The following is a 104,547-nucleotide window of genomic DNA, read 5'->3' as shown; positions in this document are numbered from 1 at the left end:
GCAACAAGGTTGAATCAGATTTGCTCGCCTAAGGGAATCCGTCTTCGATTCAGCCTCAACTCATCCCGCTCTAGCCGGCGTTTTCGAGTATGATGATGCGGGAGATCCGCAGAACGCCACAGCGTATTTTTACCTCTACAGAGCCCAGGGCGACGAACCAGGCGCCATCGTTGATACAATTCACATCCGATCGGGCGCCTGGGCCATCAGCCGGTCGGATATCGCGGTCCGGTGGGATAAGGATGAGCGGCGCGTCGGGCTGTTTGTCTTCGGCGCCCTTTCCGCGGCTTTCGACATCGAAGCCGGCACAAAGCACGGCGGCGGATACGGCAAGGACTTTCATGCCGGCATTTTTTGGTCGGACTCAAATTAATGAAACAGCTGCTCCTGCTTCGCCATGCCAAATCGAGTTGGGACGACCCCGACCTCAATGATTTCGACCGGCCGCTGGCGGAACGCGGGTTAAAGGCGGCCCGATTGATGGGCCGCGAGCTTGCCGCGCGCGACTGGCTGCCGGACCTGGCATTGGTGTCGCCGGCGCTGCGCACCCGCGATACGTGGCGGCTGGTGGCCGAGGAACTGCCGGTGCATCCACGGGTCGCGTTTGCCGATGCACTCTACGATGCGTCGGCTGCGGATATCCTGAGCCAGGTCCGTAAGGCCGACCCGTCGGCCAATTGCCTGGTGGTTGTCGGCCACAATCCAGGCCTCGAGGATCTGGCAAGGCAGCTTGCGGGACCGGGATCGGAAGCCAGGGCGCGCAAGAGGCTCGAGGAAAAGTTTCCGACGGCGGCTCTCGCGCGCTTCGTCCTTGAAGACGACTGGCCCGGCCGGTCGGCCGCGCGGCTGACACATTGCCTGTGGCCGAAGGATTTGCGCTAGAAATGCGGGCGGCGGATTGGATCCGCCGCGCCAAGGCATCAGTTGCCCCAGATGCCCTGGCCGGGCTCCGGCCAGTCGGTGGTGGCGGGCTTCATCTTGGCGTCCGCAGCCTTGTGCCCTGATATAGTCGTGTCGTCGACGGCACCGGTGACAGCATGGTCCACGCCGGCGACCGGGGCGGCCGACTGGTTGGCAGTGTCCGAGCCGAAGTGGTCGCTGCCGGCGAATGCACTTGCGGTTGCGACGAGGATGGCGGCGGTAGCGAGGGCAAATCTGTTCATTTCAATCTCCTGGTTCATCCGTTAGGCGGCGTCATGGGAGGACGGGTCCGCTGAGGACAAGACCAGAAACAGCCAGAGTTTATTCCTGGACCTGAAATGTTTTTCGCCAACCGCGAAGAACGTCGGCCATTCGGCCTGGTCTCGAAAAACAAGAGCGGCGGGCCAGGCCCACCGCTCTTTGTCGTCGAGGCAATCGGGGGGCCTGCGTGGATCAGTTACCCCAAATGCCTTGGCCGGGATCCGGCTGATTGGAATCCGGCGTCAGCTTGAAGCCGTGGTGTTCGATCGGCTTGCTGATCGACGCCGTACGGACGTGGTCGATTTTGCCCGCGGGCGCGCTGACAGCCGGCTGATTGACGTTGTCGGAGCCATAATTGTCGCTGCCGGCGAAGGCGCTGCCCGTGGCAACGAGGATGGCGGCGGCGGTGAGTGCGATCCTGGTCATTTTCTTTACTCCAGTGGTTCTGGTCTGTCCGTCAAGTGGCGTGCCCTTGGGAGGAATTTCGCGTCGCTCGGACCACCTGGAAGTGGGTTTTTCATTCGCCGGCTTCCAATCACGAAGATGTGCCTTCACGACTAGATTCCGAGCTTCAAGATTTGACCAAAGACTTGATCGAAATATTTTTTGATAATTATATCAATATCTTAATTTGCGCTTCACGAAGCATTTCGTTGTGTTTCGCCAAGCCCCGTCTCGCGGTGCGCTCACGGCGCGTCAACATTAATTGAACCGGTCGGTTCGACCCGCGACGAGAGCCCGCCTGCCTCGATGGTGTCCGGCATGGCCGGCCCCGTCGATCAAACGGACTTGTGTCAAAAAACAAGAGCGGCGGGCCAAGCCCACCGCTCTTTGTAGTCAAGTGCTGCTATATGGATTAGCGGCCCCAGATGCCCTGGCCCGACTGAGCCGGTACGTTGGCATTGGCGTCGCCCTGTGCCTTGTCCGTCTTCAGGATCGAACCGGTGTGGAAGGTGTCGACATTGGAGGTCGACTGGGTGGCAGCCGGCTGGTTGACGTTGTTGGAGCCGTAATTGTCGGAGCCGGCAAAAGCGGTGCCCGTGGCAACGAGGATGGCGGCGGCGGTGAGAGCGATCTTGGTCATTTCAAATACTCCTAAGTTCAAGATTGGGTCGATATCGGCCGGGATTAGTGGCCGAAGAGGTTGCGGTCGGCACCCTGTGGGGCCTGGGCCTGGACGGTTTCGGTCGACTTCGAGGTCGAAGCGGTGACCGAATGGTCGATGGCGACGGTAGGCTGGTTGGCGTTGGCCGAGCCGTAATTGTCGGAGCCGGCGAAAGCGGTGCCGGTGGCAACGAGGATGGCCGCGGCGGTGAGAGCGATCTTGGTCATGTTAAGTACTCCTGAAATTCGATTGGTTGGATATCGGCCGGAATTAGTGGCCGAAGAGATTACGGTCAGCGCCCTGCGGGGCCTGGGTCTGGACGGTTTCGGTCGACTTCGAAATCGAAGCGGTGACCGAATGGTCGACAGCGGCGGCGGGCTGATTGACGTTGGCCGAGCCATAATTGTCGGAGCCGGCGAAAGCGGCGCCCGTGGCGACGAGGATGGCGGCAGCGGTAAGAGCGATCTTGGTCATTTTGGTTACTCCAGTTTTTAGTTCTGTCCGTCTAGTGGCGTGCCTTCTGGGAGGATTTCGCGTCGCTCGGACCACCTCCAGATGGGAAGGCATTTTGGGATTTCCAGTCGCATCGGCTTTGCAGTATTTCATTATATTATAGACAATGCATATTGCATCGCACCATTGACGGCGAACTTTTCATAATATTTTCAGACCTTTACGGAATATGGCCCAGCCGAAACCGGAGGCAAATCGGGGCCTATTGTTCACCATTTGCGATACAATCCGTCAACCAGAACCGAACCGTTCGGTTCGATTTATGTCCGGAACGGGGCGATTTGGCCTGGCAGAACCAGCCCCATAGCGCTGCCCGGCCGCATTTGCCTTGCGCCGAGATCGATACTATCGATCATTTCAGGGCCGATTGCCGGATCGAGGCCGTCGATCGAGCCCCGATGAGACCGCAAAGTGGGCCGGGACCACGATAGACATGCGATTGCTGCTTGTTGAGGACAATCGCGAACTGGCGGACTGGCTGGGCAAGACCTTGCGCCAGGCGAACTATGTCGTCGACATCGTCCATGATGGCGAGGATGTCGAGCATGCGCTTGCGGCGGGCGACCACGCGCTGGTCATTCTTGATCTGGCACTGCCCCGCATGGGCGGACTGGAAGTGCTGCGCATGCTGCGAGCCCGCGGCAACCGGGTGCCGGTGATCGTACTGACCGCCAATGCCAGCCTCGACGGCCGGGTCAAGGGCCTCAACGAAGGCGCCGACGACTATCTGGCCAAGCCCTTCCAGATCGAGGAACTCGAAGCACGCATCCGCGTGCAACTGCGCCGCGCCAACGACCGGACCGCGCCCGTCGTTGCCTGCGGGGATCTCGTCTTCGACACCAACACAAGGCTGTTCTCGCTCGGCGGCGAGGCGCTGGCATTAACGCCGCGCGAACATGCCGTGCTCGAGCAATTGATGATCAAGGCGGGACGCACCGTCAGCAAGGCCGCGTTGTCGGCGGCCATCTATGATTTCGAGAACGACGCCGATCCCAGCGCCATCGAGATCTATGTGCACCGTGTGCGCAAGAAGCTCGAAGGGTCGCGGGTCCAGATCACCACCTTGCGCGGCCTTGGCTATCTCTTGCGCCAGGACGATCTGGCGCCATGAGGACCAGCAGCCTGCGCCTGCAATTGCTGGCCTGGGTGGTGTTGCCGCTCGCCGGGCTTGCCACCATCAATCTGTGGACCAGCCAGCGCAATGCGCTGGCGACCGCCGATCTGGTCACCGACCGGATGCTGGTCGGCTCGGCCCGCGCCATCGCCGAACAGCTCGCCATGGCCGACGGCGTCCTCGATGCCACGATACCCCCTGCAGCGATCGAGATGTTCGACACCGGCGACCGCGACAGTGTGTATTACCGCGTCGAGACCGCCGGCGGGCGGTTGCTGACCGGTTATCCCGATTTGCCCGTGGCTCCTGGGGACAAGAGCATCGAGGCAGCCTATCGCGATCACCCGTTGCGGCTTGCAACGCTTGGCCATGCCGTGGTCGGTGCCGGGGCTGATTCGCCTGTTATGGTCACCGTGGGGGTCACGCTCGCCGGGCATGATGCGATGGTGAAGCGGCTGTGGTTCAGCGCCTTCGTCCAGCAACTGGCGCTGGTGGCGATCGCCGGCGTGTTCGTGCTGCTTGGCCTGCGCCGTGGCCTGGCGCCATTGATCAGCCTGCGCGACGCGGTGCGTTCGCCAAGCCGCAGCGACCTCGATCCGGTCGACGTGCCGGGCGCGCAAAGCGAGATCCGGCCGCTGATCGACGCGCTCAACGCTTATATGGAACGCGTGCGCGCGCAGATGGGCGCGCAGCGCCGCTTCATCGCCAATGCCGCGCATCAGCTGCGCACGCCGCTTGCGCTGCTGTCGACACAGGCAAGCTACGCGCTGCGCGAAACCGCCGCCGAGGCGCGCCAGGAGGCATTGGTGGCGCTGCAGGCCAGTTCCGGCAAGCTGGCGCGGCTGGCCGAACAATTGCTCACCCTGTCGCGGGCCGAGCCAGGCAGCCGGCGCCCGCGCACCGACCGCATCGACCTCACCGAAGCCGCCCGCCATGTGCTGGAAACGCAGGCGCCCGCGGCGATCGCTCGCAAGATCGACCTCGGCCTGGAGGAAGCCGGCCCGGTTGCCGTTATCGGCGACGGCACGATGCTGCGTGAAATGATCGTCAACCTCGTCGACAATGCGTTGCGCTACTCGACATCGGGCGGCAGTGTCACGGTCAGGCTGGCGACCATCGATGGCGAAGCGGTGCTGACGGTCGCCGATGACGGGCCAGGTATCCCGCCTGAAGAACGCGATCACGTGTTCGAGCGTTTTTATCGTGTCGCCGGTTCGACCGAGGAAGGCAGCGGCCTGGGGCTCGCCATCGTGCGCGAGGTGGTCGAAAACGCCGGCGGCCGCGTTACCCTGGGGGATAGCGCGGCCGGCGGACTGGTGGTCGAGGTCAGGCTGCCGCTCGCCTAGAGCGGTTCAGCGTTTGATAGAATCGCCGAACCGCTCTAGCTCTTTGTTTTTACGCAATTCCCAAGGGGAAGCGCTACGCGCTTCTCCCGGGAAAACCGTTACACACTTTTCCTGGAATTGCTCTAGCCCGAGCCCGCGTCAAGCGCGGGGCTCGTACTTCTCTCAGAACAAAATCAAGCGCCCTGCTCGTTGAACGGGGCCGGCCGCCACTTGACGACATAATTCTCGAAGCGGGTGATGATGAATTCCACCACCAGCGCCATGACGGCCAGGATGATCATGGCGGCGAAGACGCCATTGGCATTGAAGGCGCCCTGCGCGGTCGAGATCAGCAGGCCCATGCCTTGCTTGGCGCCGAGGAATTCACCGACCACGGCGCCGACCAGGGCAAAGCCGAAGCTGACATGGAGGCTGGCCAGGATCCAGCTCATCGCCGACGGGATAATGACGGTGCGCGTGATCTGGAAGGGCGAGGCGCCGAGGATCTGGGCGTTGGCGATCATCGCCCTGTCGGCCTCGCGAACCCCTTGGAAGGCGTTGGCGAAAACGACGAAGAACACCATCACCACGGCGAGCGCCACCTTGGACGCCATGCCGAGACCGAGCGCGATGATGAACACCGAGCCCAGAACGACGCGCGGCACGGAATTGGCGATCTTGATGTAGATCGAAAAGACATCCGCCAGCAGCCGGTTGCGGCCAAGGATGATGCCGGCGGCGATGCCGCCGAGCGCACCGATGACGAAGCCGAGGAAGGTCTCCTCCAGCGTCACATAGATCTGCAGCCAGAGCGGCCCCTGCGAGGTGCCCTCGGTGATCCACGACCAGATCTGCTCCCAGATACCCGACGGACTGGCGAAGAAGAACGGGTCGATGATGTTGTAGTCGGCGCCAAGTTCCCACAGGCCAAGGAAGACGATCAGGATCGCGAACCGCAGACCGATGACCAGGGCATGGCGCCGGCGCAGCCGTGCCCTCGCCCGGGCCTCGGCGATGGCGATCGAGGTTTCGCGCGTGGCGGCCCTGTCGGCCGCTGGAGAGATGGCTGTCATGTCGTTCTCCTCTCAGTGGCCGGTTTGCAGGCCACGGCTCTGGCCGAGCTGCACTTCCTCGCGCAGATCGTTCCAGATCACCTTGGCGATCTCGATGAATTTCGGGTCGTAGCGTATGTCGGCCATGACGCGCGGACGCGGCAGGTCGATGCGGTAGACACTTTTGACGGTCCCAGGCCCGGCGGTGAGCACATAAACCTTGTCGGCCAGCGCCACGGCCTCCTCCAGGTCGTGCGTGACGAAGACGACGGAGGATTTCTGTTCCGACCACAGGCCCAAGAGCTCGTCCTGCATGGCGGTGCGCGTCTGCATGTCGAGCGCGCTGAACGGCTCGTCCATCAACAGGATCTTGGGCTGGTTTATAAAGGTCTGGGCCAGCGCGACGCGCTTGCGCATGCCACCCGAAAGCTGGTGCGGATAGTGCTTTTCGAAGCGTGCGAGGCCGACGCGGGCAATCCAGTCGCGCGCCTTGTCATAGGCCTCGGCCTTCGGCGTGCCGCGATAGAGTGGACCGGCGGCGACATTGTCGATGACGCTGCGCCAGGGGAAAAGCGCGTCCGCCTGGAAGACGAAGCCGATGTCGCGGCTGATATCGGTGACCGGATTGCCCATGACGCGGACATTGCCGGTGGTTGGCCGCAGCAGGCCGGTGACGAGGTTGAGCGTAGTCGACTTGCCGCAGCCGGTTGGCCCGACGACGCAGGCGAACTCGCCGCGCGCCACCGTCATGGTGAAATCGCGGATCGCCGTCATCATGTGGCCGTCGGGCGTGACGAAGCGCAACGTCACGTCGTCGATGGCGATGGCGGCATCGGCCGGCGGCGCGGCTGGAGACAGCTTCTGCGCCGCCATGGTTTGCAATTGCATGGCACACTCCTGTGGCGATGGTGCTGGGATACCGGCGGCCCATGGGCTCGCCGTTTCATCGGCACCCGGGAAGGCGCCGCTGCCGAATTGATTCAGGCAGCCGGCGCAAGGTGTTGTTTTCAACAGGCGCGGAGAAAGTCCGCGTCTCTTGCGCAGACTACTTGGCGGCGTCGACGAATTCCGTCGTGAAGGTTTTCGAGAGGTCGATCTGCTTGCCCTGCAGGCTTTTCGAGAAGGTCGACAGCACTTTCAGAACCGTCTCCGGGCCATCCGCCGGCATGCGCCCGTCGGGCGTGAACATCGCCTTGCCGCCGGCGAGCCCCTTGATATAGAGGTCCTTGTTGCCGGCATAATAATCCTTCGGCATCTTGTCGGCGATCTCCTCGGCCGAATGGCCGGCGATGAACTTCATCGTCTTGACGAAGGCATTGGCGAGTTTCTGTGCCTCGTCCTTGTGGCCTTCGACCCAGGAAGACTGGACGTAGAAGGATGCCGCCGGATAATCGCCGCCCAGCGCCTCCTTGGTCTTTTCAGGCGTGCGCATGTCGACAAGGATGTTGGCCTCGCCGGTCGAAAGCAGCTTGGCAATCGTCGGTTCGGTGGTCATGCCGGCCTGGATCTGGTCCTGCTTGACGGCGGCGATGAAGGTGTTGCCGGCACCGACCGGCAGAAGCGTGTAATCACCGGGCTTCAGGCCGTTGCGGACGGCGAGATACTGGGTCAGGAAATCGGTCGAGGAGCCGAGGCCGGTGACGCCGAGCGTCGCGCCCTTGAAGTCGGCCGGCGACTTGATCTCCGGGTGCTTGGCGGAGACCAGTTCGACCTCGCCTGGGGCCTGGCTGAACTGGACGATCGACTGGATGTATTTGCCCTTCGACTGCAGGTCGACGGTGTGGTCGTAGAAGCCGACGACGCCCTGCACGGCGCCAGCCAGCAATTCGTTCTCGGCCTCGACGCCGGCCCGCGAGTTGACCAGTTCGACGTCGAGCCCCTCGTCCTTGAAATAGCCGAGCTGCTGGGTGAGCACGGCGGGCAGGTAGATCTGTTTCTCCATGCCGCCGACGATGATGGTGATCTTGTCCGCGGCCGACGCCGCGGTCGCGCCCGTGGCGCCTAGGGCAAGCGTCAGCGCCGCCGAACGCAAGATGCACTTCGAGATCAAACCGGTCACGTAATTTCCTCCACCTGGGCGGCGGGCCAATCGGGCCGCGCCGCATTTCCTCCTGCCGGCCGCTCCCGTACCGGTCACGTGGCGAACGCCACAAAACCGTCATGGCATGGCCAAGCTTTCAGCTGGCTTTCAGCCGTTTTAGAGGCTGTTTGATGAAATCCCGCGGAATTGCCGATCAGACCGTGCCGAAACCAAGCACGCCGCGCATGTCGTATTCGCCTGGAGCGCGGGCCGCCACCCAGAGCGCGGCGGCGATGGCGCCGCGAGCAAACATGATGCGGTCGCCGGCTGAGTGCGACACGGTGACGGTCTCGCCTTCGGCACAGAAGGAGACGCTGTGTTCGCCGACCATGCTGCCGCCGCGCACCACCGCGAAGCCGATCTCGCCTGCCGGCCGCGCGCCGGTGACGCCATCGCGTACGCGCCTTGCCACCGTATCCAGTTCGACACCGCGTCCGTCGGCAACGGCCTGCCCCAGCATCAGTGCGGTGCCCGACGGCGCATCGACCTTGTGGCGGTGATGCGCCTCGAAAATCTCGGCATCCCAGTCGTCAGGGCCGAGTGCCCGCGCCGCCTGCCCGACCAAACCGACCAGCATGTTGAGCCCGAGCGAAAAGCTGCCGGAGCGCACGATGGCGACGGTTCTCGCGGCATCGGCGATATCAGCCAGTTCGCCGGCATCGAAGCCCGTCGAGCCAATCACCAGTGCTGGCCCGCCGCGCCTTGCGCAGACACTGGCCAGTTCAGCCGATGCGGCCGGTGTGGTGAAATCGATGACCACATCGGCCAGGCCGAGCGCCTCGTCGCGGCTGACCAGCCCGTCGCCGACACTGCCTGGGCGGTGAAAGCGGGCGGCAAGCGCCAGACGCGCATCGGCGAGCACTGCGTCCGCCATATGGCGGCCCATACGGCCCAGCGCGCCAGCGATGGCAATCCGGACCGGCGGCCGCTCCATGATTTCCGCTATTTCCACATGCCGCGCATGCGCGCGCCGATATCGACGCGCACCTCCGGCCGGGCTGCCCTGCCCTGCGCCGCCTGTGCGGTCGGCCACGACATCTGCTGGAATGCGGCGAGGATCGAGGCCGGGATGAAGCGGGTGCGCGAGGCATAGAGATGGCGGTCGCCGCGCGCCGCCTGGCCGTGCGGGAAGAAGCGTTGCGGCATGACCAGGTTTAGGCTGTCCTTGGCCCGGGTCATCGCCACGTAGAGTAGCCGACGCTCCTCCTCGATGTCCTCCTTGGTGCCGACGCCGAGATCGGCCGGTATGCAGCCGTCGACGGTGTTGAGCACGAAGACGTTCTTCCACTCCTGGCCCTTGGCCGAGTGGATGGTCGACAGGATCAGATAGTCCTCGTCGCGATGCGGCGGCCCGGCCTGGTCGCTGGTCGCATCCGGCGGGTCGAGCGTCAGCTCGGTCAGGAAGCGTTCGCGTGAGGCGTAGCTCGACCCGATCTGCTCCAGTTGCAGCAAGTCCGCCCGGCGAGTGATCGCATCCTCGTGGATGCGCTCCAGATGCGGTTCGTACCACAGTCTGATCTGTTCGAGATCGGCTGGCCATTTGGCGCCGGCCCGCAAGCCGGAATAGAGCGATACAAAAGACGGCCAGTCGTCGGCGGCGCGCTGCGGTGGGCGCCAGCCGGCCAGGCCCATCGCCTCGTCCAGCGCCGTCGTCATGGTTTCCACGATCTGCGCGGCGGCGGACGGACCGATGCCTGGCAAGAGCTGCAACACCCGAAAACCGGCGACACGGTCGCGCGGGTTCTCGGCAAAGCGCAGCACCGCCAGCACGTCCTTGACGTGGGCGGCATCGAGGAATTTCAGGCCACCGAACTTGACGAAAGGAATGTTGCGCCGCGTCAGCTCGATTTCCAGCGGGCCGCTGTGATGCGAGGTGCGAAACAGCACAGCCTGCGATTTCAGCGCGGTGCCGGCCTCGCGCTCCGCCAGGATGGCGTCGCAGACGAAGTTCGCCTGCTCGACCTCGTCGCGCACGCTCACAAGTCTCGGCTTGTCGGCGGATTTGCGTTCCGACCACAGATTCTTGGTGAAGCGCTCCGATGCCTGGCCGATGACCGCATTGGCGGCAGCCAGAATGGTCTCGGTCGAGCGATAATTGCGCTCCAGCATCACCACATCGGCGGTCTGGGCGAACTGCCGGGGAAAATCGAGGATGTTGCGCACTTCGGCGGCGCGGAACGAATAGATCGACTGCGCGTCGTCACCGACCACCGTGAGACCCGCGCCATCAGGCTTGAGCGCCATCAGGATCGAGGCCTGCAGCCGGTTGGTGTCCTGGTATTCGTCGACCAGCACATGGTCGAAACGCCCGCCCAGATGCGTGGCGATCTCAGGCTCGGCCGTCATCTGCGCCCAGTAGAGCAGCAGATCGTCGTAATCGAGCACGTTCTGCGCCTGCTTGGCCTCGACGTAATTGGCAAACAGCTGCTTGAGCTGCTCGGCCCAGCCGGCGCACCAGGGGAATGCGGATCCGAGCACCTCGCCGAGCGGCGCCTGCGCGTTGACGGCGCGCGAATAAATGGCAAGGCAGGTGCCCTTGGTCGGAAAGCGCGCTTCGGTTTTGGAAAAGCCGAGTTCGTGGCGCACGAGGTTCATCAGATCGGCGGAATCCTCGCGATCGTGAATGGTGAAGGCCGGATCAAGGCCGATCTCCAGCGCATAATCGCGCAGCAGCCGCGCGCCGATGCCGTGAAAGGTGCCGGCCCAGGTGAGCGCATCCGTGATGACAGCGGCATCGCGGCCAAGCACCTCGCCGGCGATGCGCTCGACGCGCCTGGCCATTTCGGATGCGGCACGCCGCGAAAAGGTCATCAGCAGGATGCGGCGCGGGTCGGCTCCCTTGACGATCAGATGGGCGACGCGGTGCGCAAGCGTGTTGGTCTTGCCGGAGCCAGCGCCGGCAATGACCAGCAGCGGGCCGGCAACCTTGCCGTCGCCATGCTCGACGGCCTGACGCTGGGCGTCGTTCAGCCGGGCGAGATAGGCCGGCTGGACGGTCGAGTCCACAAAGGTCGAATCATGGGCGGCGAGGTTCATCGCCCATCAAGCATCGTTTCCGCTTTGTTCGCAACAAGGAAGCAACTGTGCCAATTCGGCGGAGTGGAAAGCTCACCGTTTCGGATCAACGCCCATGTCCGCCGACTGCCGGCGCAGCGCTTCGCGGTCGTTCTTAGGCGCCGGCAACAGCAGCGGATCGACACTGTCGGGCACCTCTTCGATCATCTTGCGGGCGAGACGGTAAGTGACAAGGGCAAGCGTGCCAACCAGAAGCAAACGGATCATGCGGCGGTCCTCCTTCGCTGGATCAACCGAAGGCAGGGCAATTTGTTCCCTCGGCAAGGGCGGCAACCAAACCGGCAGCACCTCGTTCTCAGTTGGAGGAGGTAGCGATGAAAAAGCCAGGACTGATCCTCGCGCTCGTCGCTTTGGCTCTCTCGGCCTGCGACAACAAACTGCCACCGACAAAGGCGACCGGAGCGGATCGAACCATTGCCGTCGTCAACACCGGCATTGCCGGCCAGTGAACGGTGCCTTCGGGAGAAGAATGGCCGGGTCGGCCTCAACGCATCGCCGCGATGCATTCCTCGAGGCGCTCGAGGCGGAACTTGGCATTGCGCAGTTCATGGCCCGCCTCCTGGCGCCGCTGCCGGTTCTGGGCCGAGGCGGACGTCAGGTTTTGTTCGAGTTCAGCGATGCGTGCGCGCACCTGCCGCGCTTCGTCCTGCCGCAACGCCTTTATCCAGTTCCGTCCGCGCATCCATGGTCCCGCACCACCCCAAGCCGGCCGCAATCATGCCTGCAAGAGTCTAACTTACGGCAAGCGCGGATAGTCCAAATTTAATGAAAGCTAATTCAGCGCTGGGGAAGAAGGCCGGCGCCGCTTGGGAGGTAATCTGATAGCGCCGGCCAGGCGGATATCAGGTCCGCCGCATGACGGAGGCTAGCTGAGTCTTGCCGCAGCGTCATGGGAGATCAGGGATTTCAGCCTTTTCCGGGCGTTTTCCCCCGGTAAATGCCGCGAAAAGGGGGGGCCTTCAAGTTGCAAGCCGCTGCCTGGATGCCGGTGGCGCCGCCGCCGGGTTTCTGACATTGTGCGCCGGCGAATGGAGGCGGAGGCGCGGTTGTTGCAGGACAGCACCACGGTCGCGATCATCGGTGCCGGGCCGGCGGGCCTGGCGGTTGCCGCGTGCCTGCGGCAAGCCGGGGTGGATTTTGTCATGCTCGAAAAGGAGCAGCAGGCCGCGCCGGCCTGGCGACGCCACTATGAGCGCGTGCACCTGCACACGACCAAGCGTTATTCCTCACTGCCCTTCGTGCCCTTCCCCAAGGATTATCCGCGCTATGTGCCGCGCCATCTCGTAGTCGAATATCTCGACGCCTATGCGAAGCGTTTCGGCCTTGAGCCCCGCTTCGGAGAGACGGTGCGGGCGATCACCCGGCAGGGCCGCGGCTGGCGGGTGGAAGCGACGTCCGGCGCCTTGCACGCTTCGCACGTGGTGATCGCCTCCGGCTACAATGCCGAACCGTTGCTGCCCAAATTCGCCAGCATCGACGCCTTCAAGGGCAAGACGCTGCACAGCGCCGACTATCGCAACGCCGTGCCATTTGCCGGCCAGTCGGTGCTGGTCGTCGGGATGGGCAATACCGGCGCCGAGATCGCGCTCGATCTGGCGGAAGCCGGCGCCCGGCCGACGATCTCGGTGCGAGGCGGCGTCCATATCGTGCCGCGCGAATTGTTCGGCGTGCCGATCCAGATGGTTGGCATGGCGACGCGGTTCGGGCCGCGGCGCCTCAATGACGCGCTGTTCCCGGTCATCCTTGATCTGGTGCTGGGCAGGCTGGAGAAATTTGGGCTCAGGCGGCCGAAGCAGGGGCTGCTGCAACAGATCTCGTTGGCGTCGCGCATCCCGGTGATCGATGTCGGAACCATCGCCAAGATCCGCGAAGGCGCGATCAAGGTGGCGCCCGATATCGCCGGGGTTTCGGAACGTGGCGCCCGTTTTACCGACGGCAGCCAAGGCGAATTCGAAGCCATCCTCTTCGCCACCGGCTACCGGCCAGGTTATGCCAAATTCCTCGAACCCGGCGTCGAGCCCGGCCCGAGCGGCGTCAATGCGCGCGCTTCGGATCTCGGCCTCTATCTGGTCGGCTTCCACAATGCGGTCACCGGGCTGCTGCGCGAAATCGGCATCGAGGCCCAGGCGGTGGCCGACGACATCCGCCAGCGGCAAAACAGGAAAAAGGCGGCTGAACCCTTGCCGGTGTGATTTGCGGCCTGCCTTATCCCAGCACAGTCTTCAGCAACATGCCGGCGATTCCTTCGCTAGAGCGGTTCAGCGTTTGGTGGAATCGCTGAACCGCTCTAACCCTGTGTTTTTATGCAATTCCGGACGGAAAACCGTTATAAACTTTCCTGGGATTGCTCTAGCCTGGCGGCGACAAGCGCCGCCATGTTGGATCCAGGTTGGGGTGGGTGGCGGCCCCAACTGGAGCCCATTTACGGTCGAATGGGAAACCGCCAGCCACGGCCGGCAGAGCCAGAATATTGGGTGGCGGTGGTGAGCTTGCGCAAAGCGCCCTTAAAGGGTGTTGCAAAGCCCAGATGCAAAATCGTAGCCTTAAACTGGAAATTTGTGCGAGACTTCGTATTTCATAAATGAGACCACGCGGAGCTTCATGGAGCCTCTCAAATATAGCAATTTCCTAAGAATTTTGGTCCTCCCAAGAATGGGCGAGGATTTTAAATATGATTTATCAGAAAAAGATCTATTTTATAAAATTCTCTATGCGAAGAAAAATCACAGCATCCTAAAAATTAGATTGCGCTTAGACAACATTAACAAGAAATTCTGGATTGAAGCGGGATTATACAGAAACATAACGACCTTCAAGGGAAAATTTATCGAAAATAGGACGGGTAAATTTATACACGGCTCATTTGTGAATAGTGGAACGTGGCTATCATATCCTGCTTTTATTTTATCCTTTCTATGTTGGATATATTTTCTGATAACAGGTATAAACTCCCAAGAGATATTTCTATATTTTGCCTTTTTTGCGACTTTTCACATGGCAATTTCCATTTCGTTCTATAACCATATACAAAATATTTTAATGTTTCTTGCAAATGAACTGAAGGTCTATCCATCTCAAAGCGAAATTATTTCGAACCACTCCTGAATTTCGCGACACATAGCCCTCGCTGAAGTCTCAACAATATTATCTTTTCAGCTATGCACGGCGCACCGCCGATATTTGCTGTTGTTGCTGCCTCGCCAGATGCACGATCGGAGATCCCTGACCGGCTAGGCCGCCAGTTCGCCCGCCTTGCGCAGCCAGACCTTGTTGTCGTGGAAGGCGGCGCCGCCATAGGGCGCGGGGGCATCGGCGCCGGTCAGCACGTTGATGCCCTCGCCGCGCTCATGGGCGCTGTTGGGCCAGATGCCTTCGGCGATCACCACGCCGCGCTTGATGCCGTCGAAGAATTTCGCGTGCAGCACGAGGTCGCCCCGCTGATTGCCGACCTCGACACGGTCGCCATCGGCAAGCCCAAGGTCCGCCGCATCGTCTGGATGCAGGAGCAGTACCGGCCTGCCTTCCTTTTCCTTCGACACGGGTGTCTCAGCAAAGGTCGAGTTGAGGAAGTTGCGCGCCGGCGAGGTCGTCAGCCGGAACGGATGCGCTTCGTCGGCCACCTCGATCAGGTCGACATGGTCGGGAAATTCCGGCAGTCGTGCCACCGGACCGAACAGGCCCATGCTCTTCGGTGGCCGGTTGGGAGCCGCCTGCCCGGTCCAGTCGGCGCGGAAGCGGAATTTGCCGTCCGCATGGCCAAAGCCCTTGATGAAATGCGCGGTTTCGAAATCCGGCTGCAGGTCGACCCACTTGTCTTCCTTCAAGGAATTGAAGCTGCCCAGCCCGCGCTTCCCCAGAATGATGTCGATATGCTGCTGCTCGGTGAGGCCGAAGCCGGGCCGGTCGGAGACGCCCAGGCGCTTGCCGAGTTCTTCGATGACGAAATGGTTTGTGCGCGGTCCTTGCGGCGGCTCGATCAGCTTGGGGCCGAGCGTGATGTGCTGGTTGCCGCCGCCCTTGTAGACGTCGTCATGTTCGAGGAACATCGTCGCCGGCAGCACGACATCGGCGAGCTTGGCCGTGTCGGTCATGAACTGCTCGTGCACGCAGGTGAACAAATCGTCGCGCAGGAAACCCTGCTTCACCAGACGCTGCTCGGGCGCGACATTCACCGGATTGGTGTTCTGGATCAGCATGGCCGTCACCGCCGGTCCGCCATAGAGCGCATCGCTGGCGCCGGTCAGCACCGGGCCGATGCGCGAATGGTCGAGATAGCGGATCGAGGGATCGCGCATCCTGGAGCCTTCCAGCACATCCTGGTTGAGCTTGAAGATGCCGGAATTGGAATGGAAGGCGCCGCCGCCCTCATATTGCCAGGCGCCGGTGACCGCGGCGATGCAGGAGGCGGCATGCATGTTGACGGCGCCGTTGCGCTGGCGGGCAAAGCCGTAGCCAAGGCGGAAATAGGTCCTTTTCGTCGTACCGACGAGGCGGGCGAAGGCTTCGATCTCGGCGACCGTCAAGCCGGTAATCCCGGCCGCCCATTCCGGCGTGCGGGTGACGAGATGCGCTTCGAGCCCCCTCGGATCATCGGTGTATTTTTCGAGATAGGCGCGGTCGGCCAGGCCTTCCCTGAACAGGACATGCATGACAGCACAAGCCAGCGCGCCATCGGTGCCCGGCTTCAGCACCAGGCCCACATCGGCCTGCTTCATGGTGGCGTTTTCATAGACGTCGATGACGACGATCCTGGCTCCGCGCTCCTTGCGCGCCTTGATGGCATGGGTCATCACATTGACCTGCGTGACTACGGCATTGGTGCCCCAGATCACCACGCAGTCGGATTTGGCCATTTCACGCGGATCGGGACCGCGCAAGGCGCCCGCCCCCATCATCCAACCGGTCCAGGCGAGATTGGTGCAGATCGAGCCGAAGAAGCCCGAGTATTTCTTCGCATGCCGCAGCCGGTCGATGCCGTCGCGCTGCACCAGCCCCATCGTGCCGGCATAGTAATAGGGCCAGACCGTCTCCGAGCCGTATTTCTCCTCGGCCGCGATGAACTTTTCGGCGACGAAATCGAGCGCGGCCTCCCAGCTTGCTTCCTGCCAGACGCCGTCGCCCTTGGCCCCTTTGCGCACCAGCGGCTTCAGCAGACGGTCGGGATGATGGACACGGTCGGCATAGCGCGCGACCTTGGCGCAGACGACGCCGGACGTATAGCTGTTGGCCTTGGCGCCATGAACGCGGCCGATGCGGTTGCCGTCGAGCAATTCGACCTCGAGCGCGCAGGTCGACGGGCAATCATGCGGACAGGCGGAATGTCCGATGCTGAGCTTGGCGTGCTGGTTCATGGCATTTGTCTAGCGGGTTTTGACGGTGGCGTGTAGGGCCAGATAAGCGGCTCGCCCTCTGGCAATGTGCATTCCGCCAGCCGCCGATTACGGGTCACGTCTCTTGAGAAGCGCATTGTAAGCGCCGCATTTCGGGCAGCGCATGTGTCGTTCGATATGCTCCTCGCCCGCCTCGGTGTCGACCACGCTCAGGTCGGCCTCGCCACAATCAGGACATTCGACATTTGCCTTCGGATCGAGCGCCAAAACCTTCCCAGCTTCGATCCAGGCATCTGTCGACGTCATGCTACTCCGCCGTCCCTTCCTCATATTCCGCCGACATGGTCAGCCATTTTTCCTCATGGCCGGCCAGCGTCTGGGCAAGCTGCGAGCGTTCCTTGGCGAGCCTGGTCGCCGTCGACGGATCCTTCTCATAGACCGCCGGATTGGACAGTTCGTCCTCGATGCCGTCGATGCGCTTGCGGATACGGTCCATCAGCGCCTCGGTGGCGCGGATTTCCTTGGCCAGCGGCTCGAAGGCGGCGCGGCGCTGAGCGGCCTCGCGGCGGCGGTCGGCCTTTGAGGCTTTTTCCGCCTCGCGCCGCTCGCGGCGGTCGCCGGAGACGCCGGTGACCAGTGTCTTATAATCCTCGAGGTCGCCATCATAAGGATTGACCGCGCCGTCCTTGACCAGCCACAGCCGGTCGGCCGTTGCCTCCAGGAGATGGCGGTCGTGCGAGATCAGGATGACGGCGCCGGGAAACTCGTTCAGCGCATGGATCAGGGATTCACGGCTGTCGATATCGAGATGGTTGGTCGGCTCGTCGAGGATGAACAGGTTTGGCCCCTCGAAGGCCGACAGCCCCATCAGAAGCCGCGCCTTCTCGCCACCGGACAGGTCCTTGGCGGGCGTGTTCATCTTCTCGGTCGTGAGACCAAACTGGGCGACGCGGCCGCGCACCTTGGCTTCCGGCGCCTCGGGCATAAGCCGGCGGACATGCTCATAGGCATTTTCCTCGGGACGCAGGTCGTCGAGTTGGTGCTGGGCGAAGATCGCCACCTTCAGCCCGGGCGCCACCGTCATGGTGCCGGTTTCCTGCTTCAGACGACCCGACAGCAGTTTGGCGAAGGTCGACTTGCCGTTGCCGTTGGCGCCGAGCAGCGCGATGCGGTCGTCGGCGTCGATGCGCAGCGTCATCTTCTTAAGGATCGGCTGGCCCTCGGTATAGCCGACATTGACGTTGTTCAGCGCGATGATCGGCGAAGCCACCGTCTTCACCGGTTCCGGGAACGAGAACGGACGCACCGAGTCATTCACGATCGCGGCGATCGGCTTCATCTTTTCCAGCGCCTTGATGCGCGACTGCGCCTGTCTTGCCTTGGAGGCCTTGGCGCGGAAGCGTTCGACGAAGGATTCCATGTGCTTGCGGGCGGCTTCCTGCTTGACCCTACCCTTTTCCTGCAGTTCCTTCTGCTCGGTGTATTGGCGCTCGAACTGGTCGTAGCCGCCGCGCCAGAAGGTCAGCTTCTTCTGGTCGAGATGGACGATCGAGTTGACGGCGCGGTTGAGCAGGTCGCGGTCGTGCGAGATCAGCAGAACCGTGTGCGGATACTTCGAAACGTAGTTCTCAAGCCAAAGCGTGCCTTCGAGGTCGAGATAGTTGGTCGGCTCGTCGAGCAGCAGAAGGTCCGGCTCGGAAAACAGCACCGCGGCCAACGCCACGCGCATGCGCCAGCCGCCGGAGAAGGACGAGGCCGGACGGCGCTGCGCGGCGTCGTCGAAGCCGAGGCCGGCCAGGATGGTGGCGGCGCGGGATTCGGCCGAATGCGCGTCGATGTCGGCCAGCCGCATGTGGATGTCGGCGATGCGGTGCGGATCGGTTGCCGTCTTTTCCTCTTCGAGCAGCGCCGTGCGTTCGAGATCGGCCTTGAGCACGATCTCGATCAGCGGGTCCTCGGTTCCCGGCGCTTCCTGCGCCACCTGGCCGATGCGCGTGTTCTTCGGCAGGCTGATCGAGCCTGTCTCGGAGGGGAAATCGCCTGTTATGGCCTTGAACAGCGTCGTCTTGCCGGTGCCGTTGCGGCCGACAAGACCCGCCTTGGTGCCGGCCGGCAAGGTGAGCGAGGCGTGGTCGAGGAGCAAGCGCCCCGCCATGCGGAGTGAAAGGTCATTGATGATAAGCATGGCCGCGCTTTTGCACTGGACGTCAACGCTTCGCAAGACCTTGCGGGCCAGTTGGCCGCACAAGGCCTGGGAACGGCGCACACAATGCGCCGCCAGAGCAGCCGATCAGTGGCTTGCCATATCGGTCAACAAGGCCTCAGGCAGTGGCCTTGCCCCGCTTTGTCGCCTTGGCCACGACTGCCGGCGCGGCGGCCGGCTTGCGGCCAAGCCCCGTCGATTTCGCCAGCGCCGACCGGGTCGCCGAGTAATTCGGCGCGACCATCGGATAGTCCGGCGGCAAGCCCCATTTGGCCCGATAGTCATCAGGGCTCAAACCGTAGTCTGTCCTGAGGTGCCGCTTGAGCGACTTGAACTTCTTTCCGTCCTCCAGGCAGATGATGTAGTCGGGAAATACCGACTTTTTCGGATTGACGGCCGGAACCAGACTCGGGCTTTCAACGACAGCCGCCCCAGCCAGCTTGCGAACCGAAGCACTGACGCTGGCAATCAGGTCAGGCAGGCCGGAAGCCGGAAGCGGATTGTTGCCCACATAGGCCGAGACAATATCGGCGGTCAGCTCGATAACGGTCTTATCCTCGATATTTGACAATTCTTTCACCTTATTTGCGACAAAGTCGTCTACCCCTGTGAAGACTTTTGTCGATGTATCTCTTTAACCGCGTCCCCCAACGGACCGCCAAGTCCCAAAACGAATCAAGACTTGGCATCAACTACTTTTATGGGAAATCGACGTCGCGCAAATTAGAAAATCTAATACTTGGAGGCGGCAGACTTGGTTGGGCGGCTGTCGGCCAATATCTCAAGAATACGCTTCCAGTGGGCACAACGCCCGAAATCCTTCTGTTCAATCGCCTTTTCGGCCTTCATCGCGGCGTAAAGTGGCGCCTCGGCGCCAAACTCCTCGATGAGCCAATGCGCTTCCTGCATGGCCAGCCGTTCATCATCGTCAAACATGGTTTTCCGTCTCCGCACGTTCCAGGCCGACCGCGACGCAACTGCCGATGACAAGGACGGCTCCGGCAACGGCGACCATCGTCAGCCGTTCGCCCGACAACGTCAGCAGCAGCGTCGAAGCGATCGGCGTGAGATAGGCGACCACAGCCACCTTGCCGCTGCCTCCGAGCTTCAAGGCGCGTGACCAGAAGTAATAACCCAGCCCCATCGGGCCGGCGCCGAGATAAAGCCCGAGGGCCAGATCCACCCCGGTGGGCCAGGCAACGCCTTCGCGAGCCGACCATACAAGCGTCAAGGCGACGCCAACCAGCGACGAGGGCAGCAACAGGCGATCCGGCGACGTGGCGAGCCGTCCCACCATCACCGAATAGTAAGCCATGCACAGCGCGGAGCCGAATGCGGCCAAATAACCTACGAGATCGCCCTGTAACCAGGTGTGGTCACGCCCTCCCGAAATCACCAGCGCGACGCCGACGAACCCGAGGGTCGCGGCAAGGCCCAGCAGCGCCGGACGCCGCGGATTTTCGAAGGCGATCACCGCGGCCGCAACCATCAAGGGCCAGGTGTAGGCCACGAGATTGGCTTCGATCACCGGCATCGAGGCAAACGCGATATATTGCAGCACCATGGTGCCGACCAGACCGATGAAACCGACCGCCAGCGGTGCGAGCCTGGCGCTGGCCGCGGCCGGAGGGGCCACCTCGCCGCTCATGAACCGGATCAGGGCGAAGACCATTGCGGCGCCCGCAAATTGCAGAAACTGCACCTGCGACACCGGATGGTTCGCCAGCAGGGATTTGCCGACCAGGGCGTTGGTCGACCACAAAGCCACCGCGCCGGCGGCATAGACCAGCGCGGATATCGGTCCCGATCCATGCAGCAAGAACCGGCATGGATCCCTGTCTCCACATTTGACCATGATCCTGTCCGAAAGCCTGTTGCCACTTTTCGGGATCATGGGTCGTTACCAGGTTTCCCTGGCTCCGCCCGGAACCGGGGCTTCGGCAGGGGCCGGTGAGGGATGTTCCGCCTCGAACCGTCGATAGGCCGGCAGCTGATTGGTCCAGACATCTTCCGCCAGTTCGTTGACCCATTCGCGGTCGTGGTCGTTGTCGGCGGCAAGATAGAACATCCTGTTGTCGTCGACATAGGGCTTGGCCACCGAGCGCTGGTTGAGCACCAGCGTGACGCGCTCGCCGAACTGGATCGGCGCCGTGCGGTGCAGCACGCCCAGGAACTGGCCGAGCGTCGCGTATTTCATCTTGTGATCGATGCGCATGATGCGGTTGCGCGGAATCTCGCGGCCGGATTCCAGAATGGCGCGGCCGGTCTCGGAATCGTCGCAATAGATTTCGAGATGGCCGCCGACCAGCGGATCGCTGATCGACAGCGGAATGAGCTCGGTGACCGGAACGCCGTCGCAATGCCATTCGACGGCGCCGTCCCGGGGATTCATGAAGGTAACGGTCGAACCGACGATCGACAGCGGATAGGGCTCCAGCTTCGTGCCCATCATGTCGGACAGCCGCTCCAGACGCAACTTGTCGTGCAGCAACTCCTTGATTTCGGGGATGAAACGGTCGGCGCCGGTGATGAAGGTCAGATCGAGGTGCTTGTGCACGGCATGGCTGGCCTTGAGCTTCAGGGCGGCCTCCTCGATCGCGGCAAGCAGTGCCGGGTCATAGCCATGCAGATACTGCGCAACGCCGAAACTCGACACTTTCCAGGCGGTTTCGTGGCCGATAATGGCCTCGCGGCTCATCGCATAGCGCAGTTCGGGTATGGTATGTGCGTTCATAGTACTTCTCCAAGTGGGGGCAAACACTTGGTTAACAGTCGATTAAATTAGTCCCCCCTGTAAAATTAGGAATGCTAGTGCTACCGTAAGCCCAGCTTAAGGTCGAAACCCGTGCGTCTGCTCAGTCAGGTCAACCTCAATTCGCTGAAGATCGTGGAGAGTGCCGCGAGGCACGGGAATTTCACGCGTGCCGGCGAGGAGCAGTTCATCACCGCCTCGGCGGTCAGCCAGCGCGTCAAGAGCCTGGAGGATCAGCTGCGTTTCAAGATCTTCCAGCGCGGAGGCAATGCGGTGTCGCTGACGCCGGAGGGCGAGACCTATGTCTCGCGCGTTCGCGAGGCGCTGGAGCGGATCGTCGCCGCCAGCATGGAAGCGACGGGGCAATCGCAGGAACATGTGCTGAAGATATCCGTGCTGCCGACCTTTGCCGCGCGCTGGCTGTTTCCGCGCCTGCCGCTGTTCCAGCGGCAACATCCCGATATCGTAATGCGGGTTTCGACCTCGTACGCGACGCATGAGTTCACCACTTCCGAGTTCGATCTCGAAATCCGCTATGGCGACGGCCATTTCAACGGGCTGCCCTGCGACCTGTTGTTTCGCGAAGACCTGACGCCGGTGTGCAGCCGCAGATTGTTCCATGAGGTTCTGGGCGGCAAGCCGGTGTCAAAAGTGACGCCGGACGACCTCAAGCACTTCACGCTGCTGCATTCCGACACCTGCACCCAGAACTGGCAATCCTGGCTTGGTTTCGCCGGCGCCAGCTTCGTGCTCAGCGAAACCAAGAGCATCTATTTCGACTCGTGCATGATGTCCTACGAGGCCGCCAATGCCGGCATGGGTTTTGCCGTGGCCAACCGCGCCTACATGGCCAGCGATATCCGCGCCGAAAGGCTGGTCGCTCCGTTCGCCGTCCACCATCCGAACACGGCCGGCTGGTATTTCGTCTCGCCCCACAAGAGCCTTGCGGCGCGCAAGGTGCTGCGGTTCAAGCAATGGGTGATGGCGGAAGCGGCTCTGACACAGAGCCAATTGGACGACGAAGTCACCGGCCTGGCTTCGGCGGCTGGCTGAAATTCGGATTGGTTTTCATTGGTCGCCGCTGACTTGCCGACCGAAAGATGGGGCCGTCGATTGATGGAAGTCCAATCCAGGCAAGCCGCCTTGGTCGGTCATATTGTGGAACTCAGGCCCCTTCAGCCGGAGCATTCCGCGGCACTTTTGAGTGCAGCCGCGGATGGCGAACTATGGAACCTGAAGGCCACCGTGGTTCCTGGGCCAGGCACGATCGATGACTATATTGCCAATGCGCTGGCTGGACGACAGGCCGGCACTGTCATGCCATACGCAATCGCCCTGCGCGCCACGGGCCTGATCTGCGGGAGCACGCGTTTCTGGAAAATCGACAGTGCGAACAGAAAGTTGGAGATTGGGCACACATGGCTCGGCAGTTCGGTCCAGCGATCGGGGGTCAATACCGAGGCCAAATACCTTCTTCTGGTGCATGCATTTGAGGTCATGGACTGTGTTCGCGTGCAATTCACCACCGACGAACTCAACAATGCGTCGAGAGCGGCGATTTTAAGAATAGGCGCAAAACAGGAAGGAATCGTTCGCAATGAACGGATCATGCCGGACGGCCGGAAACGCAATTCCGTCCGGTTCAGCATCATCGATTCCGAGTGGCCGGACGTGAAGGCGACGCTGCGGCAAAAAATGCGGCGATAGTCCCGCAAAACCGTTCGCCTTGGAATTTAGAACGAACCATCCGGATCAGGCGAAGGCCCGGCCTTCCTCGGTGCGCTGGAAATGCGCCAGGTCGAGCGGCACGGACGGGCGGCCGAGAACCGTCAGGATCATATGCGCCTGGCCGCGGTGATGGGTCTGGTGGTTGAAGACATGGGCCAGCGCGGGCGCCAGGCGCTGCGAAACGGTGCGCATGTCCGATACGGTCATGTAGGTGAAACGACCCGACAGCGCCTTGTCATTCAAGCCGCCGAGCCAGTCGATAATCCGCCGGTCCTCGGCCTCGCGCGCAGTCCTCAGGACAGGCAAGGCCCGGTGCAATATGGCGTCCAATGTCGTCGGCGCGGCGCCTTCGCCGGTGAAGCGCTTCATCCAGATGCGATCGGCGGCGAGCAGGTGGTTGAGCGTGCCCATCAGCGAGCCGAAGAAGGCACCGACGTCGCGATTGAATTCCTCGTCGTTGAGATCGTCGGCGGCATCGTAGATGCGGCCATTGGCCCATTGATTGTAGGCCGCAAACATCATGAAGTGCTGTTTCATCTTTTCTCCCGCCGCGCCTGTTTCGGGTGCCGGGAGCGATACCTAGAGCAATTCACCGTTTCACGGAAACGGTGAATTGCTCTAACTGTTTGTTTTGACGCAATTCCCAAGGGAAAGCGCTGCGCGCTTTTCCCGGGAAAACCGCTCGCACTTTTCCTGGAATTGCTCCAGACCGCAAAGGAACCCGTGCCAATGACCATTCTGCTCTATGATCTCGTTGGCCGTGACGAGGCGCGTCCGTTCAGTCCGCATTGCTGGAAGGCAACAATGGCGCTGGCCCACAAGGGGCTCGATATCTCGACCGCGCCGACGCGTTTTCTCGACGTGCCGGCCGTTGAGGGCGGCGTCTCGAAAACCGTTCCGGTGATCCGCGACGGCGACAAGGTCGTCGCCGATTCCTTCGCCATCGCGCTTTATCTCGAAGAGGCCTATCCGGATCGCCCGACGCTGTTTGGCGGCGAAGGCGGCAAGGCGATGGCGCGCTTCATCGAGCGCTGGTCGCAATTGACTATCCACCCTTATGTCACCGCCGCGGCGGTGGTTGACCTCCACGCCATGCAAGACGAAGAGAACGCCTCGTATTTCCGCAAGAGCCGGGAGCAGCGCCTCGGCAAGCGGCTGGAGGACGTCGTCGCCGCACGCGATGCCGGCCTGGCTACCTTCCGGGCGGCGCTGGAGCCGCTCCGCTCCATGCTGAGCTATCAGCCGTTTATCGGCGGCGCCTCGCCGCTGTTTGCCGACTATATCGTTTTCGGCGCACTGCAATGGGCACGCATCGCCATGCCTTACAAATTGCTCGACGACAGCGACGTGGCGGCGCAATGGTTCGCCCGCTGCCTCGACCTGCATGGCGGACTGGCACGAAAGGTTTCCGCCGCGGCGTGACGGCCGCAAACGCAGGCCCTGCCCGTCAGGCAGCCTGAGCGCCCCTCGACCTGTTGCGAAAATCAGCGGCGGGTAGCTGTCGCTACTTGGCCGACTTCTTTGGCTTGCTGGCTTTCGGCTTGCTGGCTTTCGCGGCGGCCTTTTCTTCCTTGGGGGCGGCTTTTGCCTTGCCAACGGCAGTCGCCTTCTTGGCTGGTTTCTTGCCTGTCGACGGGCTACCGGCGTCCTCCCGATCGACGTCGGCCGCCGCCTGGTGCCAATGGCGTTCGTGGTGTCCGGCCGGTTGCCCTTCTTCCTGCCAGATCTGATGTGCGCGGTTGCGAATGCGCTCCTGACGATCGTCTGTCATGGTCATGTTGTCTCCATGCGGGCCGACTTCAGCGCGGCGCCGACCGGGCAACTATAGCAAGCAATCCGTTGCTTTACAGCCGTCTGATCCTGCCTGCCTTCAGCGACCAGCCACGGAAGCGCCGGCCGTTCGACGCTCGCTATCGCTCCCCAGCCCCATTCGGGCTGCTGATAAACCGGACAACTCATCTGCTACCCAATCCGGACAACTCGTCTGCTTACGACAGGACCGCTCCTCACCCCTTGGCAATCAGCCGGGCGGCTTGTATAGAGCCCGCCACTCTCAATTCAAATCCAGACAAGGACCACCCATGGCGCTCGAACGCACCTTCTCCATGATCAAGCCGGACGCTACGCGGCGCAACCTCACCGGCGCCATCACCAGGATGCTGGAAGAAGCCGGCCTGCGCGTCATCGCCTCGCGCCGGGTGTGGATGAGCCGCCGCGAGGCGGAAGGCTTCTACGCCGTCCACAAGGACCGTCCGTTCTTCGGCGAGCTGGTTGAGTTTATGTCGTCGGCGCCGACAATCGTCCAGGTGCTGGAAGGCGAGAACGCCATCGCCAGGAACCGCGAAGTCATGGGCGCCACCAACCCGGCCAACGCGGCCGAAGGCACCATCCGCAAGGTGCATGCGCTGTCGATCGGCGAGAACTCGGTGCACGGCTCGGACGCGCCGGAGACCGCCGCGCAGGAGATCAAGTACTGGTTCTCGGACACCGAGATCGTCGGCTGAGCCGACACCGCAACGCTCCATGCGAAAAGGCCGGCGTTTCGCCGGCCTTTTTCTTGAGTGCAATCAGCTCGCGGCGCTGAAGCGCAGGATTTCGCGGCCGTCCTTGTCCGAGATGAAAAGCCTGCCGGCATCGACATTGAATGAAGCAGCCTTGGCCAGCGCCTCGAATAGCGCTTTTTCCTCGGCCATGACCTCCGGCGCGCAAGCCTTGTAGGTCGAGCCTATGTCGCTGATCGCGATCGTCTGGCCATCGACCTTGGCGGTGGCGAAATAGGTGTTGCAGGGGCCGCTGCCGCCGGCCTTGCCGGCCTCGCTGACCCTGAAGGTCGCTTGCGGCGCGGCGATGGTGCCAACGCCGTCGACATAGTCGACCAGCCAGACCTGATCAAAGACAGAAGCCGCCGGCTCGGCGTTCGGTGCCACCATCTTCAGCATGACGGTCTGGGGCGCGTCGGTCAGCGGATCGACCTGATGGCGCATGTCGGAGATGAACATCAGTCTGCCATCGACGACGATCCGAGCCTGCAAGGCATAGGTCATCCTCGGCTGGATGAGCGAAGGGTCGAATTTGATCTCGAAGCTGATCGGCACCTGGCCGGCCGGCTTGACGGTTTGCTCGCCGATGATCTTGGCCGGCGCGTCGGCGAGCGAGACATCGGCAAGCTGGACGGAAAGCACGGCGCTGGGTGGCAAGGCGATGCGCTCGCGATAGATCACCTCGCCGCTCACCGTCTTTTCGGCGGCCACGGAGAGCTCCGGCACCGCCAGGATACCGACGACCAGAGGCACGAAACCGAAGGCGAAGAACTCCGCGAGCCTGTCCAGCATGACCATCTCCCTTGCCCCGGACTGCCAAACCCCAGGCTGATCAACCTCACGCAATTGGCCAAAGGATTGCGGTCAATGCATGGCTGCGACAGGGATTTATTCGGAGGGCGATTTCCAGCGTCGAGCCGCCTGGGCGTCGGTTTCCTTGGCTTCGACCCAGCCGCCCTCGGAGCCGTCGGTGCGATGTTCCTTCTTCCAGAAGGGCGCGCGTGACTTGAGGTAGTCCATGAGGAAGTTCGCCGCCTCGAACGCCGCCTGGCGGTGCGCGGAAGCGGCGACCACCAGCACGATGTTGTCCCCCGGCGCGATCTTGCCGTGGCGGTGGATGACCGTGAGACCCTGCAGCGGCCAGCGCTCGGCGGCTTCGGATGCGATGCGGCCGATCTCGGCTTCGGCCATGCCGGGATAATGCTCGAGCTCGAGTGCCGAGAGCGCACCCTGCTCGTCGCGGCACAGGCCGGAGAAGGTGACCACCGCGCCGATGTCGGCACGGCCTTGCGTCAGCCCGGCGATCTCGGCCGCGACGTCGAAATCCTGGCGCTGGATGCGCACGGTCGGCACAGGGATGGCCGACATGGGTGTCAGCCCCCGGTCATCGGCGGAAACAGCGCGATCTCGCGCGCGCCCGATATCTTCTCGCGATGGTCGACATGTTCCTGGTTGATGGCAACGCGGATCACGTCGGGATATTGCAACGCGTGCTGGTAGCCTTCGCCGCGCGATTGCAGCCAGCGCAAGAGGTCGGCGACCGTCTCGATGCCGGCGGGCAATTCCACGTCTTCCTCGGGCATGCCGATCCGTTCGCGCACCCAGGCGAAATAGATGAGACGGGTCGTCATCTCACTCGTCCATGATGTGCTTGAGGCCGGCGCGGAAATAGTCGTAGCCGGTATAGAGCGTCACGAGGGCGGCGATCCACAAGAGCACGAGGCCGGTCTGCGTGGTCAGCGGGAAGATCTTGTCACCGGCAGGGCCTGCCAGCAGGAAGGCGATGGCCACCATCTGGATAGCGGTCTTCCATTTGGCAAGCTGCGTCACCGGGACCGACACTTTCAGCGCCGCCAGGTATTCACGCAGACCCGAAACCAGGATCTCGCGGCACAGGATGATGATCGCCGCCCAAAGCGACCACCCGGCTATGCCGGCATGGCGGTCGGTATCGGCGGCCAGCAGCAAGAGACAGGTTGCGACCAGAAGTTTATCGGCTATCGGATCGAGCATCTTGCCGATGTTGGACGTCTGCTGCCAGGCCCGCGCCAGGTAGCCGTCGAGATAATCGGTGATCGAGGCCAGCAGGAAGATGATCAGCGCCGACCAACGCGCGAAATCGCTCGATTTCAGATGTCCTTCGAGAAAAAAACACAGCACCACCAGCGGCACCGCGACAATGCGGGCGTAGGTGAGCATGTTGGGCAGGTTGAACGCGCGCTGGGCCATATCTGGTGGACTCTTTCTGCCTGCGTACTCAAATCAGAAGCGGATGTAGGGGGTCAACAGCCGAGATTCGATTGGCCAGACGAAAATAGCACCCTGACCGTCAGCTCTCATGGAAATGATTGTAGACCAGTTTTGCCACTTGCTCGGAAATACCGTCGACCTTGACCAGATCCTCGACCGCGGCGCGGCTCACCGCCTTGGCGGTTCCGAACGCCAAAAGCAGCGCCCGTTTGCGGCCGGGACCGATTCCGGCGATCTCGTCGAGCGGGCTCTTGACCAGTTCCTTCTTGCGGCGCGCCCGATGCGAACCGATGGCGAAGCGGTGGACCTCGTCGCGCAGGCGTTGGACGAAATAGAGCACGGGGTCGCGCACGGGGAGCGAGAACGAGTCCCTGCCCTTGACGAAGAAGCGTTCGCGGCCGGCATCGCGGTCCTGGCCCTTGGCGATACCGATGGCGACGACGCGGTCCTCGATGCCGAGATCGGAAAGGATCTTGCGCACCGCCGTCATCTGGCCCTGGCCACCATCGATGAGGATGACATCGGGCCAGGCAGGGAAGCTCCCGGAGATGTCTTCCTCGATATCCTCACCTGGATCCCCTTGGGCCGTGTCGTCGGGGGCAGCATTGCCATGTTCCCTGAGCAATCGCGAAAAGCGCCGCTCCATTACTTCGCGCATCATGCCGAAATCGTCGCCCGGCGTGATCTCCGTCGAGCGGATGTTAAATTTCCGGTACTGGTTCTTCACAAAGCCTTCCGGCCCCGCGACGACCATGGCGCCGACCGCGTTGGTGCCCATGATGTGCGAGTTGTCGTAGACTTCGATGCGCACCGGCGGCTTGGCCAGGCCTAAGGTCTCGGCGAAACCGGCAAGCAGCCGGGCTTGCGTCGAGGTTTCGGCCAGCCGACGGCCAAGCGCCTCACGCGCATTCTGCAAGGCGTTGTCCGTCAGGTCCTTTTTCTCGCCGCGCTGCGGCACCGAGATCGCCACCTTGCGGCCGGCACGGGTCGAGAGCGCCTCGGCCAGCAGTTCCTGGTCCTCGACGGTCTGCGACAAGAGGATGGCGCGCGGCGTCGGCTTGTCGTCATAGAATTGCGCCAGGAACGAGCCCAGCACTTCCGATCCTTCCAGCGCCGGATCGGCCTTCGGGAAATAGGCGCGGTTGCCCCAGTTCTGGCCGGTTCGGAAGAAGAACACCTGGATGCAAACCTGGCCGCCTTCCTGATGGATGGCGAAGACATCGGCCTCGTTGACGGTCGCCGGGTTGATGCCCTGATGGCTCTGCACATGCGACAAGGCCGCCAGCCGGTCGCGATAGATGGCGGCGCGCTCGAAATCGAGATCTTGCGAAGCCTGCTGCATGGCGGCCGAAATCTCGGTCTTCACCTTCTGGCTGCGGCCGGACAGAAAATCCTTCGCTTCGGCGACCAGCTCGGCATAACCCTGATGCGAGATTTCGCCGGTGCACGGACCGGCGCAACGCTTGATCTGGTAGAGCAGGCAGGGCCGCGTGCGGTTCTCGTAGAAGGAATTGGTGCAGCTTCTGAGCAGGAAAGCGCGCTGCAGCGAATTGATGGTGCGGCCAACGGCGCCCGCCGAGGCAAACGGGCCGAAATAGTCGCCCTTGCGCGAGCGCGCCCCGCGGTGCTTGTAAATGCCGGGCGAGACATGGTCGCCGGTCAGAAGAATATACGGAAACGACTTGTCGTCCCGCATCAGCACATTGAATCGCGGCCGCAAACGCTTGATGAGATTGGCTTCGAGCAGCAGCGCCTCGATCTCGGTGCGGGTGACGACGAACTCCATGGTCGACGTCTCGCGCACCATGCGGCCGATGCGGTTGGTGTGGAATCTGCCTTGCGCGTAGTTTGTGACACGCTTCTTCAGGCTGCGCGCCTTGCCGACATAGAGCACGTCGCCGGCGGCGTTCATCATCCGGTAGACGCCGGGCGCATTGGGCAGCCGCTTGACCAGTGTCTGGATCACCTCGGCGCCGACCATGCCTTCGGCGTCGCCGGCATGCGGCGTCCAGTCGATGGCCGTGAAGGCGACATCCGGGCCGGCGGGTTCGACGATCTCCTCGATCGCCTCATCCTCGAGGTCGATTTCGGGAGGAAGATCGTCGGCGCCGCCGCGCGCCTTGTTCTTGTGATCCAAAGGACTCATTCCGTCATGCCTGTCACATCGGGTGTCTGCCATGCAAGGTGCTGGCCGCCATCGAGGGCGATCATCTGGCCGGTGATCGAGCGCGCCTCCCAGAGATAGCGGATGGTGGCGCCGAATTCCGGCAATTCCGGGCCGCGTTTCAGGATCAGGCCGGCGACCTGCGCATCAAAGTCGGCATCGTCCTGGCGCGCGTTCTTCAGCGTCGGACCCGGCCCGATCGCGTTGACGCGAATGCGCGGCCCGAGCGCCTGAGCCAGCATCTGCGTCTGGGTCCACAACGCCGATTTGGACAGCGCATAGGAAAAATAGCGCGGCGTCGGCCGCCAGACACGCTGGTCGATGATGTTGACGATCAGCCCCTCACGCCCTTGCGGCAAGGAGCGGGCGAAATTCTGCGCCAACAGCGCCGGCGTCTTCACGTGAATGGCAAAGTGGCGATCCCAGGCCTGCCAGTCGAAATCCTCGAAGGAATCATCGACGAAAAGCGATGCGTTGTTGACCAGCAGCGAGATTGGGCCGAGCGCTGCCTGCGCCTGGCCGACGAGGTGGCCAACAGCATCCATGTCGGTCAGGTCAGCCGCAACCACGGCGGCGCGTCCGCCCGACCGGTTGATCCCCGCGGCCAATGCATCCGCCTCGTCGTGCGAGCGATTGGAATGGATGGCGACCGCGAAACCATGGCTGGCCAGGTCCTCGACGATCGCCTTGCCGATCCGTTTCGCTCCACCGGTCACCAGCGCCACGGCAGCGGCTGTGCTCATCTGTTGTCAATCCTCAATTTCGGCCCGAAAACGCGACGCCGGCGAAATATGGCCCGGCATGCGTTAAACGGCGTTCGCACCTGGGGCAGCATTGTGGCGAAGTGCCCAGTCCGGCAGGCTGAGCCCTCTTGTACGCGGAACCGCCGGACCGCAATATAGGACGCTGGACTCCTTGCACCAAGCGGTGTGCGGCGCAGCATGATCTCGCTGCTGACATTTCGCTGTTGCGAAGATGCAACGTCAAGGTTCTGCCTCATTCGTGCCGGGGAATGACCCAAGTTCAGGTTCGGTTCAGCCGCATTTTGACACGACATTTGGAACCGACGAACGCCAGATCCGTTTCACCCCCCGGACGGGTTGATGGCGATCGTGAGAAACAAGCCTGTGTCCTGTGGCTTAAGGAGTAAAGAACAATGCAAGCCAATCTCAAATTCGCACGGCCGCTGGCTGTTGCGCTCGGGCTCTTCGCCCTCGGTGGTACCGCTTATGCTGCGGACGTCGTTTCGGAAGAGCCGCCGGCACCCGCTCCGGTTGCCGAACTGCCCGTCGCCTCGTGGGCCGGTCCCTATGCCGGTATCAACCTCGGCTACGGCTTCAGCGGCCGTACCAAGGAAAAGGATGCCGGCTTTGAAACCGACACCAAGGGCTTCGTCGGCAGTGTCTTCGGCGGCTATCAGTGGCAGCAGGAGAACTTCGTGTACGGCGGTGAAGCCGAACTCGGCTACAACGGCGTCAAGGGCGACGACAACGGTGTCCACTCCAAGGGCGGCTTCGAGGGCTCGCTGCGTGCCCGTCTCGGCTACGCCGTAACCCCGGAAATCCTGCTCTATGGCACCGGCGGTCTCGCCGGCAAACACCAGAAGGTGGAAGATGACACCTTTGGCAGCGACACGGCGACCATGCTCGGCTGGACGGCCGGCGTCGGCACCGACATCAAGCTGACCGACAACGTGTTCGGCCGCGTCGAATATCGCTACACCGATTTCGGCTCGAAGAGCTTCGACGGTATCGGCAAGGTCAAGGCCACCGACAACCGCGTCACCTTCGGCGTCGGTATGAAGTTCTAAGTCGTTCAAGCCACGACACGAAAAGCCGGGCCTCGCGCCCGGCTTTTTTGTGCGGTCTCTGCTTCTTTGTGCGATCTCTCAGGCCGGCACCGCCGACTTCAGCTCCGGGAATTTTTCGTCGAAGCGCGCGGCCCAGCGGGTCAATCGGCCCCGGCCCTTTTCCCATTGCCCGCCAAAACGCAGCGACAGATAGCCAAGGGTGGCGCGCAGCGCCATCTGGCCGGCCGTGATCTTCTTCGGCAGTTTGGGCGGATTGGCATTGAGCAGATCGAGTGCGGACGTGATCTTGGCCCACTGGCGGTCGAGCCAGGGCTGATAGACCATCTCTTCGGGACGGGTGCGGCGTTCGTACACCATCGACAGCGCGCAATCGCAGATACCGTCAGCCAGCGCCTCCAGGACTTCCGCTTCCAGCCGCTTGTCGGGATTGCGCGGCAACAACGCGCTCTTCGAAATCCGGTTGAGGTGCTGGGTGATGGCGCGGCTGTCGTAGATCGCGCGGCCATCGTCGAGCACCAGCACAGGAATCTTGCCGAGCGGATTGGCGTTGATCAGTTCGGCCGGTCTGTCCTCGGTCTTGATCGGCACAAGATCGATGGCGACCCCGGCATAGGCCGCGGCCATCCTTACCTTGGAGCTGTAGGGAGAGGTGGATGCGTAGAGCAGCTTCGGCATGATCGGGTTCCTGTTTGCGGACATCCAGTGTCGACCGCAGGGCGGTTGTGATCAATCGCCAGGATGCAAAAAAACAGCAGCCAGAAACCGGTTGCGTTTCCGCCCGGCGTCACGAGAAGCCCAAACTGGAAGCCTACAAACCGATATGCTGTAAAATGTCAGCAGGCTACGACAGCAAGCTGCCGGGATTCAAATCCTCGCATACGCACTTTACCGGTGCCCACACTTCACAAGGGCCAGGCGTCGCGCCGAAACCTTCGCCGATCCCGGCAAGGACAGAACAAGGCGGGCGAGCGAGGCAGCCAACCGGCGCCTCGCTTTGCTTGCCCCCTCGGCCGATCCCGATGCTCAGCCCCGAGGGCTGAACCCGCTGCCGAATTTGCTCCGATCCAGAGCGCCAGAGCGTCCTTGCCGAATCCCGAAGGACACGTGACGCCCCGACGATCCGTCTACTTCTTGGCCGGAGCCTTCGCCTTCGCAGGCGCTGCCTTTGCCTTCGGCGCCGGGGCCTTCTTCACCGCCGGCTTGGTCGCGGCGGCGGCTGCTTTCGCGGCCGGCTTTGCGGCTGCTTTGGCGGCTGGCTTTGCCGCGGCTTTCGCGGCCGGCTTTGCGGCAGCTTTGGCGGCTGGCTTTGCCGCGGCTTTCGCGGGCGCCGCCTTCTTGGCAGCGGGCTTCGCCGCCGGCTTGGCCGCTGGCTTCTTGGCTGGTGCGGCTTTCGCTGCCGGCTTCGCGGGCGCTGCCTTCTTCACTGCCGGCTTCGCGACAGCCTTGGCCGCCGCCGGCTTCTTGGCCGGTGCTGCCTTGGCTGCCGGCTTTGACGCCGCCTTGGCAGGTGCTGCTTTTTTCACTGCCGTTGCGGCCTTCGCCGCGACTGCTTTTGCGGGTGCTTTCTTTGCCGGTGCCTTGGATGCCGGTGCCTTGGATGCCGGCGCTTTAGATGACTGCTTAGCCATGTCATGCCCCTTCACGTTATGCCGATGGCCGTGAATGACCTCGGCGCGCAATGCATATCTGACTCGCGTCTCGCTAGCCAGCGAAGCAATGGTATGATTTTCTCAGTTTAAATTTTGGTTGCGATCGACACACAATCACACTCATCACCGGAAAAATCCGCTGTTGATCTTCCGACGTCGCCAGCAATTTGACGCCGGCATTCTCGACGCGAGGCCGCCATCAAGCGCCGAAGAATAGCGAACTGCTTCACGCATGATCTTCGGCCGTCAATATGATGACCCGCCATCTCATCGAGGCGATCATCTTTTGCAGGCGAGCGGTTCGCGCGGGTCACGAGCGCGCTGCGACACACAATCTGAAGATCACCTTGTCAAGCAGGCGTCAAGCTCCTGCCTTCTGGTTGACAGAATACTCTGCGTGACAGAGTATTCTGTCAAAGAATGGAATCGTGCTTTCGATTTCGGCCGTGCAAAGGAAAAGGGATGCCACCTCTGTCCGAGATTGCCGGGTCACGCGGCGACAGCTCAAGGCTTGTCGCACTGGAGCCTCTCGATGAGCGCGGATGACATTATCCACCAGAGTACACGGCTCAGGATCATGGCCGTCCTCAACACGCTGGAAAGGCGCGAGGCACTGGAGTTCCCCCGGTTGAAGACCATGATCGAGGCCACCAACGGCAATCTCGGGGCGCATCTCGATACGCTGGCCAGAGCTGGCTATGTCGATATTGAAAAGCTTTTCGTCGGACGTCGGCCGCGGACACGGATCAGCGCGACGACGGCCGGTCGGCGGGCCTTTCGTGGTCACATTGCTTTTCTTCGCAAGCTCATCGATGGGGCTGAGCCGGCGCGACGCAGGAAATAGTGGAGTTCCCCGTCCCGGACCAACGAGCCGCGCCAACTCTTTGCCTGGAATTGCCTCAGCGCGTGGCGACGACGGCGACGCCGGCGCCGATCATCACGCCGCCCGCCGCGCGGTTGACCCGGCGCACGATCCTGGGCGTCCGCAACAGATTGCGGGCGCGGCCGGCGAGAACGACGTGTCCGCCGATCACCACGATTTCGACAGCCAGGATCACCGCGATCAGGATGCCGAGATGCGCTGACGTGAGCGAGGTTCCGACGACGTTCGGCAGCAGCGCCACGTAGAACAATGGCATTTTCGGATTGCCGAGGTTGAGGGCGACACCCGTGGCGAAGATCGACAACAGCCCTCGCCGCCCGGAGACAGGTTTCAGCTCCGGCACCACCGGCGCGGCCGTCCAGAGCCTGATTCCCATCCAGATCAAATAGGCCGCGCCGCCATACCGAAGGACGGTCATGACGAACGCCATCTTGGTGGCGATTATCGACAGGCCAAAGGCGGCGAGCACCAGAAAGATGAGGATGCCGACCACGGTGCCCGCACCATAGGCAACGCCCGACGCGGCGCCGCTGGAGATCGTGCGGGCGACGATCGTCATGTTGTCTGGGCCAGGACTGGCGGCGAACACGAAGAACGCGGCGGCGAAGGCAAGGATGGTGGCAAGGTCCATGGGACTCCCGAAAGTGATGTTGCTCTCGGGTGTTCAGGTTAGCCGATGCGGCCGCCGCAGGCATCAGAAAAATCAGGATCGACAATTGTCACTGACGACACCGACCGGGTGTACGTTATCGTCACGACTGATAGCCGAGACAAATGGCGCCGAGCGCGACGACGGCGCAGGCGCCGACCCGCCGAGGGGTCAGCGTTTCGCCGAGAAACATCCGGCCGATGAAGGCCGCGAAGACGACGCTGGTCTCGCGGATCGCGGTGATCGGACCGGCAGGCCCGAGCGCGAAGGCCGCCACGACGACGCCATAGGCCAGAAGTGCGAACAGGCCGCCGCCCAGTGCCTTCCAGGTTTCCGGTGCCCGCATGTTGACGGCGAGCCTGCCGCGAAAGGCGACGAAGGTCGCCGGCAGCAATGCGCCGTAGGCCAGCAGGACCCAGGCGGTGTAGGCGCCGACATTGCCCGCGGCGCGAACGCCGATCGCGTCCACCATCGCATAGGCGGCGATGATTGCCCCCGTTGCCAGCGCATAGAGGATCGATGTCGTGGAGGCTCTTCCTCGCCCGAGCGAAAGAGCCATGATGCCGCCGCCGACCAAGGCAACGCCCACGGTCTCAGGAGCGGTGAGATGCTGGCCGGCCAGCAGGAACCCGCCGAGCGTGACGAGCAGCGGCACGCTGCCGCGAACGATCGGATAGACCTGTCCCAGTTCGCCATATCGGTAGGCGGCCACCAGGAACACGCTGTAGCCGACCTGCAGGCAGGCCGAGAGCCCGACATAGGGCCAGGCGGTCGTCGCCGGAAGACCGTTGAGGATTGCCAGGGGAATGGCAAGCGCGGTGCTGGAGAAGCTCATGACGGTGACGGTCCACAACCTGTCGGCGCCCGTTCGCAGGAAGGCGTTCCAGCTTGCGTGCAGGATCGCCGCGAACAGCGCCAGCCCTATGACCAGCGGGCTCATTGCGGCCTGCGCGAGGCCGCGATGATGTCCAGGGCGGCCTTGCGGGCTTCGCGGATGGCGGCATCCCCCTGCCCCATCTGCGCCATCAGGGTCGCGCCTTCGATCAGCATCAGGAGGGTCGATGCCGCGCTCTCGGCCCGCCCGCGCGGCATCACCTGCGCGAGGATCGACCGCATGCGCTGCCTGAGGCCATTCTTCTGCCTGGCGACGGCCTTGAACACCGGATGCTGGGGATCGCCGAACTCGGCCAAGGCGTGGGCAAACAGGCAGCCATGAAAATCCGGCCTGCGGAACCAGCGGCCATGCCAGTCGAAAATCTTCGCGATTTTCTGCTCCGGCGTGATGCCCTCCTGGGCGAGCTGGTCGAGCTGGTCGTCAAAACGCCTGGCGCGATAGTCCAGCACCTCGACGATCAGCTCGTCCTTGCTGGGGAAATGGCGATACATCGTCATCTTGGCCACGCCGGCCTCGGCGATGATCCGGTCGATGCCGGTGGCATGGAAGCCGGCGCGCTTGAACAGCGCATAGGCCGTTTCGACGACATGCTGGCGTTTGTCGGAAGCAGGTGACGGTGTCATTGGCATTTACCAAGTGGTGAGACAGGTCTGTCTATCAGAGTGCAGCGGAACGCGCCTTCTGTCAACACAGGACATCAAAGCGCCTGCGACCCTTTCAGGTAGCAGGCGCGAAAAAAAGATCGGGAAGGAAGAGACGCGTTCAGCGCAGGACGCGGCAGCGGCCGTTATAGACCATCCAGCGATCGAAGCCCGAGACGCAGAACTCGACATTGTCGCCGATCGAGGCAAAGCCCTGGCCTTCCTCGATCAGATAGAAGATCGACCGGTCCCGGCCATCCGACAGGCTGACGGTTGCGCGGCAATAGTGACGGCCGATCGGCCACTCCTCGCTCGCCTGCTCATAGCGGTGCTGGCGAATGTCGCGAAAATCGGTGATGGCGACGTTGGGTAGATGCGGCACGTGGTGCACCTGATAGGAGAACCGATGCGTGATCTTGTTCAGAACCCATGACTCGCCACAGACGCTGCCGTCGTCCTCGGTATAGACGCCGAGGTCGGCCGCATGGACCGCCTGGGTGATTCCGAGAGGCGCGGCAAGGGGGGTGCAGAGCGAAATCAGGGCAGCAAGTGCGGATTTGGCGAAGCGAGTCATGACAGCCTCTCAAGGTCGGTTGCGCGCACTGTGCGGATTCGCTTGGCGTCGGTCAAGCGGTTGCGCGGACAATGGTTTCCGGAAACCAGCGCCGGACGAATGCCGTAAGCAGCAATGCGCCGATAGCCGGGAAGTTCCCCGGCATGCGGCTCCTGCTGGGCGCGCGGCAATCGCGGCGGCTATCACGGCGGCGTGACCTGCTCGCCGGCCAGCCATTCCAGCGACCAGTGCGCCGGTTTTCCCAGGGCAAGCAATTGGTGCAATGCCGGCAATATGGTTCGCAACTCACCTTCCAATGTGAAGGGCGGATTGACCACCACCATGCCGGTGCCATCGAGGCTGGGTTCCGACGAGGCTGGCTTGATCTCGAATTCTATGTCGAGGATTTTCGGGATGCCGGACTGCTTCAGCGCTTTCCGGAAGGCGATGACCGCCTTGCGATCCTTGACCGGATACCACAGCGCGTAAATGCCGCCGGGCCAGCGCCGGTGCGCCCTCACCAGTCCGTCGACGAGGCGGCCGAACTCACCCTCTTCCTCGAAGGGTGGATCGATGAGCACCAGGCCGCGCTTTTCCTTCGGCGGCAGATGCGCTCCAAGCGCAAGCCAGCCGTCAAGTTCCATCACTCTGGTCTGGAAATCGTCGGCGAATTCCGCTTTCAGCCTGGCGGCGTCTTTCGGATGTAGCTCGATCGCCGACAGCCGGTCCTGCTTGCGCAGGAGATGGCGCGCGAGCAGCGGCGAGCCCGGATACTTCTTCACGCCGCCCGCGGGATTGAGCGAGCGCACCGCCTCCAGATAAGGCGCCAGCAGTGCTGCGGCCTTCGCGTCGAACGCGGCATCGATCAGCCTGCCGATGCCGCCCTGCCACTCGCCGGTCTTCTGGGCTTCGAGCGATGAAAGATCGTAGCGGCCAATGCCGGCATGGGTGTCGACGACACGAAACGCCTTGTCCTTCTGCTTGAGATATTCGAGCAGGCGCGTCAGCACGACATGCTTGACGACATCGGCGAAATTTCCGGCGTGGTAGGCGTGGCGGTAGTTCACTTCGGCCCCCTGCCCCAGCGTGGCGGTGGCGGCTGCGAGTTTGGATTTTCCGGCCGGCCGCCACCAGAACGCAAGGACAGCAGGAAACCGATCAAGCCGACCGCCATCAGCGACAAGCCTATCGGCCGCGCGCGGCTGTCGATCTCACCGACGCCGGAGCGCAGGACAAGGTCGACCGCCCGCATCGGTATGTCCTCGGCATCGCCCGGACCGACGGTGAAGACGTAAGCGCCAGGGCTGACGGTGGCGATCAGGCCTGCCTCGTCGCGAAAGATCTTGTCGGGCAGTTGTGGGCTGGCCTGGCGCGGATTGTCCACATGGTTGAACCGCAGCGTCGAGGCAAGCACCGTGCGGCCGTTGGTGGCGGCGGTCAACGTCAACACCGTGCGCTGCTGCGAAACGATGCGTTCAGCCCTCGCGGTCAGGTCGACCAGCACCCGCACAGGCGCATCGCGACCTTTGAGCGATACGGTTAGCGGCCTGAACCGGCCCTGCTCATAGACCCGCCAAGTGCCGATTTCACGGCCGGAAAAATTGCTCATCGCCCAGGGGTAGATGAGACCGACGCCGGTGCCAGCCAACAGGATCAGGACGAAGAGAAAGCGCATTCAGGCGGTCACCTTGCAATCAAACCTTACCGGACGGCTGGCTTGTACCGGCACCGTCGCGCAAGCGTTCCGTTTCGTCCAGCACCATGTCGATGCCGAGTTCGAAGGTCTTGCCGAAGCCAGGCTGCCCAAGCTTCGTGAAACAATTTCCCAAAACCGGTCTGCCCGGTGCCTGGGCCGAGGTCAAGGCTAATGGCATGCAGGTCGATTTCGATATGTTTAAGAAGGAAATGGGCGGGCAATACCATATCCAAGCTGGCGCACCGCGTCAGGAGCGGGCTGCCGCAGGACACGGGGCGCCCGCCCCGCTTTGCGGTTGGCTGAACGAGATGGCCCGCGGAGAAACGGGCCATCTCGACCATTTTCAGCCAGCGTACCAGTGCGGCGTTCGTCCCGGATGCGTGATCGCGCAATAGACAGCGCTCTGCCATATCCTCAAATGCCGTTGCCAAGACAGCCGGCATTCCACTATGAATTGGATACGCCTGTTCTTCAGGCGAAAAAACGAATGTTGTCGCGTACCTCAGGCGAATGAGGCATCTCGCATGCAAAAAACTTCCGATCCGTCCAACGTAAAGGAATCGGAGTTAAAACGCATTCTCGATTTCCGATTTTCCCTTCTGGTTTTGGCTCTTGGTCTACTTTTCTTCACCTCTAGCTGCGACGTGGACTCCCTCCATAAAGCGATACTGGCAAAGTATTCACAGCCAGATGTTTATATCTGCAGCCCGAGCGGATTTGGGCAACAATCTCATTGCAACCTAAAGATTTGACATCCTGCTGAAACGGTCTTCATCGGATGGTTTTCCGGGTCCGCACCCCCGCGTCTCGCGCGGGCATTCCTCGACATTCCTCACTATCAAGCTTTCGATCGCCCCGGGGAATAACGCGGAGCGGTTCGTGTCACGGTCGAGCCCAATACGCTGATTCAAAATGAGGAACCGCCGCCACAGCCAGGCGCGTGCGCGCCGACCCATGATTAACCACTGGCAAACACATTTGGTTAAGGAATTGCTAATTTAGTTGACTGGAATTCCTATAGGTATATTTTCAGTTCGTTGGGATGTGCAATTTGGGCGAGCAATCGGCGATGATGGCACCAAGCGCGTGATCGCGATCTCGGGGCGCGTGGACTGCTGAACGGCAGCATATAAGCCGGGCGGCGGTGGCCCCGTACACTCAGAGAATGACAAGCGCACATCAATGATGGCGATCCGCGGACGCGGAGGATTGCCGCGTTTCAAGAACGTGGCCGGGCAGTGCGTTGCCTCGGCCCTGGGTAGCGTGTGCGGTGCGTAGGAGGAATGCATGAGTAAGGTGATAAAGGTTCTGAAACTTGGTTCCAGAAGCGATCAGAGGGGCAACGGCAAGAGCCACGACCGAGGCCGCGCCCTGGTCGCCGGGGGCGCCGGTTTCCTGGGATCGCACCTGTGCGAACGTCTCTTGCAGGAGGGATACGACGTCGTCGCGGTCGACAATTTCCATACTGGCAAAAGATACAATCTCAATGCGCTGCTGCGCGATCCTAGATTCAGCTGCATCGAGCACGATATCGTCGAGCCATTGCCCTTGGACCTTCGGGTCGACGAGATCTACAATCTCGCCTGCCCGGCTTCTCCGCCACATTACCAGGCAGATCCGATCCACACCTTCAAGACGAGCGTGCTTGGCGCGCTGAACCTGTTGGAACTCGCGCGCCGCAACAATGCCAAGATATTCCAGGCCTCGACTTCCGAGGTCTATGGCGATCCCTTCGTACACCCCCAGCCCGAAAGCTATTTCGGCAATGTAAACACGCACGGACCGCGCTCCTGCTACGATGAAGGCAAACGTTCGGCCGAAACCCTGTTCTTCGACTATTCGAGGACATATGGCCTCGATATCCGCGTGGCCCGCATCTTCAACACTTACGGCCGCCGCATGCAGCCCGACGACGGGCGCGTCGTCTCGAACTTCATCGTCCAGGCCTTGCGTGGCCAAGACCTGACCGTCTACGGCAGCGGCCTGCAGACCCGCTCCTTCTGCTACGCCGACGACCTGATCGAGGGGTTCATGCGGCTGATGAACGCGCCGTGTGCTCCCGCCCACCCGGTCAACCTCGGCAATCCCGGGGAATTCACCGTCATGGAACTCGCGACGCTGGTCATCGGCTATACCAATTCCAGATCGAAGATCGTACATCGGCCACTGCCGATCGACGATCCCAGACAGCGCAAACCCGACATTTCCTTCGCCAAGAACAATCTCGGCTGGGAGCCGAGGATCAATCTGGCCCAGGGGCTGACGCATACCGTCGACTATTTCGACGCCCTGCTCTTCGGAAGCCGGATGGCAAAGGGCGCCGCGGCTTCATGACCGGGAAGGCGATCCTGGTGACGGGTGGGGCCGGTTTCATCGGCAGCCACACCTGCAAGCTGCTTGCCGGTGCCGGCTACCTGCCCGTGGCCTTCGACAATTTGTGCCGCGGCAACGAGAAGGCTGTCGCCTGGGGTCCGCTTGTCGTCGGCGATATCCGGGACCGTGACGCACTGCAGGCGGCGATGGCGACGTACCGGCCGAGCGCGGTCATCCACTTCGCGGCGCTGGCCTATGTCGGCGAGTCCGTCCAGCAGCCGGCGGAATACTATTCGAGCAATGTGACGGGCACCATCGCCGTGCTCGATGCGGCACGCACGCACGCCGTCGAAAACATCATTTTCTCCAGCAGCTGCGCAACCTACGGCGTGCCGGAAGCACTGCCGGTTCGCGAGAGTTCGTCGCAAAATCCGATCAGCCCTTACGGGCGTACCAAGCTGATGGGCGAACAGATCATCGGCGACTATGCCGCCGCCTACAGAATGAAGTTCGCCATCCTGCGCTACTTCAACGCCTGCGGGGCCGATCCCGACGGGGAACTCGGCGAGTGGCATTCCCCGGAAACCCACCTGGTTCCAAGAGTGCTGATGGCGGCGTCAGGCATCATCGATGAAATCGAGGTCTTCGGCACCGATTACGAGACTTCGGATGGCACTTGCGTGCGCGACTATATCCACGTCAGCGATCTGGCCCGCGCCCACCTGAAAGCGCTCCAACACCTCGAGCGCGGCGGAAAAAGCCTGGCGGTCAACCTCGGCACCGGGCGAGGCGTATCCATCAAGGAGATCGTCCAGGCGGTCAGCCGGGTGACGTCGAGACCGGTCCCGGCCGTCTTCAGGACACGGCGACCGGGGGATCCGGCCGAGCTCTATGCCGATCCCAGCAAGGCGCGGGCACATCTTGGCTTTGTGCCTGAGCTTTCCGACATCGAGACGATCGTCAGGACGGCCGCCCCCTTCTTCGGGCTGCGAACGAGACCGGCGACACAGCCGCCAAACAAGGCGGCAATAGCTGTCGCTGTCCGTTAGATCAGAGAGATCGGGCGCGGCAACTGGCGCGCTGGCCAAATCCGCTTGGACCGCAGACCCAAGGCGAAGCGCCCGGGAACGCACCACTTTCGCCGGAATTGAAGGCGACCTTCACGGGTCCCGCCATGCGCGGCGCGATCGGCGGTGGCGGTGCAAAGGCGTAAGTTCTTTCCGTGGTCTGGATGGTGCTTGTCATCAGCATCTCAGGCTCGATCCTGAGCGAACGCATGACGTATCCAGCCTGGACCGGCCGGACCGCCGGCTTGCTCCGGACCGGATGCACGACCGGTGCGATGAGGACGGAACCGGTCCTGGTCGCATCCATACCCTGACAGCCTGCGACCAGAGAGGTCATCGCAACCACAACAATAGATAGCGCTTTCTTGCTTGGGCGAAATGCGCCCCTTGAATCGTTCACCATGTGTCCCCTGCCTTTGAGTATAAGCCAGGGCGCGTTGCGACGCCTGCGTCGCTTCACGCCGTTTCAGTGACCACTCGCACATCACAGATTAATATTAGACATCACTAATTATTAAATTTCATGAAAGCCGTATGGTGGTGGACCCATCGTCTCGTCATTCTGTCAGAGAGAAGTGAACGCGACCAATCGGCGGTCGGTGCGCAGGCAATTCCAGCCGAACTGCTCCGCGCTTTATAAGCGATTCGCAAGGTTCTTCACAGGGCCGGCGAAAGCAGCCCACCTGAATCCGACACGCAGGACATGTCGTCACCGATGGCATGTCGGGAGGGCGTCAACGGAGACAGGAACGGCGCTTTCCGTCATGCCGTCGACCAGTCTGGCCAGCCCTAGTTCTTGGCATCGATCAACTTACGGGCCTCTTCGAACTGCGCGGCCTTGGTATTACCGGGTTCGAATTTTCGGTATTCGTCTGAAGGATCCTCGGGCGTTCGCTTGAAACTGTACCATTCCCCATCCGGATCCTTGCGCTGCTCGATGGCTCCATCCTTGATTTGGTGACTGTAGCAGGTGCGCTTCGGTTTGCCCTTGTAGCTCTTGGACCGCCAAGCGAGTTCCGTGCACATCTTGCCGTCTTCGGTCACCAGCCATCTGCCTTCGGCGACAGAGGCTGAATCCTGCCCCGACGTCCAGGCCTCGAGGCGTCGATTGTCCTTTGCGAAATAGGCCGCTCCATTTTTCCATATCCATGTGCGATCGGTATACAGAAGCTGCAGCTCATAGGCAGTTGGAACAATGGCGGGGGTTGGAACAATAGCGCTGTCCGCCTTTGCAGGCGCGCTGTCTTTGGCGGCCGCAGCGTGGGTCGCTTCCGCGAAGGCGGCCTGACCGCAGAAGGCCAGCAAAAACAGGAACGGCGCGAAACCTGCGGACCGGCGACGTTCGATGCGTCGCAGACGGTCGACGCCATGCGGCGGCGATCTGGTCGGAGCTATCGGTACAATCGGCGTTGGCATGTCTGTGTGGTCCGGCAACGCTATCGGCGCGACAGCCTCGCAACTATTTAACAGCCGCGGAAGCCGCGATGTCAACTTTCGCGACGCCGGCTGTCGCCAAAATTAAGGATTGCGTCATATACTCCCTCACCTTTGACAATCGTGCGCAAAAGCAACATCGGCAGACGTCAGAGAGGACGCGGGTTTCAAATGGGCGACAACCCGGATTTGAATCAGGCCTCGGTTCAGCAATACCTGCAGCAGCCGATCGATCGGGACCCGGCTGTTCGCAATGACCTGACCCTCAACACGGCGATCTTGCTGGGGATCCTGTTAATCACGGTGCTGTTCCGGTTCCACAACATAACCTTGCCGCTGGTCGACGCCTTCAGCTGGCGCGAGACAAGCACGGCAATGATGGCCGACAATTTTCAACAACGCAGCTGGAATATCTTCTTCCCCGAGGTCAGCTGGACCGGGCCGGGGCCGAGTTATCAGGGCCGCGAGTTCCAGATCGTCAGCTATCTGACCGCCCTGCTCTACCAACTCTTCGGCTGGCACGACTGGTTTGGCCGCATGGTTGCGGCCTTCTTCGGTCTGGTGACGGTGTTTTCGCTGCACAGGTTGACGGCGCTATGCTGGGGCGAAACGCATGCCCACGCCGCGGCGCTCGCCTACGCGCTGATGCCGGCAGCGATCATGATCGACAGCTCGTTCCTGCCCGATCCGTCGATGCTGGCGCTGGTGACGACGGGCGTCTGGCTGTTCGCCAAATACTGGGCGGGCGGCAACCGACGGCTTTTGCCTTTCGCCGCCGTCAGCTTCACGCTTGGCGCGCTGGCAAAGCCGCCGGGCGTGGCGGCCGGCGCCGTCATCTTCTACCTCATGGTCTGCTGGATTGTGATGAAGAGGCGACGGCAGGCGATCGAGGTCTTCCTGTGGGGGCTTTTCAGCCTGGCCATCATCGGCGCCTATTTCAGCTGGGCCATCTATCTCGGCCGCAACTATCCACCCTATCACGTGGCGGGCTCCGGCTATATCTGGGATTCCGGATTGCGCACGTTCGTCCAGGATGGCTTCTACTTCAAATCCGTGTGGAACACCTCGGTCTGGTGGTTCTACGGCTATCCGTTCATGGCGCTGATCGCGGTCGGTTTCTGGATACCGCCTGGTCCGGCCGAAGACCCGACGCAACGCACCCTTTCGGCCATTCCCTATATTTGGCTGGGTGCGGCCGCGATCGTCTACCTGGCGGCGGCCCGCGAGATCACCAGCAATCCCTGGAACTTCCACATCTTCCATGTGCCGTTCGCGATGTTTTGCGGCCGCGGCGCGCTGCTTCTGGCCAGTTTTGCATCGGGCACGGTCCGGTCGCCGACGGTTGTGCTGCGCTCGATCTGCATCGTTGCCGTGATGCTCGTTTGGTCGACCTTCCCTCTCGTGAGGACAATGAAGGCGCCGGTCGCGATGAACGGCAAGCTGCTCGGCGAGGAGTTGGCCCGCCTGGCGCAACCGGGCGACCTGGTCGTCGCCATCGCCCCCGCGGTCGGCGATCCCGTCGCCGTCTACTACAGCAGGGCACGCGGCTGGGTGTTCCCGCCTGGCGGAGGCGATGTCGAATGGTCGAAATTCGTCGCGGACGACACCACCGCGATCGCCCAGCTCGAGGAGTTGCGCGCTCAAGGCGCGGATCTGTTCGGCACGACCAAGAACGCTGCCGACAAACAGGACCAGTTGTTCATCGAGCATCATGACGGCGTCGTCGACTATCTGGACAAGACCGGAACCAAGCTTGTGGATTCGGATGCCTTGCTGGTCTATAGGATCACCCGTCCATGAGAGCCGCGACAGCCGTGGCCTCGACGGAATGGTCCCGACGGTTCAGCGGCCCGCATCCGCCCCGCGGAAGGCCGGCAAGGCGGTGGGCCAGGCGAACCGACCCAGGATGACGCCTTGGATGTTTGCTCGCCACTATGCCGACGCTGGAACTCGGCGGTGAAAACCGGCGGAGAATTGGTTGAAAAGAGCAATCTCGATAATCGTGACGCTGGCCCTGCTGGCCTGGCTGGCCAGCGACTCGCGCTGGCGCATGGTCGGCGACGCCTTCGACCGCATCACGCCCGGCACGTTCGCGGTAGCGACGATCGCCTTTTTCGTCACCTATGTCTTGCGTGCGTTGCGCGTCTGCGATGAGTTTCGCGACGAGGTCAATGGCCGGTTCGGCGCCTGCCTGCGCGTCATTCTGATCCACAATGCGATGATCAACGTCGTTCCCTTCCGGGGCGGCGAGACGGCCTTTCCCCTGCTCCTGCGCCAGGTCTTCGGCGTGCCGATCATGCGCGCCAGCGCCTCGCTGCTGTGGTTCAGGCTGCAGGACGCTTTTGTCGTCGGCGTACTGGCCCTGGCGGTGTGGCCGGGCCTGCATGCGGCGATAAGGATTGCTGGCATCGCCGCGCTGATCGCTGCCGCCTGGTATCTGCCGCGCTGGGCGCGCGCGCCGCATGGCTGGGCCGGGCGCGGCAGGATCGTGGCGAAGCTCGGCCTGCTCCGCGACACCTTCACCGAGGCGACCGGACGCTCGCGCTACGGCTGGTGGTGGACGATCGCCAACTGGTCGCTGAAGCTCACCGTGCAGGGATGGCTGCTGGCCCTGATACTGGGAACATCCTTCACGACGGCCTTTCCAGGCGTCGTCGGGGCGGAGGGCGCCGCAATATTGCCGGTGCAAGGCGTCGCCGGCTTCGGCACTTACGAAGCGGGAGCGGCAGCGGCGCTGCTCACCTCCGGGATCGCGATGAAAAGCGGCCTGCAGGCGGCACTGGCCCTACACCTGTTCATCTTCTGCTCGGCTATCGCCACCGGCGCCATAGCCTGGCTGTTTCCCTCGAAATCGACGCTGCCGGGCAATCCGGCCGTCGGACCTGCTAGAAAGCCATCCCAATGAACATATTGCCCATCCCTGCTTCGGGACTGCCTGATGGCGTGGTGATGCCCGACCATACACTGTCCATTGTCGTGCCGATGTACAACGAGGCCGAAAACGTCGAGCCGCTGCTGATACGTATTCACCAGGCGATGGAACGCTACGAGCAGCCGTGGGAGGTCGTGCTGGTCGACGACGGCAGCACCGATGCGACGGTGAGCGAGATCAGGCGACTGGCGGCGCATTACGGCCCGCATGTGCATGCGGTCGAACTGGTGCGCAACTACAAGCAGACCGCGGCGATGCAGGCCGGCATCGACGCCGCGCGCGGCGACGTCATCGCCACGATCGACGGCGACCTGCAAAATGATCCCTTCGACATCCCGCGCATGGTCTACCGCCTGCTGAACGAGGATCTCGACCTGGTGGTGGGCTGGCGCAAGGATCGCCAGGAGGGGTTTTTTATGCGCCGGCTCCCCTCGCGCATCGCCAACGCCTTGATCGCGCGCGTCACCGGCGTGCGCCTCAAGGATTATGGCTGCAGCCTCAAGGTCTATCGCGGCAGCGTCATTCGCAGCGTCAAGCTCTATGGCGAGATGCACCGCTTCATCCCGGCATGGCTGGCTACCGTGACGACCCCCAGACGCATCGCGCAGGAGGTTGTGACGCATCATGCCCGCATCCACGGCCAGTCCAAATACGGCATTTCGCGGACCTTCAGGGTCGTGCTCGATCTGGTGTTCATGTATTTCTTCATGCGCTATCGCACACGGCCCGGACACTTCTTCGGTGGCATCGGCATCGCGCTTGGGGCGCTGGGTTCGCTCATACTTGTCTATCTGCTTTGCCTGAAGCTGTTCTTCGCCCAAGACATCGGAACACGTCCGATGCTGTTCACCGGCTTCTTCCTGCTGATCGCCGGGGTGCAGATGGTGACGTCGGGCGTGCTGGCGGAAATGCTGGCCCGCGTCTATCACGAAGCGAACGGATCGTCGGCCTATGTCGCGCGGCCGCGGCCGGCGCCCGGTGACAATGACGGCTGGCTTCGCCCGAGCCGATCTTCATGAGTTGATCGGAACGCGGTCAAGGGCAAGAGAGGCGCAACGCCGATGCGCCCACCTTTCTGAGTGGCAGCACCCGGTCAGGCTGCCGCCACTTCAGGTCTGATGTTCTAGCTAGAGCGGTTCAGCGTTTGATAGAATCGCCGAACCGCTCTAACTCTTTGTTTTTACGCAATTCCGGACGGAAAACCGTTACACACTTTTCCTGGAATTGCTCTAGTAGCGCGAACGGCAGCTGGCGCGCTGGCCGAAGCCGCTCGGACCGCAAATCCAGGGCGAATGACCCAGGAACGGACCACCGTTGCCCAGGTTGTAGGAAACCTTCACCGGTGCCAGCCTGCCGACCCGCTGCGGCCGCACGAAGGCCGCGTAGGCCTCCTCCCTGGTGCGCGTCACGACGCTCATCTGTGTGAGCGGTTTGCGGTAGAGAACCTTCGTCTTGACGTGACGGACGTTCCTGACGTGATGGGTCATTTTGCCGAACCCATGGTCGATGGTCCGCCCGTTAATCGAGCCGGTCCTGGTCGTATCCATGGTCTGGCAGCCGGACACCATCGAGACCAACACAATGGCAGCAACAGCACCGGCATATTTTCTGCCTTTGTTGGCCAGACTTTCCGTAACCTTGTTCATCGACGGCTCCCAACTTAAACATAACTCGGCTGCGTGCGGATGATATACTTTATAGTCGGCTTTTCCCGCACCTTTTGAATGACCATTTTCACTCAAGCCGTACCCGTATATTAGAATGAACTTATTAAAATTCGTGCAAACAGCATAATGAACACAGTCTTTCACTGTTCGCTCGGATGCGATGAAAATTCAGCTGATCGGACCGGGGCTTGGCCGGTCTTGGCTGGGGGAGCCTTGGCCGGGGGAGTCTTGCCATGTGATGCCCGGCAAAAGCTCCGCGCCGGTGGCAATAACTGCGACCGGCGCTCAGGCAGGCAGAGTCGGAGGGGCCGTTGCCGGTTTTACGGAACGCTCAGCGCGGCATTTCCCAACTTGGATCGAAGTAGAAGTTGCGGGTGCCTATTTTACCCATGCCGGCGCCTGACACCGGGAAAGCCATCCTGACGAGATGGACGGAGCCGGCACCCTGCTGCAGCCCGTAGATGCCCTCCAAGCCCCGGCCGTAGAAACCCGCCAGCGGAGCCGCCAATGCGACGCCGGCGAGCGAGGCCTGCAAGGCAAATTTGCCGATGCTCGGCCGCAGGGAAATCTTGTTCTCGGTGACGTGCTTGGCAATGATCACGACCGTCAGCAGGCCATATAGAACCGCATTGAAGGCGGCGAACCAATAAAAGCCCGTGGCGTTCTGCGGATTTTGTACAAGGAGAACGGGCAAGGACGCACCGATGGCAAGCACCACATAGGGGATGACGACACGAACCGGCAGGAGATGCTTCGGGCCGCTCCCCTTCGGCGTAACGCGAAAATCGACAAACGACCTGGTCAGATGGTCGCGGACGGCCGACAGGGTGCCCGCCAGCACCCATGGCCAGCGTGCGAAGAAATGAAACAGCATGCCCTCCCAGCTCAGGGCCTTGGCCGTTACCGGGCGTGAGAGCGCGAACGCCTTCAGCATCATCACCAGCACGATCGGCGTGATCGAACTCGGCGCGTAGTGGATAATGAAATCCAGATACATCACATTGGCGAAGTTCTGGCCGGAAACCAGCGCGTAGATCGGCATGAGATAGGTTGAGAGCGCGAGCAGTGCGAACAACGGGTACCAAAGCTGGCAGAAGAGGAACTGCAATCTCAATCGCAACCTCAGCCTGGAGAGATACATAGGCGAGTATTGGAGCAAGATGGTGGTCAGGCTCCTCGACCACTGGAATTCCTGCGTGACGAGATCGGCGAAAGTCTGCGGGCCGTCACCGTGCGCAATGGCGTCGATTGAATGCACACCGCGCCAGCCCGTCGCGTTGATCAGCATGGAGGTCGAGTGATCTTCGGCCAGTTCTGGGCCAAGCCCACCCGCCTGCTTCAACGCAGCGGTGCGCACGGCATAGTGCGAGCCAATGCACAGCGGCGCTCCGACGCTGGTGTAGCCGGATTGAAGGAGCCCGTGCAGCATTCCCTCCACGAACAGTCGGCCGCGGGCCGACCAACTCTCGGCGGCATTGTTGTCGCAAATGCTCGGTGCCGAGACGTAGCCGACCGCAGGATCGGCGAAGGGCGCCAACATTTCGCGCAGATAGGTCCGCGTCGGCACGTGGTCGGCATCCATCTGGGCGACGAAGTCGTAGCGTTCATAGCCGTAGTGATCATAAAAGAAGGCGAGATTGCCTTCCTTGCATCGAGTCCGGCGCGGCCACGTCATGCGATGATAGTCCTCCCGGCCTCGCCGCGTCGAAATCTGGACGTTTCGCGCCTTGCACCAAGCGATCGTCTCCTGCGAAGGGTCTTCGTCGGCAAGCCAAGTGTCGTGAGGATAATCCTGCGCAAGCATCGCCTCGAGCGTGCGCGCCACCACGGAAAACGGTTCGGATGGCGCTTTCGTCACCACCATCGCCACTCTGGAACCCGCAGCGACGGTATAAAATTGGGACGGCTTTTTCGACACAAGCACGAACAACAGGAAATACATCGGCATCAGCGTCAGCCAGGCCAGCACCATCGTCGCGAAGACGTATGGTCCGATGTATTCGACATGCTCGGGCCGTAGCCACCAGGACCAGAAGAAAACCAGGGTGACAAACCAGAAAGCCAGCGCCACTCTCAAAACCCATTGCTGAGTGGCCGACAGAACGGGGACCAGAAAAGGGCCCTTCCGCGCCGCCTTGGCCAGAGCCGCCCGAGACCGGCGTGTCGGCCTGGTCTTATCGCTGATGGTTGCTACGTCCGCGGAAACACTCATACGCACCGCCAGTCTGAGCGTCAGCCGAACGACGGCTGACAACCTTTTACCCGGCTTCCAGAATCCGCTCACGCTCAATTAGAGTCAACTAAATTAAGCCTTTCTTAACTACAGGTCTTGAGAACTGGTTAACCAACGCCTTGATCGCGGCACGAATTCCGCGGCCTTTTGGGGGCCACCAGATCCTCAAAGGGCGAGCCGAAAATTTTCCGTCGAGGACTTCACCGAGAGGGACTTGGGTCCCACGGATTGGCGAGGGGAAAGGGCAACGTTAACCATGTCGCGAGCGCCAAGGTTAACCGATCGTTAATTGTTCTTGACTCTTGGCCCCGTCCGGCTCTTAAATTAGCTAGGGATGATATATCGGAATGTTGACGCGAATTTGTGAGTATCGCGGCGAACTTTCTCTCTGAAGCTCCTCGGTGTTGGCGCCTTGAGAGATAATGGGTGGGCTCCTTAGATGGTTCGCGCACCCGCCTATGGTCGCTCCGAAATCCCGCAGATTCCGCCAATAGAGCCGATCGGTGTTGGATAGTCGTGTCGATCAGGCATCGATGCGCCGGGCGAGTCTTGGCTTCCGCGGGAAGTTGAGGCCATGGGAGATCAGGATGAAACACTCCGCAGCAAATGCACTTGTGATCACGTTGGCTTTGGGCGCAAGCGCCGCTTTCCCCACCGCGGGAGGCGCCGGCTCCGTTCCCGCGACGGATCCCGTTCAGACGAGCAGCGCCGCATCGGCATTCGGCTCCTACGATCCTTATGGCGATTTCACCAATGACAAGACCGCAAGCATCGAGGAACTGTTCCTGCCTTGGGAAGACGTCGATCTGTCGACGCTGCCACTGGCCGACGCCTACGCCCTGCAGCGCAACCGCTCGCTGTTGATCACGATCGAGCCGTGGACCTGGTCGAAGGACTGGCGCATCACCCCGCCCGAACTGCGTGACGGCATATTGGGCGGCAGGTATGATGCCAATATGCAGGCGATCTGCGGCCTGGTGGGGCAGATGAAAAGCCCGGTGACCATTCGCTGGGCGCAGGAAATGGAAGACAAGAACGGCCGCTTCACCTGGGCCAACTGGGCTCCCAAGGACTGGATCTCCGCTTACAAGCGCGAAGTCGATCTCTGCCGCAAGGCGGCCCCCGCGGCCAAATACATGTGGTCGCCCAAAGGCGAGGAAGGCCTGGAAAAATACTACCCTGGCGACGACTATATCGACGTGATCGGCCTGTCGGTGTTCGGCCTGCAGAAAAAGGACAATGACGAGGCCGGCCGCGACCGTACGTTCGAGGAGATGCTGAAGCCCGGGTATGACCGGGTCGCGGCTTTCAACAAGCCGATCGTGGTGGCGGAACTCGGCTATGTCGGCAAGCAGGACTATGTTTCGAAGTGGCAGGACGATTCACGCAAATCCTATGCGGAGTTCCCGGCGCTGACATCGGTTGTCTACTTCAACCAGAAGGAAGTCTGGCCGTGGCTGGGGGGCTATGGTCTGCCCGATTGGAGGGTGACCCAGCACGTCCTGCCGTAGACGCATCGTTACGATGCGTCCCGACACGAACGGGATGGATCTCCATCTTTCTTGTTTGATTGGCATCATGCCGGAGCGGTGTTTCGGCATGATGGTGAGGCGTGGCGTGAATCAGTCCGTGGAGTAGTTCCGTGAAACGAGTGCTGGGTAATTGTCTCGGAGCGGCATTCGCCTGCTCCGTTCTTCTTCTTGGCTTACAGGTCCCTGCGACAGCCAAGACTGCGGCCAAAATCGCCGAGCAGGCGCAAAAGGGCGTCGTGGTGCCCGACGAAGGCGTCTACCAGATCTATCGGAACCGTTCGTGGATGTGGGGCAATCACGGGGCCGCATACTTTGCCGTCAGCAAGCGGCAATTCAACGCCTGGTCGACGGAAAAGGGCCAGCCGAGCTATGGCGACGGGATATGGTTCATCCCCGGCGGCGGCAAGTTGTGCTACCGCGCGAAATGGCACGGCTCCTGGGGCGTGAAAGGCTCCATGACCTGCTTCGAGCATCGCCAGACCGGCAAGGCGATCTACAAGCGCAAATCGCCCGACGGCGAATGGTACGTTTTCAGGAGCCAGCATCGGAACCGGTCGGACGAGTCGTCGAAATTGAAGTACGGCGACTACGTCACCAGGAAACAGAACCGGATCAAGGCAAGGCTCTAGAACTGTCACCCGCAACAGTCGCCGGGCTGGAGATGTTCATCGTTTCAGGGAAACGCCGAACGGCTCCGGTCCTTCGCTCTTGCGCAATTCCCACGGAGAGCGCCACGCGCTTTTTCCCGGGATAGGCGCACACTTTTCCCGGAATAGCTCTACGCCTTGCGCTCCCACCGGCGGTCAGAGTTCTGCTGCCAGTAGGTCACCGCGTGGCCAGCGTCCTTCATCGTCTTCCAATGCGACCGGGCCATCTCGACCTGTGCCGCGTCATGGCCATCGAACAGGAACACCGCACGCTCGTAGCCGGCAAGGTCGGGCGGCGCCGCGCCGTCGACCAGGAACCTGATCTTGGCTTCGTTGGGATTGCCGTCACCCGTGGTCAACAGGATTGGCTGTTCGCCGGGATATGCCTCGCGATCGGTCGCATGCGCCAGGAAGGAATCATCGCGAAAGGTCCACAGATGCTGGTCGAGCGCGTCGCGCCGCTCTTCGGTGCCGGTCTGCACCACGGCGCGCCAGCCGCGATCGACGCTGCGCTCGAGCAGGCCCGGCAGCGCATCCTCCAGCGTCGATTCGGTCAGATGGTAGAACAGCACATCGGCCATGGATGAACGTCAGCCCTCGTAGTGATCACGCACCAGCCGGTCCAGCAGCCGAACGCCGAAACCCGAACCCCAGGACTGGTTGATCTCGTTCAACGGCGAGCCCATCGCGGTCCCGGCAATGTCGAGATGCGCCCAGGGCGTGTCCTTGACGAAGCGCTGCAGGAACTGCGCGGCGATGATGGCGCCGCCATAGCGGCCGCCAATGTTCTTCATGTCGGCGTTCTTGGAATCGATCAGCTTGTCGTATTCTGCGCCGAGCGGCATGCGCCAGAGCCGTTCCTGCGTTGACTGTCCGGCCGCGGTCAGCCTTTGTGCCAGCTCGTCATTGTTGGAGAACAGGCCGGCATAATGCAGGCCGAGCGCGACCATGACGGCGCCGGTCAGCGTTGCCAGGTTGACCATGAATTTAGGCTGGAAGCGATCGTTGCAGTACCACAGAGCATCGGCCAGAACGAGGCGCCCCTCCGCGTCGGTGTTGAGCACCTCGATGGTCTGTCCCGACATCGAGGTGACGATGTCGCCGGGACGCTGGGCATGACCGTCGACCGCGTTTTCGACAAGGCCGATGATGCCGACGACATTGGCCTTGGCCTTGCGCGCGGCGAGCGCGTGCATCAACCCGGTCACGGCGGCGGCGCCGCCCATGTCGCCCTTCATGTCCTCCATGCCCGACGCCGGCTTGATCGAATTGCCGCCGGTGTCGAACGTGACGCCTTTGCCGACGAAGGCGACCGGACTGTCCTTGGCCTTGCCGCCATTCCATTGCATGACCGCCATGCGGGCGCCTCGGGGCGAGCCTTGCGCGACGCCGAGCAGCGAGCCCATGCCGAGCTTCTTCATCTCCTTCTCTGTCAGGATCTCGACCTTGACGCCGAGCGCCTCGAGTTCCTTGGCGCGGGCGGCGAATTCGACGGGTCCCAGCACGTTTGCCGGTTCGTTGACGAGATCGCGCGCCAGAAGCACGCCGTCGACCACCGCCTCGACTTCGGCGAAAGCCTTTTTCGCACCTGCCGGGTCGGCGGTATGGATGGTCACCTTGACCGGCTTTTTCGGTTCGGCTTTGCCGCCCCCCTGGCCATCGTCCTTATCCTTCCTGGTCTTGTACTTGTCGAAGGAATAGCCGCGCAGAAGAATGCCCGCCGCGAGGTTCGCGGCGTCCTTGCCATCGGGCGAGGCGCCGGCCAGATCGAGGACCACGGCCACGTCGGTGGCCTTGCGCAGCGATGCCGCGATGGTGCCGCCGAGCTTCAGCCAGGCATATTCGTCGAGCCCCGACACCTTGCCGGTGCCAACCGCGACCAATCTATCGAGCGATGTTGCTTCCGGGGCCAGGATTTCGACAATGCCAGCGAATTTGCCGGTAAACTCGGCGACCGGGAAAGCGCGATCCAGCGTCTTGCCCGGATCGTAAGCCCTGGCGGCATCGCTCAAGCCGCCCTCATCCGCCGACAGCACGAAGACCGTGCCCTTCCTGCTCGCCGCCGTCTGGGGCGCGGCGAATTTTGCAAAGGCGATCGATGGTCTCGGATTCATCATGTCCTGCTTTCGGAGAGTGCGCGATGATGCGCGAAGCGGTTTGAAGCGATCCGCGACATTTGGTCGTTTTCCGGCATTTGGCAAGACTTTGCCAAAATGGCTACCCATATGAGACATGGAATCGATGGCGATTCGTCGCGGAACGGCTCCGCTTCATGCCGCAACCTGTTGTTAACCATCGATGTTCGTCCTTTCTTATCCATTGCCGCCGACACTCCGACCTGCTGCGGCACGCGACGTGGGACGGGAACCTAATCGCCTGCCTGATGGAGCCCAACGGAGCCAGTTGTGCGGGCGTCGCCGGACAGCTACCCTTGACGTGGTGGCATGATGCCGTTCGAGAAAATCGAGTAAAGCCTTCATGAAGGTCGTTGAACGCTACATCATGCGCCGCGCTTTCGTGGTCTTCCTGGCGGCGCTGGTCTGGACGCTGGCCATCGTGTGGACGACGCAGGTGCTGGCCAAGATCAATCTGGTCACCGACAGCGGCCAGTCGGCTTTGACCTTCTTCGAGGTCGCCTCGCTCATTCTCCCCTCCATCATTCCGATCGTCGTGCCCTTCGCGCTGGTGGTGGCGGTCGCCCAGACACTGAGTGTGATGAATTCGGATTCGGAACTCGCGGTGGTCAATGCATCGGGTGCCTCGCGCTGGACCATTGTGCGGCCGATCATGCTGCTGGCGCTTGCCGCCAGCGTCTTTTCGTTCGCCGTGGACAACGGCATCGACCCCTATGCGCGACAGAAGAACCGCGCCCTGGTGGCGGAGTCGCGCGCCGACCTTTTGTCGCTGATCATCCAGGAAGGTACCTTCCGGAAAATAGAGGACGGACTGTTCCTGCAGATTGGCGAGCGGCTGCCCGACAACCGGCTGGGTGGCATCTTCGTCGCCGATTCGCGCGAAGAGGGCGTCAATCTGGTCTATTACGCCAAAAACGGCAGCATCATCGAGCGCGGCGGCGAAAAGGTCCTGATGATGAATGACGGCGTCATTCATCGCAAAACGCTGACGGGCGACCTCAGTGTCATCCGGTTCACGTCCTATGCCTTCGACATGTCGGCCTTCATGTCGGCGGCCAACCAGGTGACGCTCCTGCCGAAGGACCAGACAACCCAATACCTGCTCAATCCGAGCCCCAACGACAAGTACTATCAACAAAGTCCCCAGGAGTACCGGGCCGAGATCGACCAGCGGTTTTCGGAATGGACATACTCCATGGTGTTCGCGCTGATCGCACTCGCGGTGGCGGGAGACGCGCGTTCGCATCGCGAGGCGCGCGTCAATCCGCTGATCACGGCCATCGCGATATCGCTGTTCGTGCGCTGGCTGGGCTTCTTCGCCGCGAGCAAGGCCGACGAGGTTCCGCAATATTCCTATGTGGTCTATGGCGTGCCGATCGTCGCGTCCGCGGTGGCGATCTGGTTCATCATGTCGAACCGGACCATGGAACTGCCGGTTGCCTGGGCGGACTGGATGACCAACCTGGCCAGCCGCGTCGGTGAAAGCTGGAACGCCCTCAAGTTGCGTCTATCCAGGCGCGGCACCTCGGGCCAGGGGGTCGGCTGATGGGCTGGACGCTGGGCCGCTATTTCTTCTTCCGCTACGTGGCGATCACGATCTGGTTCTTCCTGGGCCTTCTGGCGCTGGTATTCCTGATCGATTTCACCGAACTGTCCGGCCGCACCACCGGCCTGCCGGGGTTCACCTATGGCACGGCGATGGCCATTTCGGGCCTTCGAATGCCCATGATCATGCTGCAGACGGTGCCGTTTGTCGGCTTGTTCTCGGCAATGGCGACGCTGGTTTCGCTCAACCGACGTTACGAACTTGTCATCGCGCGGTCCGCGGGGGTTTCCGCCTGGCAGTTCCTCTTGCCATGCTGCATCGGCGCACTGCTGTTCGGCGCCGTGTCGGTCGGAATCATCAACCCGCTCGCCGCGCACGCCTTCTCCTTGTCCGAACAGATCGAGACCCAGCTGCGCTCCGGCAAATCCAACACGGTTTCGGCCGATGCCGCGCCCTGGATTCGCCAGAAGACCAGCTCCGGCGACACGATCATCGGCGCGCGGGCCATCCTCGACCAGGGGCTGGAGATGGCCGACGCCGTCTTTTTCATCCTCGACCAGCAAGGCAATATCGTCGAGCGCAAGGATGCGGCGCGCGCTTACCTGCGCGACGGCTATTGGGAATTGCAGGATGTGAAGACCTTCAGAAACGGCACCATCCAGCCCATGGCGAGCGATCGCGTGCCGACCAACCTGAAGCCGGAATTCGTGCAGGAGCGGTTGGCGCGCCCTGAGACAATTCCTTTCTACGACCTACCCGGAAAAATCGAGGTTGCCCGTTCCTTCGGCCTCAAGGCAAATGCCTTTGCCATGCAGTTTGATTCGCTGGTGGCGTTGCCATTCCTGCTCGTCGCCATGACGCTGATTGCGGCAACAGTTTCAATGCGATTTGCGCGGATGGGGCAGTCGGGAACGATGATTCTGGGTGGCGTCGTTGCCGGCTTTCTGCTTTATGTCGTTTCGGTGCTGGTGAAGGCATTCGGCGTGGCGGGGTTCGTGCCGACCGCCATAGCCGCCTGGGTGCCGGTCGTGGTAGCTATGTTCTTCGGGGTGACTTTCCTGCTATACAAGGAAGACGGCTAGTGAGGGAGGCGTTTTTGCCCAGCAACAGGCAGGCCCGTTTGGCGCGCCTCTATGCGGCGAGCGCCTTGGCTTGCCTGGTCGCCTGCGGCGTCTCGTTGCCAGCCTTCGCGCAGGAGGTCGGCCAGTTGGCGACCACGGTTCCGTCCGGCTCGCAGATGCTGCTGGCCGCCGACACGCTGGAGTACAACAACGATAACCAGACCGTGACCGCCGTCGGCGGCGTGCAGATCGACTATGGCGGCAACCGCCTCGTCGCCCAGAAGGTCGTCTACAACCGCAACACCAAGCGGATGGTTGCCAGCGGCAACGTCGAAATCGTCAACAGCGACGGCACCAAGATCAATTCGCAGCACATCGACATCACCGACGATTTCGCCGACGGTTTCGTCAACGCGCTACGCGTGGAAACTGTCGACAAGGCCTATTTCGCCGCCGAAAGCGCCGAACGCATGGGCGGCGTGCTGACCACCTTCCATAATGGCGTCTACACCGCCTGCGAACCTTGCGAGGACAAGCCTGACAAGGCGCCGACATGGCGGGTCAAGGCCAGGAAGATCATCTGGAACGGTGAGAAGAAGACGGTTCGCTTCGAGAATGCGAATTTCGAGTTCTTCGGCTTTCCGCTCGCCTACCTGCCGGCGTTCGAGATCGCCGACCCGACGGTGAAACGCAAGAGCGGCTTCCTGATCCCGAGCATCGGCTACAACAGCCATCTGGGGTACAGCGTCAAGGTTCCCTATTATTTCGCCCTTTCGCCGACATATGACCTGACGGTGACGGGCAGCGGCTACACCAAGCAAGGCTTCCTCGGCGAAGCCGAATGGCGCCAGCGCTTCAACAATGGCGAATACACTTTCAAGATCGCCGGCATTCAGCAGCAGGATCCGGACGCCTTCATCGACAGCGGCGCATTCCCCTCGACCGCTGGCCACAATATCGATTCCGGCGCGGTGGGCGATCCGAACAAGTTCCGCGGCATGATGGGCACGCAAGGGCAGTTCGCGATCAACGAACGCTGGAATTTCGGCTGGGACGTGTTGCTGCAGACCGACAAGAACTTCTCGAATACCTACAACATCGCCAAGTACAATTCATACGTCCACCAGTCCTCGGTCTATCTGACCGGTCTCAACGACCGTAATTATTTCGACGTGCGCGCCATGCATTTCGAAGTCCAGGAAGATGCGCCCAACGACAATCCCGCGGCGCGAAGCGGCCAGCAGCCCTGGGTGCTGCCCTCGCTCGACTATGCCTATATCCCCGACACGTCGGTTGCCGGCGGCCAGTTGTCGCTCAACGTCAATACACGCGTCATCCGCCGCGAAGATCTCGACGAGGCTTTCAACACGCCATACGACTCTTCCACGCTTGCGCAGCGCGTGCGCGGTATCGAAGGCGAGTCCGGCCGCCTCACCGCCGAGGCCGAGTGGAAACGGAGCTTCGTCACCGATGACGGGCTGGTTTTGACACCGCTGCTGGCATTCCAGGGCGATGTCGACTACGTCCGCGCTTCATCGAATTCGCTCGCTGCCATTCAGGAGATGGCCGCCAACCCTGTGATAAATACCAACGAAGACATGCGCTCGTCCTTTGCCCGCTACATGGCGACCGCCGGGCTGGAGATGAGCTGGCCGCTGCTGTTTTCCATGGCCAGCGGATCGAGCCATGTTTTCGAGCCGATGGCGCAGGTGTTCCTGCGTCCGAACGAACAATATGTCGGCGGCCTCTCCGTTCCGAACGAAGACGCGCAGAGCATGGTCTTCGACGCGACCACGCTGTTCGAACGCGACAAGTTCTCCGGTTATGACCGCATCGAGGGCGGCTCGCGCGCCAATGTCGGCATGCGTTATTCCGGCTCCTACATCAATGGCTGGGGCACCAATGCGATCTTCGGCCAATCCTATCAGATCGGCGGCGAAAACTCCTTCGCGGCACCCGATCTGGTCAATGTCGGCGCAAATTCAGGCCTGGAGACCACCAAGTCCGACTATGTCGGCCTGTTTGGGATCACCAGCCCGAATGGATTCGCTGCCTCGGTCAGCGGTCGGTTCGACGAACAGAGCTTCGAGGTCCGCCGCGCCGAGCTGAAAGCCGCCTATTCCGGCCTGCCGGTGTCGTTGAGCGCCAAATATGCCTTCATCCAGGCCCAGCCGCTCTATGGCTTCACGACCGACCGTCACGAGGTCACGCTCGGCGCATCGACGCATCTCGCCGAGAACTGGCGCGTGTTCGGGACAGGAACCTACGATTTGCAGGAGAGCCTGCTGGTCAAGGACGGTGTAGGCTTCGCCTACAACGATTCCTGCTTCACCTATCTGATGACGTACTCGCAGTCGCGTGACCTCAACACCAGGGAAGTGACGCAGAGCATCGGCTTCAACCTGTCGTTCCGCACCCTCGGCGACTTCGGTTCGTCGAGCAACGGAGTCGACACCATCCAATAAGCGGCGACATCGTTTTGCCGCATAGGGCTGGCACGGATTCGCGCATCCGGAAGGGGACGGAGTCGGGCGGAGCCGGGATAGAATTGGGATGCCAAGGATGAGGAAATACCTCTTTTCAGCAGGGTTCGCGTTGCTTGTGGCGGCGACATCCGTGTCGATGACCGTCATGACGCCGCCGGCTTTCGCCAGCGAGATCAAATACGTCGTCAACGACATACCGGTCACCAGTGGTGATATCGCCCATCGTGCCGCCTTCCTGAAGCTGCAGCGCAAGAAGGGCGATGCCGCCCAGGAAATGATCGACCAGACGCTGCGCCTCGCCGAGGCCAAGCGGCTTGGCATCCGCATTAGCGATGCCCAGGTCGAGGCCGCCTATCAGCGCTTTGCCACCAACAACAAGATGCAGCTCGGCCAGCTCGACGGCGTCATGGAAAAATCCGGCGTCGGCAAGGATCATTTCAAGGAATTCATTCGCGCCCAGATGGCATGGAACCAGGCGCTCAGCGCGCGTTACCGTTCCGGCGAAGGTGGCAGCGTGACCGAACAGGACGCGGTCAGGCGCATGCTCGACAAGGGCGGCGCCAAGCCGAGTGCCATGGAATACATGCTGCAGCAGGTCATCTTCGTCGTGCCGGCGGCCGAACGCAGCGCGACGCTGGCCAAACGCAAGCGCGAGGCCGACGCCATGCGCGCCCGCTTCAACGGCTGCAATACGACGCGCGAATTCGCCAAGGGCCTGATCGACGTCACCGTTCGTGATCTCGGCCGGGTTCTGGCGCCGCAATTGCCGCCTGACTGGGCCGAGCAGATCAAGGCGACCAAGGTCGGTGGCGCCACCGTCACGCGCGAGACCGAACGCGGCGTCGAATTCATCGGCATCTGCTCGTCGCGCGAAGTGTCCGACGACAAGACCGCCCAGATGGTGTTCCAGAGCGAAGGCTCCAGCGACAAGGCCGCCGACGACCTCAGCAAGAAATATGTCGATGAGCTGAAGGCGAAAGCCCGCATCGTCAAGCGCTGACGTGAGGAGCGCGATGACCGCGCTGGCGTTGAGCGTCGGCGATCCATCCGGTATCGGCCCTGAAATAGCCATTGCCGCCTTTCTGGCGCGACAGGCCATTGGCTTGCCCGCCTTCTACCTGCTGGCCGACCCGGCCGTGATCGCCTCGCGGGCGCGTCATCTCGGTATTTCGCTGGCTATCCAGGAGGTGACCCCGGCGCAGGCGACAGAGGCCTTTGGCAGCGCCTTGCCGATCGTTCCCCTGACGGCGCGCTTCATCGATAGCCCCGGCCGGCCCGACCCAGCCAATGCAGCCGGCACCCTCGAGGCCATCGACCGCGCGGTCGCGGCCTGCCTTACCGGCGAGGCCGCGGCCGTGGTGACCTGTCCGATTGCCAAGAAACCGCTTTATGATGCCGGCTTCCGCTTCCCCGGTCATACCGAATATCTGGCGCATCTGGCTGCCCGGCACGGCGGCGTCGAGGCGATGCCGGTGATGATGCTGGCAGGGCCTGAGCTGCGCACGGTTCCCGTCACCATCCACATCGCGCTCGCCGAGGTGCCGAAGGCCCTGACGACGGAATTGATCGTCGCGACCGCACGCATCACCGCGGCCGACCTTGCCGGCCGCTTCGGCATCGCCAGGCCACGCCTCGCCATTGCCGGCCTCAATCCACATGCCGGCGAAGGTGGCTCCATGGGCCTGGAAGACGAGCGTATCGTGCGGCCGGCGGTCGACATCCTGCGCGCTGAAGGCATCGATGCTTTCGGCCCCCTGTCCGCCGACACGCTGTTCCACGCCCGGGCGCGGGCAGGCTACGACGCCGCATTGTGCATGTATCACGACCAGGCCCTGATCCCGGCCAAAACGCTGGCCTTCGACGAGGCGGTCAACGTCACGCTGGGCCTGCCCTTCATCCGCACCTCGCCCGACCATGGCACCGCCTTCGACATCGCCGGCAAGGGCGTGGCGCGACCAGACAGCCTGATCGCGGCACTGAAGCTTGCCAGAAAGCTCGCTGACGTCGACGCAAAGGCCGTCGCCGCATGAGCGCTTCCGCTTCCGGTCCTCGCGCATGAGCTTCGATGGGCTGCCGCCGCTGCGGGACGTCATCGAGCGCCACGGGCTGCAGGCGAAAAAGGCGCTCGGCCAGAACTTCCTGCTTGATCTCAATTTGACAGGCAAGATCGCACGCAGCGCCGGCGACCTGACGAATGCCACGGTAATTGAAGTCGGGCCCGGGCCTGGAGGGTTGACGAGGGCGCTGCTGTCCAACGGCGCCCGCCGGGTCGTCGCCATCGAGCGCGACGAACGCTGCCTGGCGGCGCTTGCCGAAGTCTCCGCTCATTACCCCGACCGGCTGCAGGTGATTTCAGGAGACGCGCTGAAGACCGACTTCGCCGCCCTCGCCTCGGAGGCTGCTGGAGACGGTGGCAAGGTCCGGATCGTGGCCAATCTGCCCTACAACATCGGCACGGAACTGCTGGTCCGATGGCTGACGGTCGTGGACTGGCCGCCCTTCTACGCCTCGATGACGCTGATGTTTCAGCGTGAGGTCGCCCAGCGGATCGTGGCGGCACCCGGCAGCGATGCCTATGGCAGGCTCGGCGTGCTCGCCGGCTGGCGCACGCAGGCCAGGATCGCCTTCGACGTACCGCCCCAGGCTTTCACGCCGCCACCCAAGGTCACCTCTTCGGTGGTACATCTGGAGCCGCGCGCGACACCCCTGCCCGCCGATGTGAGGAAACTAGGCCGGGTGACGGAAGCCGCCTTCGGCCAGCGCCGAAAGATGCTGCGGCAGAGCGTGAAAAGCCTCGGCGGCGAGGCCTTGCTCGAACGAGCGGAAATCGATCCGACGCGACGCGCCGAAACACTCAGCGTCGAGGAGTTCGTACGGCTGACCAATGCGGTGTAACTTCTCTCCGTTTACGGTGAGAGGATGGCGGCAGGCGGCACGAACCAACGAAGGAACGGCGCCGCCCCTCATCCGGCCCTTCGGGCCACCTTCTGCCCGTGAACGGGGAGAAGGAAGGAGAGGCGCTTACGCCGTCTTCTCGTCCAGCAATCCCGAGACGAAGTCGAAGAGACCGGGCCGGCGGTCGCGCCGCAGCCGCTCGGCCACGACGATGCCGCGCACCTCGGCGAAGGCACGGTCGAGATCGTCATTGACGATGACGAAGTCATATTCCTTCCAGTGCTCGATCTCGTTGCGGGCGTTCTTGAGCCGCGTCTCGATCACCGCTTCCTGGTCCTCGGCGCGGCGCTTCAGCCGTGCCTTCAATTCCTTCATCGATGGCGGTAGGATGAAGATCGAGACGATGTCGGCGCGCATCTTCTCCTTGAGCTGCTGAGCGCCCTGCCAGTCGATGTCGAACAGCATGTCGCGGCCTTGCGCCAGCGCCAGTTCAGCCGGCTCGCGCGGTGTCGCGTAGCAATTGCCGTGCACCTGCGCCCATTCGAGCAGCGCGTCGGAATCGCGCAGCCGCTCGAAGTCGCGCATCGTGCGGAAGTGATAATGGACGCCCTCGATCTCCGAACCGCGTCGCGGCCTCGTGGTGACCGAGACCGAGAGTTCGAGGCTGGAGTCGCTTTCCAGAAGATTGCGCGCGATCGTCGACTTGCCGGCACCCGAGGGCGACGACAGGACGAGCATCAACCCCCGGCGGCGGATGCGGGATCCCAAATCCCTGGCAACCATCGGTTCCTTGGCAACCATCGGCTACTCCAGATTCTGGACCTGTTCACGAAACTGGTCGACCACGGCCTTCAATTCCAGCCCGATCGCCGTGACGGCCGCGGCATTCGACTTGGAACACAGCGTATTTGATTCGCGGTTAAATTCCTGTGCCAGAAAATCAAGCTTGCGGCCGACGGCGCCGCCGCCCTGAAGCAAGGCCCGGCCAGACGCGACATGCGTTTTCAGCCGGTCGATCTCTTCGCGAATATCGGCCTTGGTGGCGAGGAACGCCGCCTCCATGTGCAGCCGGCTCGCATCCAGATTGGCGGATGCATCCATCAGCAGCCTGACCTGCTCGGCGATGCGTTCGCGGATCGCCGCCGCATCGCGTGACGGGTCCGCTTCCGCGCGCAGGGTCAGTGTCTCGATGGTGTCGATATGACCGGACAAGAGCAAGGAAAGTGCCGCGCCTTCTCCTTGCCGAGCCTGTTCCAGTCCGCTCAGCGCCACATCGAGCGCGGCCATGATGGCGGTGTCGAGCGCGGCTCGCGCCTCTTCGGTTTCGACGGTTTCGGGAACGTCGAGCACGCCACGCAGCGACAGCAACCCGTCAGCCGTCGCGGGCGCGGCGCCGAACTGTTCCTGCAACCGCTTGGCCAGACCGGCGAGGTCTTTCAGAAAAGCCTCGTTGACGACAGGTTGCGCCTGCGCGCCGGCCGCGCGGCCGATGGTCAGCGTCGCCTGGAAATTGCCGCGGGCGAAACGCTTCTGCAGCGTTTGCCTGACCACGGGCTCCAACCGCTCGAACCCCTGAGGCAGCCGCAGCCGCACCTCGACGCTCTTGCCATTGACGGATTTGACTTCCCAGGCGATCGAGGTGCCGTCATGCTCGGCGACGGCCCGCGCGAAACCCGTCATGCTCTGCAAATTCATGTCGCCCGCACATTCCTGGCGCCTCACCCCGACACCGGTTTTCCGGAGGGGCTAGCGCGGCTTAAAATGACCACGCCGCGAATGCGTCGAAATCGGACGCCTGGCGTTCTTTCAAATGTCAGGCCGCCGCCTTTCAGGCAACGCCTTTCTTCACTTATTGAGCCGCGCCCGCATCACCGCCGGCGTCGCCGTCGGCGCCATCGTCGGCGGGCTTGTCGGCGGCAGGCTTGTCGGTGCCGCCGCTGGTGCCGGCGGCAGCGGCGGCCTTGGCTGCGTCATCGGCCTGCTTCTTCTGCAGCGCCCGATAGCGGGCGACGTTCTCATTGTGCTCGTCCAGGGTCGCGGCGAAGACGTGACCGCCCGTGCCGTCGGCGACGAAATAGAGATCGTCGGTCTTCGATGGATTGGCCACGGCCTCGAGGGCCGCGCGGCCCGGATTGGCGATGGGCGTCGGCGGCAAGCCGCTGATCACATAGGTGTTGTAGGGCGTCTGCTTCTGGATGTCGGACTGGTAGATCGGACGGTCCGCCGGTTTGCCCTTGCCGCCAAACAGACCGTAAATGATGGTCGGATCGGACTGCAGGCGCATGCCCTTGGCCAATCGGTTCAGGAAGACGGCGGCCACGCGCGAGCGTTCATCACCCTTGCCGGTTTCCTTCTCGACGATCGAGGCCAGGGTGACAAAGTCCTCGACGCTGGCCAGGGGCAGATCCGGCGCGCGCCTCTGCCACACCTCATCGACCAGTTTCTTCTGATCGGCGAGCAGCTTGTCGACCATCTGCTGACGCGTCGCGCCACGCGTGAAACGAAGCGTATCGGTGGCAAGGCTGCCCTCCGGAGGCGTCTTCGCCGGCATTTCGCCACTCAGGGCGGGTTCTTCGGCGATGCGCTGCAAGGCCTGCTCGACCGTTAGTCCCTCCGGAATGGTCAGCGAATACATCACCGACTTGCCACTCTTCAGGAGTTCCATGATGTCGCGCATGGAGGCTTTGGGCTTGATCTCGTATTCACCGGCCTTGAGCGCGGAATCGTTGCCGAAGGCACGGACGCCGAGGCGGAAAATGCGGGCGTCGCTGATCAGTCCGCGGCGCTCGAGCTGGTCGGCGATGTCCTGCACGCCGGTGTTGGGCTTGACGAGGAAGGTGTCGCCATTGGCCGAGGGGCCGGGTTCGGTGAATTCCTGCTTGCCGAAATAGACGGCCACGCCCGCCGCAAGAACCATCAGCATCACCGACGAGATGACGAAGTTCATGAACACGACGATCTGGCTACGCGAGGCGCGCGACCGTTTCGGCGGCGGCGTTCCAACCTCCGGCCGCAACGCCTCACTCGCTGTCTTCGGCACGATCGGCCCGGTATTCGCCGTCCCTTGCCCGAATTCTCCGTTGCCCGCCGGATTTGTATTCATTTCGCCCTACCGTTCGATCTCTCAACGAATCCCCCGCGGCAGAGTAGGGGCGAATATGGCAAAATTGACGACACGCCAAAGCATCGCCCGGCAGCCGGATTTTCAGCCATCATACCGCTGGAAGACGAGCGAAGCGTTGGTGCCGCCGAAGCCGAAGGAATTCGACAGCGCCACGTCGATCTGGCGCGCGCGTGGCTTGTTAGGGACCAGGTCGATCGCGGTTTCGCGCTCGGGATTGTCGAGGTTGATGGTAGCCGGTGCGATATTGTCCCGGATGGCGAGGATCGAAAAGATCGCTTCGGCCGCGCCCGCCGCGCCCAGCAAATGGCCGATCGACGACTTGGTCGACGACATCGAGATCTTCGACGCCGCATTGCCGACCAGCCGCTCGACGGCACCGAGTTCGATCGTATCGGCCATGGTCGAGGTGCCATGCGCATTGATGTAGTCGACATCGGCCGGCGTAAGCTTTGCCCGGTTCAACGCGGCCGTCATGCAACGGAAAGCGCCGTCGCCGTCCTCGGCGGGGGCGGTGATGTGATAGGCATCGCCGGTGAGACCGTAGCCGGTCACCTCGGCGTAAATCTTCGCACCGCGTGCCTTGGCATGCTCCAATTCCTCGAGCACCACCACGCCGGCGCCCTCGCCCATGACGAAGCCGTCGCGGTCGCGGTCGTAGGGCCGCGAGGCTGTTTGCGGGGTGTCGTTGCGCTCGGTCGAGAGCGCCCGGCAGGCGGCGAAGCCCGCCAGCGAAAGCCGGGTCACCGGCGATTCCGCGCCACCGGCCAGCATTACGTCGGCATCGCCAAAGATGATCAGCCGGGCGGCGTCGCCAATGGCGTGCGCGCCGGTCGAACAGGCGGTGACGACGGCGTGGTTGGGGCCTTTCAGCCCATGCCGGATCGACACCTGGCCGGAGACCAGATTGATGATGTTTCCGGGAATGAAGAACGGGCTGATGCGGCGCGGGCCGCGTTCCTTGAGGATGATCGCGTTCTCGGCAATGCCCTCGAGGCCGCCGATGCCGGAGCCGATCAGCACACCGGTGGCACAACGCTCATCCTCGGTCGAAGGCTGCCAGCCGGAATCCTTCAGCGCTTCATCGGCGGCCGCGATCCCGTACAGGATGAAGTCGCCGATCTTGCGAAGTTCCTTCGGCTCGAGAATGGCTTCGGGATTGAGCGTGCCGTTGGAACCGTCGCCACGCGGAATGACGTGGGCGATCTTGCAGGCAAGATCGTCCACCTCGAACTCGGTGACGCGCTTGGCGGCGCTGCGACCAGTCAGCAGTTCCTTCCAGCCGTGCTCGAAGCCCATGCCGAACGGCGAAACCAGGCCAAGGCCCGTGACGACGACACGCCTCATCGCAGGTCCTCCCCGGTAGTGACTGCGGAAAGCGTCAGGCGGAAGCCTTGTCGATGTACTTCACGGCATCGCCGACCGTCAGGATGGTCTCGGCCGCGTCATCGGGAATCTCGACGCCGAATTCTTCTTCGAACGCCATGACGAGTTCAACCGTGTCGAGGCTGTCAGCGCCCAGATCATCGATGAAGCTCGCCTGCTCCGTCACTTTGTCGGCATCGACGCCCAGGTGCTCGATGACGATCTTCTTGACGCGCTCTGCGGTGTCACTCATTTGGGGCATCCTCGTCTTTTGTTTGTCTGTCTTCGTTAGCGGGCGGAATGCCGCTAATCAAGCTGAAAGATGGTCCTGCCGGAAACGCAACGGCCACGAACCGGTTTTTGCCCGAACCGCCGGGTTGCGGGCCGCATTACACGAAAAATAGCTGAGGTCCAAGCCGAAATGGTGGGTTTTCACAGCGCCGCGGTGTTGCCCCCGGAGCCTCGCTCAGATCATCGCCATACCGCCATTCACGTGAATGGTCTGCCCCGTCACATAGGCGGCCTCGTTCGAAGCCAGGTAGGCAACGGCGGACGCCACTTCGGCACTGGTGCCCATGCGCTTGGTGGGGATCGCCGCCATGATCGCCTCTTTCTGCTTGTCGTTGAGCTTGTCGGTCATGGCCGATTCGATGAAGCCCGGAGCGACGCAGTTGACGGTGATGTTGCGGGTGGCGATCTCCTGCGCCAGCGATTTGGAAAAGCCGATCATGCCCGCCTTGGAAGCGCAGTAATTCGCTTGGCCGGGATTGCCGGTCACGCCGACCACCGAGGTGATGTTGATGATGCGGCCATGGCGGCGACGCATCATCGGATGGGTCAGTTCACGGGTCAGCCGGAAAGCGGCGGTGAGATTGACCTCCAGCACGCTATCCCAGTCGGCGTCCGACATGCGCACGAACAGGCCGTCCTTGGTGATGCCGGCATTGTTGACGAGGATGTCGACGCCCTCGAGATCGGCCTCCGCCTTCTGGCCGAGCGCCTTGACCTCGTCGCGGTCGGACAAATTGGCCGGGAACAGCTTGACCCGGTCGCCCAGTTCGGCGGCCAGCGTCTCCAGTTTCTCGACCCGCGTGCCGTGCAAGCCGACGATCGCGCCCTGCGCATGCAGCACCCTGGCGATCGCCTCGCCGATGCCCCCCGACGCGCCGGTAACGAGTGCCTTGCGGCCGGTCAGTTCGAACATGTCCTATCCTCTTCTCAAATCGTGCGGCGGATTGGTCCGCTCATCTGTAGACGTCGCCGCGATGACTGACCTACCGTTACCACCAGAATGACGACCCGCTGGTCCTGCACATCGCAGATAACCCGGTAATCCCCAACCCGATATCTCCAAAAAGTAGCCAGCGGACCCTTCAGCGGTTTGCCTGCCTCACGTGGATTGTCGAGCACCGCGATGCGGTTTTCTATGAAGTCTCGAATGCGATGACGCGTTTGCGGATCCAGTTTTTCGACAAATTTTCGCGCCGAACGAGCGTATTCAAGCGTCCAGGCCACGCCAGAAATCCTCGCCGGTCACTACATCTTCTTCACCGCGCTTGATCCGCTCCAGCACTTCGGCGGCGAGATAGTAGTCCTCCATCTCCTCGATACCACGTTCAATGAGTTCGCGCAGATAGTAGGCCTTGCTGCGGCCGGTTCTGGCCGCAAGAAAGTCCAGACGCTCCTCAATCTCGGGAGCCAGTCGTATCGATGTCGGCATGGCGGCAGCTCCATGAATACATGTATTCATGTACAGCCGCGCTGTCAGGAACACAAGATCAGAACGCGGCCAACGCCGCCTCGACGTCGGCGGCCGTTCCTATGGCGCCGGTGGCGATATCGCGGTTGATGCGCCGCGCCAGACCGGACAGAACCTTCCCCGAGCCGATCTCGTAAAGTGTGGTGACGCCGTTTTGGCCGAACCATTCCACCGTCTCGCGCCAACGCACGCGGCCCGTCACCTGTTCGACCAGGCGCCGGGCGATCTCGTCGGGCTCGCTGGTCGGGGTGACGCTGACGTTCGAAACGACGGGAACGACTGGCGCGGTCTTGGCCACGTCGGCAAGCGCCTCGTGCATGACATTGGCCGCCGGCGCCATCAGCGCCGAATGGAACGGCGCCGACACCTGCAGCATCAGCGCACGCTTGGCGCCCTTTTCGGTGCACAGTTTCGCCGCCAGTTCAACCGCGGCCTTGGCACCTGAAATGACCAGTTGGCCGCCGCCATTGTCGTTGGCGATCTGGCAGACCTTGCCCGCCCCTTGCGCGGCCTCGGCACAGGCGGCTTCGACATCGGCCTGCTCCAGTCCGATGATCGCCGCCATCGCGCCCTCGCCGGCCGGCACGGCTGCCTGCATGGCGTTGCCGCGAATGCGCAACAGCCGCGCGGCATCGGCAATCGAAATGAAGCCGGCGGCGGCGAGCGCCGAATATTCGCCCAGCGAGTGGCCGGCGACATAGGCGACCTTGTCCTTCAGCGAGAGACCGCGCGCTTCCAGCGCCCTGATCGCCGCCAGCGATACCGCCATCAGGGCCGGCTGCGCGTTGGCGGTCAGCGTCAAGGTCTCTTCGGGGCCGTCCCAGATCAACTTCGACAGGTTTTCGCCGAGCGCTTCGTCGACTTCCTGGAAAACCTTGCGTGCCTCTGGAAAGCTATCGGCGAGATCCTTGCCCATGCCGACAGCCTGGCTTCCTTGTCCTGGAAAGGTGAATGCGACGGCCATGCGAGGGCTCCCCAGACTGGTTCTGCTTGCCTGATACTACGAATTTTCCCTGCCTGTGACGCAAGGCAGGCCGCCAAGTCAAGCCACTTCACCCCACCACAAGAGATGCATGCGCGCGCGAGTGCCTGTTCCAAAACGGCTTTTTGGCGATCACACCTGATGAAAACCGCTCACGAATCGTTTGCTGGCTCTTCTTATTTCCGTCACAGGCGCTAGCTTTGCGTGACAATTATATGACAATCGAATGACTGGGTTGTCTTTGGGTGGGAAGTTGAAGTGGCAAAGAGTTTGAAACGTGCCGGCAATGCCGCGCCGCAGTTCCTGGAAGACGATCCGTCCACCGGCTACCTGCCGGGCCGGAAATGGCCGGTCGTCCGTTACGGACTGATCAGCCTGGCGATCGCCGCCGTCCTGGTGTTCGCCATCGAGCTGATCGTGCGCGGTGACGTTGCCGGCACCGTCTCCTTCTTCCTGCAGCCGCTCAAGCCCGGCTGGACCACCATCGTCGTGTTCGCGCTGATCCTGATCGGCCTCGATGCCGTGCTCGGCCGCAGTCATCAGAGCCTGATGATCGTCGCGCCGCTGACCCTGTCGCTGGCCTTTGTCGGCCACCAGAAGTCGCATTATCTCGGCGATCCGCTCTATCCGACCGACTTCCTCTATGCCCGCCAGATCTTCGCCCTGCTGCCGCTCCTGGTGCGAGACCGGCCGATGACCGCGCTCGCCATGGTCGTGGGCATCGTCGCCGGCCTGTCCCTGCTCGTCTACGGCTGGCGGTTATGGCGCCGCAAGGTTCCAGCTCTCAGCCGCAAGGGCCGCCTTGCCCGCCTGACGCTGGCGGTGCCGCTCCTCGCCTTCTTCGTCTCGGTCATGGACTACGCCACCTTCTCGTGGACCAGGGACCGGCTGCAGATCATCCCGATCATGTGGGACCAGAAGGAAAACTACGCCTCCAACGGCTTTGCGCTGGCCTTTGCCCTCAACGTGCCGATGGCGCATGTCTCGGCACCGCCGGGCTATTCCGACAAGGCAATCGAGGCGATCGACAGGCCCGATGTGACCGCCTCGATGCCGGCCCAGAAGCCAGACATCATCATCGTCATGAGCGAATCCTTCTGGGATCCGACCAAGCTGCCCGGCGTCACCATCACCCCCGATCCGATCCCAAATGTGCGGGCGCTCCGCTCGGGCTCGATGTTCTCGCCCGAATTCGGCGGCATGACCGCCAACATCGAATTCGAGGCGCTGACCGGCTTTTCCAATGCTTTCCTGCCGGCCGGCAGCATCCCCTACCAGCAATATGTGCGCACCCCGACGCCGTCGATGGCGACCTTCCTGAAGAGCGAAGGCTATAGGGCACGCGCCATCCACCCCGGCACCAACTGGTTCTGGAACCGTGGCGCGGTCTATGCCGATTTCGGCTTCAACGACTTCAAATCGGAAGAGACGTTGCCGCCCATGGAGAAGCGCGGACCGCTGGCATCGGATGCGGCGATGACCGACGAGATCATCCGCGAAGCCGACGCCAGCGACGACCCGGTATTCTTCTTCGCCGTCAGCCTGCAGAACCATGGCCCGTATGAACCGAACCGCTATTCGAACCCGACCCATTCGGTGCAAGCGCCGATCAGCCAGTGGGCGCGCGACTCGCTGCTCTCCTACGCCGAGGGTTCAGCCGACGCGGACCGCGGCCTCGAGCGGCTGATCGAATGGGCCAAGACGCGCGAGCGGCCAACGATTGTCGCCTTTTTCGGTGACCACCTGCCGCCGCTCGGACCGGTCTATGTCGAGACCGGATTCCTGAAGGACAATGTCGCGCCGCGCAAGGAACCGACGCCGGAAGCCGCCCTCGAACATCACCAGACGCCGCTTGTCATCTGGTCGAACCGCTCCGGTCCGGTCGAGGATGTGGGCGCGGTCAGCCCCGCGTTCCTGCCCTATCACATCCTCACCGCGGCAGGCATCACCCACCCGTACTATACGGGCTTTCTGGGCGAGATGCGGGAGCGCTACCGCGTCGTCGATCGCAACCTGCTGCTCACGCCGGACGGCGCGGCCACGCCCGACTGGTCGCGCCAAAAGGAGATCGATCCGGCGATCCGCGATTTCCGGCTGATCCAGTACGACATGATGTTCGGCAAGCGCCGGGCCGCGCCCGACTTCTTCCCCGAGACGGTCGACAAGGTCGTCGCCCATACGAGTTGAGCGGGGCGCGCAACTCCCTTGTCGGCCCCGCCTTTCGGGACCGGCCGCTCAGTTCGTCAATTGCAGCTTGGAGAACTTGTTGGCGATCTGCAGGAACACGTTCGGCAGCTTGGCTGGATCGTTGACGGCATAATAATCGCTCGGATCGGAAGCGCAGGCGCTGTAAAGCGTGCGGTTGGCGGCGGTGTCGGACTGCAGCACCATCGTGTAAATCTGCACGCCCTGGTTCTTCAACTGCGTGCAGACGCTCTTCGTCCAGCCGTCGACATTGCGGGCCGCCGTCGTCTGATTGTCCGACCCGAAGCGGCCACCCGCCAGATAGCCGTAGGATGTGTAGTCGGACTTCGTCGATTGCTGGCTTGCGCCGTAGACGACGTTCTCACCGTCGGTGAGCAGGAGCACGATCTTGCTGACGCCAGGCGTCTTGAATGGCGCGCCGCCGGTATAGGGCGCGCCGGGCGAGAGCACCCGCATGCCCCAGGACAGCCCCTCCGAGACGTTGGTGCCGGAGCCGTTCCATTCCGTCATCTGGCTCGCCGCCTTACGCAATTTGTCGAAATCGTCGGTCAGGGGAACGACGGGGGTCGGGCAGGAACGGTTGGGACCAACGGTGACGGGAGTTCCCGTCTCGGTGATAAGTTCCTTGGCCGGCGCCACATATTTGGCGACCTGTTCCTTGGTGGCTTTGTCGGGATCGCTGTCGAGGCCGCTGAAGTCGATGCCGAGCCGGTTGTCGCCTTTCTGCTTGTCTAGCTTGACCGTGTCGCTGGCGTCGCTGAGATAGGAATTGTTGTAGTATTTTGCCTCATTGCCATAGGAACTGGACGGCATCTGCGCATCTCCCGGATCATCCGGCGCAAAATAGGGAACGAACAGCGTGTCGGGCTTAGCCGGGTCGGGCGGCGTGTCGGAAATGTTGTAGGCACCGGCCCGCGCCTCCACGCAGCCCTTCCATCCCGTGTCGTTCCATCCGGGCTCGGCCCATCCGGTGTCCTTGAGCTGCCTGAACAGCGCCATGTGGTTCGGGCGCTTGCCGTCGATGACGGGGAAATTGATACCGTTGGTCGAGGATTTGCCGTCCATGTCGATCCAGGACGGATCGAACCCGTCGCCATTTACGTTAACGGCCGTGACGAAGGGAACCAGCGAGGCACGGACCTGGCGCGTCGGCGACTTTGTCGATTCGAGCGTATCCAGCAACGACTTCGTCGCCGTCCTCAGAGCCGTCATGCGAGCGCCAGCCATCGAGCCGGTATTGTCCAGAACCAACACGACTTCGAGCTGGTTATTGGACTCGGCCGCCGAGGCATCGACCACGATGTGCTTGCTCTGGCCAAACAGGAAGGCGAAGTTCAGATTGACGTCGGCCGAGGCGACCGCTTTGGTCTTGATGAAATTGACGCCCCTGTCGACGGTCAGCGTCGCCTGCGCGTTGACGAGTTCGCCATGTCCAGCGATGTTGGCCTGGAAATAGCGGTCGAAAGCATCGGTGCGGGTAATGTCGAGATCGCCAAGATGCGAGGAGGCAAGGTTTGCCGCATCGAGCGCGTTCTGCAGGTTGCTCTTGGCACGCATCATGGTCGAGACATCGGTCGCGAAGGCCACGGCCGACAGAATGGCCGGGAGCCCAACGCGAAATTGCCGCTCTTCGAGCGCCAGAACTTGTTGAGAAGCATCCTTACCCCCGGAAATGCTTGCCGCTATGCGCGGTTGTCCGGGCTTTTGCGCCTTGCATGATGAATCGACCGTTGACGGCGCGGCGCAACCCTGCGCAACCTGACATTGTGGTTAAGGGCCGGTTGCCGGAAAATTGCCGGTGCCTCGCCGGTGCAGACGCTTGATTTTTCCGGCCGCTGCGACATCGGGACCGCCGCTTGCCCTTGCCTTATCGGCGGATTGCTATATAGACGCCGCCAATCTGCCGGTCCCAGCTGGGGGCTGAACGGAGGGCCGGAGGTTTTTCGAGAACCTTCGTGTGAAGCCAGAAGCGCTTCCGCCTCCCGTGTCTCCGCTCTCGACCGTCTCGTCATGCTCCTTTCTTCCCCGCGCCTTTCGAGGCACATGCGGGTCAGAGAAGTTGCAGAGGCTTTTGCCGCCGGGAACCGGGAGAGAAACGAAGAAAGGCACCAAGACATAATGGCTCTTTACGAACATGTGTTTCTTGCCCGGCAGGACCTCTCGCAGCAGCAGGTCGATGCGCTTGTCGAACAGTACAAGGGCGTCATCTCCGCGAATGGCGGGTCCGTCGGCCGGGTCGAGAACTGGGGACTGAAGTCCCTCACCTACCGGGTCAACAAGAACCGGAAGGCATACTACACGCTGATGGACCTCACCTGCCCGCCGGCGGCGCTCAACGAAATGGAGCGCCAGATGGGCCTGTCCGAGGACGTGCTGCGTTTCCTGACCATCAAGGTCGAGGCGCATGAGGAAGGCCCTTCGGCCATGATGCAGAAGCGCGAAGAGCGCTCCGAGCGTGGCGGCTTCGGCGACCGCGACCGTGGCGATCGTCCGGCGCGCAGCTTCGGCGACCGCGGCGATCGTGGCCCGCGTTCGTTCGGCGATCGTGAAGGCGGCGACCGTGGTCCGCGCCGTCCGCGCGAAGGTTTTGAAGGGGGTGCAGAATAATGGTCGACATCAACCAGATCCCGACCCGGCGCCCTTTCCATCGCCGTCGCAAGACCTGCCCGTTCTCCGGCGCCAACGCACCGAAGATCGACTACAAGGACGTGCGTCTGCTACAGCGCTACATTTCCGAGCGCGGCAAGATCGTGCCCTCGCGCATCACCGCCGTCAGCCAGAAGAAGCAGCGCGAGCTCGCCAAGGCGATCAAGCGCGCCCGTTTCCTCGGCCTGCTGCCCTACGTGGTTCGCTGATTCTTCCGAACGGGCGGTTCGCCGCCCGTTCCTTTCGCCGGCCATGACGGGCATGATCGGTTGGTTTTCAAATCCCGAGTTGAGGTCAAAAACCTCTAACTGCCGCGACAGGCAGGACAGCGACACCGGCGGCAACGCCCTTTTTGCTTCCTGACCTGTTCCAGAGAATTCGGCGTCCACCGCGTGGACGGGCGCCCAACCAAAAGGAACATAACCATGGAAGTCATTCTTCTCGAACGCGTTTCCCGCCTCGGCCAGATGGGCGATACCGTCAAGGTCAAGGACGGTTTTGCCCGCAACTTCCTGCTGCCGCAGGGCAAGGCGCTGCGCGCCAACGAAGCCAACAAGAAAAAGTTCGAAGGCCAGCGCGCCCAGCTCGAAGCCCGCAACCTCGAGCGCAAGTCGGAAGCCGCCCAGGTCGCCGAAAAGCTAGACGGCAAGAGCTTCATCGCGGTCCGTTCGGCCGGCGAGACCGGCCAGCTCTACGGTTCGGTGTCGACCCGCGACATCGCCGACCTGCTGATCGCGGAAGGCTTCACGGTCAACCGCAACCAGATCCAGCTCAACCAGCCGATCAAGACCATCGGCCTCACCAATGTGGCGATCGCGCTGCATCCGGAAGTCGAGGTCACCATCACGCTCAACATCGCCCGCACGGCCGACGAAGCCGAGCGCCAGGCAAAGGGCGAGACGCTGACGACCGCCGAAGCCATTTATGGCGACGACATCAACGACAATGCGCGGCCGGAAAACTTCTTCGACCCGAACGCCGAATTCGAGGGCGGCGAAGACAACGCCTGACCGCGTTGCAGGGCGACAAGCCGGCGCCTGCTCCGTTCTGACGGTTTCCGTCTTTCTGGACCAACGCCCGGGCCTCTGGCCCGGGCTTTTTTGTGCCAAAAGGAACTTTTCGACACCCTATATCTTGTGCACATTGTGTCGTGGCGCGTCGATTGGACGCGGGCGATGCGCTGTGACACTTTTGATTTGGCAATACCGGTCCGATCACCGGGTGGTCCGACTGAGGGGACATTTGGTCATGAATATTCTGTTGAAGCGCGTTCTCGACCGCCTGGTGCGCACGGGCAGTCTCAAGGTAACCGGGCCGAAAGGCACGACGTTCCTCTTCGGTGACGGCAGCGGCGAGCCGGTGCACATGCACATCAAGACCCGACATGCCGAGCGCGCCATTACCTTCGATCCAATGCTGGCGGTGCCTGAATCCTACATGGACGGCGAACTCGACATTCTCGAAGGCGGCGTGCTCGGACTGATGCGCATCGCCTTCCAGAACATGGGCAGCGGCGGCATCGACGCGACCTGGTCGAAAGCCATCGAGGGCCTGCGCCACGCCTTCCGCCGCCTGCAGCAGATCAACACCGCCTCGCGCTCGCGCCGCAACGTGCAGCGCCACTACGATCTGTCGGGCGAACTCTACCGGCTCTTCCTCGATGAGGACATGCAATATTCCTGCGCCTATTTCGAGCAGCCGGACATGACGCTCGACGAGGCGCAGGCCGCCAAGAAGCGCCATATCGCCGCCAAGCTCAGGCTGAAGGCCGGCCAGACGGTGCTCGACATCGGCTCCGGCTGGGGCGGGCTCGGCCTCTACCTCGCCAAGGCCTTCGATGTCGACGTGCAGGGCGTGACGCTGTCGACCGAACAGCATGGCGTCGCTACCGACCGGGCGCATGCGCAAGGGCTGGAAAACCACGTCCATTTCGAACTGAAGGATTATCGCGAACTCAACGAACGCTTCGACCGCATCGTCTCGGTCGGCATGTTCGAGCATGTCGGCGTCAACCATTACCGTACCTTCTTCGACAAGGCGGCAACATTGCTGAAGCCCGACGGCGTCATGCTTTTGCACACGATCGGCCGCTCCGGCGTGCCGTGGGCGACCAGCGCCTTCATCCGCAAGTATATTTTCCCGGGCGGCTACATCCCGGCGATGTCCGAAGTGCTGCCGGCGATCGAGAAATCCGGCCTCGTGGTCACCGATGTCGAGATCCTGCGCCTCCACTATGCCGATACGCTGAAGCATTGGGGTCAGCGCTTCGCCGCCAACCGCGACAAGGCCAAGGCGATCTATGACGAACGCTTCTGCCGCATGTGGGAATTCTATCTGGCCGCCTCGGAAGCCGCCTTCCGTTGGCAAGACCTGGTGATCTTCCAGTTCCAGATCGCCAAGAAGAACGACACGCTGCCGATGACGCGCGACTATATGGCCAAATGCGAGAAGGCGCTGGAAATGCGCGACATGGGGCACCGTGAAGACATGGGGCACCGTGAAGCTGCTTCTGTCGCGAAGCCGGCCAAGCCGGCCCGCCGACGCAAGGTGGCGGAATAGGAACCTCGCTGTCAGGACGCATTATGGCGCTTGCCATCGCAGGCTCCTGCCCCGAAAAAGGCCTCGTGATCGTCGCGAGGCCTTTTTCATGACCTATCTCCTCTATGCCGCCGCGGCGCTGGCCGAGATCGGCGGCTGCTTTTCGGTATGGGCCTGGTGGCGGCTGGAAAAATCGCCTTTGTGGCTGGCGCCGGGCTTTGTCTCGCTGCTTGTCTTCGCCTGGCTCCTGGCACTGGTTGACACCAATGCGGCAGGGCGAGCCTATGCCGCTTACGGTGGCATCTACATCGTTGCCTCGCTCGCCTGGCTCTGGCTGGTGGAAGGCGTCCGGCCCGATCGCTGGGATCTTGGCGGTGCGGCGCTCTGCCTGGCCGGCGCCTCGATCATCCTGCTCGTGCCGCGAGGAGCATAGCGTGGAGTTGCCGGCCCCTCTTCGACAGGCTGTCGATCGCATCCTTGAAAAAGTACCGCTGCAGGACCTGAAGCAGGCGGCGAAAATCCTGTCCGACCGCTACCGCGCCGAACTGCGCGACGGGCGCCTGCACATGGCGCAGGAGATGGCGGTCAAAGCCTATCTGGCGACGCGGATGCCGGCGACCTATGCGGCGGTCCGCGCCAGCCTCGATATACTCGCCGAAGCCCGGCCGGATTTCACGCCCGCGACCCTGCTCGACGTCGGCGCCGGCCCTGGCACCGTGCTTTGGGCCACCAGCGACCTCTGGCCCGAACTGGAACAGGCCACGCTGCTGGAGGCGAGTGCAGCGGTGCGCAAGATCGGCGAGACGCTTGCGGCCGATGCGATCGCGACGCTGACCATCTGGCGGGCCGGCGATGTCACGACAGACGTTGCCGACCTCCAGCCGGCGGACCTCGTCACATGCGCCTATGTGCTGGATGAGATCGTGCCGGCATCCCTGCCCAAAATGGTCGACCGTCTGTGGCAGCTCACGACGGACACGCTGCTGGTCATCGAGCCGGGTACGCCGGCGGGCTGGCAACGCATCCTCGCGGTGCGCGCGCAACTGATCACGGCCGGCGCGCATGTCCTGGCGCCGTGTCCGCACGAGGCACCCTGCCCGCTCAGCCCGCCCGACTGGTGTCATTTTTCCCGTCGCGTCGCCCGCTCGCGGTTGCACCGGCTGGCCAAGGACGGCGATGTGCCGTGGGAGGATGAGAAATTCATTTTTGTCGCCGCTTCTCGACAGCCCACCGGCCCGCACCCCGCGCGGGTGATCGCGCCGCCGAAATCCGGTTCCGGCAAGGTGTCGCTGAAACTCTGCCAGGCGGACGGCAGCGCCGGCGAAAAGCTCTTCACCAAGCGCGACGGCGAGGCGTTCAAGGTGGCGCGGCGGCTGGACTGGGGCGATACGTTGGACCGCGGCGGTCGTTGACCCCCACCGATTGTTCTTGCTTCGTTCCAATAGCGCGCGTAAGAATCAGCACTTGCCGAGTCAAACGGAATCGGGACTCAGGAACACTCTCCTGTGGACGGTTTGCCGTCCCTGTGAACAACGAGCATCAAGGCCGCTTGGACACTCACTGTTGCAGATAAGTCAGCACTGAGTTTTCCAGTTCTGATATCGAGAGGGCGGGATCTAGATCGGGGACATCATGGCAGAAGCAGCGCGAAAATTCGGCGTGGCGGAACAACCGCTCTATCGCGAGGCGCCAAACAACATCGAGGCCGAGCAGGCTCTCCTCGGTGCGATCCTGGTCAACAACGATGCCTTCTACCGTGTCTCCGACTTCCTGAAAGCGGGCCATTTCCACGAGCCCTTGCATCGCAAGATTTTCGAGGTCGCGGCCGAGCTCATCCGCATGGGCAAGGTGGCGACGCCGATCACCTTGAAGACCTTCCTGCCCGCTGACGAGAAGGTCGGCGACATGACGGTGGCGCAATATGTGGTGCGCCTGGCGGTGGAAGCCGTCACCGTCGTCAACGCCACCGATTACGGCCGCGCCATCTATGATCTGGCGACGCGCCGGGCGTTGATCACCGTCGGCGAGGACATGGTCAACATCGCCTATGACGCGCCGGTCGACATGTCGCCTTCCGAACAGATCGAGGACGCCGAGCGCCGCCTGTTCGAACTGGCTGAAACCGGGCGCTATGACGGCGGCTTCGAGAGCTTCACCGACGCGGTCAAGACCGCCGTCGACATGGCCAACGCCGCCTATATGCGCGACGGCGGCCTGTCGGGCCTCGCCACCGGCATGCGCGATCTCGACCGCCGCATGGGCGGCCTGCAGCCCTCCGATCTGATCGTGCTTGCCGGCCGTCCGGGCATGGGCAAGACATCGCTCGCCACCAACATCGCCTTCAACGTCGCCGAGGCCTATGTGCCGGCACAACAGGCCGACGGCTCGTTCAAGGCGGCCAATGGCGGCGTCGTCGGTTTCTTCTCGCTCGAAATGTCGTCCGAGCAGCTCGCGACCCGTATCATTTCCGAACAGACGGAAATCTCGTCCTCGAAGATCCGCCGCGGCGAAATCAGTGAGATGGATTTCGAAAAGCTGGTCGCCTGTTCGCAGACCATGCAGAAGATCCCGCTGTTCATCGACCAGACGGGTGGTATTTCCATTGCCCAGCTGTCCGCCCGGGCGCGCCGCCTGAAGCGCCAGCGCGGCCTCGACCTGATCGTCATCGACTATATCCAGCTGATGCAGGGCTCATCGGCCAAGTCTTCACAGAACCGCGTGCAGGAAATCACCGAGATCACCACGGGCCTGAAGGCGCTGGCCAAGGAACTGACCGTGCCCATCATCGCGCTGTCGCAGCTGTCGCGTCAGGTCGAAAGCCGCGACGACAAGCGCCCGCAGCTTTCGGACTTGCGCGAATCCGGTTCGATCGAGCAGGACGCCGACGTCGTCATCTTCGTCTACCGCGAGGAGTATTACCTCAAGAACCGTGAGCCCAAGCTCGGCACCGAGGAATACGTCAAGTGGGAAAACGAGATGAACGAAATGCGCGGCAAGGCCGAGGTCATCGTGGCCAAGCAGCGCCACGGGCCGACGGGCACGGTCACGCTCGCCTTCCACGGCGAATTCACCCGCTTCTCGGATCTGGCGGAAGAGCATCATATCGCGGAGAGGTTCGAGTAGCCTTTTGACCACGACCTCCACAATAACGGGTCTCGGCGCCCTACGGCGCCCCCCTCTGTCCTGCCGCCCCCCCCAAATGGGGAGATTGGCTGTCGCGCGCGGCGTCCGCCAGCGGGCAAGAAGGTAAAAGCGTGGCCAAATCGCGCGTCCAGTTCATCTGCCAGAATTGCGGCTCGGTGCATCAGCGCTGGGCCGGCAAATGCGATGCCTGCGGCGAGTGGAACACGCTGGTCGAGGAAGGCACGTCGGGCGGCATCGGCTCGGGGCCGGCCAACACGCGCAATGCCCGCAAGGGCCGGGCCGTGGTGCTGACCACGCTTTCGGGCGATATCGAGGACGCACCGCGCATCATCTCGGGCATCGGCGAACTCGACCGCGCCACCGGCGGCGGTTTCGTGCGCGGCTCGGCACTGCTGGTCGGCGGCGATCCCGGGATCGGCAAGTCGACGCTGCTGACCCAGGCGGCGGCCGCCCTTGCCTCCAAGGGCCACCGGATCGTCTATGTCTCGGGCGAGGAAGCTGTCGCGCAGATCAGGCTGCGCGCCCAGCGTCTCGGCGTCGCGTCCGCGCCGGTCGAGCTCGCGGCCGAGACCAATGTCGAGGACATCCTCGCCACGATCGCCGACGGCAAGCGGCCGGACCTGGTCATCCTCGATTCGATCCAGACCCTGTGGACCGACCTTGCCGATTCGGCGCCCGGCACGGTCACCCAAGTCCGCGCCGCCGCGCAGGCTATGATCCGTTATGCCAAGTCCACGGGTGCCGCGATCGTGCTGGTCGGCCATGTCACCAAGGAAGGCCAGATCGCGGGTCCGCGCGTGGTCGAGCACATGGTCGACGGCGTGCTCTATTTCGAGGGCGAAGGCGGCCACCACTTTCGCATCCTGCGCACGGTGAAGAACCGCTTCGGACCGACCGACGAGATCGGTGTCTTCGAAATGTCGGACAAGGGTCTGCGCGAGGTCTCCAACCCATCCGAGCTTTTCCTTGGCGAACGGCACGCGAAATCGCCGGGAGCAGCGGTTTTCGCCGGCATGGAGGGCACCAGGCCGGTTCTGGTCGAGATCCAGGCGCTGGTCGCGGCCTCCTCGCTCGGCACGCCGCGCCGGGCGGTGGTCGGCTGGGACGGGGCGCGGCTGTCGATGATCCTGGCGGTGCTGGAGGCGCATTGCGGCGTCCGTTTCGGGCAACATGACGTCTATCTCAACGTGGCCGGCGGCTACCGCATCAGCGAGCCGGCGGCCGATCTCGCGGTCGCCGCCGCGCTGGTTTCCTCGCTCACCGGTCTTGCCCTCCCCGCCGATTGCGTCTATTTCGGCGAAATCAGCCTTTCGGGCGCGGTGAGGCCGGTTGCGCATGCGCAGCAGCGCCTCAAGGAAGCCGAAAAGCTGGGTTTTGGTAGCGCGGTTCTGCCCTTGGGCAGCGAGGAACTTGCTGGGGGGATCGGGGCCGGCGCTTTCCAGCCCACCGAGCTTGCCGACCTCGTGGCGCGGATAGCCGGCTCACGGCGCGGCCGTGTCGACGATGAAGAATGACGCGGCTCGTCGAGTCGTGAACAAGAGATCGGAGTGGGGCCAAAGACATGCCGATTACGCTGCTTGACGGAATTCTCGTCGGCTTCACCCTGGTTTCGGCGATGCTCGCCATGGTTCGCGGCTTTTCGCGCGAGGTGCTTTCGGTCGTCTCCTGGGCGGCGGCGGCGGCGGCGGCTTTCTTCTTCTACAAGCCGGTCCTGCCCTATCTGAAGCCCTATATCGAGAATGAGAAGATCGCCATGGCGGCCTCTGCCGGCGTCGTCTTCGTCATCGCGCTGATCGTCGTCTCGGTCATCACCATGAAGCTCGCTGACTGGATCATCGATTCGCGCATCGGCGCGCTCGACCGCACGCTCGGCTTCCTCTACGGTGCGGCGCGCGGCATCCTGGTCGTCGCGGTGGCGCTGCTGTTCTTCAACTGGCTGGCCGGCGCAAAGGCCCCGGCCTGGGTCACGGAGGCCAAGTCGCGGCCGCTGCTGGAACAGATCGGCGCCAAGCTCGAAAGCCTGCTGCCCGAGGATCCCGAGAACGCCATCCTCAAGAAGCTCAATCCGAATCAGCCGGCCGCCGGGACACCCGCCGCGCCGGACGCACCGGCAGCGGATGCTCCGGCCGGTGGCGACGACGCCAATGCGCCGGCGCCCGACGACAACGACGCCGGTCCCGCCGACAACACGGTCAAGCCGGCGCCCGCGCCGGCGAACTGACACAGCAGGCTATAGACCTGCGGCGACGATCAAGTTCCCGACTGATCATCGGGATCGTCGTCCCAGGCTTCGTCATCCTCAGCCCAACCCAGGAGTATACTTGCTCTAGACGCAAGCAGAGGCGCTAGCGTTGCGGCATCGTCGGGCCTGCCAATCGTGAATTCCTCGGATTCCCGCCCTTGAGCCATCGCCACAGCTGCTTTCTTCCAACGCAAGCCAAACTCTCGGGCGGCAGCGCGCGGCGTGGGGTCCTGTCCGCAGGGTATAAAGTCGGTGGGGAGATCACCAGAGATTGCCCACCAACCGATCCATTCAGGTCGAGCAAGACTCTCAATGGCCCAAATGGCAACGTAGGGATAGACGTGCCAAGCTGGCCATTCGCCCACCCTCCCGTGTTTCAATTGCTCGCGTTCCAGATAGTCGATCACGTACTGGCGTTGTGATTCGCACCACGCCTCTTCTTCGGCCTCACTGGGCTCTTCGGCTTCGTCGGATGTGTCGTTCACCGGCAAGTCCTCTTTGCGAGAGAAACGCTACCGGACGAGTGACGGCGACCACAAGCCGGCGTCCTTATTTCCAGTGGCATTAGAAGCTCGACTGCACTATATCACGCCTTTCCGTAGCGAGGCTCGAACAGATGGCAGACGCAGACGACGTGCTTTCCGCCGAGGCCGACGACCATTTCCATGACGAGTGCGGTGTCTTCGGCATCTTTGGCCGGCAGGATGCGGCGGCCATCGTCACACTCGGCCTGCATGCGCTGCAGCATCGCGGCCAGGAAGCCGCCGGCATCGTTTCCTATGACGGCACCCAGTTCCATGTCGAACGCCATGTCGGCCTGATCGGCGACACCTTCACCAAGCAGCGCGTCATCGACAGCCTGCAGGGCAACCGCGCCATCGGCCACACGCGCTACGCCACGACAGGCGGCGCCGGCATGCGCAACATCCAGCCCTTCTTCGCCGAGTTGGCCGATGGCGGCTTCGCCGTCGCCCATAACGGCAATTTGACCAACGCCATGACCGTGCAGCGCGCGCTGCAGAAGCAGGGCGCGATCTTCTCCTCGACCTCCGACACCGAGACGCTTCTGCATCTGGTCGCGACCAGCAAGGAGCGCGATCTAAACTCGCGCTTCATCGACGCGGTGCGCCAGGTCGAGGGCGCCTTCTCGCTGGTGGCGATGACGGCCAAGAAGATGATCGGCTGCCGCGATCCGCTCGGCATCCGCCCGCTGGTGCTGGGCGACCTCGACGGCGCCTGGATCCTGGCCTCCGAAACCTGCGCGCTTGACATTATCGGCGCGCGCTTCGTGCGCGACCTGAAGCCCGGCGAGATGGTCGTCGTCACCTCGAAGGGCATCGAAAGTCTGTTCCCGTTCGAACCGCAGAAGACCCGCTTCTGCATCTTCGAATATGTCTATTTCGCCCGGCCCGACTCTTCGGTCGAGGGCCGCAACGTCTATGAGGTGCGCAAGCGCATCGGCGCGGAACTGGCGCAGGAAAACCCGGTCGAGGCCGACATCGTCGTGCCGGTGCCGGATTCCGGCACACCGGCGGCGATCGGTTTTTCCCAGGCGGCTGGCATTCCATTCGAACTCGGTATCATCCGCAACCACTATGTGGGCCGCACCTTCATCCAGCCCGGCGATTCGATCCGCCACATGGGCGTCAAGCTGAAGCACAACGCCAACCGCCGCATGATCGAGGGCAAGCGCGTGGTGCTGGTCGACGATTCCATCGTGCGCGGCACCACCAGCCAGAAGATCGTGCAAATGGTGCGCGACGCCGGCGCCAGGGAAGTGCATATGCGCATCGCCTCGCCGCCGACCAGTGCATCCTGTTTCTACGGCGTCGACACACCGGAAAAGTCAAAGCTGCTCGCTTCGCGCATGTCGGTGGAAGAGATGGCCGAATTCATCCGCGTCGATTCGCTCGGCTTCTTGTCGATCAACGGGCTCTACCGCGCCGTCGGCGAGGCCAGCCGCGACGACGAACAGCCGCAGTTCTGCGATGCGTGCTTCACCGGCCAGTACCCGACCCGCCTGCTCGACTTCGAAGGCCACGATAATGTGCGCACGCTGTCGCTGCTGGCGACCAGCGGGGCGTAAGCCGGAACACTTCACGGAATCTCTCGCATGACTCTCGACCTTACCGGCCGCACAGCGGTCGTCACCGGCGCCTCGCGTGGAATCGGCTACTTCATCGCCAGGGAACTGGCCGCTGCCGGGGCTCATGTCATCGCGGTTGCCCGCACCGTTGGCGGGCTGGAAGAACTCGACGACCAGATCAAGGCGGCGGGCGGCCAGGCGACGCTGGTGCCGCTCGATCTCGCCGACATGGCCGGCATCGACCGGCTGGGCGGCGCCATCAACGAGCGCTGGGGCAAGCTCGACATTCTCGTCGCCAATGCCGGCGTGCTCGGCGTCATTTCGCCGATCGGCCATGTCGAGGCCAAGACCTTCGAAAAGGTGATGACCATCAACGTCACCTCGACCTGGCGGCTGATCCGCTCCGTCGACCCGCTGCTGCGGCTTTCGGATGCCGGCCGCGCCATCATTCTGTCGTCCAACGCGGCGCATTCGGCGCGCGCCTTCTGGGCGCCTTACGCGGCGTCGAAGGCGGCGGTGGAAACCATGATGCGCTCCTGGGCGCATGAGACGCAAAGCCTGCCGCTGCGCGTCAACACCGCCGACCCCGGCGCCACCCGCACCGCGATGCGCGCGCAGGCCGTGCCCGGTGAGGACCCGGAGACGCTGCCGCACCCCTCCGAGATCGCCAAACGCATCGTTCCGCTGGCCAGCCCGGACCTCACGGAAACCGGGCTGATCTTCCAGGCCAAGCACAACCGCTTCGTCGCCTATCGGCAACCGGAATAAAACTCGGCTTCGAAACGGATTAAAAGCGCCTCCGGCTACGTTCTTCTGACGTAGGATATTCGAAACCGGAGGACCGACATGCGCAGACTCGTTATCGTAGCCGCCACCGCCGTCACGGCCGCTCTCGCGGCCACCGCAGGTGCCGCCCTCTCGCAAGAGACCAAGATGAGTTTCTTCGTCACCAGTGTCGGCTCCGGCAAGGGCGCCGATCTTGGCGGGCTGAAGGGCGCCGACGCGCATTGCGCCTCGCTTGCCGAAGCCGCCGGCGTCACCGGCAAGAGCTGGGCTGCCTATCTCTCGACCAGCGCCGAGGATGCGCGCGACCGCATCGGCAAGGGTCCCTGGTTCAACGCCAAGGGCGAGAAGATCGCCGATGACGTCGCCTCCCTTCACGGTGACGCCAACGGCATCACCAAACAGACGGCGCTCAACGAGAAGGGCGAGACGGTCAATGGCCGCGGCGACACGCCCAACCGGCACGACATGCTGACCGGGTCCAAGCCCGACGGCACCAGGATCGCCGACCAGACCTGTGGCGACTGGACGCTGAGCGGTGCCGAAGGTGTGGCCATGATGGGCCATCACGACCGAACCGGGCTCGACGATTCGGCGGCGGCGAAATCGTGGAACTCCTCGCATACCTCGCGTGGCGGCTGCAGCCAGGAAGCGCTGAAAGGCACGGGCGGCGACGGCCTGTTCTATTGCTTCGCGACCGACTGAAGCGTGGCGGCGGCAACACGCCAGCCTGAAAATCCGCCGGCTCATCACGCGCCTGTGATCTGACGGGAGAAGGCCGCGCGGCGGTCATGCTTTCGTCATTTCCGGGGAGTTGTTAGGATCGGACGACTCCTACAACAAGCGCCCCTAGGCAGAACAAGGAAAACCCCATGGCTACGACCGCAGCATTGGTCTGGTATCTGGTAATCGCCGGCCCGCAGGGCGGCATGGTCGTGCTGCCCAGCACCTTCGACAAGCGCGAACAGTGCACCGCCGCCATCACCGAGTATCAGAAGCAGCCGACACCCGCCGGCTGGTCCGTGCAGTGCGTGCCGAGCGCCTCGCCCTTCACCGACGAAGGCGACGCCGAAGAGCCGGCGGCACAGTAAGCAAGGCGCTGCACTGACAAAAGCCGGCGGGACAGCGCCCCCCTCTGCCCTGCCGGGCATCTCCCCACGAGGGCGGACCTTTGGGAAGATCGGCAGCTTCAACGGCCGGCGCTCACCGTCAGTTCCGGCTTCTGGTTGATGGTCTGGAACACCACGCAATAGCGCTCGGTCAGCTTCAGCAGCGAAGCGATACGCTCCTGAGGCTCGTCGGTATCGAGACTGAAATTGAGCCGGATGGCGCGAAAGCCTACCGGCGCATCCTTGGCGACGCCAAGCGTGCCGCGAAAATCGAGATCGCCTTCGGCTTCCACCGTGGCGGCGCCGAGCTTGAACTCGAGCGCCGTCGCCACCGCCTTCAGCGTCACCCCGGCGCACGCCACCAGCGCCTCGAGCAGCATGTCGCCCGAACACAGTTCGAGCCCCGAGCCGCCTGTTGCCGGATGCAGGCCGGCAACGGCAATCGCCCGGCCAGTCTCGACCTTGCAGGCGATCGACTGGTCGTCGATCGCGCCCTTGGCTCGCAGTGTGATCAGCGCACGCGAGGCATCATCGCGATAGGTTTCCTTCAGCGGCGCCTGCATGGCCTTCAATCCCGTCGCGTCCATGTCTTGCCCTTTCGATAGCTCTCTGTGTACCGCAATTCCTAGACAGACGGTGGCTGCACCGCCAGACGCGGAGGAGGCCGCGTCTTGCGACGCCGGCCAACGGGTTCTCCCCGCCCGCCTCACGCCTTGGCCTGCGACCTCACATGGGCGATGTAGCCGCGCACGTCGCCGGCCGGGCCGGCATAGGCCTTGCCGAGCTTCTTCTCGATCGCGGCCATGTATTCCTTCGCCCATTTGGGCAGGGCGTAGTCGATGACGCCGAGGAACTCCAGGGTCGCCGCCAGGCGGATGTCGGCGATTGACGGGTTCTTGCCGCCGATGAACGGCTTGCCGGCGCGAAAGAAGGAATGGAAGACCTCGAGCGGTTCGGCAATGGCGGCGACCGCCGCCTTCTGTGCTTCCGACTTCCTGTCGGGATGGGCGTCGCTGTGGCCAACCTCGCCGGCATATTGCGGGAAGCCGAGCGCGGGATAGGTGGCACGCGCCACATAGGGGTAGAGCGTGCCGATCAGATAGAACATGGCGCTGTCTATCATCGCCCGCTTGGCTGGCGCCTTGGGGTAGAATTTCTCCAACCCATGCTTGTTGGAGAGATACTGCATGATGGCGCAACTCTCCCAAAGCACGCCGCGCGGCAGTCCCTTGTCCTCGATCATCGGCGTCAGATGGGCTGGGTTGCGCGCCATGTATGCGGGCGAGCGCGTGTGTCCCCACACATCGGTCTCCGCATGGTCGAGCCCGGCGGCGCGGGTAAAGACGCGAACGGTCATGTTGTTGACGCTCGGCTTCAACATGCTGATGGTCAGTGCTGGTTTCCTGGCCGGTTTTGCCTTGGCCTTGGCCGCGGTCTTGCCGGCGGCTGCCTTCGAGACCGTCTTGGCCGCTGGTTTGGCGGCCGGTTTCGCGGCGGCTTTTGATGCTGGTTTGGCCCCTGGTTTCCTTGCGCTCTTCGCCACTGCCTTTGCCACGTATTCCTCCCTTGCCTGTTCAGCCTTCAATATGGATTCTTGGGTGCGCGGTCGGCCGACAATGTCGCGCGCGCGCGTTCCACAAGCGCCTGGATGGCGTCTGCCAGATGCACTTCGGAGATGTTATAGTCGCCACGCGCGACGCGAAGCCTGTGCGCCTCCATCAGCACGTCGGCATGGGTGAAGCCGGCGGGCGGCTCGAAACGGTAGGAGGCAAGCTCGATCAGCAGGCCGAGCGGATCCTCGAAATAGATCGAATCCATGAAGCCGCGATCCTTGATGCCGCTATGCTTGATGGCGCGCTCGTCGAGCCGGGCGACCGCCTGCAGGAAGGTGACGCGCGACACCGAAAAGGCGATGTGGTGCACACAGCCCGGGTCGGTCGGGGTGCGGCGCTTCACGGCGGTGCGGGTCTCGTCGGTGAAGATGGTGATCAGCCGGCCGTCGCCCGGATCGAAATAGAGATGGCTTTCGCTCGGCTTGTCGAGGTTGGGCTGCTCGAAGATGAAGGGCATGCCCAGCACACCTTCCCAGAAATCGATCGAGGTCTGGCGGCCCGCACCGACCAGCGTGATGTGATGGACGCCTTGCGACTGCAGTTTCCGCATCGGCCTTCTCCCCGCAATATCCGCTCTGACAGACGCGGCCCTTCAGGCGGCGCCCGCACATGCTACATCCGGCCTGAGCCGAGCGCCATTTGCTGTCCGTTCCCCGGCGTTCCGCGCGCCTGCCTTGTCTCCGGCTTTATGAGAGGATGCTAAACCAATCAGCCGTGCCGCGCCAGAAGCCGTATCCGGGACCGGCCGTATTTCGCGCCACGGTTCCCTGCCCCAAACGCAAGCATGGCGCTGGAGCAGCGCCATGCGGGATTTCGCCCGTATAGCTGACAGGCGCGGAGCCGACAGGGCTGGGGCCGCCTTCACTCAAGCAGGCGCACGCCTTATGGCCGATATCGCCATTCTCGATACACGCGAAAAGATCTTGGCCGGAATCCTGCTGACGGGCGCCGCCTATTTGCTGTTTTCGACGCAGGACGCCTCGATCAAGCTGCTGGTCACCAGCATGACCGTCTGGCAGATCATGTTCTTTCGCAGCATCACCATTCTTGGCGCCTGCGCGGTGATCGGCGGACGGCGGCTGTTCGCCGACACGGTGCGCTCCCCGATCGTGCTGCCGATGCTGGTGCGCAGCGCCTTCACGCTCGCCGCATGGCTTTGCTACTACAATGCCGCCCGCAGCCTGCAGCTCGCCGAACTGACCACCGTCTATTACGCGGCTCCGATCATCGTCACCGTGCTTTCGGTGGTCCTGCTCGGCGAAAAGGTGCCTGTTCTGCGCTGGCTGGCGGTCCTGATTGGCTTTGCCGGTGTCTTTGTCGCCTGCGATCCCGCCCATCTCGGCCTGTCGGTGCCCGTGTTGCTGGTGCTGACGGCGGCCTTCCTGTGGGGCATCGCCATCGTTCTCCTGCGCAAGACGGCGCTTGCCGAGCGCTCGATGATCCAGCTCCTCCTCAACAATTTCTATTTCCTGGTGTTCTCGGCGGTGCCGGCGCTGTTGTGGTGGCATACGCCGGACCCGAGGCAATTGCTGCTTCTTGCCAGCGTCGGTGCACTCGGCGGCCTGGCGCAATATCTTCTCTTCGAAGGCATGAAGCGCACGCCGGCATCGATCCTGGCGCCGCTCGAATACACCTCCCTGTTGTGGGCGTTCGCGCTCGGCTTCGCCATCTGGGGCGACGTGCCACGCCGCGAGGTCTTTCTGGGTGCTGCCCTGATCGTCGCCGCTGGCCTGCTGATCATCGGCGGCGAGCATTTCCGCAAGCGGCTGTGATGGTCATTATACTGACGCTACGATGTCAGGATGGAGTGGCGTAGTCTTGCGGCATGACTGATGTGACAGCCACCACCGACACTGTCGCCGAGCGTACGCTGGGCATCATCCTCGTGTCATCCTCGGCGGCTGTATTCGGGCTGACCGGTGTGCTGACCAAGTCGATCCACGCCGATCCGCTGACGATCACCTGCTGGCGCGGCTTTGTCGGCGCGATCCTGATCAGCCTCTACGTACTGTGGCGCCGTCGCCGTGCCGGCAAGCGTGAACCGCTGCGGCTTGGCTGGCGCGGCTGGCTGCTGGCGGTGGAAGGCGCGCTGGCCAGCATCGCCTTCATTTCCGCTTTCAAGTTCACTTTCGTCGCCAATGTCGCGGTCATCTACGCGACGTCGCCCTTCATTGCCGCCGTACTGGCCTGGATTCTGGTGCGCGAACCCTTCCGCCTCCAGACGATGGTGGCGGCGGCGGTATCGCTTTGCGGCGTGGCCATCATGGTTTGGTCGGGTTTCGGGACCGGCAATTTGTTCGGCGACGGGCTGGCGCTGCTGATGACGGCCGGCAGCGCGCTCTACATGATCATGGTGCGCGCTTTCCGCGACACGCCGGCGGTGTGGGCCGGCGCGGTTTCGGCCTTCCTGTTGTTCATCCTCGGCTGGTTCGTCACCGATCCCCTGGCGGTCTCATCAAGGGACGCTATCCTGCTTGCCACGTTCGGCGCGTCCTTCGCGCTGGCTTCGATCCTGTGGACGGAAGGCTCGCGGCTGATCCCGGCGCCTGAATCGGGCCTGCTCGGCTCGGCGGAAGTGCCGTTCGCGATCCTGTTTGCGTTCCTGTTCCTGGCCGAAATACCGCCAGTGGCGAGCATGGTCGGCGGCGCCATCGTGCTGTGCGCGGTCTTCGCCCACGCCGGCCGCGACTGGCTGAGGGCACGCTCGCAACGTCCGGCATCAAATATTTCTTAAAAAAGTTCGGGAGTCACGGAACCATCACCGCGCTCAGACATTATTGGTGCGACGGGCCACCCCCAAGTCCCCCCAAACCCCTCGGCCCGTCCTACTCCCAAGCCGACCGCAAGGTCGGCTTTTTCTTTTGGGTAGATAGGCCCGACCGCAAGGTCGGCTTTTTCTTTTGGGTAGATAGGCCCGACCGCAAGGTCGGCTTTTTCTTTGCCAAAAGGCTGATGACGGAATGCAGCCTTTTGGCAATCAACTAAGCGGTTCGGATGAAGCCAGGCTGCCGCCGAGCAGCGCGGCAAGATCGCGCGCGGACGCATCGGCGCCGGCGCGCAGCCGGATGGCGAACTCGGCCATTGGAACCGGCGGCAGCCCAAATTCGCGGGGCGCTTCGACAATGCCGGAATGGGCAAAGCGCGGGGTTCGCAAGGTCAGCGCCACGCCCGCATTCACCGCGGTGCGCAAGCCGGCGAGGCTGGCGCTGCCGGCGGCGATGCGGTAGCGGCGGCCGGCGGCATCGAGCGCGGCGAGCGCCGCTTCGCGAAACCCGCAATAGGGGTCGAGCAGCGCCAGCGGCAATTCTTCCTGCCGCGAGGCCAGTCCCTTGCTCGAACACAGCCATACCATCGGCTCGCGCAGCACGCCGACCTCGTCCGGCACCGCCGTCTGGCGCATGACGATCGCCAGATCGAGGCTGCCGGCCTGCAGCGCCTGCGCCAGTTCGGCGGAGCGGCCGACCCGCAATTCGATCCTGACGCGGGGATGGCTGGTGGCGAAGGCACGCAGCAGGTCCGGCAGGCCGCTGTCGGCGAAATCCTGTGTCGTGCCGATGGCGACGCGCCCCGCGGCGCGTGCGCCTTTCAGCGCCAGCCATGCCTCGCGATGCACGGCAAGAATGCGCCTGGCATGGCCGACGAGATCCTCGCCGGCCGGCGTCAGGCCGCGCCCCCTGCCCTGCGGCGCCAGGAGCGGCTCGCCGACCATCTCTTCCAGACGCTGCATCTGCGCGGTTACCGCCGAGGGCGAACGGCCGACATTGGCCGCCGCCTGCGCCAGCGAACCGCTGTCGACGAAAGCAAGGAAGGTTCTGAGCAGGTCCGGGTCGAGCGTTTCCATAATTCGATATTATCGAATCTTCTGTTGAAAACAATTCGATTTTTTCGATTCCAGGATGATGGCATGGTCCCTGCAACGGCGACCGACGCCGTCAGAAACCAAGGAAAAGAAAAATGCCTATCATCAATGTCAACGTCACCGGCAAGCCAGACGCAGCCTTGTCCGCCAAGATAGCCAGGGAAATAACAGAAATAACCGCCACGCATCTGCGCAAGGACCCGACGATCACCGCGGTCGCCGTGTCCTATTTCGATCCGCGGCACTGGTTCGCCGGCGGCAAGTCGCTCGCCGGGCACGGCACCAACACGTTCTGGCTCGACATCAAGGTGGTCGACGGCACCAACACCAAGCTCGAACTGGAGGCCTATCTCAAGGCGATCTTCGACGCCTTCGACCGCCTGCTGGGCGGCGTGCACCAGGAAAGCTACGCTTTCGTGCACGAAGTGCCTGCCGCCGCCTATGGCTATGGCGGCAAGACGCAGGAATTCCGGTTTATCAGCGGGCGTCTGCAGGCGGCGTGAGCGATTGCTTTAGCCGCGTGGGCCGAAAGCGTCTCTGAGCGACGCGCCTTTAGGCTGCAGGGGGATGCAATCTTGTGTCCAGCGCGAAATGCTCCTGAAGGCGCATCTCGTACAGGCCCGTGGCGGCGCCTGGGTCGAATATCAAATTCCAGCTGTGCAGCGACACGGTACTCGGGAGGAGAACGAAGGGGTGACTTGCCAGCAGGCTGTCGCCAAATTGCTGCTGGCCCGCACTGGGTATGCCGGGGCGCAGCCAGGCGGGATTGGGGACGTCCTCGATAGTCGCCACATGGATGCTGGCTGGATCGCTGACTTCAAATGAGGTGAGGATGTGAGGAACCGTGTCGAGCGTCCTGAAGCCCTTATGGACCGCCACTTCGAGGATAGCTGTCGAGGGGTCGACCGATGCGTAGACCGCCCTGACTCCCTTGCTGTTCCATCTCGCCCCGAGCTTGAATGCGCCCTCGCCGCTGTCCCATGTCGACCTGAAACGCTCGTGATCGAGCCTCCAGCCAAACACCGCGCCGGTCCCAAGAGAACCCGGCAAAGGCGTCATGCGTAGACACCGTAGTCAAGCCGATCGAGAAACTCCTGAACCAATTCAGTACCAGCTGCCGTGGTCAGCAAATCGATAGGCCGTCGATTGTCCAGGCCCATCGCAGGCCGGATCATCCATTTCTCGGCCTCAGCCTGTGATCCCAGCACGGATGTGGCTTTGGTGAGAATCCTTGCAAAGTTCCAGGTTCGTGAGCCCTGCTCTTTGCTCAACGTTCTGGAGTGATCCGATTTGTGCCTTTGGAAGGTTCGCTCACTCATGCCGAAAGCGGCCTCGAAAGTATCGGCGAGGTTGATCACAGCCAAATGCGTGACCAGCTTTTCCAGGGCCTGGCTTGGAATTCCGTTCAAGATCATTTCGTGAGCCTCGATCGGGCTGGATACGGAATGTCCAAGGACGTTCGGGCCACCAAGCAGATCGACCAACTTCTCGAACTCCGTGTCCATACGAGGCGAGGCGATGAACGCCATTGAGGGATTGGTCATCTCAGATCTCCGTCACGTGTCACTTTATTTACGACAGGTGGCGCAATAATTCAAGGGACGTGCCGTTTGCCGAATGAACACCACGGCAGCTTACAATAGTTCCTTCATTGACGCCGTTCCCACTTCCGCTACCTTCTACGCCGAAGCGGCCGCAGAGCCGCGCGCTTAGAGAGAGCTGGGAGCGAGGCGGCATGATCCTGACACTGGCGCTGCTTGCGGGTCTGGTTGTGGCCTGGCTGCTGATCGGGGCGGTGGAAAAGTTCCGCCTCGGCCTGCGCTTCACCCAGGCGCTGCTCTACGTGCCGTTCAAGCTCGCCTACCGGATCAGCGACAATCGCATCAGGATCGCTGGCAAGGCGCAGGTACCGGTCATCTATGTCATCTCGCACCAGTCGCGCTTCGAACCGGCGCTGATGCTGTCGCTGCTGCCGGACGACACGCTGCATATACTCGACGAGGTCTCGGCGCGCTCGCCATGGCTCGAGCCTTGGCGCGAACTCGGCCGCACCATCGCCTTCAACGCCGAACATGTCTTCGTCAGCCGCCGGCTGGTGCGTGTGCTGAAGGGCAAGGGGCGGCTCGCGGTTTATCTGCCGGATGCGGTCGAGCCCGACGTCAAGACGTTCCGGCTGTTTCGCGCCGTCACCCGCATCGCCATGCAGGCAGACGCGCGCATCGTGCCGATCTTTGTCGCCGGCGCGCGCGATCTGCCGGTTTCGCTGACGCCGGCGGACAAGGCTCCGCGTCGTTGGTTTCCACGGCTTTCGATCAGCGTGCTGGAGCCGATGACCATCGCCGAACTGGTGGCGCGCAACCCGGACCAGGCCTCGAACACCAATGCGCTGTTCGACCGCGTCGCCGAGGCACGGCTTTTCGGCACCGACCTCGACCGTGGCCTGTTCCTCGCCATGCGCGATGCGGCGGCCAGAGTCGGCGCCTCGCACCCAATCATCGAGGACGTCATCTCCGGTGCGCTGAGCTACCGCAAGATGTTCATCGGTGCGCGGGTGCTGGGCAGGCGCTTCGAGGCGGTCACGGCGCCGGGCGAAGCGGTCGGAGTGATGCTGCCCAACGCCAATGGCGTCGTGCTGTCGCTCGTCGGTCTTCTGTCGGCGGGCCGGGTGGCGGCAATGATCAACTACACGGCCGGGCCGGCAAGCGTCACGGCCGCCGTGCGCACGGCCGTCATCCGCACCGTTGTCTCTTCGCGCGCCTTCGTCGAGAAGGCCGATCTCGCCGATATCGTCGCCGCGGTAGAAAAGGGCGGCGCCAGGTTGCTGTGGCTGGAAGATGTACGCCAAGGCGTCACCACACTGGACAAGCTTGCCGCCGCCTTACTGTGGCGCCTGCCGCTGCAGCGGCAGGATGCGGCCAAGCCAGGCGTGATCCTGTTCACCTCTGGCTCCGAGGGCACGCCCAAGGCGGTCGTTCTGTCGCAAAAGAACCTTCTTGCCAATGCTATGCAGGCCGAGGCGCGTATCACCATCTCGCCGGCCGACATCCTGCTCAACGTGCTGCCTGTCTTCCATTCCTTCGGGCTGACGGGCGGTACCATCCTGCCGCTGGTCACCGGGGTAAAACTGTTCCTCTATCCCTCGCCGCTCCATTACAAGATCATCCCCGAGATCGCGCGCAAGGTGAAACCGACCATCATGTTCGGCACCGATACGTTCCTCGCCAACTATGCGCGCACCGCCAAGGATGGCGATTTCTCCAGCCTGCGCTTCGTTGTCGCCGGCGCCGAGGCGGTGAAGCCGGAAACCCGTCGCGTCTACCGCGAGCGCTTCCAGGCCGAGATCATCGAGGGGTTCGGCCTGACCGAGGCGGCGCCGGTGGTTGCCGTCAACACCGCGATCCATGGTCGCGACGGGACGGTCGGCCGGCTGCTGCCGGCCATCCGCATGAAGCTGGAGCCCATTGAAGGCATCAATGATGCCGGCCAGTTGTGGCTCGACGGGCCGAACATGATGATGGGCTACATGACCGCGGACCGCCCCGGGGAACTGCAGCCGCTGACCGGCTGGCACGACACCGGCGACATCGTCGCCGTCGACCGCGAAGGCTTCATCAGCATTCGCGGCCGCGCCAAGCGTTTTGCCAAGATTGCCGGCGAGATGGTGTCGCTGGGCGCTGTCGAGATGCTGGTGCAGTCGCTTTGGCCGGAAGAGCGCCACGCCGCGGTGGCGGTGCCCGACAAAAGGCGCGGCGAGCGCATTGTGCTGGTCACCACCGCCGACGACGCAAGTGCCGAGGAGTTGCGACAGTTCGGCAAAAAGGCCGGCGCAGCCGAACTGATGGTGCCCAACGACATCGTCAAGGTCGAGGAAATCCCGGTGCTCGGCTCCGGCAAGACCGACTATGTCTCGACCAGGAAGCTGGCGATCGACAGGCTTGGCATTGGCGTGGCGGCCTGAATACCTCGCGGTCGGCGTAGACTTCTAACCTATGTCAGAAGGCGGCACCTTCTCGCCTTCCAGCTTGGCACGCTTGGAGTAGGCGCGCACGGAAAACGGCAGGAAGATCAGGTAGCCCGCGACCGACGCCGTCAGCGTGTACCAGGGATAGGTCATCAGCAGGAGCACGTAGAGCACGACGGCGAGGATGACCGGCAGCACCCTGTCGCCGGGAATCTTGATGCTCTTGCCGGAGTAGACCGGCAACCGGCTGACCAGCAGGAAGGCTACCAGGATGGTGAAGCCGGTGGCGACGAATGCGGCCGGCCGGCTGGGCTCCACCCCAAGGCGCAGGAAATAGAGATAGAGCGGCAGCATCACAAGCACGGCGCCAGCAGGCGCCGGCACACCGACGAAATATTCGCTCTGCCATATCGGGCGCTCGGCCTTCTCGTCGTCGAGCACGTTGAAGCGCGCCAGCCGCAACCCACAGGCGATTGCGAACAAAAGTGCCGCGATCCAGCCCGGCGAGCCGGCACGGTCGAGCAGGAAGGCATAAAGCACCAGTGCCGGCGCGACACCGAAATTGACGATGTCAGCCAGCGAATCCATCTGCGCGCCGAATTTGGAGGTGGCTTTCAGCATTCGTGCCAGGCGACCGTCAATGCCGTCGAGGAAGGCGGCAAGCAGCACCATGACAACGGCGGTTTCAAAGCGGTTTTCGAAGGCAAAGCGGATGCCGGACAGGCCGGCGCAGATGGCAAGCACGGTAACCAGATTGGGCAGCACCATGCGCATCGGGATCTCGCGGATGCGCGGACCGCCGCTGGCATGGGCTTCGAACTTCTTATACTGCGTGCCCACCGTCATGAAATCCGCACGAGGGGCGTGCCGGCGATGCCGCCGAATTCGGCCAGCACGGTTTCGCCGCCGACCGCGGTCTGGCCAACGGCAACGCGCGGCGTGGCGGCCAAAGGCAGGAACACGTCGACACGCGAGCCGAAACGGATCAGTCCGAAACGCTCGCCGGTGCCGATCGAAGCGCCGGCCTCGGCCCAGCAGACGATGCGCCGTGCCACAAGGCCGGCGATCTGGACTGCCGCCACGGTGCCGTTGGGGCTCTCGATGACAAGGCCGTTGCGCTCGTTCTCGGTGCTCGCCTTGTCCAGCTCGGCATTGAGGAATTTTCCCGGCCGATGCTCGATCCTGGCGATGCGGCCGCGAACCGGAGAGCGGTTCACGTGGCACGAAAAGACGTTCATGAACACGGAGATGCGGGTCATCTCGACATTGCCGAGGCCAAGCTCATGCGGCGGTACGGCCGGCCCGACAGCCGAGACGATGCCGTCGGCGGGGCTGACCACCAGGCGGTCGTCGACAGGCGTGACGCGCTCGGGGTCCCGGAAGAAATAGACGCACCAGGCGGTCAGGATCAGGCCGATCCAGAACAGGATCGAGGAGAAATAGCCAAGGAAAAGGGTCGCCGCGCCAAAGGCCGCGATGAAGGGATAGCCTTCGCGATGGATCGGTACGAACGCGTTCTTGACCGTGTCGACAAGGCTCATGGGCTGGGGGCGGTCCCTGTTTCAGGTCCGGCCTCAATAGCGGAAACACCCCCTGCCCGCAACGCGACAATCGGCGGCGCGGATTAACCGGCAAGGGAGGGCGGTGTCCGGGTAGCTGGACGCTCCGAGTTTCGTGCAGTCGAGACCGGTTGCCGCCAAAGCTATCCTTTGACTACACGAGGGCCGTCAGCGTAGCGACAAGGCTATCTACGCCGACGCCGCCTTGCAAACCAATACCCGTGACGTCAACGTCACGCGACTGAAGCGTTCTTCACTAGCTTGCTGTCGGGAGACTTCCATCTCGTGCGTCCTTGGTGAGAAGCGCCTCATCGCAAGGGCCGATGACGCGCGTGCAAACGGAGGCTCCCATGCAGATATCATCCGGCAACAAAGCGTATATCCTTTTGGAAGGCCTCGCCTTCGGCGAATCGCCGCGCCGGCATGATGGACGCCTGTGGGTCTGCAACTGGGGCACCGGCGAGATCATTGCCGTCGATGCGCACGGCAACAGCGAAGTCGTGCTCAGGGTTCCGGCTGTCCTGCCCTACTCCATCGACTGGCTGCCGGACGGCCGTCTGCTCGTGATCTCGGGCCGAGAAGGTTTGCTGCTGCGACAAGAGCCGGATGGCTCGCTCGTCACCCATGCCGACCTGCGCGGCCTTTCGAAAAGCCCGTGGAACGAGATCGTCGTCGACGGGCGCGGCAACATCTATGTCAATGGCGGCGGGCCGGCGCCGGCGCCTGGTGAGCATTTCGGCCCTGGCACCATCGTGCTCATCACGCCTGATGGCGCGGTGCGGCAAGTTGCCGACACCATTGCCTTCGCCAACGGCATGGCGGTGACGCCTGACAACAAGACGCTGATCGTCGCCGAATCCCATGCCAACAGGCTGACCGCCTTCGACATCGCCGCCGACGGCACCTTGTCCAACCGCCGCGTCTGGGCTGATCTCGACGGATATCCCGACGGCATCTGCCTCGATGCCGACGGGGCGGCCTGGTATGCGGATGTTCCCAACAAACGCTGCGTGCGGGTGCGCGAAGGCGGTGACGTCTTGCACACCGTCACCGCCGATCGCGGCTGCTTTGCCTGCATGCTGGGCGGTGTGGACAGGAAAACGCTGTTCATCACCGCAGCCGAGTGGCGCGGCTTCGAGCATATGACAAGCGACGCGCGCACTGGCCAGGTGCTCGGCATCGAAGCGCCGGCACCGGGCGTCGGCTGGCCAGGCTAGAGTCCAGGCACGCGCTGATAGTTGGCGATGTCGGCGCGCACACCGAGCCGGGCGATCGTCTCCCGCGGGTTGAAGGCGACGCGCTCGTGCGCCGCCTTCACGATCGGCACGACATTGTCGACGGCGGCCTGGCTTTCCCATTCGACGATGGTGACGAGGTTGAATTCGCCCGGCCCGGAGAATTGCTCGAGCAGGAAATCCTGGACGAAGCCCTGCTGCAGACGCAGCAGTTCATGCGTCATCTTCACTTTAGCCAGAATTTCATCGCGGGCATTGGCGGGCACGACGAACTTGTCGACCCTGAACACGCTGCCGCCGTTAACATCTTGATTCCTAAAGCTCATATCCATTTGATTCCGTCCTCGACGATGCTGTTTTGCGGCTCTCGAGCGACGGGTCTACAATCTCAACTTAAGTTGAGGTCAAGAGGCTTTTTGAGTTACGACACCTCTGATGTGCGCCGGCGCACGACGACACCCAGTTCGTCGCTTTCTCGGGCAATGCGCAGCCGCTCCTCGGCTTCGGTCGCCTCGCGCTGGCGGTCCCACATCGAGGCGTAGAGACCGTGCTTTCGCATCAGCTCGACATGGGTCCCGCGCTCGGCGATCTGGCCATCCTTGAGCACGATGATCTCGTCGGCCGAAATCACCGTCGACAGGCGGTGGGCGATGACAATGGTGGTGCGGCCCTTGCTGACCAGGTCGAGCGCGGCCTGGATCTCCTGCTCGGTGTGGCTGTCGAGCGCGGAAGTGGCCTCGTCGAGCATCAGGATCGGCGGCGCCTTCAGGATGGTACGGGCGATCGCCACGCGCTGCTTCTCGCCGCCGGAAAGTTTCAGCCCGCGCTCGCCGACCATCGACTTGTAGCCGTCGGGCAGCTTCTCGATGAACGGTCCGATCTGGGCGAGTTCGGCGGCCTTGCGCACCTCCTCCTCGCCGGCGCCGACACGGCCGTAGCGGATGTTGTAGGCAATGGTGTCGTTGAACAGCACTGTGTCCTGCGGCACCATGCCAAGCACCGCGCGCAGGCTGTCCTGCGTCACGTCCCTCACATCCTGGCCATCGATCAGCACCTGGCCACCCTGCACGTCGTAAAAGCGGAACAGCAGCCGCGAAATGGTCGACTTGCCGGCACCCGACGGCCCGACAATGGCGACCGTCTTGCCGGCCGGCACCTCGAAGGAGACGCCCTTCAGGATCTTGCGGTTCGGATCGTAGGAAAAGTGGACGTCGCGGAACTCGACCTTGCCGGCGCTCACGGCCAGCGGCTTGGCGTTGGGCTTGTCGACGATCTCCTGCGGCACGTCGAGCAGGTCGAACATGTGCTCGATGTCGGTCAACCCTTGCCGGATCTCGCGATAGATGAAGCCGATGAAGTTGAGCGGCACGGAAAGCTGCACCAGCATGGCATTGATGAAAACGAAATCGCCGACGCTCTGGGTGCCGGCCTGCACCTCCAGCGCCGACATGCACATGACGACGACCGTGCCGACGCCGAAGATGAGGCCCTGGCCAAAGTTCAGCCAGCCGAGCGAGGTCCAGGTCTTGGTGGCGGCGATCTCGTAGCGAGCCATCGAGCGGTCGAAGCGCTCGGCCTCCATGCGCTCGTTGGTGAAATACTTGACCGTCTCGAAATTGAGCAGCGAGTCGATCGCCTTGGTGTTGGCGTCCGTGTCGCTGTCGTTCATGTCGCGGCGGATCGAGATGCGCCAGTCGCTCGCCTTGACCGTGAACCAGACGTAGAGGCAGACGGTGATCGCCACCACGGCCACATATTTCCAGCCATAGGTGAAACCGAATATGCCAGCGGTCAGCGCGAATTCGAGAATGGTCGGCGCCGTGTTGAGCATGATGAAGCGCACGATCGTCTCGATGCCCTTGGTGCCGCGCTCGATGATGCGCGACAGGCCACCGGTGCGGCGCTCGAGGTGGAAGCGCAGCGACAGCTGATGCATGTGCACGAAGGTGCGGAAGGCAAGCTGGCGCACCGCATGCTGGCCGACGCGGGCAAACAGCGCATCGCGCAGCTGGTTGAAGCCAAGCTGGACGAGCCTCAGCACGTTATATGCAATGACCAGCATCACCGGGGCGAGCATGATCGAGGGCAGCGGCGGGGGCGTTTTGAAGCCTCCCGCCAGCGCATCGGTTGCCCATTTGAAGAAATAGGGACCGGCGACCAGCGTCACCTTGGCCACGACCAGCAGCAGCGTCGCCCAGGTCACCCTTGCCCTCAGGTCGGCGCGGTCGGCCGGCCACATATAGGGCCAGAGGTTACGCAATGTCGTGAGAGTCGAGGTGTCGGCGGAGACGGTTTTTTCAGCCACTTTTCTTGCCTTTTGGGTCAGAGGGTCAGCGGCCGGAGCAGCAGGAATTGATGAGCGCGCCCAGCGATGCCGATAGATCGGCAAGTGCCGCGCGATCGACAGCATAGCGCGATCGCTGGCGGTCGGGCTCGAACCGGACGAGACCGACCTCGACCAATATTTTCAGATGCTGGGACACGGTCGACTGCGCCAGATCGAAATGGTCGACGACCTCACGGCAGCAGCAGGAACTGCTGGCGGACAGATGCCTCAGTATCTCGATCCGCGCCGGATGGGAGAGTGCCGCGAACCGCGCCGCGACAGCGCGGCTGTCCACGATGCAGCCTGGCGGTGCGGTGGCGGCGTGGTCTGGTACAGAGGTATAGTCGGTCATCGTTCATCGGCGATAGACGATGAACGATGCCAGGGCAAGCTAGGCCGATGGGTAGATCGCCGGAATCGCCGATCTCTTCCTATTCCGTCTTCGGTGCCGTCGTTGCCTGCTCGCCCATCGCCTTGAGGTCGGCGGCTTCGCCTTCCTTCGACTTTTCCGGGACCTTGAACACCTGGCCGGGCCAGATGCGGTCAGGATTCCTGATCTGGTCCTGGTTGGCGAGGTAGATGGTGGAGTAGCGCGCGCCATGGCCGTAGACACGCCGCGATATCCGCCACAGCGTGTCGTTGCGGCGGATGATGACGGCGCCGTCGGCATGTTCGAGCTTGGGCGACACCACTTCAGGCACGTCGCTTGGCGGTGTTGCCGCCGCGACGACCGCCGGAGCCTCGGCGGCAGGCGCCGCCGGTGCAGTCTCGGCCGGAGCGGCGGCAACGGCCGGAACCCGGGCGGCTGGAGCCGGCGCGGTTTCCGCCGGAGCAGCGGCGGCAACAGCAGGCGCCACAGGCGCCGGAGCGGCTGGTGCTTCCGCGGCAGCAGGTGCGGCCGGCTTGACGTCGGCCGGCTTCGTTTCGGCAGGCTTGGTCTCGGCCGGCGCAACGGCGGCGACCGCCTCGCCGGGCTCGCGCTCGAAGGGCACGGCCGCGCGAGCCACCACCTTCACGCCGTCGGCATCGAGGCCGTCGACATGGATCGTATAGCTGCCGACCGGAATGTCGCGCGTCGCCTCGACCAGGAAATGGCCGTCCGGCGACGTCTGTGCATCCCCGAGCAGGATGTCGTTGGCGTAGGCGCGCACCTTGCGGCCGGGATCGGCGAGGCCGGCGACAAAGATCTTGTTACCGTCGATCTCAACGGCCTCGACGACGATCTTGGGCTCAGCCACGGCGGACGCGGCAGGTGCCGCTGGAGCGGGTTTAGCCTCAACCACGGCTGGCGCGGTCGGCGCCGGCGCGGCGGGCGCCGGAGTGACAGTCGCGGGCGCCTCGGCAGACGGAGCGGCGGCCTGCTCGCCGGTTGCCGGCGCCGGCTTTGTCTCGGGCGCGGGAACGGTCAACAGTTCGGCCGGCTTGCCCGGCTCCTCGACCATGGCCAGCACCTGGCCAGCGGCATTGGCGGGCACCGAGACCACGGCGGTCTGCGCCGAAGCAGTCACGACCGTGGCGACCGTCGACCGCAGGGCAATCGTATAGTCGCCGGGCTTCAAGGGATCGTCGAGCACGATGACAAAGGCACCGTCGGGACCAGCGACCGTGGAGCCGATCACCGTCGCGCCATTGAGGATTTCGACCTTCGAGTTGGGCGCAGCGTTGCCGGCAACGACGATCGAGCCGTTGCTCTCGACGCGCACGACGTCGAAAGTCGGCGCGATCGGGCCGGCCGGCGCAGCGGCAGCAGGGGCCGCCGCATCGGTTGCGGGTGCTGCCGGGGGCGCGGCTTCCGTCGCGGGCGCGGCAGGCGCCGTCGCCTGGGGTGCCGCGGCCGGTGCTGCCGGCACCGCCGGAGCCGGCAGACGCCCTTCCGTGCCGGGATCCGCCGGCTTGGGCGCCTCGGGCGGCGTCAAGGCCGCGACTTGCGCCGGCGGCGCTGGATGAAGATACGGGTCGAGTGCGCCCGATACATAGGCGGTTCCCGCCGCCGCGACGGTCCCACCCGCCGCGAACAGGAACGCCTTCAATGGATTAATTGCCATATTTGCCTACCCCTTAGCCACCTAACGCCGGTCTAGCGTGTTTTGCCAATGCCGACAAGAAAAACGGGCCGACACGAAAAAGCCCGCCCTTGTCAGGCCTTGGGGCTTGACCAGGCTTTCAGACCCAATCACCAATCATCCGTATGAACACGATTCGATCCGTCTGCGTCTATTGCGGCTCGTCTCCGGGCCGCGATGAAATCTATGCCAAGGCCGGTCACCTGCTTGGACGCTCAATCGCCAAGGCAGGTCTGCGGCTGGTCTATGGCGGCGGCACCAAGGGCATCATGGGCGCCGTGGCCGAAGGCGCGCTCAAGGCCGGCGGCAAGGTGACGGGCATCATTCCGCGCTTCCTCATCAACAGGGAAGCAACCGAAACCGCGCTTGACGGGCTCGACGAGCTGCTGATCACCGACAACATGCACGAGCGCAAACACAAGATGTTCGAGAAATCCGACGCCTTTGTGGCGCTGCCCGGCGGCATCGGCACAGTCGAGGAGATCGTCGAGATCATGACCTGGGCGCAACTCGGCCATCACCGCAAGCCGATCGTCTTCGGCAATGTCAAAGGTTTCTGGGACCCGATGCTGTCGTTGCTTGATCACATGGCGGCGGAAGGCTTCATTCACACCGCGCAGCGTGTGAAGCCGCTGGTCGTCAACGACCCCGAGGCCATCGTCGCCGCCATCATGGTGGCCGGGTCCTCGGTCGACGCGCCGACGGAAGGCGTCCAGTCGGTGATCGACAAGATGTAGAATGAGGGGAGTAAGGGAAAGGGTTACGCCCCAGAGACTGCAGTCCTACTCCCCTACTCCCCTACTCCCCTACTCCC

110 protein-coding genes are annotated in these 104,547 nt (G+C 62.9%); 45 read left to right on the top strand and 65 right to left on the bottom strand.

The window, feature by feature from the left end; translation table 11 throughout:
• Nucleotides 1–70: 70 nt before the first annotated feature.
• Entirely contained in the window at nt 71–343 is a 273-nt protein-coding gene (locus tag LB569_RS25605; protein WP_224694554.1) for a hypothetical protein, read from the bottom strand.
• 29 nt (nt 344–372) lie between these two features.
• Here LB569_RS25605 and LB569_RS25600 point away from each other — a divergent pair, with 29 nt between their 5' ends.
• Nucleotides 373–882 carry a SixA phosphatase family protein gene (locus LB569_RS25600; protein ID WP_224694553.1) on the top strand — a complete coding sequence of 170 codons (510 nt, stop codon included), beginning with the start codon at nt 373–375 and terminating at the stop codon, nt 880–882.
• A 38-nt stretch (nt 883–920) separates the two neighbouring features.
• Here LB569_RS25600 and LB569_RS25595 read toward each other — a convergent pair whose 3' ends face one another.
• From LB569_RS25595 to LB569_RS25575, 5 genes are all read right to left on the bottom strand, one after another.
• Entirely contained in the window at nt 921–1,163 is a 243-nt protein-coding gene (locus tag LB569_RS25595) for a DUF680 domain-containing protein (protein ID WP_224694552.1), read from the bottom strand.
• Between the two features lie 211 nt (nt 1,164–1,374).
• Nucleotides 1,375–1,608, bottom strand: coding sequence for a DUF680 domain-containing protein (locus LB569_RS25590; RefSeq protein WP_224694551.1), 234 nt, complete (start codon nt 1,606–1,608; stop codon nt 1,375–1,377).
• Between the two features lie 430 nt (nt 1,609–2,038).
• On the bottom strand, nt 2,039–2,266 hold the full coding sequence (locus tag LB569_RS25585) for a DUF680 domain-containing protein (protein WP_224694550.1): 228 nt from the start codon (nt 2,264–2,266) through the stop codon (nt 2,039–2,041).
• Between the two features lie 44 nt (nt 2,267–2,310).
• On the bottom strand, nt 2,311–2,514 hold the full coding sequence (locus LB569_RS25580; protein ID WP_140707259.1) for a DUF680 domain-containing protein: 204 nt from the start codon (nt 2,512–2,514) through the stop codon (nt 2,311–2,313).
• 43 nt (nt 2,515–2,557) lie between these two features.
• Entirely contained in the window at nt 2,558–2,761 is a 204-nt protein-coding gene (locus LB569_RS25575) for a DUF680 domain-containing protein (protein WP_140707261.1), read from the bottom strand.
• A gap of 472 nt (nt 2,762–3,233) precedes the next feature.
• Between LB569_RS25575 and LB569_RS25570 the strand changes: the two genes are divergently transcribed.
• Together LB569_RS25570 and LB569_RS25565 are read left to right on the top strand one after the other, a co-directional pair.
• Nucleotides 3,234–3,911, top strand: a complete 678-nt coding sequence (locus LB569_RS25570) for a response regulator (RefSeq protein ID WP_140707263.1) — start codon at nt 3,234–3,236, stop codon at nt 3,909–3,911.
• Nucleotides 3,908–5,260 carry a sensor histidine kinase gene (locus LB569_RS25565; protein ID WP_224694549.1) on the top strand — a complete coding sequence of 451 codons (1,353 nt, stop codon included), beginning with the start codon at nt 3,908–3,910 and terminating at the stop codon, nt 5,258–5,260. Before LB569_RS25570 ends, LB569_RS25565 begins: the two co-directional genes overlap by 4 nt.
• Nucleotides 5,261–5,433: 173 nt before the next feature.
• Here LB569_RS25565 and LB569_RS25560 read toward each other — a convergent pair whose 3' ends face one another.
• The 6 genes from LB569_RS25560 to LB569_RS25535 form a co-directional block, all read right to left on the bottom strand.
• The gene (locus tag LB569_RS25560; protein WP_140707267.1) at nt 5,434–6,312 is read right to left on the bottom strand and encodes an ABC transporter permease; all 879 of its coding nucleotides are present in this window, start codon (nt 6,310–6,312) and stop codon (nt 5,434–5,436) included.
• A gap of 12 nt (nt 6,313–6,324) precedes the next feature.
• Nucleotides 6,325–7,179 (bottom strand): ABC transporter ATP-binding protein, encoded by an 855-nt coding sequence (locus LB569_RS25555; RefSeq protein WP_224541094.1) that lies wholly within the window; start codon nt 7,177–7,179, stop codon nt 6,325–6,327.
• Between the two features lie 157 nt (nt 7,180–7,336).
• Nucleotides 7,337–8,350: an ABC transporter substrate-binding protein gene (locus LB569_RS25550; protein WP_411970255.1), complete on the bottom strand. Its 1,014-nt coding sequence runs from the start codon at nt 8,348–8,350 to the stop codon at nt 7,337–7,339.
• Between the two features lie 175 nt (nt 8,351–8,525).
• Nucleotides 8,526–9,305, bottom strand: a complete 780-nt coding sequence (gene dapB / locus LB569_RS25545; protein ID WP_224694563.1) for a 4-hydroxy-tetrahydrodipicolinate reductase — start codon at nt 9,303–9,305, stop codon at nt 8,526–8,528.
• Between the two features lie 8 nt (nt 9,306–9,313).
• On the bottom strand, nt 9,314–11,407 hold the full coding sequence (locus LB569_RS25540; protein WP_224694548.1) for an ATP-dependent helicase: 2,094 nt from the start codon (nt 11,405–11,407) through the stop codon (nt 9,314–9,316).
• A gap of 72 nt (nt 11,408–11,479) precedes the next feature.
• Nucleotides 11,480–11,653 carry a hypothetical protein gene (locus LB569_RS25535; protein WP_181173723.1) on the bottom strand — a complete coding sequence of 58 codons (174 nt, stop codon included), beginning with the start codon at nt 11,651–11,653 and terminating at the stop codon, nt 11,480–11,482.
• 107 nt (nt 11,654–11,760) lie between these two features.
• On the opposite strand from LB569_RS25535, the gene LB569_RS31875 reads away from it, so the two are divergent.
• On the top strand, nt 11,761–11,895 hold the full coding sequence (locus tag LB569_RS31875) for a hypothetical protein (protein ID WP_263491497.1): 135 nt from the start codon (nt 11,761–11,763) through the stop codon (nt 11,893–11,895).
• Between the two features lie 35 nt (nt 11,896–11,930).
• On the opposite strand, the gene LB569_RS25530 is transcribed toward LB569_RS31875, so the two are convergent.
• On the bottom strand, nt 11,931–12,101 hold the full coding sequence (locus tag LB569_RS25530; protein ID WP_224694547.1) for a hypothetical protein: 171 nt from the start codon (nt 12,099–12,101) through the stop codon (nt 11,931–11,933).
• 394 nt (nt 12,102–12,495) lie between these two features.
• On the opposite strand from LB569_RS25530, the gene LB569_RS25525 reads away from it, so the two are divergent.
• Nucleotides 12,496–13,638, top strand: coding sequence for a flavin-containing monooxygenase (locus tag LB569_RS25525; protein ID WP_224694562.1), 1,143 nt, complete (start codon nt 12,496–12,498; stop codon nt 13,636–13,638).
• 1,038 nt (nt 13,639–14,676) lie between these two features.
• On the opposite strand, the gene LB569_RS25520 is transcribed toward LB569_RS25525, so the two are convergent.
• The 7 genes from LB569_RS25520 to LB569_RS25490 all read right to left on the bottom strand — a co-directional run bounded on the left by LB569_RS25520 (nt 14,677) and on the right by LB569_RS25490 (nt 21,713).
• Complete coding sequence (locus LB569_RS25520) at nt 14,677–16,797, bottom strand: molybdopterin-dependent oxidoreductase (RefSeq protein ID WP_224694546.1); 2,121 nt, start codon at nt 16,795–16,797, stop codon at nt 14,677–14,679.
• An 87-nt stretch (nt 16,798–16,884) separates the two neighbouring features.
• Nucleotides 16,885–17,082: a hypothetical protein gene (locus LB569_RS25515; protein ID WP_224694545.1), complete on the bottom strand. Its 198-nt coding sequence runs from the start codon at nt 17,080–17,082 to the stop codon at nt 16,885–16,887.
• A 1-nt stretch (nt 17,083) separates the two neighbouring features.
• Complete coding sequence (locus tag LB569_RS25510; protein ID WP_224541087.1) at nt 17,084–18,961, bottom strand: ABC-F family ATP-binding cassette domain-containing protein; 1,878 nt, start codon at nt 18,959–18,961, stop codon at nt 17,084–17,086.
• Between the two features lie 136 nt (nt 18,962–19,097).
• On the bottom strand, nt 19,098–19,550 hold the full coding sequence (locus tag LB569_RS25505; RefSeq protein WP_084636740.1) for a MucR family transcriptional regulator: 453 nt from the start codon (nt 19,548–19,550) through the stop codon (nt 19,098–19,100).
• Nucleotides 19,551–19,711: 161 nt separating this feature from the next.
• The gene (locus tag LB569_RS25500; RefSeq protein WP_140710685.1) at nt 19,712–19,915 is read right to left on the bottom strand and encodes a hypothetical protein; all 204 of its coding nucleotides are present in this window, start codon (nt 19,913–19,915) and stop codon (nt 19,712–19,714) included.
• Nucleotides 19,908–20,834: a DMT family transporter gene (locus LB569_RS25495; RefSeq protein WP_224694561.1), complete on the bottom strand. Its 927-nt coding sequence runs from the start codon at nt 20,832–20,834 to the stop codon at nt 19,908–19,910. Before LB569_RS25495 ends, LB569_RS25500 begins: the two co-directional genes overlap by 8 nt.
• Before the next feature lie 45 nt (nt 20,835–20,879).
• Nucleotides 20,880–21,713 carry a hypothetical protein gene (locus tag LB569_RS25490; protein WP_181173875.1) on the bottom strand — a complete coding sequence of 278 codons (834 nt, stop codon included), beginning with the start codon at nt 21,711–21,713 and terminating at the stop codon, nt 20,880–20,882.
• 111 nt (nt 21,714–21,824) lie between these two features.
• Between LB569_RS25490 and LB569_RS25485 the strand changes: the two genes are divergently transcribed.
• Entirely contained in the window at nt 21,825–22,784 is a 960-nt protein-coding gene (locus LB569_RS25485; protein WP_224694544.1) for a LysR substrate-binding domain-containing protein, read from the top strand.
• Between the two features lie 63 nt (nt 22,785–22,847).
• Complete coding sequence (locus LB569_RS25480; protein WP_224694543.1) at nt 22,848–23,438, top strand: GNAT family N-acetyltransferase; 591 nt, start codon at nt 22,848–22,850, stop codon at nt 23,436–23,438.
• Nucleotides 23,439–23,483: 45 nt separating this feature from the next.
• On the opposite strand, the gene LB569_RS25475 is transcribed toward LB569_RS25480, so the two are convergent.
• Complete coding sequence (locus LB569_RS25475) at nt 23,484–23,996, bottom strand: DinB family protein (protein ID WP_224694542.1); 513 nt, start codon at nt 23,994–23,996, stop codon at nt 23,484–23,486.
• Between the two features lie 192 nt (nt 23,997–24,188).
• Between LB569_RS25475 and LB569_RS25470 the strand changes: the two genes are divergently transcribed.
• Nucleotides 24,189–24,881: a glutathione S-transferase family protein gene (locus LB569_RS25470; RefSeq protein WP_224541077.1), complete on the top strand. Its 693-nt coding sequence runs from the start codon at nt 24,189–24,191 to the stop codon at nt 24,879–24,881.
• 82 nt (nt 24,882–24,963) lie between these two features.
• Here the strand turns inward: LB569_RS25470 and LB569_RS25465 are convergent, their stop codons facing one another.
• Nucleotides 24,964–25,236, bottom strand: a complete 273-nt coding sequence (locus LB569_RS25465; protein WP_224694541.1) for a DUF2934 domain-containing protein — start codon at nt 25,234–25,236, stop codon at nt 24,964–24,966.
• 304 nt (nt 25,237–25,540) lie between these two features.
• On the opposite strand from LB569_RS25465, the gene ndk reads away from it, so the two are divergent.
• Nucleotides 25,541–25,963, top strand: coding sequence for a nucleoside-diphosphate kinase (ndk, locus tag LB569_RS25460; protein ID WP_023701900.1), 423 nt, complete (start codon nt 25,541–25,543; stop codon nt 25,961–25,963).
• A gap of 63 nt (nt 25,964–26,026) precedes the next feature.
• Here ndk and LB569_RS25455 read toward each other — a convergent pair whose 3' ends face one another.
• The 6 genes from LB569_RS25455 to LB569_RS25430 form a co-directional block, all read right to left on the bottom strand.
• The gene (locus LB569_RS25455; RefSeq protein WP_224694540.1) at nt 26,027–26,791 is read right to left on the bottom strand and encodes a YbaY family lipoprotein; all 765 of its coding nucleotides are present in this window, start codon (nt 26,789–26,791) and stop codon (nt 26,027–26,029) included.
• Between the two features lie 96 nt (nt 26,792–26,887).
• On the bottom strand, nt 26,888–27,367 hold the full coding sequence (locus LB569_RS25450; protein WP_224694539.1) for a molybdenum cofactor biosynthesis protein MoaE: 480 nt from the start codon (nt 27,365–27,367) through the stop codon (nt 26,888–26,890).
• 5 nt (nt 27,368–27,372) lie between these two features.
• On the bottom strand, nt 27,373–27,630 hold the full coding sequence (moaD, locus tag LB569_RS25445) for a molybdopterin converting factor subunit 1 (RefSeq protein WP_149906236.1): 258 nt from the start codon (nt 27,628–27,630) through the stop codon (nt 27,373–27,375).
• A gap of 1 nt (nt 27,631) precedes the next feature.
• Complete coding sequence (gene pgsA / locus LB569_RS25440) at nt 27,632–28,228, bottom strand: CDP-diacylglycerol--glycerol-3-phosphate 3-phosphatidyltransferase (RefSeq protein ID WP_140710699.1); 597 nt, start codon at nt 28,226–28,228, stop codon at nt 27,632–27,634.
• A gap of 100 nt (nt 28,229–28,328) precedes the next feature.
• Nucleotides 28,329–30,395 (bottom strand): excinuclease ABC subunit UvrC, encoded by a 2,067-nt coding sequence (gene uvrC / locus LB569_RS25435; protein WP_224694538.1) that lies wholly within the window; start codon nt 30,393–30,395, stop codon nt 28,329–28,331.
• The gene (locus tag LB569_RS25430; protein ID WP_224694537.1) at nt 30,392–31,156 is read right to left on the bottom strand and encodes an SDR family oxidoreductase; all 765 of its coding nucleotides are present in this window, start codon (nt 31,154–31,156) and stop codon (nt 30,392–30,394) included. Before LB569_RS25430 ends, uvrC begins: the two co-directional genes overlap by 4 nt.
• A 413-nt stretch (nt 31,157–31,569) precedes the next feature.
• Here LB569_RS25430 and LB569_RS25425 point away from each other — a divergent pair, with 413 nt between their 5' ends.
• Nucleotides 31,570–32,223 carry an outer membrane protein gene (locus LB569_RS25425; protein ID WP_224541063.1) on the top strand — a complete coding sequence of 218 codons (654 nt, stop codon included), beginning with the start codon at nt 31,570–31,572 and terminating at the stop codon, nt 32,221–32,223.
• A gap of 78 nt (nt 32,224–32,301) precedes the next feature.
• Here LB569_RS25425 and LB569_RS25420 read toward each other — a convergent pair whose 3' ends face one another.
• Together LB569_RS25420 and LB569_RS25415 are read right to left on the bottom strand one after the other, a co-directional pair.
• Complete coding sequence (locus LB569_RS25420; RefSeq protein WP_224694536.1) at nt 32,302–32,898, bottom strand: glutathione S-transferase; 597 nt, start codon at nt 32,896–32,898, stop codon at nt 32,302–32,304.
• Between the two features lie 449 nt (nt 32,899–33,347).
• Nucleotides 33,348–33,746 (bottom strand): hypothetical protein, encoded by a 399-nt coding sequence (locus LB569_RS25415; protein WP_224694535.1) that lies wholly within the window; start codon nt 33,744–33,746, stop codon nt 33,348–33,350.
• 658 nt (nt 33,747–34,404) lie between these two features.
• Here LB569_RS25415 and LB569_RS25410 point away from each other — a divergent pair.
• Nucleotides 34,405–34,716, top strand: a complete 312-nt coding sequence (locus tag LB569_RS25410) for a transcriptional regulator (protein ID WP_224694534.1) — start codon at nt 34,405–34,407, stop codon at nt 34,714–34,716.
• A gap of 55 nt (nt 34,717–34,771) precedes the next feature.
• Here LB569_RS25410 and LB569_RS25405 read toward each other — a convergent pair whose 3' ends face one another.
• The 6 genes from LB569_RS25405 to LB569_RS25380 all read right to left on the bottom strand — a co-directional run bounded on the left by LB569_RS25405 (nt 34,772) and on the right by LB569_RS25380 (nt 39,168).
• Complete coding sequence (locus LB569_RS25405; RefSeq protein ID WP_224694533.1) at nt 34,772–35,386, bottom strand: LysE family translocator; 615 nt, start codon at nt 35,384–35,386, stop codon at nt 34,772–34,774.
• A 121-nt stretch (nt 35,387–35,507) separates the two neighbouring features.
• Entirely contained in the window at nt 35,508–36,344 is an 837-nt protein-coding gene (locus tag LB569_RS25400; protein WP_224694532.1) for a DMT family transporter, read from the bottom strand.
• Nucleotides 36,341–36,922: a TetR/AcrR family transcriptional regulator gene (locus LB569_RS25395; RefSeq protein WP_224694531.1), complete on the bottom strand. Its 582-nt coding sequence runs from the start codon at nt 36,920–36,922 to the stop codon at nt 36,341–36,343. The genes LB569_RS25400 and LB569_RS25395 overlap by 4 nt, the downstream gene beginning before the upstream one ends.
• A gap of 139 nt (nt 36,923–37,061) precedes the next feature.
• Nucleotides 37,062–37,514, bottom strand: coding sequence for a hypothetical protein (locus LB569_RS25390; RefSeq protein WP_224694530.1), 453 nt, complete (start codon nt 37,512–37,514; stop codon nt 37,062–37,064).
• A gap of 182 nt (nt 37,515–37,696) precedes the next feature.
• The gene (locus LB569_RS25385) at nt 37,697–38,560 is read right to left on the bottom strand and encodes a 23S rRNA (adenine(2030)-N(6))-methyltransferase RlmJ (protein ID WP_224694529.1); all 864 of its coding nucleotides are present in this window, start codon (nt 38,558–38,560) and stop codon (nt 37,697–37,699) included.
• On the bottom strand, nt 38,557–39,168 hold the full coding sequence (locus LB569_RS25380) for a hypothetical protein (protein WP_224694528.1): 612 nt from the start codon (nt 39,166–39,168) through the stop codon (nt 38,557–38,559). Before LB569_RS25380 ends, LB569_RS25385 begins: the two co-directional genes overlap by 4 nt.
• A 137-nt stretch (nt 39,169–39,305) precedes the next feature.
• On the opposite strand from LB569_RS25380, the gene LB569_RS25375 reads away from it, so the two are divergent.
• The 3 genes from LB569_RS25375 (at nt 39,306) to galE (ending at nt 42,551) form a co-directional block, all read left to right on the top strand.
• Complete coding sequence (locus tag LB569_RS25375) at nt 39,306–39,584, top strand: hypothetical protein (protein WP_224694527.1); 279 nt, start codon at nt 39,306–39,308, stop codon at nt 39,582–39,584.
• Between the two features lie 892 nt (nt 39,585–40,476).
• The gene (locus LB569_RS25370) at nt 40,477–41,523 is read left to right on the top strand and encodes a UDP-glucuronic acid decarboxylase family protein (protein WP_224694526.1); all 1,047 of its coding nucleotides are present in this window, start codon (nt 40,477–40,479) and stop codon (nt 41,521–41,523) included.
• Nucleotides 41,520–42,551, top strand: a complete 1,032-nt coding sequence (galE, locus tag LB569_RS25365; protein WP_224694525.1) for a UDP-glucose 4-epimerase GalE — start codon at nt 41,520–41,522, stop codon at nt 42,549–42,551. The genes LB569_RS25370 and galE overlap by 4 nt, the downstream gene beginning before the upstream one ends.
• A gap of 1 nt (nt 42,552) precedes the next feature.
• Here the strand turns inward: galE and LB569_RS25360 are convergent, their stop codons facing one another.
• Complete coding sequence (locus tag LB569_RS25360) at nt 42,553–42,780, bottom strand: hypothetical protein (protein WP_224694524.1); 228 nt, start codon at nt 42,778–42,780, stop codon at nt 42,553–42,555.
• A 578-nt stretch (nt 42,781–43,358) separates the two neighbouring features.
• Nucleotides 43,359–43,985, bottom strand: a complete 627-nt coding sequence (locus tag LB569_RS25355) for a DUF995 domain-containing protein (RefSeq protein WP_224694523.1) — start codon at nt 43,983–43,985, stop codon at nt 43,359–43,361.
• Between the two features lie 189 nt (nt 43,986–44,174).
• Between LB569_RS25355 and LB569_RS25350 the strand changes: the two genes are divergently transcribed.
• The 3 genes from LB569_RS25350 to LB569_RS25340 all read left to right on the top strand — a co-directional run bounded on the left by LB569_RS25350 (nt 44,175) and on the right by LB569_RS25340 (nt 47,954).
• Nucleotides 44,175–45,803, top strand: a complete 1,629-nt coding sequence (locus LB569_RS25350) for an ArnT family glycosyltransferase (RefSeq protein WP_224694522.1) — start codon at nt 44,175–44,177, stop codon at nt 45,801–45,803.
• A gap of 178 nt (nt 45,804–45,981) precedes the next feature.
• The gene (locus LB569_RS25345; protein ID WP_224694521.1) at nt 45,982–46,908 is read left to right on the top strand and encodes a lysylphosphatidylglycerol synthase domain-containing protein; all 927 of its coding nucleotides are present in this window, start codon (nt 45,982–45,984) and stop codon (nt 46,906–46,908) included.
• Entirely contained in the window at nt 46,905–47,954 is a 1,050-nt protein-coding gene (locus LB569_RS25340) for a glycosyltransferase family 2 protein (protein WP_411970254.1), read from the top strand. The genes LB569_RS25345 and LB569_RS25340 overlap by 4 nt, the downstream gene beginning before the upstream one ends.
• Before the next feature lie 210 nt (nt 47,955–48,164).
• On the opposite strand, the gene LB569_RS25335 is transcribed toward LB569_RS25340, so the two are convergent.
• Together LB569_RS25335 and LB569_RS25330 are read right to left on the bottom strand one after the other, a co-directional pair.
• Nucleotides 48,165–48,581: a hypothetical protein gene (locus LB569_RS25335; protein WP_224694520.1), complete on the bottom strand. Its 417-nt coding sequence runs from the start codon at nt 48,579–48,581 to the stop codon at nt 48,165–48,167.
• 352 nt (nt 48,582–48,933) lie between these two features.
• Complete coding sequence (locus LB569_RS25330) at nt 48,934–50,814, bottom strand: glycosyltransferase (RefSeq protein ID WP_224694519.1); 1,881 nt, start codon at nt 50,812–50,814, stop codon at nt 48,934–48,936.
• Nucleotides 50,815–51,422: 608 nt separating this feature from the next.
• Here LB569_RS25330 and LB569_RS25325 point away from each other — a divergent pair.
• Nucleotides 51,423–52,346, top strand: coding sequence for a glycoside hydrolase family 26 protein (locus tag LB569_RS25325; RefSeq protein ID WP_224694518.1), 924 nt, complete (start codon nt 51,423–51,425; stop codon nt 52,344–52,346).
• 131 nt (nt 52,347–52,477) lie between these two features.
• On the top strand, nt 52,478–52,996 hold the full coding sequence (locus LB569_RS25320) for a DUF995 domain-containing protein (RefSeq protein ID WP_224694517.1): 519 nt from the start codon (nt 52,478–52,480) through the stop codon (nt 52,994–52,996).
• 149 nt (nt 52,997–53,145) lie between these two features.
• Here the strand turns inward: LB569_RS25320 and LB569_RS25315 are convergent, their stop codons facing one another.
• Nucleotides 53,146–53,595, bottom strand: coding sequence for a DNA polymerase III subunit chi (locus tag LB569_RS25315; RefSeq protein WP_224694516.1), 450 nt, complete (start codon nt 53,593–53,595; stop codon nt 53,146–53,148).
• A gap of 9 nt (nt 53,596–53,604) precedes the next feature.
• Nucleotides 53,605–55,128, bottom strand: a complete 1,524-nt coding sequence (locus LB569_RS25310; RefSeq protein ID WP_224694559.1) for a leucyl aminopeptidase — start codon at nt 55,126–55,128, stop codon at nt 53,605–53,607.
• Between the two features lie 364 nt (nt 55,129–55,492).
• Here LB569_RS25310 and lptF point away from each other — a divergent pair, with 364 nt between their 5' ends.
• From lptF to rsmA, 6 genes are all read left to right on the top strand, one after another.
• Nucleotides 55,493–56,695, top strand: coding sequence for an LPS export ABC transporter permease LptF (gene lptF, locus LB569_RS25305; protein ID WP_140710530.1), 1,203 nt, complete (start codon nt 55,493–55,495; stop codon nt 56,693–56,695).
• The gene (lptG, locus tag LB569_RS25300; RefSeq protein WP_224694558.1) at nt 56,692–57,777 is read left to right on the top strand and encodes an LPS export ABC transporter permease LptG; all 1,086 of its coding nucleotides are present in this window, start codon (nt 56,692–56,694) and stop codon (nt 57,775–57,777) included. The genes lptF and lptG overlap by 4 nt, the downstream gene beginning before the upstream one ends.
• A complete protein-coding gene (locus LB569_RS25295; RefSeq protein ID WP_224694515.1) occupies nt 57,777–60,221 on the top strand; it encodes an LPS-assembly protein LptD in 2,445 nt (814 codons plus the stop codon). The genes lptG and LB569_RS25295 overlap by 1 nt, the downstream gene beginning before the upstream one ends.
• Nucleotides 60,222–60,309: 88 nt before the next feature.
• Entirely contained in the window at nt 60,310–61,242 is a 933-nt protein-coding gene (locus tag LB569_RS25290) for a peptidylprolyl isomerase (protein WP_181173871.1), read from the top strand.
• A gap of 13 nt (nt 61,243–61,255) precedes the next feature.
• Entirely contained in the window at nt 61,256–62,272 is a 1,017-nt protein-coding gene (pdxA, locus tag LB569_RS25285; RefSeq protein WP_224694514.1) for a 4-hydroxythreonine-4-phosphate dehydrogenase PdxA, read from the top strand.
• 25 nt (nt 62,273–62,297) lie between these two features.
• Entirely contained in the window at nt 62,298–63,137 is an 840-nt protein-coding gene (rsmA, locus tag LB569_RS25280; protein WP_224694557.1) for a 16S rRNA (adenine(1518)-N(6)/adenine(1519)-N(6))-dimethyltransferase RsmA, read from the top strand.
• 126 nt (nt 63,138–63,263) lie between these two features.
• On the opposite strand, the gene gmk is transcribed toward rsmA, so the two are convergent.
• From gmk to fabD, 9 genes are all read right to left on the bottom strand, one after another.
• On the bottom strand, nt 63,264–63,920 hold the full coding sequence (gmk, locus tag LB569_RS25275; protein ID WP_140710542.1) for a guanylate kinase: 657 nt from the start codon (nt 63,918–63,920) through the stop codon (nt 63,264–63,266).
• A gap of 21 nt (nt 63,921–63,941) precedes the next feature.
• Entirely contained in the window at nt 63,942–64,832 is an 891-nt protein-coding gene (locus LB569_RS25270) for a YicC/YloC family endoribonuclease (protein ID WP_224694513.1), read from the bottom strand.
• Between the two features lie 154 nt (nt 64,833–64,986).
• The gene (gene mltG / locus LB569_RS25265) at nt 64,987–66,240 is read right to left on the bottom strand and encodes an endolytic transglycosylase MltG (RefSeq protein ID WP_224541025.1); all 1,254 of its coding nucleotides are present in this window, start codon (nt 66,238–66,240) and stop codon (nt 64,987–64,989) included.
• A 102-nt stretch (nt 66,241–66,342) separates the two neighbouring features.
• Nucleotides 66,343–67,605 (bottom strand): beta-ketoacyl-ACP synthase II, encoded by a 1,263-nt coding sequence (fabF, locus tag LB569_RS25260; protein ID WP_140710516.1) that lies wholly within the window; start codon nt 67,603–67,605, stop codon nt 66,343–66,345.
• 34 nt (nt 67,606–67,639) lie between these two features.
• Nucleotides 67,640–67,876 (bottom strand): acyl carrier protein, encoded by a 237-nt coding sequence (locus LB569_RS25255; RefSeq protein WP_006203723.1) that lies wholly within the window; start codon nt 67,874–67,876, stop codon nt 67,640–67,642.
• A 213-nt stretch (nt 67,877–68,089) separates the two neighbouring features.
• Complete coding sequence (gene fabG, locus LB569_RS25250; RefSeq protein WP_140710514.1) at nt 68,090–68,827, bottom strand: 3-oxoacyl-[acyl-carrier-protein] reductase; 738 nt, start codon at nt 68,825–68,827, stop codon at nt 68,090–68,092.
• A 14-nt stretch (nt 68,828–68,841) separates the two neighbouring features.
• On the bottom strand, nt 68,842–69,138 hold the full coding sequence (locus LB569_RS25245) for a type II toxin-antitoxin system RelE family toxin (RefSeq protein ID WP_140710512.1): 297 nt from the start codon (nt 69,136–69,138) through the stop codon (nt 68,842–68,844).
• Nucleotides 69,122–69,343, bottom strand: coding sequence for a ribbon-helix-helix protein, CopG family (locus tag LB569_RS25240; RefSeq protein WP_140710510.1), 222 nt, complete (start codon nt 69,341–69,343; stop codon nt 69,122–69,124). The genes LB569_RS25245 and LB569_RS25240 overlap by 17 nt, the downstream gene beginning before the upstream one ends.
• 58 nt (nt 69,344–69,401) lie before the next feature.
• The gene (fabD, locus tag LB569_RS25235) at nt 69,402–70,346 is read right to left on the bottom strand and encodes an ACP S-malonyltransferase (RefSeq protein ID WP_224694512.1); all 945 of its coding nucleotides are present in this window, start codon (nt 70,344–70,346) and stop codon (nt 69,402–69,404) included.
• Between the two features lie 276 nt (nt 70,347–70,622).
• On the opposite strand from fabD, the gene LB569_RS25230 reads away from it, so the two are divergent.
• Nucleotides 70,623–72,551 carry an LTA synthase family protein gene (locus tag LB569_RS25230; RefSeq protein WP_224694511.1) on the top strand — a complete coding sequence of 643 codons (1,929 nt, stop codon included), beginning with the start codon at nt 70,623–70,625 and terminating at the stop codon, nt 72,549–72,551.
• Nucleotides 72,552–72,599: 48 nt separating this feature from the next.
• Here the strand turns inward: LB569_RS25230 and LB569_RS25225 are convergent, their stop codons facing one another.
• Nucleotides 72,600–74,156, bottom strand: a complete 1,557-nt coding sequence (locus LB569_RS25225) for a pilus assembly protein (protein WP_318013141.1) — start codon at nt 74,154–74,156, stop codon at nt 72,600–72,602.
• Nucleotides 74,157–74,687: 531 nt separating this feature from the next.
• Between LB569_RS25225 and rpsF the strand changes: the two genes are divergently transcribed.
• The 9 genes from rpsF (at nt 74,688) to LB569_RS25180 (ending at nt 83,118) form a co-directional block, all read left to right on the top strand.
• Nucleotides 74,688–75,176: a 30S ribosomal protein S6 gene (rpsF, locus tag LB569_RS25220; RefSeq protein ID WP_015318508.1), complete on the top strand. Its 489-nt coding sequence runs from the start codon at nt 74,688–74,690 to the stop codon at nt 75,174–75,176.
• Nucleotides 75,176–75,424 carry a 30S ribosomal protein S18 gene (gene rpsR / locus LB569_RS25215; RefSeq protein WP_006203718.1) on the top strand — a complete coding sequence of 83 codons (249 nt, stop codon included), beginning with the start codon at nt 75,176–75,178 and terminating at the stop codon, nt 75,422–75,424. The genes rpsF and rpsR overlap by 1 nt, the downstream gene beginning before the upstream one ends.
• Nucleotides 75,425–75,640: 216 nt before the next feature.
• Nucleotides 75,641–76,225: a 50S ribosomal protein L9 gene (gene rplI / locus LB569_RS25210; protein WP_140710502.1), complete on the top strand. Its 585-nt coding sequence runs from the start codon at nt 75,641–75,643 to the stop codon at nt 76,223–76,225.
• A gap of 238 nt (nt 76,226–76,463) precedes the next feature.
• Complete coding sequence (locus LB569_RS25205) at nt 76,464–77,774, top strand: SAM-dependent methyltransferase (protein ID WP_140710500.1); 1,311 nt, start codon at nt 76,464–76,466, stop codon at nt 77,772–77,774.
• Nucleotides 77,775–77,862: 88 nt separating this feature from the next.
• A complete protein-coding gene (locus LB569_RS25200; protein WP_140710498.1) occupies nt 77,863–78,186 on the top strand; it encodes a YnfA family protein in 324 nt (107 codons plus the stop codon).
• Nucleotide 78,187: 1 nt separating this feature from the next.
• A complete protein-coding gene (locus LB569_RS25195; RefSeq protein ID WP_224694510.1) occupies nt 78,188–79,165 on the top strand; it encodes a small ribosomal subunit Rsm22 family protein in 978 nt (325 codons plus the stop codon).
• 220 nt (nt 79,166–79,385) lie between these two features.
• Entirely contained in the window at nt 79,386–80,876 is a 1,491-nt protein-coding gene (locus LB569_RS25190; protein WP_140710494.1) for a replicative DNA helicase, read from the top strand.
• 131 nt (nt 80,877–81,007) lie between these two features.
• On the top strand, nt 81,008–82,411 hold the full coding sequence (gene radA / locus LB569_RS25185; protein ID WP_140710492.1) for a DNA repair protein RadA: 1,404 nt from the start codon (nt 81,008–81,010) through the stop codon (nt 82,409–82,411).
• 47 nt (nt 82,412–82,458) lie between these two features.
• Complete coding sequence (locus tag LB569_RS25180; RefSeq protein WP_224694509.1) at nt 82,459–83,118, top strand: CvpA family protein; 660 nt, start codon at nt 82,459–82,461, stop codon at nt 83,116–83,118.
• Between the two features lie 29 nt (nt 83,119–83,147).
• Here the strand turns inward: LB569_RS25180 and LB569_RS25175 are convergent, their stop codons facing one another.
• Nucleotides 83,148–83,624, bottom strand: a complete 477-nt coding sequence (locus LB569_RS25175; protein ID WP_181173869.1) for a DUF4826 family protein — start codon at nt 83,622–83,624, stop codon at nt 83,148–83,150.
• Nucleotides 83,625–83,755: 131 nt separating this feature from the next.
• Here LB569_RS25175 and purF point away from each other — a divergent pair, with 131 nt between their 5' ends.
• From purF to LB569_RS25155, 4 genes are all read left to right on the top strand, one after another.
• Nucleotides 83,756–85,225, top strand: a complete 1,470-nt coding sequence (gene purF, locus LB569_RS25170; RefSeq protein WP_140710486.1) for an amidophosphoribosyltransferase — start codon at nt 83,756–83,758, stop codon at nt 85,223–85,225.
• A gap of 27 nt (nt 85,226–85,252) precedes the next feature.
• On the top strand, nt 85,253–85,993 hold the full coding sequence (locus LB569_RS25165; protein ID WP_224694508.1) for an SDR family NAD(P)-dependent oxidoreductase: 741 nt from the start codon (nt 85,253–85,255) through the stop codon (nt 85,991–85,993).
• Between the two features lie 78 nt (nt 85,994–86,071).
• The gene (locus LB569_RS25160; RefSeq protein WP_224694507.1) at nt 86,072–86,713 is read left to right on the top strand and encodes a hypothetical protein; all 642 of its coding nucleotides are present in this window, start codon (nt 86,072–86,074) and stop codon (nt 86,711–86,713) included.
• A gap of 167 nt (nt 86,714–86,880) precedes the next feature.
• Nucleotides 86,881–87,099: a hypothetical protein gene (locus LB569_RS25155; protein WP_015318519.1), complete on the top strand. Its 219-nt coding sequence runs from the start codon at nt 86,881–86,883 to the stop codon at nt 87,097–87,099.
• Between the two features lie 98 nt (nt 87,100–87,197).
• On the opposite strand, the gene LB569_RS25150 is transcribed toward LB569_RS25155, so the two are convergent.
• From LB569_RS25150 to LB569_RS25140, 3 genes are all read right to left on the bottom strand, one after another.
• Nucleotides 87,198–87,704, bottom strand: coding sequence for an OsmC family protein (locus LB569_RS25150; protein WP_224540997.1), 507 nt, complete (start codon nt 87,702–87,704; stop codon nt 87,198–87,200).
• A 119-nt stretch (nt 87,705–87,823) separates the two neighbouring features.
• Entirely contained in the window at nt 87,824–88,672 is an 849-nt protein-coding gene (locus LB569_RS25145; RefSeq protein ID WP_224694506.1) for a glutathione S-transferase family protein, read from the bottom strand.
• A 26-nt stretch (nt 88,673–88,698) separates the two neighbouring features.
• Entirely contained in the window at nt 88,699–89,280 is a 582-nt protein-coding gene (locus LB569_RS25140; RefSeq protein ID WP_140710481.1) for a VOC family protein, read from the bottom strand.
• A 334-nt stretch (nt 89,281–89,614) separates the two neighbouring features.
• On the opposite strand from LB569_RS25140, the gene LB569_RS25135 reads away from it, so the two are divergent.
• Together LB569_RS25135 and LB569_RS25130 are read left to right on the top strand one after the other, a co-directional pair.
• Nucleotides 89,615–90,502, top strand: coding sequence for a DMT family transporter (locus LB569_RS25135; RefSeq protein ID WP_224694505.1), 888 nt, complete (start codon nt 89,615–89,617; stop codon nt 90,500–90,502).
• Between the two features lie 53 nt (nt 90,503–90,555).
• A complete protein-coding gene (locus LB569_RS25130) occupies nt 90,556–91,464 on the top strand; it encodes a DMT family transporter (RefSeq protein ID WP_224694504.1) in 909 nt (302 codons plus the stop codon).
• A 243-nt stretch (nt 91,465–91,707) separates the two neighbouring features.
• On the opposite strand, the gene LB569_RS25125 is transcribed toward LB569_RS25130, so the two are convergent.
• A complete protein-coding gene (locus tag LB569_RS25125; protein ID WP_224694503.1) occupies nt 91,708–92,571 on the bottom strand; it encodes a LysR substrate-binding domain-containing protein in 864 nt (287 codons plus the stop codon).
• A gap of 113 nt (nt 92,572–92,684) precedes the next feature.
• Here LB569_RS25125 and LB569_RS25120 point away from each other — a divergent pair, with 113 nt between their 5' ends.
• Nucleotides 92,685–93,092, top strand: a complete 408-nt coding sequence (locus LB569_RS25120) for a tautomerase family protein (RefSeq protein ID WP_224694502.1) — start codon at nt 92,685–92,687, stop codon at nt 93,090–93,092.
• Nucleotides 93,093–93,141: 49 nt separating this feature from the next.
• Here the strand turns inward: LB569_RS25120 and LB569_RS25115 are convergent, their stop codons facing one another.
• Together LB569_RS25115 and LB569_RS25110 are read right to left on the bottom strand one after the other, a co-directional pair.
• Complete coding sequence (locus LB569_RS25115; RefSeq protein ID WP_224540983.1) at nt 93,142–93,648, bottom strand: RES family NAD+ phosphorylase; 507 nt, start codon at nt 93,646–93,648, stop codon at nt 93,142–93,144.
• Nucleotides 93,645–94,133 carry an antitoxin Xre/MbcA/ParS toxin-binding domain-containing protein gene (locus tag LB569_RS25110; RefSeq protein WP_140710881.1) on the bottom strand — a complete coding sequence of 163 codons (489 nt, stop codon included), beginning with the start codon at nt 94,131–94,133 and terminating at the stop codon, nt 93,645–93,647. Before LB569_RS25110 ends, LB569_RS25115 begins: the two co-directional genes overlap by 4 nt.
• A gap of 191 nt (nt 94,134–94,324) precedes the next feature.
• On the opposite strand from LB569_RS25110, the gene LB569_RS25105 reads away from it, so the two are divergent.
• On the top strand, nt 94,325–96,547 hold the full coding sequence (locus tag LB569_RS25105; RefSeq protein WP_224694501.1) for an AMP-binding protein: 2,223 nt from the start codon (nt 94,325–94,327) through the stop codon (nt 96,545–96,547).
• Between the two features lie 24 nt (nt 96,548–96,571).
• Here LB569_RS25105 and LB569_RS25100 read toward each other — a convergent pair whose 3' ends face one another.
• Both LB569_RS25100 and LB569_RS25095 read right to left on the bottom strand, forming a co-directional pair.
• On the bottom strand, nt 96,572–97,390 hold the full coding sequence (locus tag LB569_RS25100; RefSeq protein WP_224694555.1) for a CDP-alcohol phosphatidyltransferase family protein: 819 nt from the start codon (nt 97,388–97,390) through the stop codon (nt 96,572–96,574).
• Between the two features lie 2 nt (nt 97,391–97,392).
• Nucleotides 97,393–98,091 (bottom strand): phosphatidylserine decarboxylase, encoded by a 699-nt coding sequence (locus tag LB569_RS25095; RefSeq protein WP_140710885.1) that lies wholly within the window; start codon nt 98,089–98,091, stop codon nt 97,393–97,395.
• 368 nt (nt 98,092–98,459) lie between these two features.
• Here LB569_RS25095 and LB569_RS25090 point away from each other — a divergent pair, with 368 nt between their 5' ends.
• Nucleotides 98,460–99,326, top strand: a complete 867-nt coding sequence (locus LB569_RS25090) for an SMP-30/gluconolactonase/LRE family protein (protein WP_224694500.1) — start codon at nt 98,460–98,462, stop codon at nt 99,324–99,326.
• On the opposite strand, the gene LB569_RS25085 is transcribed toward LB569_RS25090, so the two are convergent.
• From LB569_RS25085 to LB569_RS25070, 4 genes are all read right to left on the bottom strand, one after another.
• The gene (locus LB569_RS25085) at nt 99,323–99,670 is read right to left on the bottom strand and encodes an antibiotic biosynthesis monooxygenase (RefSeq protein WP_224694499.1); all 348 of its coding nucleotides are present in this window, start codon (nt 99,668–99,670) and stop codon (nt 99,323–99,325) included. The genes LB569_RS25090 and LB569_RS25085 overlap by 4 nt on opposite strands.
• A 95-nt stretch (nt 99,671–99,765) precedes the next feature.
• Nucleotides 99,766–101,649, bottom strand: a complete 1,884-nt coding sequence (locus LB569_RS25080; protein ID WP_140710891.1) for an ABCB family ABC transporter ATP-binding protein/permease — start codon at nt 101,647–101,649, stop codon at nt 99,766–99,768.
• A 25-nt stretch (nt 101,650–101,674) separates the two neighbouring features.
• Entirely contained in the window at nt 101,675–102,022 is a 348-nt protein-coding gene (locus LB569_RS25075; protein ID WP_140710893.1) for an ArsR/SmtB family transcription factor, read from the bottom strand.
• A 79-nt stretch (nt 102,023–102,101) separates the two neighbouring features.
• On the bottom strand, nt 102,102–103,715 hold the full coding sequence (locus tag LB569_RS25070; protein WP_224694498.1) for a LysM peptidoglycan-binding domain-containing protein: 1,614 nt from the start codon (nt 103,713–103,715) through the stop codon (nt 102,102–102,104).
• A gap of 143 nt (nt 103,716–103,858) precedes the next feature.
• Between LB569_RS25070 and LB569_RS25065 the strand changes: the two genes are divergently transcribed.
• Nucleotides 103,859–104,470, top strand: a complete 612-nt coding sequence (locus tag LB569_RS25065) for a TIGR00730 family Rossman fold protein (protein ID WP_140710897.1) — start codon at nt 103,859–103,861, stop codon at nt 104,468–104,470.
• Nucleotides 104,471–104,547 lie beyond the last annotated feature (77 nt).

The sequence above is a fragment of the Mesorhizobium sp. BH1-1-4 genome (assembly GCF_020165665.1).
Classification (GTDB): Bacteria; Pseudomonadota; Alphaproteobacteria; order Rhizobiales; family Rhizobiaceae; genus Mesorhizobium.
Note: the sequence above shows the minus strand (reverse complement) of the source record. Positions and strands in the feature narration are given on the sequence as shown.

Bases quoted from the DNA above. Each gene is read 5' to 3' on its own strand.
- dapB (WP_224694563.1), bottom strand. From the start codon at position 9,305: ATGGAGCGGCCGCCGGTCCGGATTGCCATCGCTGGCGCGCTGGGCCGT.
- LB569_RS25605 (WP_224694554.1), bottom strand. From the start codon at position 343: ATGAAAGTCCTTGCCGTATCCGCCGCCGTGCTTTGTGCCGGCTTCGAT.
- LB569_RS25465 (WP_224694541.1), bottom strand. From the start codon at position 25,236: ATGACCATGACAGACGATCGTCAGGAGCGCATTCGCAACCGCGCACAT.
- uvrC (WP_224694538.1), bottom strand. From the start codon at position 30,395: ATGAGTCCTTTGGATCACAAGAACAAGGCGCGCGGCGGCGCCGACGAT.
- LB569_RS25425 (WP_224541063.1), top strand. From the start codon at position 31,570: ATGCAAGCCAATCTCAAATTCGCACGGCCGCTGGCTGTTGCGCTCGGG.
- LB569_RS25455 (WP_224694540.1), bottom strand. From the start codon at position 26,791: ATGCTGGACAGGCTCGCGGAGTTCTTCGCCTTCGGTTTCGTGCCTCTG.
- LB569_RS25075 (WP_140710893.1), bottom strand. From the start codon at position 102,022: ATGACCGACTATACCTCTGTACCAGACCACGCCGCCACCGCACCGCCA.
- rpsR (WP_006203718.1), top strand. From the start codon at position 75,176: ATGGTCGACATCAACCAGATCCCGACCCGGCGCCCTTTCCATCGCCGT.
- LB569_RS25590 (WP_224694551.1), bottom strand. From the start codon at position 1,608: ATGACCAGGATCGCACTCACCGCCGCCGCCATCCTCGTTGCCACGGGC.
- LB569_RS25575 (WP_140707261.1), bottom strand. From the start codon at position 2,761: ATGACCAAGATCGCTCTTACCGCTGCCGCCATCCTCGTCGCCACGGGC.
- galE (WP_224694525.1), top strand. From the start codon at position 41,520: ATGACCGGGAAGGCGATCCTGGTGACGGGTGGGGCCGGTTTCATCGGC.
- LB569_RS25165 (WP_224694508.1), top strand. From the start codon at position 85,253: ATGACTCTCGACCTTACCGGCCGCACAGCGGTCGTCACCGGCGCCTCG.
- LB569_RS25565 (WP_224694549.1), top strand. From the start codon at position 3,908: ATGAGGACCAGCAGCCTGCGCCTGCAATTGCTGGCCTGGGTGGTGTTG.
- LB569_RS25240 (WP_140710510.1), bottom strand. From the start codon at position 69,343: ATGCCGACATCGATACGACTGGCTCCCGAGATTGAGGAGCGTCTGGAC.
- LB569_RS25580 (WP_140707259.1), bottom strand. From the start codon at position 2,514: ATGACCAAGATCGCTCTCACCGCCGCGGCCATCCTCGTTGCCACCGGC.
- gmk (WP_140710542.1), bottom strand. From the start codon at position 63,920: ATGGTTGCCAGGGATTTGGGATCCCGCATCCGCCGCCGGGGGTTGATG.
- LB569_RS25090 (WP_224694500.1), top strand. From the start codon at position 98,460: ATGCAGATATCATCCGGCAACAAAGCGTATATCCTTTTGGAAGGCCTC.
- LB569_RS25135 (WP_224694505.1), top strand. From the start codon at position 89,615: ATGGCCGATATCGCCATTCTCGATACACGCGAAAAGATCTTGGCCGGA.
- LB569_RS25155 (WP_015318519.1), top strand. From the start codon at position 86,881: ATGGCTACGACCGCAGCATTGGTCTGGTATCTGGTAATCGCCGGCCCG.
- fabG (WP_140710514.1), bottom strand. From the start codon at position 68,827: ATGTTCGAACTGACCGGCCGCAAGGCACTCGTTACCGGCGCGTCGGGG.
- LB569_RS25570 (WP_140707263.1), top strand. From the start codon at position 3,234: ATGCGATTGCTGCTTGTTGAGGACAATCGCGAACTGGCGGACTGGCTG.
- rsmA (WP_224694557.1), top strand. From the start codon at position 62,298: ATGAGCTTCGATGGGCTGCCGCCGCTGCGGGACGTCATCGAGCGCCAC.
- LB569_RS25180 (WP_224694509.1), top strand. From the start codon at position 82,459: ATGCCGATTACGCTGCTTGACGGAATTCTCGTCGGCTTCACCCTGGTT.
- LB569_RS25065 (WP_140710897.1), top strand. From the start codon at position 103,859: ATGAACACGATTCGATCCGTCTGCGTCTATTGCGGCTCGTCTCCGGGC.
- LB569_RS25420 (WP_224694536.1), bottom strand. From the start codon at position 32,898: ATGCCGAAGCTGCTCTACGCATCCACCTCTCCCTACAGCTCCAAGGTA.
- LB569_RS25400 (WP_224694532.1), bottom strand. From the start codon at position 36,344: ATGAGCCCGCTGGTCATAGGGCTGGCGCTGTTCGCGGCGATCCTGCAC.
- LB569_RS25490 (WP_181173875.1), bottom strand. From the start codon at position 21,713: ATGAACGCACATACCATACCCGAACTGCGCTATGCGATGAGCCGCGAG.
- LB569_RS25095 (WP_140710885.1), bottom strand. From the start codon at position 98,091: ATGAGCCTTGTCGACACGGTCAAGAACGCGTTCGTACCGATCCATCGC.
- LB569_RS25410 (WP_224694534.1), top strand. From the start codon at position 34,405: ATGAGCGCGGATGACATTATCCACCAGAGTACACGGCTCAGGATCATG.
- LB569_RS25340 (WP_411970254.1), top strand. From the start codon at position 46,905: ATGAACATATTGCCCATCCCTGCTTCGGGACTGCCTGATGGCGTGGTG.
- LB569_RS25105 (WP_224694501.1), top strand. From the start codon at position 94,325: ATGATCCTGACACTGGCGCTGCTTGCGGGTCTGGTTGTGGCCTGGCTG.
- rpsF (WP_015318508.1), top strand. From the start codon at position 74,688: ATGGCTCTTTACGAACATGTGTTTCTTGCCCGGCAGGACCTCTCGCAG.
- LB569_RS25395 (WP_224694531.1), bottom strand. From the start codon at position 36,922: ATGACACCGTCACCTGCTTCCGACAAACGCCAGCATGTCGTCGAAACG.
- LB569_RS25500 (WP_140710685.1), bottom strand. From the start codon at position 19,915: ATGTTTGACGATGATGAACGGCTGGCCATGCAGGAAGCGCATTGGCTC.
- mltG (WP_224541025.1), bottom strand. From the start codon at position 66,240: ATGAATACAAATCCGGCGGGCAACGGAGAATTCGGGCAAGGGACGGCG.
- LB569_RS25140 (WP_140710481.1), bottom strand. From the start codon at position 89,280: ATGCGGAAACTGCAGTCGCAAGGCGTCCATCACATCACGCTGGTCGGT.
- LB569_RS25270 (WP_224694513.1), bottom strand. From the start codon at position 64,832: ATGAATTTGCAGAGCATGACGGGTTTCGCGCGGGCCGTCGCCGAGCAT.
- LB569_RS25330 (WP_224694519.1), bottom strand. From the start codon at position 50,814: ATGAGTGTTTCCGCGGACGTAGCAACCATCAGCGATAAGACCAGGCCG.
- LB569_RS25150 (WP_224540997.1), bottom strand. From the start codon at position 87,704: ATGGACGCGACGGGATTGAAGGCCATGCAGGCGCCGCTGAAGGAAACC.
- LB569_RS25600 (WP_224694553.1), top strand. From the start codon at position 373: ATGAAACAGCTGCTCCTGCTTCGCCATGCCAAATCGAGTTGGGACGAC.
- LB569_RS25595 (WP_224694552.1), bottom strand. From the start codon at position 1,163: ATGAACAGATTTGCCCTCGCTACCGCCGCCATCCTCGTCGCAACCGCA.
- LB569_RS25310 (WP_224694559.1), bottom strand. From the start codon at position 55,128: ATGAATCCGAGACCATCGATCGCCTTTGCAAAATTCGCCGCGCCCCAG.
- LB569_RS25495 (WP_224694561.1), bottom strand. From the start codon at position 20,834: ATGGTCAAATGTGGAGACAGGGATCCATGCCGGTTCTTGCTGCATGGA.
- lptF (WP_140710530.1), top strand. From the start codon at position 55,493: ATGAAGGTCGTTGAACGCTACATCATGCGCCGCGCTTTCGTGGTCTTC.
- LB569_RS31875 (WP_263491497.1), top strand. From the start codon at position 11,761: ATGAAAAAGCCAGGACTGATCCTCGCGCTCGTCGCTTTGGCTCTCTCG.
- LB569_RS25125 (WP_224694503.1), bottom strand. From the start codon at position 92,571: ATGGAAACGCTCGACCCGGACCTGCTCAGAACCTTCCTTGCTTTCGTC.
- LB569_RS25585 (WP_224694550.1), bottom strand. From the start codon at position 2,266: ATGACCAAGATCGCTCTCACCGCCGCCGCCATCCTCGTTGCCACGGGC.
- purF (WP_140710486.1), top strand. From the start codon at position 83,756: ATGGCAGACGCAGACGACGTGCTTTCCGCCGAGGCCGACGACCATTTC.
- LB569_RS25200 (WP_140710498.1), top strand. From the start codon at position 77,863: ATGACCTATCTCCTCTATGCCGCCGCGGCGCTGGCCGAGATCGGCGGC.
- LB569_RS25190 (WP_140710494.1), top strand. From the start codon at position 79,386: ATGGCAGAAGCAGCGCGAAAATTCGGCGTGGCGGAACAACCGCTCTAT.
- LB569_RS25560 (WP_140707267.1), bottom strand. From the start codon at position 6,312: ATGACAGCCATCTCTCCAGCGGCCGACAGGGCCGCCACGCGCGAAACC.
- LB569_RS25405 (WP_224694533.1), bottom strand. From the start codon at position 35,386: ATGGACCTTGCCACCATCCTTGCCTTCGCCGCCGCGTTCTTCGTGTTC.
- LB569_RS25120 (WP_224694502.1), top strand. From the start codon at position 92,685: ATGCCTATCATCAATGTCAACGTCACCGGCAAGCCAGACGCAGCCTTG.
- fabF (WP_140710516.1), bottom strand. From the start codon at position 67,605: ATGAGGCGTGTCGTCGTCACGGGCCTTGGCCTGGTTTCGCCGTTCGGC.
- LB569_RS25390 (WP_224694530.1), bottom strand. From the start codon at position 37,514: ATGACTCGCTTCGCCAAATCCGCACTTGCTGCCCTGATTTCGCTCTGC.
- LB569_RS25470 (WP_224541077.1), top strand. From the start codon at position 24,189: ATGACCATTCTGCTCTATGATCTCGTTGGCCGTGACGAGGCGCGTCCG.
- LB569_RS25115 (WP_224540983.1), bottom strand. From the start codon at position 93,648: ATGACGCCTTTGCCGGGTTCTCTTGGGACCGGCGCGGTGTTTGGCTGG.
- LB569_RS25555 (WP_224541094.1), bottom strand. From the start codon at position 7,179: ATGCAATTGCAAACCATGGCGGCGCAGAAGCTGTCTCCAGCCGCGCCG.
- LB569_RS25315 (WP_224694516.1), bottom strand. From the start codon at position 53,595: ATGGCCGATGTGCTGTTCTACCATCTGACCGAATCGACGCTGGAGGAT.
- LB569_RS25430 (WP_224694537.1), bottom strand. From the start codon at position 31,156: ATGAGCACAGCCGCTGCCGTGGCGCTGGTGACCGGTGGAGCGAAACGG.
- LB569_RS25355 (WP_224694523.1), bottom strand. From the start codon at position 43,985: ATGCCAACGCCGATTGTACCGATAGCTCCGACCAGATCGCCGCCGCAT.
- fabD (WP_224694512.1), bottom strand. From the start codon at position 70,346: ATGGCCGTCGCATTCACCTTTCCAGGACAAGGAAGCCAGGCTGTCGGC.
- LB569_RS25480 (WP_224694543.1), top strand. From the start codon at position 22,848: ATGGAAGTCCAATCCAGGCAAGCCGCCTTGGTCGGTCATATTGTGGAA.
- LB569_RS25520 (WP_224694546.1), bottom strand. From the start codon at position 16,797: ATGAACCAGCACGCCAAGCTCAGCATCGGACATTCCGCCTGTCCGCAT.
- LB569_RS25325 (WP_224694518.1), top strand. From the start codon at position 51,423: ATGAAACACTCCGCAGCAAATGCACTTGTGATCACGTTGGCTTTGGGC.
- LB569_RS25370 (WP_224694526.1), top strand. From the start codon at position 40,477: ATGAGTAAGGTGATAAAGGTTCTGAAACTTGGTTCCAGAAGCGATCAG.
- LB569_RS25540 (WP_224694548.1), bottom strand. From the start codon at position 11,407: ATGAACCTCGCCGCCCATGATTCGACCTTTGTGGACTCGACCGTCCAG.
- LB569_RS25110 (WP_140710881.1), bottom strand. From the start codon at position 94,133: ATGACCAATCCCTCAATGGCGTTCATCGCCTCGCCTCGTATGGACACG.
- LB569_RS25380 (WP_224694528.1), bottom strand. From the start codon at position 39,168: ATGCGCTTTCTCTTCGTCCTGATCCTGTTGGCTGGCACCGGCGTCGGT.
- pgsA (WP_140710699.1), bottom strand. From the start codon at position 28,228: ATGGCCCAGCGCGCGTTCAACCTGCCCAACATGCTCACCTACGCCCGC.
- LB569_RS25360 (WP_224694524.1), bottom strand. From the start codon at position 42,780: ATGCGTTCGCTCAGGATCGAGCCTGAGATGCTGATGACAAGCACCATC.
- rplI (WP_140710502.1), top strand. From the start codon at position 75,641: ATGGAAGTCATTCTTCTCGAACGCGTTTCCCGCCTCGGCCAGATGGGC.
- LB569_RS25510 (WP_224541087.1), bottom strand. From the start codon at position 18,961: ATGCTTATCATCAATGACCTTTCACTCCGCATGGCGGGGCGCTTGCTC.
- LB569_RS25290 (WP_181173871.1), top strand. From the start codon at position 60,310: ATGCCAAGGATGAGGAAATACCTCTTTTCAGCAGGGTTCGCGTTGCTT.
- LB569_RS25535 (WP_181173723.1), bottom strand. From the start codon at position 11,653: ATGATCCGTTTGCTTCTGGTTGGCACGCTTGCCCTTGTCACTTACCGT.
- LB569_RS25255 (WP_006203723.1), bottom strand. From the start codon at position 67,876: ATGAGTGACACCGCAGAGCGCGTCAAGAAGATCGTCATCGAGCACCTG.
- LB569_RS25205 (WP_140710500.1), top strand. From the start codon at position 76,464: ATGAATATTCTGTTGAAGCGCGTTCTCGACCGCCTGGTGCGCACGGGC.
- LB569_RS25085 (WP_224694499.1), bottom strand. From the start codon at position 99,670: ATGAGCTTTAGGAATCAAGATGTTAACGGCGGCAGCGTGTTCAGGGTC.
- LB569_RS25350 (WP_224694522.1), top strand. From the start codon at position 44,175: ATGGGCGACAACCCGGATTTGAATCAGGCCTCGGTTCAGCAATACCTG.
- LB569_RS25450 (WP_224694539.1), bottom strand. From the start codon at position 27,367: ATGTCGGCCATCCCTGTGCCGACCGTGCGCATCCAGCGCCAGGATTTC.
- pdxA (WP_224694514.1), top strand. From the start codon at position 61,256: ATGACCGCGCTGGCGTTGAGCGTCGGCGATCCATCCGGTATCGGCCCT.
- LB569_RS25160 (WP_224694507.1), top strand. From the start codon at position 86,072: ATGCGCAGACTCGTTATCGTAGCCGCCACCGCCGTCACGGCCGCTCTC.
- ndk (WP_023701900.1), top strand. From the start codon at position 25,541: ATGGCGCTCGAACGCACCTTCTCCATGATCAAGCCGGACGCTACGCGG.
- LB569_RS25515 (WP_224694545.1), bottom strand. From the start codon at position 17,082: ATGACGTCGACAGATGCCTGGATCGAAGCTGGGAAGGTTTTGGCGCTC.
- LB569_RS25130 (WP_224694504.1), top strand. From the start codon at position 90,556: ATGACTGATGTGACAGCCACCACCGACACTGTCGCCGAGCGTACGCTG.
- LB569_RS25335 (WP_224694520.1), bottom strand. From the start codon at position 48,581: ATGAACAAGGTTACGGAAAGTCTGGCCAACAAAGGCAGAAAATATGCC.
- LB569_RS25070 (WP_224694498.1), bottom strand. From the start codon at position 103,715: ATGGCAATTAATCCATTGAAGGCGTTCCTGTTCGCGGCGGGTGGGACC.
- LB569_RS25475 (WP_224694542.1), bottom strand. From the start codon at position 23,996: ATGAAACAGCACTTCATGATGTTTGCGGCCTACAATCAATGGGCCAAT.
- moaD (WP_149906236.1), bottom strand. From the start codon at position 27,630: ATGACGACCCGTCTCATCTATTTCGCCTGGGTGCGCGAACGGATCGGC.